The following is a 112,877-nucleotide window of genomic DNA, read 5'->3' as shown; positions in this document are numbered from 1 at the left end:
CCAGACCCGACACGAGCGTGGCGAACACGAGCGGCGCGATGATCATTTTCACGAGCCGCAGGAAGATATCGGTGATGATCGAAAAGTAGCCGGCGATCTCCTTCGCGTGCGCGGCATCGGCCGCGGTGCGATGGCAGACATAACCGACGGCCACGCCGAGCAGCATGCCGGCGAGGATGTAGAGGGTAAGCCGATTCTTCATGTGTCTCCGTCCAGGGATGGCGCACGAACGATCGGCATCGACCGGCGTGCGCTCGGGAATGGCCGGCACATCGCATGCCGATGTACCGCTTTTTGTGTCTGGACGGAATTCTAGAGACGGCAGAACCGCCTTGAATGCCAGTGTTGCATACGGCTATGCAAGTTTCGCATAACGCGGGATAACCCTATCAGCGCTGCTCGCCGGGCCCCGACGAAGCCAGAAGATGCCGCCACAGCGTATCGAGAAGTTCGCTGCGATTCGTCAGGTCACGGTACACGCGCAGCTCCAGTTGCAGTTGCCATTCGGAGCGGCCGGCGGCGACGAGTTCGCCGCTGTCGAGTTCGGCGGCGATCGAACTCTTCGGCAACCATGCGACGCCCTCGCCTTCCAGCACTAGCTTCTTCACGACCTCGGCCATGTCGGACTCATAGTGAAGATGCAATGCCGGCGACGCTTTGCTCTGCTCCATCAGCAACGCGAAGCAGCGCCCGAAGTAGCTGGTCTCCGTGTAGGCGATGAACGGCATCGGATGCTCGATCACGCCGGGCAGACGGTACACGTGCGCAAGCCGCTGATTGGGCCTGCATACCGGCATGAAAGTGTCGACGCCCACGGTCACGCATTCGTACCGAGTCGGATCGAGATGCAACGGCAGCTGCGGATGGTGATAAGCGAACATCAGCTCGCAGTTGCCGTTGACCAGCATCAGTATCGAATCGTGCACGTTCGCCGGAATCACGCGCGCGCGCACTTCGCCGACATGCTTCGACAGCGTGCGCAGCCACGCGGGCAGGAAGTTGAGCGCGATCGTGTGGCCCGCCGCGATCTGCAGGCTCGTGCCGGCAATGCGCTGTTCGGTGCGAATGATCGCGCGCGTGTCGAACAGCTTGTCGAGGATGTCTTCGGCCGCATCACGAAACAGTTGGCCTGCGGGAGTCAAGGTCGGCGGAAAGCCACTGCGATCGACTAGATCGGCGCCGACCCATTGTTCGAGCTGCTGAATCCGTCTGCTGAATCCCGACTGCGTGACGTTGCGAAACTCCGCCGCGCGAGAAAAGCTCTGATAGCGGGCGAGCGCGATGAAGTCTTCGATCCACTTGATTTCCATCAGCCATCGGTCTCCGGTCGGGCGACGAATCGGCTCGCCGCTGCGCCCGCAATTCTACGCTTGGCCGTGCCGCACGCTGACTATCGGATCGAGGTCAAACCGCCATGCACAGGTACTTGATCACGAGGTAATCGTCGATTCCGTAGTGCGAGCCTTCCCTGCCGAGACCCGACTGCTTCACGCCGCCGAACGGCGCCACCTCGTTGGAGATCAGGCCGGTATTGATGCCCACCATGCCGTATTCGAGCTGTTCGGCCACGCCCCAGATGCGGCCGATATCGCGGCTATAGAAGTAGGCGGCCAGTCCGAACTCGGTGTCGTTGGCGAGTCTCACCACTTCTTCGTCGCTAGAGAAACGGAACAGCGGCGCGAGCGGGCCGAAGGTCTCGTCTTTCGCCACGGCCATCTGCGCGGTGACGTTGATCAGCACCGTGGGCTCGAAAAAGCCGTGGCCGAGCGCGTGGCGCTTGCCGCCGGTGGCAAGCGTCGCCCCTTTGCCGAGCGCGTCGGCGATGTGCGCTTCGACCTTGCTGACCGCCGCGTCGTTAATGAGGGGACCCAGTGTGACGCCGCCCTCCATGCCATGCCCAACCTTCAGGGCTTCGACTGCCGTAGCCAGCTTCGACGCGAACGCGTCGTACACCCGCTCGTGCACGTAGAAGCGATTCGTGCACACGCAGGTCTGCCCGTTGTTGCGGTACTTCGATGCAATCGCGCCTTCCACCGCGGCGTCGAGATCGGCATCGTCGAACACGATGAATGGTGCATTGCCGCCTAGTTCGAGCGTAACCTTCTTCACCGTGGGCGCGCTTTGCGCCATCAGCAATCTGCCCACCCCCGTCGATCCGGTGAACGACAGCTTGCGAACCACTCGGCTGCTGGTCATCGCGCCGCCAATCGCCTTCGGATCGCCGGTCACGATGTTGAGCACGCCCTTGGGCACGCCGGCCCGCTCGGCCAGAACCGCGAGCGCGAGGGCGGAGAACGGCGTGGCTTCGGCGGGCTTCACGACGATCGGGCATCCCGCCGCGAGCGCCGGGCCCACCTTGCGGGTAATCATCGCGTTCGGAAAATTCCACGGCGTGATCGCGGCGCACACGCCGATCGGCTCCTTGAGGACGACGAGCCGCTTGTCCGATGCCGGCGTCGCGAGCGTGTCGCCGGCTACGCGTTTGCCTTCCTCGGCGAACCACTCGATGAACGATGCGCCATAAGCGATTTCGCCTTTCGCTTCGGCGAGCGGCTTGCCCTGTTCCGCGGTCAGGATCAGCGCGAGGTCGTCGGCGTTCTCGATCATCAGCTCGTACCAGCGGCGCATCACGGCCGCGCGCTGTTTGGCCGTGCGGGCTCGCCATGCTGGCCACGCGGCGTTGGCCGCATCGATTGCGCGCGTGGTTTCGGCCTCGCCCATCAAAGGAACGCTGCCGAGCGTTGCGCCCGTTGCCGGGTCCGATACGTCGAAGCTCGCGCCCGAGTCGGCGGGGCACCATTGCCCGTCGATATAAGCCTGATGGCGCAGAAGCGCCGCGTCCTTCAACAGGGTCTTCAATTCCACGTTGCTTTCCTTCATTACACAAAAATGCGGTTGATGCTAGCCCGCCTGACGCCACACCGCCTGCTCGTGCCCTTCCGCCAGCAGCTTGCGGGCGATTTCGGCCACTCGGTGCACATGCGCGATCGCGGCCTCGCGCGCGGCGGCGCTGTCGCCAGCCGAGATGGCCGAAAGAATGCGATGCATTTCGTCGACGGCCTGGCGGCCGCGGTCGTCGGAAGCGATCGTCAGCGCTCGCAGACGGTTGATGCGCGCGGTCAACGACTGCACGATTTCCCAGGCCACATGCTTTTTCCCGCTGATGAACATGCGCTCGTAGAACGCCGAAGTGAGCGCCCTGACGGCCGGATGATCCTGCGCTTCGAACGCCGTCTGGATTTGTTCGATGAAACCAGCGAGATCGGCAACCGTCTGCTCGTCCGCATGCTGCGCACAGGCCATCGCCGCCTCGCCTTCGAGCAGCGCGCGTATTTCGTAGATCTCCGCCGCCGTATCGAAGTCGAGCACGGCGACGATCGGCCCCTGGTTCGGTATCGAGTCGACGAGCCCTTCCGTTTCCAGGTGCCGCAACACCTCGCGAACCACGGTGCGGCTCACGCCGAGAATCTCGCACAGCGAGCGCTCGACGAGCCGCTCGCCAGGATGGAAATGGGCCTCCAGGATCGCCGTGCGCATCTTCTCGAGCGCGAGTTCGCGCAAGGTGGTCGTCGGGCGTTGAACCTTCAGCGATGGCAGTGCGCCGCTCATGGCAGTCGCCGTCATGCTTGAGCGAACAGGCGCACATCGCGTGCATCCCAGTCGACGAGCGCCTGGGTGCCGATCGCGATACCGCTGTCGTGCCGATGCGCGGCCGGCATCCGGATCGAGATTTCCTGCTGCCACGGCGTCGCCACCGCGTAATGCATCGCGTCGCCGAGATACGTGATATCACGCACCGTCACGGGCAGCCCGCTCGTGCCGCTGGCACTTTGCAGCGCGCTGATGCGCATCTGCTCGGGGCGGATCATCAAGGTGCCGTCCTCGCCCGCGGTGAGCGCGGGACTGAAGGCGTCCGACGCGATCTCGTGACCGTTCGGAAAGACGCCGTTCATGCGGCCGTCGCTACTCTTCGTGACCTTCACGGGCAGGAAATTCGAATTGCCGATGAAGCTCGCGACGAAGCGCGACGCCGGATTCGCATACAGCTCCTCGCCGGTGCCCACCTGCTCGATGCGGCCTTTGTTGAACACCGCGATGCGGTCGGACAGGCGCAGCGCTTCTTCCTGGTCGTGCGTGACGTAGAGGATCGTCACGCCCGTCTCCTGGTGGATGCGGCGCAGTTCGAGCTGGATTTCCTCGCGCAGCTTCTTGTCGAGCGCTGACAGCGGCTCGTCCATCAGCAGCACGGGCGGATCGTAGGCCAGCGCGCGGGCGATCGCCACGCGTTGCTGCTGCCCGCCCGACAGCTGCGCGGGCATCCGGTCGCGGCACTCGGACAGATGCACGAGCTTGAGCATCTTGTCGACCTTTGCGTTGATCTCGGATTCCGGGCGCCGGCGCACGCGCAGCGGAAACGCCACGTTCTCGCCTACGGTCAGATGCGGGAACAGCGTATAGCGCTGAAACACCATGCCGATGTTGCGCTTGTTCGGTGCGACCGCCAGCAGCGGCTTGCCGTCGAGCAGCACGCGGCCATCGGTGGGCTCCTGGAAGCCCGCGACGATATACAGCGTCGTGCTCTTGCCCGAACCGGACGGTCCGAGAAACGTCATGAATTCGCCCTTGCGCACATCGAGAGAAACCTGGTCGATGGCGACGACGTCGTCGTAGGTCTTGCGCAGACGCTGGATTTGCAGGAATGCAGTCATGGCTTGTTTACCTCGCTGATTACGTCGATTAGCGCGCGCGGCGCAGCACGGCGCCCGCCAGCATCAATACGGTCGTCAATGCGACCAGCAGTGAAGACGCCGCCGCGACGACGGGCGTCAGGTCCTGCCGCAGCGTCGACCAGATACGCACGGGCAGCGTTTGCAATGTCGGGCTCGACATGAAGATCGACACCACGACTTCATCCCACGACGCGAGAAACGCGAAGATCGCGGCGGCAAACAGGCCGAGCCGGATCGCGGGAAGGGTCACGCGCAGCTTCACGGTGAGCGGCGACGCGCCGCAGATCAGCGCGGCATCTTCGAGCGCCGTATCGAAGCTCACCAGCGAGTTGCTGATGGAGATGATCGAGAACGGCAGCGCGATGATCAGATGGCCGAGCACGAAGCCGGTCATCGTGCCGTTCAGGCCGATGCGCAGAAAGAACGCGTACAGCGCGACGGCCAGAACGACGACGGGCAGCACCATCGGTGTCAGGAAGAAGCCTTTCACCGCTTCGCGGCCGCGGAACTTGCCGCGCACCAGCGCAAGCGACGCAAGAAAACCGAGCAGCACCGAAAGCGCCATCACGATCACGGCCAGCTTCGCGCTCGTCAGCAGCGAGTCGATCCAGCCCGCGTCCGTGAAAAGCTGCCGATACCACTCCAGCGTCCAGCCCGGCGGCGGGAAAATCAGCCACTGCGAATCGCCGAACGACAGCGCGACGATGAACAGGATCGGCAGCAGCAGAAACAGTGCGACGGCCGCGCCTATGGCCACCAGTGCCCAGCGAAGCCCGCCGAGACGATCGAAATCGAGCAACATGTCAGTGTCCTCCCTGAATGGCGCGCGCACTGCCGGTGAAGCGCAATTGCAACGCATAGAGCACGAGCGTCACGCTTAGCAGTACGAAAGCGGCAGCACCGGCGAGGCCCCAGTTCAGCAGTTCCTGCACGAGCTGCGCGATGAGTTCGGCGAGCATCATGTAAGACGGACCGCCGAGCAGCGCGGGCGTGACGAAGTAGCCGAGCGCCATCACGAACACCATCAGCGCGCCGGAGGCCACGCCCGGCATCGCGAGCGGCACGAGGATGCGCCAGAACGCCTGCCAGCGGCTCGCGCCGCAGACCGCGGCGGCACGCAGCGTCGACGGATCGATGCCGCGCAGCGTCGCGTGCAGCGGCATCACGAGGAACGGCAGCATGATGTACGTCATGCCGATCGTCACGCCGGTGAGGTTGTTCACGAGCGCGAGCGGCTCGTGAATCAGGCCGATCGCCATCAGCGCGCGGTTGATCGGACCCGTACCCTGCAACAGCACCATCCACGCGAAAGTCCGTGCGAGCAGGTTGGTCCACATCGACAGCAGCAGGATCGCGAATAGCACGGAGCTGAGCTTGCGCGGCGCGATCGCGAGCAGCCATGCCATCGGAAAGCCCACCAGCACCGTGACGACGGTCACGACCGTCGCGACGAGAAAGGTATTGCCGAAGACGCGCAGATATGTGGTCGAACCGACCAGTTGCTGATAGTTCTCCAGTCCCGGTGTCGGCTCGAGCACGCTGCGCAATAGCAGCGACAGCACCGGCAGCAGGAAGAAGATCAGCAGCAGCAGCATGGCCGGCGTCAGCAGCCAGATGCTGCGCCAGTCGCGCCGCTTGCGCGCGGCCGTCGCGGGCGGATGCGCGACGGTACTCATTACGTTGGGCATGATGTCTCCTGCTCGGTGTCTCTGTGCGCGCCGGTTCATTGCGCGGCGCTCGGCTCTAACGTCGGTCCGTGCGGCTTATTTCGATTGCCACGCGTACCAGCGCTTCGCAATCGCGTCGCGGTTGTCGGCCCAGTACTTCATGTCGAGATTGATCTGCGAGTCCTTGTACTGGTCGGGCAGCGTCTTCGCCATCGCGGCCGGCATCAGCGCGGCCGACTTTACGTTGATCGGCGCGTAACCCGTCTCGGCGGCGAATTTCGCCTGCGCCTGCGGGCTCGTCGCGGCCGCCAGATACTTCATCGCTTCCGCGCGATGCTTGGCGCCCTTCGGAATCACCAGCATGTCGGCGGCGGTCAGGTTCTGGTTCCATGAGATGGCCACCGGCACACCGGTCTGCGCGAGCGCGTGCAAGCGCCCATTCCAGAACATGCCGATCGGCGCTTCACCCGACGCGAGCAGTTGCTGCGATTGCGCGCCGCCGCTCCACCAGACGATGTCGCTCTTGATCGTGTCGAGCTTCTTGAACGCGCGGTCGAGGTCGAGCGGATAGAGCTTGTTCGGCGGCACGCCATCGGCGAGCAGCGCGATTTCCAGCACGCCCGGCGCCGACCACTTGTAGAACGTGCGCTTGCCGGGGAATTTCTTCGTGTCGAACAGATCTGCCCACGTCTGCGGCTGCGCGCCCGTGTACTTCGACTTGTTGTAGCCGAGCACGAACGAGTAATAGAAGCTGCCCACCGCGTCCGGGGTCGCAAAGCGCGGGTCCAGTTCGTCCTTCTTCACGACCGAGTAGTCGATCGGCTCGATCAGGCCGGCCTTTTGCGCGGCGTACGCGAAGTCGCCTTCCACATCGACGACGTCCCAGCTTACGTTGCCGCTATCGACCATCGCCTTCAGCTTGCCGTAGTCGGTCGGGCCATCCATCAATACGGTGATGCCGCTCGCCTGCGTGAACGGCTGCGCCCAATTCTTCTGTTGCGACGACTGCGTGGTGCCGCCCCAGCTAGTGAAGACGATCGGGTCTGCGGCGAGTGCGGGCGCTGCCGCGAGCGCCGTCGCGCAAGCAACGAACAACGGCGCGATAAACGGAATGCTTCTGCTGCTCATGTCTGTCTCCGGGATACGGTTGGGTGTTGCTTCGTCGGTCCAGCGGCGAGAAAACGCGCCGGCTTCATCGTTGTGAATTGTGAGTTGTGGGTTGCAGCGGTGCCGCGCTGTCAATGCGCGAGGCCGAGCGGCTGCACGGTGCCGGCTTCGCTATCGCCGACATAAATGCCGAACGCGTCCTGCCTGCGTTCGCGCTCATAGCGTTCGAGCATCGAGCGCACGGCGGCGTCGCTCACGTCGTCCCACGGAATCTGGGTCAGCGGCACGATGCGCACGCTGCTGTCGAGCCACGGCGAGCCGTTGGGAATCACGCGGCCGCGATAGTAGATATGCACGCCGGGCTCCTTGCCGCTGCCGTCCTCGAACACTGCGAACAGGAAGTCGAGATGCACATGCAGGCCGAGCTTGGCGAGCACGCCGTGCAGGCTCGCGGGGTCGCTGGCCGGGTCGAGCTTGATGCCGGTTGGCAGCCCCAAGCCTTTGCCGGTGTCGACAAGCACCAGCCCGTCGCGGTGCTCGAGGATCGCGCCGACTTTCGCGCGCCCACCAGCCGCCGTCAGCGCGTCCTGCGACAGGCTGAAGTTCACGTATGCGCCGCGGCAGTAGCCAAGCGGCGACGAACTCGTTTGCACGAAGTCCACCACGCGACCGATCAGGATGATGTGATCGCCCGCATCGACCACTTGATGCGTCGTGCAGTCGAAGCTCGCGGCCGAGCCATCCATCACCGGCGCGCCCGTTTTGCGCGTGCTCCACGGCACTTGCGCGAACTTGTCCGCGGCCTTCGAAGCGAACACGCCGGACACATGCTTCTGGTCTTCGGCGAGCACGCTCACCCCGAAGCGGTGCGTGTCCGAGAACACCGCGTAACTCGCCGCCGTCTTCGCGATGCACACGAGAATCAGCGGCGGATCGAGCGACACCGACGTGAACGAGTTCGCCGTGAAGCCGCGCGGCGAGCCGTCTGCCTGGATCGTCGTGACGACGGTGACCCCCGTCACGAAAGCGCCGAGCGCGCGTCGAAAATCGACGATATCGAAAGCGGGTTGCGCGGTCGGGGCGGTGATCGACTCAGCCATGGCGTTCTCCGGTTGGTACTGCGGTAGTTGCTGCGGTAGTTGCCGCGGTCGTTACGGGGCTCTTCCGTCGCAACGCCGATGCTTCGACGAGGAACGCGAGCAGGCTTGCGTTCACGCGCTCCGGGTCGGTGACGTTCATCATGTGGCGCGCGTTCGCGATCACTTCGGCGCGGCCCTGTGGTGCCGCCGCGGCCATCGCCCGGGACATCTGCGCGCTCGAATTCGGATCGCCCTCGCCCGTCAGAAATAGCGCGGGTATCGCGAGACTCGCGAGACGCCCGACATGCGCGTCGTCCGAGCAGGCGAACAGACGGTAGGTGCGCGCGTAGCCCACCGGATCGACGGCAAGCAGCAGCGCTCGCACCGCCCGCGCGGCCTGGGTCAGGTGTCCCGGAATGGGATCGCCGAACCAGCGCGACAGGGTTCCGTCCACCCCGGTGTCGGCACGCGCATCGCCGAGCGTGGCCGCGCGCGTCATCACCGCCTCGCGCTGTGCCGGCGTGCGGTCGTACACCGCGTTCAACGCGGCTACGCTGAGCGTGCGCTCGGGGTGGGTCAGCGCGAATTCCAGCGCGACCAGCGCGCCCATCGAATGCCCCACCACGTGCGCGCGCTCGATCCGCAGCGCGTCGAGCAGCGACGCGAGCTGCGCCGCATATTCGTCGAGAGAGGGCTCCGCGCTCGGCAGCACGCTCTCGCCGTGCCCCAGCATGTCGTAGACAACGACGCGAAACGATTCGGATAACGCATCGATCTGCGGCGCCCACACGCTCTGATTCATGCCTACGCCGTGGATCAGCACGACGGTTTCGGCGGCGGCGTCCGATTGCCGCGCGTACACGCTGTAGCAGGTGCCCGCGGTGCGGCCACGCTGACCATGCGAGATCACGCGCGTCGGTGACATATCAGGCTTCATCGGACACGCTCCACTTCGCACGTCATGGGGTTCTCCTTTCACGCTTCGAGCCAAAGATCAATATCGATGAGATTATGGTATGCCATCTTATGGCCTACAACAATGCGTAGCGTATTATGGAATACCATGATATTGCGATAAATTATGCTGGCACGGTTTGGGCTAAGCGCGTGTTTGCTTGATCAAACAGACATAAGAAAAGGCCGCCGGCAGATGCCGGCGGCCTTGATAGGGGCGACTACGGATGGACTTAGGCGTCGCCGGTCGCTTCGTTCTGCTCCGCAAGAACCGTCAAAGCCAGTTCCGACACCCGCTTGATATGCGCGAACGACGCTGCGGACGCCGCGTCACCGTCGCGCCGCTCGATCGCGTCGAGCAGCAGGTTCATTTCGCGGTTCGAGTCGCCGCCGCGGCCCGGCGTCGCGATGGTCAATGCGCGCAGGCGGTTGATGCGCGCGTTCAGCGACGTGACGACCGCCAGCGACACCTGTTTGTTGGCGGCTTCGAACAGCGTTTCGTAGAAGCGCTCGGTGTATTCGAGCACGCGCGGCAAATCGCGTTTCTCGAATGCGTCTTCGATGATTGCGCGGATCTCGCTCAGTTGCCGGATGACTTCAGGCGTGGCGCGCTCGGCGCAGGCCCGCGCGGCGTTCGCTTCGAGCAGCCCGCGCAACTCGTAGATCTCGCCGACCTGCGCGGGGTCGAGCCGCGCGACGATCGGACCTTGCCGCGCGACGATCTCGACCAGGCCTTCGGTCTCCAGATGCCGCAGCACCTCGCGCACGACGGTGCGGCTCACGCCAAGCTCGTCGCACAGCGTGCGTTCGACGAGGCGGGTGCCCGGCCGGAAATACCCTTGGACTATCGCGGCGCGCAGTTTGTCGAGCGTGAGTTCACGCAAGGTTTTGACATTGCGGTCGATTTTGAGGTCGTGCATAGGCGGCAGTGGGACGATGGACGAGGGCCCGCACCGAGGGCGCGGGCGTGGAATGCCATATTATGACCCATCTGACTTTCAGGCTTGCACACGAGGACACAATCAGCCGCCCAGGCCCTCGACGATCGTGATCTGTGCCCGGCAATGTCCATCGCGCTTCTGTTTGGCGGCCTGATACTCGGGCGAGTGATAGCAGTCGAGCGCCGTTTGCATGTCCCTGAAGCGAATCACGACGTGCCGCTCGAACGATTCACCTTCCAGCACCTCCGACGCGCCGCCGCGCGCGAGAAACACCGCGCCGTACTTGTTGAACGCCTGCGGTGCGAGGTCCGTGTAGCCCTTGTATTTCACCGCATCGAGCACGGTTACGTGGGCGATCCAATATGCAGCCATATCTCCTCCTTCTTAAATCCAGAATGATTTGCGCCATAGCTGCCGCTTCTTTGATGGTCCGACGAACCGCTACGCGTTTTCAACGTCGCTGCTCGCCAGCAAATCCCTCGCAAAAAACGCCCTTTCCCCACCGGACGCGGCTTCCACGGCGCCCCGGGTTAACACTCATGGCATGCCGTAACATGGTATACCACAATGCCTCACACATCCAACCCACGCAGGAAGCTGCCATGAGCCTGATTCGCAAATCCATCCTCCATGTCGAGACCGTGTTCGTCGACGGCGACAAGGTCGCCGCGAAGCCGCTGAAAATGATCGGCGCGGCCGCCGTGATCAAGAACCCCTGGGCGGGCCGCGGTTATGTGGAAGACCTGTCGCCGGAGATTCGCGCGCTCGCGCCGCAATTGAGCGAGCACCTGACCAGGCTGATCATCGACGAAGCCGGTTCGGGCGAAGCGGTCGAAGCGTTCGGCAAGAGCGCGATCGTCGGCCTTGCGGGCGAGATCGAGCATGCGTCCGCGCTGATCCACACGCTGCACTTCGGCAACACGTATCGGTCGGCCGTCGGTGCGAAGTCGTATCTGGCGTTCAACAACACGCGCGGACCCGCCAACGCGCCGCTGCTGATTCCGATGATGGACAAGAACGACGAAGGCCGCCGTTCGCACTATCTGACGCTGCAGTTTGCGATTGCGGACGCGCCGGCCGCGGATGAACTCGTGATCGCGATTGGCGCCGCGACTGGTGGCCGTCCGCATCACCGCATTGGCGATCGCTACAAAGACCTCGCAGAGCTCGGAAATGACGTCAAGAACCCTGCAGCTGTCAAATAAGCGCGTGGCTCACTATCTGGAGCAGGGCAGCGGCGAACCGCTGGTTCTGATCCACGGCGTCGGCATGCAGGCGCTCGCGTGGTATCCGCAGATCGAAGGGCTGTCGTCCGGGTTGCGGGTGATCTCGGTCGATATGCCGGGCCACGGTCGAAGCGATCCGCTCGAGCCAGGCGCCGGCTTGCACACATGGTGAATCTGACCGCGCCTCGCGAAGTCAATCGCGCGCTGCGTGCCTGGTTGCAGACGGCGCCGCACACGCAAGACCACGAATTGGAAGTGTGAAATGAGCCAACAGACGAGCCAGCATGTCAGTCAGGTAGTTAGCCAGGAAGCGGCGAAACTCAACACGCGCGAGCTGCGCGACGCGTTCGGCGCGTTCATGACCGGCGTGACGATCGTGACCACCGCGAGTGACGACGGCAAACCGCTCGGCTTTACCGCCAATTCGTTTTCGTCCGTTTCGCTCGACCCCGCGTTGCTGCTGGTGAGCATTGCGAAGACGTCGAGCAACTACCAGACGTTTTCCACGACCGGGCATTTCGCGATCAACATCCTCGCCGAAGGCCAAAAAGATCTGTCCAACACGTTCGCGCGACCCAGCGACGATCGCTTCGCCAACGTGACCTGGCATCTGAGCCAACACCGCAACCCGCTGATCGACGACGTCAGCGCATGGTTCGACTGCACGACGCACGCGGTGATCGACGCGGGCGATCATGCGCTGATCGTCGGCAAGGTCGAGGCGTTCCATTCGTCCGGCTACGCGGGCCTCGGCTACTACCGCGGCGGCTATTTCACGCCGGCCAGGGGGTCGGCCGAAGTCATCGCGGGCCCGAAGGTGATCGTCAGCGCGATCATCGCGCGCGACGACAAAGTGCTGCTCGTCAAAACAGCAGACGACAAATGGGGACTCCCGTCGAAAGAGATCGGCAAGGAAGGCGCCGACAAGGCACTCGCCGAGATCTTCGAGAAGTACCGGCCCGACGCATCGGCAAGCTTCATCTATTCGGCCTACAACGACACCGAAACCCAATACCAGTACATCTCGTTCCTGTGCAGCGCGCCGGATGAACTCGCCGCTTCGGCTGACGCTTCGGGCAAATTCATCGGCCTCGACGACATCGACACGCAAGCGTTGCAGGACAGCGCCGTGGCCAGCATGCTGCACCGCTACCGCAAGGAAAGCCAGTTGAAGAGCTACGGGTTGTACTTCGGCGACCATAGCAACGGCACAGTCCGCCCGCTTCATTCCTGAAAGGTCACATCATGCGATTTTCCCTCTTCGTTCACATGGAGCGCGTCTCCGGGCAGACCAGTCAGAAGCAGCTGTATGACGAAATGGTCGAGCTTTGCCAGATTGCCGATCGCGGCGGCATGCACGCCGTCTGGACCGGCGAGCACCACGGCATGGACTTCACGATCGCGCCGAATCCGTTCATCAATCTCGCGGACCTCGCCAACAAGACGAAGCACGTGAGGCTCGGCACCGGCACGGTGGTGGCGCCGTTCTGGCACCCGATCAAGCTCGCCGGCGAAGCCGCGATGACCGACATCATTTCGAACGGCCGCCTGGAGCTGGGCATCGCGCGCGGCGCGTATTCGTTCGAATACGAACGCCTGCATCCGGGGCTCGACGCGTGGGGCGCGGGTCAACGCATGCGCGAACTGATCCCGGCCGTGAAAAAGCTCTGGGAAGGCGATTACGCGCACGAAGGCGAATTCTGGAAATTCCCTTCCACGACGTCTTCGCCGCTGCCGCTGCAGCGCCCGCACCCGCCGATCTGGGTGGCCGCGCGCGACCCGAACAGCCACGAGTTCGCGGTGTCCAACGGTTGCAACGTGCAGGTGACGCCGCTGCATCTGGGCGACGAAGAGGTCGAGAAGCTGGTTGGCCACTTCAACGCCGCGTGCGAGAAGTTCAGCAGCCTGCCGCGCCCGCAGATCATGCTGCTGCGTCACACGTATGTGGCGAGTAGCGAAAACGACGCGCAGATCGCGGCCGACGAAGTGAACACCTTCTACAACTACTTCGGTGCATGGTTCAAGAACGAGCGGCCGGTGAGCCGCGGCATGATCAAGACGCTGAGCCCGGAAGAGATCGCTGCTCATCCGTTCTACACGCCCGCGGCGATGCGCAAGAACAACGTGATCGGCACGCCCGACGAAGTGATTGCGCGCCTGAGGGCATACGAGGCGCTCGGCTTCGACGAGTACTCGTTCTGGATCGATACGGGCATGAGCTTCGAGCGCAAGAAGGCTTCGCTCGAACGCATGATCAACGACGTGATGCCTGCATTCCGGTAAGGGGCCGACGCCATGGATTCGCATTTTCAGCTGTATATCGACGGACAGTTCGAACCCGGCGCCGCCACGTTCGCGAGCGTCAACCCGGCCACCGGCAAAGCGTGGGCGCAAATGCCCGAAGCGCGCACGGAGCAGGTCAACCGGGCGGTCGAGGCGGCCAGCCGCGCGCTCACCGATTCCGCGTGGGCCGGCCTCACCGCGTCGGCGCGCGGCAAGCTGCTCTACAAGCTGGCCGGGCTCGTGGAACAGGCTGCGCCGCGACTCGCTGAAATCGAAACGAACGACACCGGCAAGATCATTCGCGAGACGTCCAGCCAGATCGCTTACGTCGCCGAGTACTACCGCTACTACGCGGGCATCGCCGACAAGCTCGAAGGGAGCAGCATTCCCGTCGACAAGCCGGACATGCAGGTTTGGCTCGAACGGCAGCCGGTCGGCGTGGTCGCCGCGATCGTGCCGTGGAATAGCCAGTTGTTCCTATCCGCCGTCAAGCTCGGGCCGGCGCTCGCCGCCGGTTGCACGGTCGTGCTGAAGGCGTCCGAGGAAGCCCCAGGACCGCTGCTCGAATTCGCGAAGCTCGTGCACGAGGCCGGCTTCCCGCCAGGCGTCGTCAACGTGATTACCGGCTTCGGGCCGGAATGCGGCGCCGTGCTCAGCAGCCATCCGAAGGTCGACAAGGTTGCCTTCACGGGCGGCCCGGAAACTGCGCGGCACATCGTGTCGAACACCTCGAACAACCTCGCGAAGGTGTCGCTGGAACTGGGCGGCAAGTCGCCCTTCATCGTGTTCGCCGATACCGATATCCAGAGCGCCGTGAACGCGCAGGTCGCGGCCATCTTCGCGGCGAGCGGCCAAAGCTGCGTGGCGGGCTCGCGGCTGCTGATCGAAGCCTCCGTGAAAGAGCGGTTTCTCGCCCTGCTGGTGGAGCGCGTGTCGCGCATACGCGTGGGTTCGCCCAACGAGATGACGACCGAATACGGCCCGCTTTGCACCGAGAGGCAACTGCGCAACATCGAGAAGGTCGTCGCGAACTCGGTGCGCCAGGGCGCCAGGGTGCTCGCCGGCGGCAAGACGCTGGAGCGCGACGGCTACTACTATGCGCCGACGATTCTCGACTGCACCGGCGTGAGCGACGCCGACAGCATTACGACGGAGCTGTTCGGGCCGGTGCTTTCGGTGGATACGTTCACCACAGAGCAGGAAGCGATCGACAAGGCGAACAGCACCGCCTACGGTCTCGCCGCGGGCATTTTCACCACCAGCCTGACTCGCGCGCATCGCGTGTCGAAGCGCGTGCGTTCGGGGATCGTCTGGATCAACACCTATCGCGCGGTGTCTCCGCTGGTGCCATTCGGCGGCTTCGGCCTGTCCGGTCACGGCCGCGAAGGCGGCATGGCCGCGGCGCTCGAATACACGACGACAAAGTCGGTATGGCTGCGCACCTCGGACGAGCCGATCAGCGATCCGTTCGTGATGCGCTGAGCCCGGCGCGCGGTCCATTCCCCGCTGCACCGTTTCAAAGCCGTAGAGGGCAATGCCATGTCACGTCCATCGAACGTGGCATGGCGCACGCCTGTGCGACAAAGATGGACACTATGAAAAATCCGTCGAACGACAACAGCGTTCTGACTATTGTCACGCAGGCGAGCTTTCGGTGTTCAGCTTCGACACCGCACCCGTCTGCTCGTCGTAGCGGTAGCCTTGTTTCTCGAGGTGAGCGGTGATCGTTTCGACGATCACTTGCTGCTGGATCTCCTTGCGCAGCAATTCATGCTCCGGCTCGACCCGACCGAGTTCAGCGGAAAGCCGGCGGCTCAAGGTCGCTTCGCCTGCGCCGCGGGCAAGGACGACCATCATTTTTTCATTCGCCTGAGTCAGCTGCTGCTTCAGTGCGTTCGAGTAGTCGGACCATTTCCTGACGGTCTCCCGCGCCTCGGCAATCGCTGCGGCATGCGCTTGCGCGTCGCGCGACATCTGCGCCTTCAATGCCTCGAGTTCCTGCGAGTCGACACCCGCCGGCGACGCCGATTCCGCGTCCTCGGCCTTCTCGCTCGCAGCCGCCGCGCTTTCGGCCAGTTCGGCCACGCGCTGCTGCTCCGCGTCGGCACGCTCCTGCGCTTCGGACAAGCTGGCCGACAACCTCGCGATTTCGGAAGCGTCCGCATCGCGCTCGTCGCTCAGGCTGGCGATTTGCGTCTGGGCATTCTGCAATTCGAGCGCGGCGGCATCCCGTTCAGCCTGCGCGCCCTCGACCTCTTCGCGTCGGGCCGCATGCGCTTCCTGCTCGGCCTGCAGTTGCGCGCGAATCGCTTCGAGCTCGCTCTGAAGACGAGCGACCGCTTCGGCATGCTCTGCTTCCAGCGCCGCGCGCTCTGCTTCGCCGGCCGGCGTTTCGACTAGCGACTCAGCCGACTCGCTCGCCGCCTCGCCCTCGCCCGCGGCCTCGCTCTCGTCGCCCGCAATCGCTCCACGCTGCGCGGCCTGTTCCGCGCGCTCCAGTTCCGCTTCGAGGTGCGAAACGCGCTCGGCAAGCTCCTGCGCGCGCTTCTCAGCCGCGTCGGTGCGTTGCACCGCGAGCGCGATGTCCTCTTCCAGCCCGGCCACGGCATCGACCTTCTCGTCGTAGGCGCTGGTCATCTTGTCCAGCTGGACCTGCAGCGCATCGAGTTCCTGGACGGTGGTTTGCAGTTCGGCGAGCGCTTCGTCGCGCTCGTTGCTGGCGTCTTCGACACGCTGGCGCATCGCGGCGAGGCGTCGCGCCACTGAGCGTTCCGCTTCGTCCTGCGCCGACGTCCACAGCCGGTCGAGCGCTTCGCGCATGGTGTCCGTCACGGTTTCCGGCAAAGCAGGACGTTCGACGACCTGCGGCACCCGCGCGGCGCGCGTTTCGCGCCACTTGCGCAATGCCGCGGACACTGCGACCACCGAACCGCTATGGACTTCGGACCAGATGGCGACGGGAGACACCTTCTGGCCCTCGTCGGCCATCCGGTTCGCGATTTCAGCTACGAGTTCGTCCGTGATCGTAATGTTGCTTGACATGTCTGCCTCGACAAAGTGCACGTGGTGACGAATACCGTTTCGTCGTCCGGGAGGCAGCCGCGCGCTGGGACTCGCCTCGTATAGCCACCAATTGTCGGCTACCTGGCTGGCGGCCAATCGGTCGAAAAGCCGAGGTTACGGGGAGGTATTCATGGGATTGGGGCGTGGCCCTGCGGCGTCCGATCCGCGTGATACGACGACCGCACGAGCGGCCCCGCCACTACTTCGACGAACCCCATCTTCAAGCCTTCATCGCGCAGCATGTCGAAAGTCGCAGGCGGCACATATCGCCGCACCGGCATGTGATACCGCGACGGCGCGAGATACTGACCGACCGTCAGCACGTCGACGTCGTGCGCGCGCAGATCGCGCATCGTGGCGAGCAGTTCGCTGTCGGTCTCGCCGAGGCCGACCATCAGGCCGGATTTGGTCAACGCCGCCGCGTTCTGGCTTTTCGCTCGCGACAGCAGTTCGAGCGAGCCGCGATAGTCCGCGCCTGCCCGCGCCGCCCGATACAGCGACGGCACCGTCTCGATGTTGTGGTTGAAGACGTCGGGCCACGCGCCGGACAGCGCATCGAGCGCGCGCTCGATTCCCCCGCGAAAATCCGGCGTCAGGATTTCGACGCGAATGCCCGGCACGCGCTCGCGCACCAGCGCGATACAGCGCGCGAAGTGCGCGGCGCCGCCGTCGCGCAGATCGTCGCGGTCCACCGATGTAATCACCACGTAGCGCAGCCCGAGCGCCGCGACGGCGTCGGCGAGCCGCGCGGGCTCGTCCTCGTCGAGCGCTTGCGGCCGGCCATGCGCGACGTCGCAGAACGCGCAGCGCCGCGTGCAGATCCCTCCCATGATCATGAATGTCGCGGTGCGCTGCGCGAAGCACTCGCCGATGTTCGGACACATCGCCTCCTCGCAGACCGAATGCAACTTGTGCTCGCGCAGAACCGCCGCCATGCCCGCGACGGTTTCGCTCATCATCGGCCGAGCATGCAGCCAGGGCGGCTTCGGCAAGACGGCCGCATGGTCCGCCGGCACGATCTTCACCGGAATGCGGGCGAGCTTGTCGCGATTGCGCTTGCCATGCTGGCCAAGCGCCGTGACGCTGTCGGAATGAGAAGCGGCGTCCATCGCGGTTATCCGAAGAACTCGTTGAGCAGGCGGTTCACGTCCGATGCAGCCTCCATCTGCACCATGTGCCCCTTGCCGTCGATTACGTGCACGCGCACCTGAGCGGGCAGCCCCTGTGCGTGCGCGGCCGGAATGATCTGGTCCAGCGCGCCCCAGATCACTAGCGTGCGCGGCGCGAGCGTGTCGAGCCGGTCGCGATAGACGCGGCTTTGCACCCCGCCTTCGAACGCGGACGCGGCAATCTTGCGCAACGCGTCGTTCACGCCTTCGAGCCGCTTGTACTTGACGATGTCTTCGACCAGTTGCCGCGTGACCAGCGACCCGTCGGCGAACAGCTTCACCAGATGCGGCTTCAGCGTGTTGCGGCTGCTGCCCGCGACGAAGCCTTCGATGTACTCGCGGTTGATCTCGTCGCCGAGCCCCGCGCCCGCGATCAAGGCCAGCGACGCGACGCGTTCGGGCGCCTTCGCGGCGACCGTCATCGACACGGCGCTGCCCATCGAATGGCCGACCAGATGCGCGCGCTCGATGCCCCGGTCATCGAGAAACGCGATCACGCTGTCCGCCAGTTCGTCGAGGCTGCCCGTGTCGACCGCCTTGGCCGACTCGCCGTGCCCTGGCAAATCGAGCGCCCACACGGCGCGGTGCGCGGCGAGATCCGCATGGTTGAAGAGCCAGTTGTTCAGATCGCCGCCGAAGCCGTGGATCAGCACAGCGGGCGTGCCGCCGTCGCCGATCTTCAGGTAACGCACGGTGCGCCCGCCGATCTGCGCTTTTTCCGGCTGCGGCCCCGCGTCGGCGGCATCCGCGGTGGCCGGCACGAAGTCGCGCTGGAACGCCTCGACGGCTGCATCGATGTCGGCATCGGACGTCTCGGCGTCCGCGACGACGCCGAGCAGCGCGCCGATCGGCAGCGTGTCGCCCTGCTGCGCGATCTGCCGGCGCAACGTGCCGTCGACAGCGCACTCGACGCCCGACGATATCTTGTCGGTCTCGACGTCGAGTATCTCGTCGCCCTTCGCGACTTTTTCGCCGACCTCCTTCAGCCAGCCGTTGACCTGCCCCTGCTCCATCGACAGCCCCCACTTGGGCATCGTGATCATGTGAATCGGCATTGCTCAGCTCCTTACTTTCCGCACGGCCGCGGCGATGTTCTCCGCCGACGGGATATACATGTCTTCGAGCACGCCTGCGAAAGGCGCGGGCGTATGCGGCGCGGTCACGAGTTCGATCGGCGCCTTCAGCGAATGGAACGCGCGCTGCGCGACCAGCGCGGCGATATCGGTCGCAATCGAGCAGCGCGGATTCGACTCGTCGACCACGACGACGCGTCCGGTGCGCTCGGCGCTTTCCAATATCGTTTCCTCGTCGAGCGGCGAGGTCGTGCGCAAATCGATCACCTCGGCCTGGATGCCCTCTTTCGCGAGCGTTTCGGCGGCATCGGCCGCGTGATGAACCATCCGGCCATACGTGACGATCGTCGCATCGTCGCCTTCGCGCACCACGTTCGCTTCGCCGAACGGAATCGCATACGACTCTTCCGGCACGTCGCCCTCGCGGCCATACAGCAGCTTGTGCTCGCAGAAGATGACCGGATCGTTGTCGCGGATCGCCTGGATCAGCAGACCCTTCGCGTCGTACGGCGTCGACGGGCACACCACTTTCAGGCCGGGTATGTGGGTGAACAACGACGTCAGCATCTGCGAGTGCTGCGCGGCCGCGCGCAGGCCAGCGCCCTGCATCGTGCGAATCACGACCGGCGTCACTGCCTTGCCGCCGAACATATAGCGAAACTTGGCGGCCTGATTGAAGATCTGGTCGAAGCACACGCCCATGAAATCGATGAACATCAGCTCGGCCACCGGACGCAGACCGCATGCGGCCGCGCCGACCGCCGCGCCAATGAAGCCGCCTTCCGATAGCGGCGTGTCGAGCACCCGCCCCGGATATTTGTGAAAAAGCCCTTTCGTCACACCGAGCACACCGCCCCACGCATCCTGCTCGCCTGGGGACCCGGCGCCGCCCGCGTTGTCCTCGCCCATCACGATGACGGTTTCATCGCGTGCCATCTCCTGGCTCAGCGCTTCGTTGATCGCCTGAGAAAACGTGATCTTCCGTGCCATGACTGTCTCCTGTCGATCGGAGTTAGCGCTTTAGCGCTTACTGCGATCCCATGCAAAGCTGAAGGTTGATTGATTCGCGCTGTGGATTACGGATAGGACACGTAGACGTCGGTCAGCAGGTCGGCAGCCGTCGGCAGAGGCGCGGCCTTCGCTTCCGTCACCGCGCCGTCGATCAACTGCTTCACCGTCGCATCGATGCCGCGCAGTTCGTCGGCGCTGAGCATTTCGGCCCGCACCACGCGCTCCTCGAAGCGCTTCAGGCAGTCTTTTTCGTCGCGCAGCTTCTGCACTTCGCCGGGTGCGCGATACGTTTGCGCATCGCCTTCGAAGTGCCCGAAATAGCGCGACAACTTCATTTCGACGAGCGTCGGGCCACCGCCGCCGCGCGCCCGCTCGATCGCGGCGCCCAGCGCCTCGTGCACCGCGAAGAAATCGAAGCCGTCGACGATCACGCCGGGCATGCCAAAGCCGCTCGCGCGGTCGGCGATGTTGTCGGCCGCGACCGACCATGTCGACGAGGTCGCCTCCGCATAGCCGTTGTTCTCCGCAACGAAAATCGCCGGCAGGCGCCAGACGGAAGCGAGATTCATCGATTCGAAGATCACGCCCTGGTTCGACGCCCCGTCGCCGAAGAAGCACACGCCGACGCCGCCGGTCTTCTTTAGCTTCGCGGCGAGTGCGGCGCCGCACACGAGCGGGCCGCCCGCACCGACGATCCCATTGGCGCCGAGCATCCCTTTCGACAGATCGGCGATATGCATCGAGCCGCCTTTGCCGCGGCACACGCCGGTGCTGCGGCCGTAGATTTCGGCCATCATGCCGCGCACGTCCACACCCTTCGCGATGCAGTGGCCATGACCACGGTGCGTGGTCGCGACATAGTCCGCATCGTTCAGATGCATCATCGTGCCGACCGCCGACGCCTCCTCGCCGGCATACAGATGCACGAAGCCGGGTATCTCGCCGGTCGCGAATTCGACGTGCAGACGCTCCTCGAACTCGCGGATCGTGCGCATCATCCGGTACGCCTCCAGCAGCTTTTCCTTGCTCAACTGCGTCGAAACAGACATGGTGTGTCTCCTGGGAATGATCTCGATGGTCACTGCTACTTCAGCCGGCTTTGTTTTTAGCGTTGGCTTCCTCCTGAATTGATTACCTCCGACGCGTTGCCGCTTCGCGCATCAACTGCCGCGACGCGCAAAAGCGCAGCGTGCGGCCGACATCGACCGTGAGCGGTCCCGCCCAGTCGAGCGCGATCTCGTAGCGGTCGTCGCGTTCGAGCTCGATCTCACGCTCGCCGTCGAAGGCAAGCGTCCCTTGTCCGGTATGCAGCGGCGTCCAGCAACCCGCTTCGAAACGCTCGCAGGTGCGCATCGTCACCTGATCGACACGGCCCGGCGCGAGCGGCGCGAAGATCGGCACGCCGGATTCGCCCGCACGCGCGAACGTCAGATGCAGCCCGTAGGGCGCGCCGCGCTCGACCGGCGCCCACGCGCCGCCGATCGACGACAGGCCGATGCCATCCGGCGCCGCGAACGTCAGAAACAGCGCTTCGAGATCCGCCGGCTCGCAGACCGCCCGCGCGCCGACGAACCGCTGCCGGCTCACGCACACATCGACCAGCGCGATTTCCTCGCGCCCCTTGTTCGGGCCCGCGACGCAGCGGACCACCAAACGCTTGTTGCGCGTCAGCGCGACCTCGGGCGGCACGAGCCCGGAAGCGGCGAGCGCGCCCGCGAGGCCCGCCACCGTCGCTTCGCGCAGTTCTGGAAACGCGTTGTTGGTGCCCGTCGACAGCGTCAGCAGCGGCACGTCGCCGCAATGCGCGGCCACCGCGCGATGCGTGCCGTCGCCGCCGAGCACCGCGATCAAGTCGACACCCAAGCCGACCATTCGCGCGACACCCGCGTGAGTGTCCGCCGCGCTGTCCGTGATCGGCAGTTCGAGGAATTCGACCTTCGGCCAGGGCTGCGGCTCGGCCACGGCTGCATGGGTTTCGAGCGCACGCAGCACCAGGGCGGCGACCCCGGTGCGGTCGCGCAAGGTCAGCACGCGAGCGACGCCGAACATGCCGAGGCCCGCGAGAAGGCGCACGACCATGTTCGCTTTCTCGGCGGTCGGAAACACCGAGGCGTGTGTGGTGAGGCGTCGAATATCACGGCCCGATGCCGGGTTCGCGATCACGCCGACGGTGATGGGCGATAACACTGGCTTGTCTCCGTGCGCGAGTTGCGAAGCGGACTTGCTGGGGTGAAGCGCGCTTGCTGTCGCGTTTGCTTTCGTCTGCCAGCAATACTGCAAAGGTTGGGCCAGTTGCTTGCGCGCCGTGCGCACGCGCCGGAAGCGTTGTATTCAAAGGGCAGACGCGTGGACCCGCGTTCACGGCCGCTTTCATCGGACCTGCGCCGCGCAGTTCACTGTGTCTCACGAGCGCGCTTCGCGACGAGGCGCGAGGCTCGACACACGCCGCGCCGCTTGCGCGGCACCGCGCCAGACAAGGGTTTGCGCGATGCGACCAGCGTCTCGCCAGCCTCTGAGACGTTCGTCTCACGTGCCTCGAGTGCTGCGCCGCAATGTGATTGCTCGTTGCGGATGTGCTACAAGACAGGGACTCGCCTTTCTCGGTGTCGCTCGCCTGGAGCCGGCCATGCCCTATGTTTCTCAAACGCAGCACGTCGATCGCGTACGCGGGGCCATCGAAGGACGCTTGCCCGCGCCAGCGAATTCGCCGCGCCTCGTGTCGTCGTGGCAGCGCTCGTACGAGCAGTACCGGCTCGACCCCAGCTCCGTGATCGGCCCGCGCGTGCTGTCGTCCGCCGAGCTGCGTGAAGTCCAGGGCAAGGAGGAAGCCTTTCTGCGCGCATCGGGCCAGTGCCTGACACGGCTGCACGAAATGATCCGCGTCGCCGACTATTGCGTGATGCTGTCCGATGCGCACGGCGTCACGATCGACTATCGGATCGACCGCGACCGGCGCAACGATTTCAAGCATGCGGGGCTGCATATCGGCTCGTGCTGGTCCGAGCGCGAAGAAGGCACATGCGGCATCGCGAACGTGCTCACCGATCTCGCGCCGATCACCGTGCACAAGACCGATCACTTCCGGGCCGCGTTCACGACGCTCACGTGCAGCGCTTCGCCGATCTTCGCGCCGACCGGCGAATTGATCGGCGTGCTCGATGCCTCGGCGATCCGATCGCCGGACAACCGCGACAGCCAGGGGCTGGTGTTTCAACTGGTGCGGCAAAGCGCGAGTTTGATCGAGGACGGCTACTTCCTGAACCAGACCGCGCAGCACTGGGTGCTGTTCGGCCATCGAAGCCGCCATTTCGTCGAAGCGCAACCCGAAGCGCTGATCGCATTCGACGAATGCGGCAACATCGCCGCCGCGAACCGCAAGGCGCATGAGAGCATCGCGGGTCTCGACGGTCCGCGCCACATCGACGAGATATTCGATACATCCGAGGTCCGTCTGCACGACGTCGCGCGCACCGACATGATCGTGGCGCTGCGGCTGCGCGCGACCGGCGCGATGCTGTATGCGCGCATTCGCGCGCCGATGAGACGCGCGGCCCGCCCGCTCGTCACGACACGGCCGGGCGATGTGCACGCCGATGGCAGCATCGGCGCAATGAGCCGCTTTCTGCACAGCTCGGACGAACGGATCGCGCGCAACGCCGAAGTCGCCTTGCGGATCGCCGGCAAGCGGCTGCCGGTTCTGCTCCTCGGCGAAACCGGTGTCGGCAAGGAGGTGTTCGCGCACGCGGTGCACGACTCGGGCTCGCGGCGCACGCGGCCGTTCGTCGCCGTGAATTGCGGCGCGATTCCGGAGCCGCTGATCGAGAGCGAGCTGTTCGGTTATGCGCCTGGCGCGTTCACCGGCGCGCGCAGTCGCGGCGCGCGCGGCAAGATCGCGCTCGCGCATGGCGGCACGCTGTTTCTCGATGAAATCGGCGACATGCCGCTCGGCCTGCAAACCCGCCTGCTGCGCGTGCTCGCCGAGGGCGAAGTGGTGCCGCTCGGCGGCGATACGCCAGTGCGCGTCGATATCGACGTGATCTGCGCGACGCACCGGGATCTGATGCAGATGGTCGATGCTGGATCGTTCCGCGAGGATCTCTACTATCGACTGAGCGGCGCGACGCTGCGGATACCGCCGCTGCGCGAGCGCGCCGACATCCGCGATGTGATCGATACGGTGTTCAACGAGGAAGCACAGGCGGCCAGCCATGTGCTGATGCTCGATCCGCAATTCGCCGAGCGCCTTGCCGCGTTCTCGTGGCCCGGCAATATCCGGCAGTTGCGCAACGTGCTGCGCTATGCGTGCGCGGTCTGCGATTCGGCCCGCGTCGAGTTGCGGCATGTGTCGCCAGACTTTGCCGCGCAACTCGCGCCCGCCGCGACGCCGGCTCTCGCGGCGGCCTCCACGTCGCCGGCCAGCACCGACGACGAGCGGGCACGGATCGTCGCGGCGCTCACGCATTGCCAGTGGCGGCCTAACGCCGCCGCGCAGGCATTGGGCATATCGCGCGCGACGCTGTACCGGCGCATCGCGCGGCTGGGCATCGTCGGGCCGCATCGCGCATAGGCGGCCGCGAAAGGCGGCGGGGGTTCCGAGCCCGCCGCTGCCCACACCTCGCCCGATTACCACGCCCGCATCCAGCGAGTGAAATCTTTCCGCAGTTCGTCCATCGCGAGCGAAAAGATTTTATTTCCGCCCCACCCTGCTCCCACGCGCAATTTGTGCCGACAGACAGGCATGACTTGCCGGACTCAGTGATCGGTCGCAACGAAAGACCATCCACTACCGCACATCGCATGTCCTGAACGGCTCACGCGACGCACTCGCGACCCGCAGGACTCCCCTTCTCTCTCTCCAGATTTTCTCGTGGGCCGCCTCGCGGCAGCCCGCGCTATTGTCATGATTGGACGACGTCAATTTCTTGGCTGTCTTACTGCGCTCGGCGGAACTGTCGTATTGAGCGCGTGCGGCGGCGGCGGTGGTGGTAGTGGTGGTACGCCGGATGCCGGCGGTTCTTCCACGGGCAATTCCGCGAGTCCGTCGAGCACCGCGGCATCACCCTCTACCGGCACGGCAAGCTCCGGCATCTCGGCCTCGACGGGCACGACGGGCACGACCACCGCGAGTATTGCGCCCTCGACGGGTAGCGCGACCACGGTGGCGAACGGCTCGTCGCCGGCGCCATCGAATGGAACGGGACCCATCGATACGTCCGGCTCGGGCGACAGCTCCAGCTCTGCATCAGACCCGAACTCGGGGTCGCCCGGCAACGCTTCGAACGCTTCGCCACAGAACACGACGATCCCGCCGGCGACGGTGATCATCGACAGTCAGAACGCGTCGTGGACCCTGGTCGGCGGGTCCGTCTACAGGAACGGCGTCGCAGCGGGCGACACCTACAACGTTTCGTTGATCCTCTGGTACGGGAGCACGATCTATCACGAGGGAACCGGCGGTCAGTTCTACGGATGGAATGGGACGACATGGTTCGCGTGCAACGACCCGCGTTTGGGCGGCACTTCGGTCGACGGCGCCATGATCCCGCCTGCGACGTATCTGATCGACAAGGCCGGCTCGATATGGACCGTCGTGAACGGCGTCGTGTATCGCAATCGCAATGCCGTCGGCACGATGTCGAATGCTGCGCTGCTGCTGTGGTACGGCGGCAAGTTCTGGGCACAATCGACCGGCGGTCAGTTCTATGTATGCGGCGATGCGGATCAATGGTTGCCGTGCAGCGATCCGCGCACCGCGACCGCGGCGCCGGCCGGCTCGTTTCACGGTATCAACGGGCATTACGACTACCTGTATTCGACGTCACAGATCGTATCGATCATGCAAGCCCTCGGCTGCTCGACGTACCGGCTCAGTTGTACGGACTACGCACCGCAACTCGCCAAGGTCCTGGCGTTGGCGCAAGCATTCCAGCCGGTGGGCTTGACTCTTTTCGTGCTGATCGACGTCGGCATCTACGACGGCAACGGCAACCTGTTCACGAGTGAAGCGGCGGCCTATACGCGGGGCTTCAATTGCGCGGTGACTGTGGCGTCGGCATTACAACCCCACGGCGTGACCATGTATGAATGCGGTAACGAACTGACGCGCGCGAACGGGATCATTCTCGACTCCACCAGCGCGGGAACGAGCGTAGTCGACTTCAACAATGCGAACTGGCCGCTGATGCGCGGTGCGATGCGCGGCATGATCGACGGAGTGAAGTCCGTGCAGGCGGACGCTAAATGCGGCGTCAACTTTTGTGTTGCTGATATCGGCGCGTCCGACGCTCTGTGGGATGGCAAGCAGCCCGATGGCACGAGCGGCCATCCGACCGTGAGGTGGGACCTGACTACGTGGCACAACTACGAGGTGTACGGCGACATCTTCGACATCGGCACCGACGGGTCCGGCCCGGGCTTCGATTTGCCCACCTATTGCAAGGCCCGCTATGGCGTCCCCTTTGTGATCTCGGAATGGAACACTGGGCCGGAGAAGAGCGAGGCGTACCGGGCCAACTACATCAGCTCGCGTCTGCTCACTTACTATCAGGCGAGAAAGACGAAGAACATCCAATCGGCGATGTATTACGAGCTCGATAGCGGAGACTCCACCTACGGCCTGATGATCAACGGCACGGCGCTTGCGCTTCCGTATAACGCGTTCGCGAGCTTTATCGCGAGCCATGCCGATAGCTGAGCGTACGTTGCGACGCGCACTTTCCGATCGGCTTAAACAAGGAGAATGGCCACCAACTGACCGGCAGTTGCAATAACGACAGCCAGCTCGACCGGATTGGCCAGAAGAAGGCCGAGAAAATCTGAATCGATAGCGCGCGCGCGCCAGGTCCCGACAAAACCGACCGACAGAATCAGCCCGAATAAAAGGTCGAATCCAAATCCTGCGGCGATCCATTTGTTATGCCTGACGACATGCTCAGCGAATGCGAACATTGCCAGAAAGGCGATTTGGGATATGAGAACAACCAGTACCGCAATATGCTGCTGATTATCCTTTTTCATTGGCTGGCGGAAATCCGGTTGCTCGAAGCCGCTACGACCTCCTCGCTCGTCTGGCCGAACTTCGGCAATACGGGCGCCTACGGGGCAGACACCCAGGGCAGACACCCGCATGCCCTCAAGTACGAAGTGGGCTCCGGCTTCGGTCGTGGCCTGAGCGCTGTCAGCGCCAGGCCACGACCGACCGTGACCGTCGTACCCACTCCATTCGCGGCGCAACCGTTATTCGACCGCCTCGCCGTGCAGCACCAGGTCCAGTCCTTCGCGCTCTTCTTCTTCGGCAACGCGCAAGCCCATCACTGCGTCGATTACCTTGAGAAGGACGAACGAAACCACCCCGCTGTAGATCAGCGTCGTCGCGACACCCTTGAGTTGCAGCAGCACGTCACCGTCAGCGCCACCGATGTCCTTGACCGCGAACACGCCCGTCAGAATCGCGCCGATGATCCCGCCCACGCAGTGCACGCCGAACGCGTCGAGCGAATCGTCGTAGCCGAGCTTGTGCTTGAGCCACGTGGCCGACCAGAAGCAGACCACGCCCGCGACGATGCCGATCACCAGCGCGCCTACCGTGCCGACGAAGCCCGACGCCGGCGTCACCGCCACCAGACCCGCGACCGCGCCCGACACGATACCGAGCACCGACGGCTTACCCTTGGCCGCCCATTCGGCGAACATCCATGCGAGCGCCGCCGCGGCGGTCGCCACCTGGGTCGCGAACATCGCGAAGCCGGCACGGCCGTCCGCCGCTACCGCCGAACCCGCGTTGAAGCCGAACCAGCCGACCCACAGCATCGCGCCACCGATCAGCGTCAGCGTCAGGTTGTGCGGCGCCATCGACTCCTTGCCGTAGCCGACGCGCTTGCCGAGCACCAGACAGCAGACCAGACCCGCGATACCCGCGTTGATGTGCACCACCGTGCCGCCCGCGAAGTCGAGGATGCCCGCGGTCGCCAGCCAGCCGCTCGGTTCCCACACCATGTGCGCGATCGGCGAGTAGACGAGGATCGACCACAGCGTCATGAACACCAGCATCGCCGAGAACTTCATGCGGTCCGCGAACGCACCGGTGATCAGCGCCGGCGTGATGATCGCGAAAGTCATCTGGTAGACGAAGTAGACCGTCTCGGGGATCGTCGGCGCGAGATGGCTGACGGTCAGCGTCGTGGCCTTGTCGCCCTTGATGTAGTTCATGCCCGTCATGAACACGCGCGAGAAGCCGCCGATGAACGAGTTGCCCGGCGTGAACGCGAGGCTGTAGCCGACCACGGTCCAGACGATCGTCACCAGACAGGTGATCGCGAAGCTTTGCATCAGCGTCGCGAGCACGTTCTTCTTGCGGACCATGCCGCCGTAGAACAGTGCGAGGCCCGGAATCGTCATGAACAGCACCAGCGCGGTGGAAGTCAGCATCCACGCGGTGTCGCCGGAGTTTATCTTCGACGAATCGACCGAGAACGGTGCAGTCGGCGCGGCCGGCGCCGATGCAGCGGCATCCGCCGCGGGAGCCGCGGACGCTTGCGCGACCGGCACGGAGGCGGCCGCGGGTGCCGACGCGTCTTGCGCGAATGCGGGGCTCAGCCCGCCCGCGAGCAACGAGCCCGCCATCAACAAAGTCATCAACAGTTTGCGCATCTCTCTTTCCTCTTGTCCTGTGTCTTTATAGGGCGTCGGCGCCGGTCTCGCCGGTGCGGATCCGGATCACCTGCTCGATCGGTGTCACGAAGATCTTGCCGTCACCAATCTTTCCAGTGCGCGCCGCACGCTCGATCGCTTCGATAGCCTGATCGACGATGTCATCCGGTACGGCGACTTCGATCTTCACTTTCGGCAGGAAATCGACGACGTACTCCGCGCCCCGATACATCTCGGTATGGCCCTTCTGACGCCCAAAGCCCTTGACCTCCGTTACCGTGATTCCAGAGACGCCAAGCGATGACAAGGCTTCACGAGCCTCATCTAGCTTGAATGGCTTGATGACCGCACTTATTAGTTTCAATTTGCCTCTCCGTTGATCGCCCATCCCGATACTGGCCGCCGTTGACGGTGGCTCAGCGCGCGGGGACGTTCAAAGCAACTGTCATGCCATGCGCACGAACGGTATTGGAGCGGGAGAGTTATCGGAGGAGCCGCGCGTTGGGTTTTCGGCGATCAGATGGATGCCGTGAGAGACGGAGCGGGGTTGAATGGCGGGACTGTCAGAAGGCTTCTTCGCGGTATGCGGCATGTACCCAGGCACCATGCGCGAGCGCGCTTTCCTGTTGTCCGTCCAATATGGGGCATGCGTGCACGGTTCCGTCGCTTGCTATTACAGATTCATTAATCGAATCTTCCAGGTTTCCACTCGCAGGCGCGGCACTCGCGGACGCCTGATTGGTCGAGCGCAACTGCGCGTGCTAACGTGAACAGACAACGCGACTCTCGAACAGGAACGCAGCAGGATGATTTCGCATGTATTCGTTGGGGTGAATGACTTTGACCGCGCGTTGAAGTTCTATTCGGCTGTCATGAGCGAGTTGGGACATCAACTGAAGTTTTGCGAGCCAGATAGACCGTGGGCTGGTTGGATGGCTGTGGGTATGCCGCCTCCGCTTTTCCTTATCGGCAGGCCATATGATGGCAACCCCGCAGAACACGGGAACGGCCAGATGGTGGCATTGCTTGCGCCTGATCGTCGTTCAGTCGACTACGCACACGCTACCGCGCTGGCAAATTCAGGTTCTTGCGAAGGCCCTCCCGATTTGCGCGCGCACTATCACCCGAACTATTACGGGGCGTATTTTCGCGACCCAGAGGGAAACAAGATTTGCGTGTGTTGTCACGATCCAGAGTGCGCATAGCAATTCCGGCAGGCTCCGGAGTCCTCCCGCCGATGCGGCTGCGAAGGCGAGCCATGCGCACATGCTTCGGAAAGACGCTCTAGACAATACGGTCCAGCGCCTTGGCGAACCTGGCGACCGAGCCCTCGACGTCATGCAGTTTGTCCAGGCCGAATAATCCGACGCGGAAGGTTTTGAAGTCTTCAGGCTCGTCGCATTGAAGAGGAACGCCGGCCGCGATCTGCAAACCGGCATCGGCGAACTTCTTGCCGGATCGTATGCCGTCATCGTCCGTATAGCAGACCACGACGCCCGGAGCCTGAAAACCTTCGGCCGCCACGCTTTTGAAGCCTTTGTCACTCAGCAGTGAGCGAATGCGCTCGCCGAGTTCAAGCTGCTCGGCTCTCACTTTGTCCAAGCCATATGCTTCGGTTTCCTTCATGACGTCGCGCAGCGTCGCGAGACTGTCCGTCGGCATCGTGGCGTGGTACGCGAACCCGCCGTTCTCGTAGGCTTCCATGATCTGCAGCCACTTGCGAAGATCACAGGCGAAGCTGGTGCTGGTCGTCGCGTCGATTCGTTCGCGGGCGAGCGGGCTGAGCATGACCATGGCGCAGCAAGGTGACGCGCTCCATCCTTTTTGCGGTGCGCTGATCAGCACATCGATGCCACTGGCCTGCATGTCCACCCAGATCGTGCCGGAGGCGATGCAGTCGAGAACGAACATGCCGCCGCCCGCATGCACGGCGTCGGACACCGCGCGCATATAGGCATCGGGCAGCATCATTCCGGATGCGGTTTCCACATGCGGCGCGAACACCAGATCCGGCTTGTGCTCCTTGATCGCGGCGACCACTTCTTCGATCGGAGCCGGTGCATAGGCGGCCTGCCTTTCCTGGCCGACCGGACGCGCCTTCAACACGATCGATTCGGACGGAATGCCGCCCATGTCGAAAATCTGCGACCAGCGGTAGCTGAACCAGCCATTGCGGATGACCAGACACTTGCTGTTCGTCGCGAACTGCCGGGCGACGGCTTCCATGCCGAACGTGCCGCTGCCCGGGACGATTACGGCCGACTTCGCGTTGTAGACTTTTTTCAGGGCGCCGGAAATATCGCGTACGACGCCTTGAAAGAGCTCCGACATGTGATTGATCGATCGGTCGGTGTACACGACCGAATATTCGAGGAGTCCCTCGCGGTCGACATCGGGAAGTAAACCTGGCACGTTCGCCTCCAGTAATTGACGAGTAAAAGAATCGAAAACAAATTCTAACGAAAGCTGCCCGCAGCGGCATCGGCGGAGACGCCTTCGTTACCCATCCGGCCGACGCCGATGGCCTCGTCTCAGCCGCTGCTCACGGGAAGATCGGTGTGGTGGGTTCCGCGCCCTCCAGATCGGCCTTCGGTACATGCTGCGCGACCATCTGCTCGATCTCCTCTTCTCGTGATCCAGGCACGTCGGCCATGATCAGGAACTGGCCGTCGCGTATGGCGCCGCGAAAACGCTCGAGTTGTGCGTTCGGTTCGCCGACGCCGATCATCGCGGCCGTCCAGGCCCCGAAGCCGGCTCCCGCCAACGTCAATGCGACGACGGCTCCGCCCGCAATGGCGAGCTCAGCGGGAGGAAACGCCAGCGCCACGAGGCCAACGAGCGCCCCAGTCGCACCGCCGAGCGCCACGCCGCGTTCGAGGGAGTGCACGACGTCGCTGCTTTGCAGCAAAGTTGCCTCGGGTAACTCTTCGAGTGCGACGCTGTGATTCGCGAGAACATGGATATGCCGCCATGTGATCCGCGACCGCAGCAAGTCGTCTACGATCGCCTTCGCCGTCGTCGTGTCGGGTGCGAGGAAATAAAGGCGTCTCATCTCGATCCTCCATCAATCAAGCCGCCCGCCAACAGGACGATGCTGTTTATCGTACGCCTGCCGCAGGCAATACTGTGGGCGGAGGATCACTGCTGTATGCCAGCTTACAAATTCAGGAAATTCTCTTAAACACGTATGGTTAAGCATAAATCTGCTGCCCGACAATTTCGCGTAGTTCCGGAAACCATGCAGATTTGCAGTCCACATTACGTTAGGCGTCCAATCGGAGGGAAACGATGACACGCGTTCGCGTTCAGGGCTTCACCATCTCGCTCGACGGATACGGTGCAGGCCCGAATCAGGACATTGACAATCCGCTCGGCGTTGGCGGGACGGAATTGCATCAGTGGCTAGTCCCAACCCGCACGTTCCAGCGGGCCTTGTTCGGCAACGACCGCGGTACGACCGGCGTTAACGATGATTTCGCCGCCCGTGGCTTTGAGAATGTCGGGGCCTGGATTCTTGGGAGGAACATGTTCGGCCCCATTCGTGGGGAGTGGCCGGACACCAACTGGAAAGGCTGGTGGGGAGACAGTCCGCCATATCACGTCCCGGTCTTCGTCCTGACCCATCATCCGCGTGCCCCGATCGAGATGAAAGGCGGCACGACGTTCCACTTCATCACAGGGGGCATTCGCGAGGCGCTCGACCGCGCCCGCGAGGCCGCTGCCGGAATGGACGTGCGGATCGGCGGTGGGCCGCAGACAATCCGGCAGTATCTCTGCGAGGGCCTCATCGACGAACTGCACATTGCCATCGCGCCGGTCCTGCTCGGCCGGGGAGAATCGCTGTTCGAAGGGATCGACTTGCGGGCTCTGGGGTACCAATGCGTTGAATTCGTAGCGTCGGACAAAGCCACGCATGTCGTTTTAAGGCGCCAGGAACACACGGACGCCTAACCCGGTCTCGTACCGCATACTTCGGTGAATCGCCCCCCGAAAGGATCGACATGGTTGCCAACCTTGCACGCTCCTGGTTGACCTGGAGCGCGCCTGCGGCCGCTGCGCAGGCCGCCGGTCGCCCGCTCGTGGCGCTGGAATCGACCATCATCGCGCATGGCATGCCCTACCCGGAGAACGTTCGCACCGCGCGCGAAGTGGAGGCGTTGATCCGTGACGCGGGCGCCGAGCCGGCGACGATCGCGCTGATCGGCGGCCGAATCCACATCGGCCTTTCGGATGACGAACTGGAAATGATCGGCCGTTCCGACCACGTGCATAAGGTCAGCCGCCGTGACCTGCCGGCGGTGCTGGCTCGCGGCGGCCTGGGCGCCACGACCGTGGCTGGCACGATGATCTGCGCGGCGCTGGCCGGCATCGAGGTCTTCGTCACCGGCGGCATTGGCGGCGTACACCGAGGCGCCCAGGACACCTTCGACATCTCGGCGGACCTGCAGGAACTGGCGAAGACCTCAGTCGCGGTGATCTGCGCCGGTGCGAAGTCCATCCTGGACATCGGGCTCACCCTGGAATACCTGGAAACCCACGGCGTGCCGGTGCTCAGTTGCGAACAGGACAATTTTGCGGCGTTCTACACGCGTGACAGCGGCTTTCGCGCGGACTTCAGGCTGGACGACGCGGCGGAGCAGGCACGCTTCATCCGCACCAAGTGGGACCTCGGCCTCGGCGGCGGTGTGGTGTTGAGCACGCCAGTGCCGGAAGCGGCAGCGATGTCGGCCGAGGAGATCGACGCGCTGACTCGCCAGGCGCTCGACGAGGCCGCTGCGCAAGGAATCACCGGTAAGGCCGTCACCCCGTTCCTGCTGGCGCGCATCAAGGCGTTGACAGGCGGGCGCAGCCTGGCGACAAACATCGCGCTCGTAAAACACAATGCCGAGGTCGGCGCAAGGCTGGCGCTGGCGTTGGCACGCTCGAAGCGCGCGTCGGGCGCGGTGTAACCGCGTGCTATCTTTTACGGATTCGAAACCTTCCTGTCAGGACGGCTCGTGGACGTCGCCGTATGGCTGCACAGCCTCGGAATGGAGCGGTATGAACCGGTGTTTCGCGAAAACGCCATCTATCACGAGCTTGGCGACAATTCGATGCCCTATCCACTGGGCAACATACATCCTCGCTTCTGGTCCTGGTATATGGGCGCAAGCAACTTCACCGGGGCACTGGGAGACTTCCTGGCGGCCATTCAGGGTTCTAACCTGGGTGGCGGCAATCATGCGGCGGCTTTGATGGATCAGCAGGTCGTCGACTGATGCCAATCGCCCTCGATCCTCACAAGTGGTTGCACGCCCCGTTCGAGGTCGGCTGCGCGCTCGTTCGCGACGCCGCTGCACATCGAGGCACATTCGCGCAGACTCCGGAGTATCTGCAACCGACACCGCGTGGAATCGCTTCGGCTCCCTGGTTATATGAGTATGGATTGCAGACGTCCAGAGGTTTCCGCGCGCTCAAAGTCTGGATGGCTCTGAAACAGCATGGCGTCGAGAAGTTCGGTCGTCTGATCGATCAAAACATCGCGCAGGATCGCTACCTCAGTGTTGGTATGCTTAACGCTACGAACGGCGGAGCCGCGCCCCATCTTTCTGTCTTGGACCGCAAGGTTGACGGAACCCAACGGAGGGCAGCATGAATAAAAGCAATGCGAGCAGAATAATCGGCGCAACGTTAGTCGCGGCCATCGCGAGTGGCTCGGCCTATGCGAACGGGCAACCCGGTCTTAGCGCGACGACCGACGTGATTGCACAAAAGGTGGCGGCATCGGGTTCACCTCCTCGACCCAAGCCGGATACTTCGATAGTTCGCGACGTTCGCCGGGCCCTCAGGCGCGTACCCGATATGGATGATTCAAAGATTCATATCAGGGCGAGCCACGGCGTCGTTACGCTCACCGGGACGGTGCCGGAAAGCTGGCAGATCTCGCGCGCCGCCAATGCGGCGAGATCAGTGCTCGGTGTCAAGTCGGTGAGGAACAGATTGACCGTGCGAGAGAGCGACGAAGCAGCCATTGAGCACCGTCCCGCGACATCGGCCGGATAAGTAGTTGATGCTCGACAGATCGGACCGGATTGCACCTTTCGTGTGGGCCGGTCGCCTGCGTTTGCTGTCGCTCTACGTTGTACTCCACCCCAAACTGAATATCGAAGAGGTCAGGGTCGAAGGCCGCTCGACGCCAACGGGCTCCCCCTAGCGTCAACTGAAACCGGAGGACGTGGCAGCGATTCTCGCTGACGCTATGGAAGGCGTGAACGCGAAGCTGGCGGCGATAGACGCCTCATGGACGCAGCACTAACCATTTCGATCCCTGACGATAAAGGCGGCTTAATGCCGCCTTTTTTAATCCTGCACTAGCAGGAATATGCAATAGAAATCGAGATGTCCGACACAATCGTAAATAGCTGTCAAAACGGGCTTATCCCGAATTAAAGCGATTGACCGTGGTCCGTTTCGATGATTAATTCGCGAGGTATCGCCTGAAAACTCTTGAGGAGTGTAATGGAGCAACTGAAACAGCGAAGCAGCGGGACGGATTGGACAGTCGAGGAAGAATGCGATCTTTGCCGTATCACCTATTCGATCTACTCAAACTTCCCGCCGATGCCTCACGCGCAGGCCCTGAACGCCGAAACCGGCGAGTTCTTTCCGTTTGACAGGGTTCGTGAGCTGAAATCCGGCTACGCGATGGCCGAAGCGCTGGGTTACGCATGGGCGTGCAATTGTCGCGGGCGTGCCCCCAAACGGTTCAATGAGCAGTTCGAGCTAAGAGACTCCACCGGCAAGCGACAGGCGCGGGTGCGTTACAGGATTCGCGTCGGTTCGAGGGTCATCGCGAAAGGTGTCACCGATTTCCAAGGGCGAACCCAGCGTGTTTCGACAGATAACGCAAAGCAGGTTTCCATCGAAGTTGCCGGGCAATAGGGGTGGAAAGCAGGTGAGTCTTCCATCACTGGTGAACACATGACGAATGAATTTTTGAAAAAGAATAGCCAATATTTAAGTACCGACGAGCATGAAGAATGGACCGAGGTCGGCACAGCCATTACCAATATCACTCCTGGGTCAATATCCAATGTCGTGATCAATACCACCCGTATCTGCCCCAACATGAGTAATAACGAGTTTAGAAAAGAGGTCATGCGGGCGCGCGATGCTGGTGCATCTTTAATCAAGGAGCGCATTGCTGCAGTAGCACGCTGGGACGCCAAAGAGCAGGACCGTGCCAAAATTTATTTCGCCCGCGCGGACGAAGAAATCCGAAGCACTCTGGCTGCTGGCCTGCCGCGCTTACTCGCCGCGATGCAAGAACTCGTGCCAGAAAAAATTGTGCGATGGGATAGCGAACTGAACAGGACCCTTACATGCTCACCCAAACCGGATCACGGTGACAACGCGGCTGCTGTTTGCAAGCCCGACTCGCAGAACCGCGTTATTGCCATATATTCGAAGTTTTGTAGCTTCAAATTCGGCGCATTGTGGCGAGAATGTAAGATCAAAACGCTAATCCACGAATGTACTCACTTTACCGACACTTTTGACTCCCTTGACCGCGTGTATGCTGACACTGAAGCTGGACTCAAGACATATGCGAAGAATCATCCCGACGAAGCGATTCGCAACGCGGACAACATCACCGGTTATATCGCAACATTCGACAGGGAAGTGACATGAGTACTATGCTAGGTTTCAGCCGCCGTATTGCTGCCGTGTCCATCATATCCATGTGTCTTTATGGATCAGCTAGTGCATGCTCGATCTCAAAGGTAGCGGGACTCCAGTTACCATTCAGCACCACGGATCTTTCAAATGCAAATAGGCTGACGATTGCAGACGCAGTGATTACCGCAAGGCAATGGCCTGAAGTGCAAATTCAGGCAGTTGTAATTGCCGGTGCCTATATTAGCGAAGGCAATTTGGAACAGCTAAAAAAAGATCGTGCCGAGAACGTGAAAGCGTATTTGAAACAACTTGGTATCAGGAGTGAAAATATCATAATCGAGCCCAAGACTTTTACGGATCAAATGGTAGCAAAGCGCCCGGACGGCACATTGGACATTGAGCAGATCGTCGTGGAACTAACCCCGATCTGTAGCGGCGGCTGTGAACGACTATGCGACGATCCGCGCGTAGTGCCGACGAGCAAGGCTATCAGATAGAAATTCGCCCCGCTTAGGCGGGGGCTTTTACCTTGGGCGCTTCGGCGTTGCAGATCGCGCGTCGTGTCACGCAACGACCGAACATGTCACCGATTTCCAAGGGCGTACCCAGCGTGTTTCGACAGATAACGCAAAGCAGGTTTTCATCGAAGTTGCCGGTCAATAGCGATGGACAGCAGGTGAGTCTTCCATCACTGGTGAACACATGACGAATGAATTTTTGAAAAAGAATAGCCAATATTTCAAGACCGACGAGCATGAAGAATGGACCGAGGTCGGCACAGCCATTACCAATACAACTCCCGGGTCAATATCCAATGTCGTGATCAATACGACGCCTATCTGTCCAAACATGAGTAACAAGGAATTCAGACAGGAGGTCATGCGGGCACGTGATATCGGTGCGGAGTTAATCAAGAGACGCATTGAGGGTCTTGCGCGTTGGGACTTGAAAGAGCAGGACCGTGTGAAATTCTACTTTGCACGTGCGGATGAATCTACAAGAACCGTGCTCAGCCATGGTTTGCCGCGATTGCTCACAGCAATGCGGGAGTTAGTACCAGAAAAGATTGTGCGATTTGACAGCGAAACAAACAGGAAGCTGTCCTGTGCAGTCAGGCCAGATACGGGAGACAATCAGGCCGTAGTCTGCAAACCTGATTCGGAAAAGCGTGTCATCGCTGTCTATTCCAAATTTTGCAGCAGTCCATTTGGTCAGTTGTGGAGCACGTGTAAGATAAAAACAATAATTCACGAATGCACTCACTTCACCGACACTTTTAATTCAGAAGACTGGGTTTACACCGATAAGGCATCGGGCGCACGGATATTCGCCGAAAATCATCCGGATCAGGCTATCCGAAACGCAGACAACATAACCGGCTATATCGCAACATTTGACGGAGTAAATCTCACATGAGTAGAAGGCTGAATTACAGGGCTGGCGCCGTGGCCGCACTGCTCGCCATCTCGCTCTGCTTTTTTGGATCAGTTCGTGCATGCACGATAGGAGAGAACGTAGCGCTTGAGTTGCCCTTCAACGCTACCGCGCTTTCGACGGCGGATCGACGTGCGATTGCGGGAGCCGTAGGTGAGGCAAAGAAGTGGCCCAACGTGCAGATTCAGGCGATTGTTATGGCTGGCGCGTATATTGGTGAGCGCAATCTGGAAGAGTTGCAAGACCGCCGTGGTCAGGTTGTGAAAGCGTATTTGAGGAAGCTTGGCATCAGGAGCGAGTACATCATGATCGATCCCACAACTCTTACTGAGGGATATGTTGTGAAGCGCCGCGACGGTAGCCCGACTGTTCGTCAGATCGAAATCGAGTTGACTCCGATCTGTAAAGGTAGCTGCGCGTGGATGTGCGACGATCCCCGAGTCACGCCCCGTAGCAGAGTGATCAACCCGTAAGAACACGAACAGGCTCCGCTTCGGCGGGGCTCCGCAAAGTCGTGAGTCTTGCAGGCAAGCGGCACCACCATGACTCGGCATAGGCCACGTCCGCGCGTAGTGCCACGAGCGAGTATGGAAATCGCGCACGCGCTTCGTCATGCGAACGTGCGCCATCCAACGGGAGATATCCGGCGAAGCAGTCTTTCTCGCCGACGAGCAGCCCGTCGAACTGCCCATGCTGTCGCGATAGACGATCACCTCTGGAGCCGGCCCGTCCATCACCGCGAGTGCCGCCGCCACGACGCTCTCAGCCGCGTTGGTCACGCTGCGACAACCGGGCGTGTCCAGGTGCTGAATGACCGGCACACCGAGAAGACGCCCACCAGCGCGAAGCCACATGGCGGGATTTCCGTGGACATCGGGCGACCTCGCTTTTGCAAGTGTGTGGCAATGTGTGGAAAGTGCTGTGGCCATGGACTGCAACAAAAAAACGCAAAAAACAACATGAACCGGAAGTTGACGGGAGGTTGCTGAGAGCGCGGACAGGTGAAGATTCGCCGCAAATCCTTGGGGTAATGGGGCTTTGAGGCATGTCCGGAATCCGCGAGACACTTACCCACCTCGCCTTTTTCGAGCGGAGGCCGCAGGCATCGAACCGCAATAAAAATCGCGAACGGCGAGGAAACATGTGTTATTTTGTGGCATTGTGACGGCCGAAACCCGACACGCCATGCGTAGCTCGCTGGTGCGCGATGAACGCCGACGAGATCGGCGTGCTGGTCACCGATGCGCCGCTAGATGCGCACTATGCCCAGATCTTCGCCTCGGCACGCGTAGAGGTGCGCTATCCGGGCACCACGGCCGCGCCGATGACCGCTGCCCTCGCAGAAGAGACGGAAGGACCGGGCGAGGCAGCGCATCGATCGCCCCTGCGCGGTCTGCCCGACGCAACTTGCCAGGCAACCAGCGACGCCATCGCCGACGATGCGCACGGAGAGCCACACCATGCTCGATAACCGCTCAGCGGGGCCCGTGCCCGCTTCATTGAACCCGAACCGCCGACTCGCGATCGAGCGCATCGACTACATCGTGCAAAGCCTCGAGGCGAGCGGCTCGGTCAGCGTCGCGAACCTGTCGGCGACGCTCGGCGTGTCGCGCGAAACGATCCGCCGCGACCTGAAGATTCTCGCGGAACAGGGCCGCGCGAATCTCGTGCACGGCGGCGCGGCGAAGCGGCCCGTCGCGGAACCGTCGCTGGCAAGCCGCGAGGCGGTCAACGCGCTGGGCAAGGCGGCCATTGGTGCCGCGGCCGCACGACTCGTCGCGGATGGCATGGTCGTGCTGATCGACTCGGGCTCGACTACGCTGGGCCTCGCCGAGGCGCTGCAGCATCATCGCGACCTGACCGTGATCACCAACAGCCTGCCGATCGCGCTGATGCTGTGCCGCGCGCCCGGCGTGAAGGTCGTCGTGCTCGGCGGCGACATCGACCCGAACGACGAAGCCGCTATCGGCGTCGAGACGATGACCGCGCTCAGCCATTTCCGCGCCGATCTCGTGTTTGTCGGCGTGGGCGGCATCTCGCCCGAAGGCGAATTCACCGACTACTCGCGACTCGCCGCCGAGCAACGTCATCTGATGATGAAGTCGGGCAAAAAGGTTTACGTGCTCGCGGACCACAGCAAGTTTGAACAGCAGACGCCTGAGCTGATCGCGCCTGTGCCGCATATCGCCGGACTGATCGTCGACGCCGAGCCGCCCGCCGGCATCGTCCGAGCCTGCGCCGAACAGCGCTGGGAAGTCATCATCGCCAATCGCCACAGCTAGCATGACGATGACGCTTCCCGTGTTTTTCGCCGTGCTGTCGGCCGCGCTTTTGCATGCGGGCTGGAACGCGGTGATCAAGGTGCGCCTCGATCCTTTTCTGGCGATGACCCTGCTGTGCATCGCGTGCGGTCTGATCGCGCTGCCGTCGCTCGCGTTCACCGGATTCGCTCGGCCTGCTGCGTGGCCCTGGGTGGCGGGATCGGTGGCGCTTCATTTCGGCTACTACGTGTGTCTGAGCGAGGCATACCGTCGTGCCGACATGAGCCAGATCTATCCGATCGCGCGCGGCTCCGCGCCGCTGATCACCGCGCTCGTCTCCGTCACGATCCTGCACGAGACGATGAGCGCGGGCGCCATCGCGGGAGTCGTGCTGCTCGGCAGCGGCGTGTTGCTGCTGTCGCTGCGCGGCCGCCATCACTCCGCATCTGAAAACCGTGTCGCGCTCGGCTTCGCGCTGCTCACGGCGGTGACGATCGCGGGCTACACGGTCGTCGACGGCGTAGGCGCACGCGTCGCCGGCAATCCGAACTCCTACGCGGCGACGCTATTCGTGTTCGATGCATTACCGATGCTGACGCTTTGCCTGTATCGCTACGGGCCGGCCGGCATGGCGCCGATGCGGCGATTCCTGCTGCCGGGGTTCGCGGGCGGCGCGATGTCGCTCGCGGCGTACTGGATCGTGATCTGGGCGATGACCGTCGCTCCCATCGCCCTCGTTGCGGCAGTGCGCGAGACGAGCGTGGTGTTCGCCGGCATCATCGCCGTGTATGTGCTCAAGGAGCCGTTCAGCCGCGTGCGAACCGCGGCCGCTACGTTGACGTTGGCTGGCCTCGCGCTGATGCGGCTGTTCTGATTCCGAGCGTGGGTTTCGGCGCTGACGGCAGGCCACTGGCCTTCTGACCGGTGCCGCAACCGGCCGCGCGATGCACTGATCAACCCCGGTCACCCCCTCCGGCCTCCCCATGCGGGTTTGTCCCGAGCGGAGGCCGTTTTCCCATATCCATCACGGACTTCGCCAACTTCCAGGCGGCGTTTCGCGTGTCCGAGCGGAATGTGGCATTTGTTGGCATCTTGACTGTTTTTGTTGCAGCCCCTAGAGTGGGTCTCACGCACCTGCGCAGTACCCAAATCGACCCACAAGGAGACATCGATGACCGGTTCCACGTATGCATCGCCGGCTTGTTCCGAAACTGGCGATCCGCTGTTGCTGACCCCCGGACCACTGACCACGTCACGCACCGTCAAGGCCGCGATGGTTCACGACTGGGGCTCGCGCGACGCCAACTTCATCGAGATCAACCGCTCGGTGCTCGCGCGCCTTGCCGCGATCGCCAATGGCGCGCGCGACTGGGTGACGGTGCCGATGCAGGGCTCGGGCACCTTCGCCGTCGAGGCGATGCTCACCACTTTCGTGCCGCCCGGCGGCGAGGTGCTGGTGCTGATCAACGGCGCGTATGGCAAGCGCGCGAAGCGCATCCTCGAAATCGCCGGCCGCAAAGCCGTCGTGCACGAAACGGCGGAGGACACGCCGCCCGATCTCGCCGAGATCGACAAGGTGCTGGCCGCCTCGCCGTCGATCACGCATGTGTTCGCGGTCCACTGCGAGACCACCGCGGGCATTCTCAATCCGATCGCGCAGATCGGCGCGCTCGCGGCCCGCTACGGCAAGGGCTATCTGGTCGATTCGATGAGCGCGTTCGGCGCGTTGCCGCTCGACGTGCAGACGATGCATATCGATGCGGTCGCCGCGTCGTCGAACAAGTGCATCGAGGGCGTGCCCGGTCTCGGCTTCGTGATCTGCCGACGTGAAGCGCTCTCCCGCACGCGGGGCAACGCGACCACGCTCGTGCTCGATCTGCACGAGCAGTGGACCAACCTCGAAAAGACCAGCCAGTACCGCTTCACGCCGCCCACGCACGTGATCGTCGCGTTCCATCAAGCGCTGGAGGAATTCGATGCCGAAGGCGGCGTCGCGGGGCGCGGCGCGCGTTATCGCAACAACTGCCGGATTCTCGTCGAGGGCATGCGCGCGCTCGGCTTCAAGCCGCTGCTGGCTGAAGCGCTGCAGGCTCCGATCATCGTGACTTTCCATATGCCCGAGGACCCGCGCTTCGAATTCCAGCGCTTCTACGACAGCCTGAAGGCGCGTGGCTATGTGATCTATCCGGGCAAGCTGACCGTCGCGGACTCGTTTCGCATCGGCTGCATCGGCCGGCTCGGCGAGCGCGAGATGCGCGCGGCGCTCGGTGCGATCAGTGAGGTGCTCGATGAAATGGGTATCAACGCGCCAGTCGCGAAAACGGCATGAAGGGGGACATCATGAGTACGCTGCAAGACACCGTGCTGAGCATCAATGGCCGCGACTATCGCTTTCCGGCGGAGCCGGTCGTGGTGATCTGCCTCGACGGTTCGGAGCCCGCCTATATAGAAGAAGCCGCGAAGGCCGGGCACGCGCCGCATCTCGCGAAGCTGCTGCGCACGGGCACGAGCCGCATCGCCCAATGCGTGATTCCGAGCTTCACGAATCCGAACAATCTGTCGATCGTGACGGGCCGTCCGCCGAAGGTACACGGCATCGCGGGCAACTACTTCTACGACCGCGCGAGCGGCGAAGAAGTGATGATGAACGACGCCCGCTTCCTGCGCGCGCCGACGATCTTCGCCACGTTCCACGACGCCGGCGCGAAAGTCGCCGTGATCACCGCGAAGGACAAGCTGCGCACGCTGCTCGGCAAGGGACTCGACTTCACGAGCGGCCGCGCAATCGCTTTTTCGGCTGAAAAGGCCAACGAGGCTACCCGCGCCCAGAACGGCCTCGGCGACGTACTCGCCTACGTCGGCAAGCCGCTGCCGGATGTGTATTCGGCCGACCTGTCCGAGTTCGTGTTCACGGCAGGCGTCAAACTCCTCGACACGTTCCGGCCCGACCTGATGTACCTGTCGACGACGGACTACGTGCAGCACAAGGCGGCGCCGGGCTCGCCCAAGGCCAACGAGTTCTACGCAATGTTCGACCGCTACGTCGGCGCGCTCGATGCGGCAGGCTGCGTGCTCGCGATCACCGCCGACCACGGCATGAACGGCAAGCATCGCGCGGATGGCGCGCCCGACGTGCTGTACCTGCAAGACCTGTTCGACGAATGGACCGGCGCAGGCCGCTCGCGCGTGATCCTGCCCATCACCGATCCGTACGTCGCGCATCACGGGGCGCTTGGCTCTTTCGCCACCGTCTATCTGCCCGAGGGGCTCGCAGCGGCTGAAGCAGCGGCGCTGCTCGAACGGCTGCGCCGGACCGAAGGCATCCAGCTCGCGCTGACGAGCGCCGAGGCCTGCGAACGCTTCGAGCTGCCGCCCGACCGTATCGGCGACGTCGTCGTGGTCGGCACACGCGCCAAGGTATTCGGCACCAGCGCCGCGCGTCACGACCTGTCGGGACTGACCGAGCCGTTGCGTTCGCATGGCGGGCTAACGGAAGAGAACGTGCCGCTGATCGTCAACCGCAAGACCGACTGGCCGGCGGACCGCGCGCTGCGCAACTTCGACATCTTCGATGTCGCGCTGAACCACGTATCGCAGTCCGCCGCGGCATAACGCGTCGATCACAACAACCCGCGCGTCCCGCATCTCGCGGAGGCCTGCGGGCTCCACCGGATCATTGAACGAGGTATTCGATGAACGTCATGATCAAACCCGCCTTCAGGCAGGAATCGATGCGCATCGCCGGCCAACACACGAGCACCGACGAGCTGATCGAAGTCTTCAACCCGTACACGAACGAGGTCGTCGGTACCGTGCCCGCGGGTCGTCCCGAACACGTGCAACAGGCGTTCGCAAAAGCGCACGCATTCAAGCCGCGGCTCACGCGCTTCGAGCGTCAGCGCATCCTGCAGCGCACGGCCGAGATCCTGAGCGAGCGCAAGGAAGACTTCGCACGCCTGATCACCGCGGAGTCGGGGCTGTGCTGGAAGGATGGGCTTTACGAGGCGAGCCGCGCCTACGACGTGTGGTCGTTCGCGGCGCAGCTCACGATCAAGGACGACGGCGAGGTCTATTCCTGCGATATCAGCCCGAACGGCAAGAACCGCAAGATTTTCACCACGCGGCTGCCGCTGCTCGGCGTGATTTCGGCGATAACGCCGTTCAATCATCCGCTGAACATGGTGAGCCACAAGCTGGCGCCCGCGATCGCGACCAACAACCGCGTGGTGCTGAAGCCCACCGAGCTCACGCCGCTCACCGCGCTCGCGCTTGCCGACGTGCTCTATGAAGCGGGCCTGCCGCCCGAGATGCTGAGTGTCGTCACCGGCAATCCGCGCACGATGGGCGATGCGATGATCACCGATCCGCACTGTGATCTCGTCACGTTCACAGGCTCCGTGCGGGTCGGCAAATATATCGCGCAGCACGCCGGCTATCGCCGCACGGTGCTGGAACTCGGCGGCAACGATCCGCTGATCGTGATGGAGGACGCCGATCTCGACAAGGCCGCGCAGCTCGCGGTAACCGGTGCGACGAAAAATTCGGGGCAGCGCTGCACGGCGGTCAAGCGGATTCTCGTGGTGCAAAGCGTGGCCGACGCGTTCGTCCAGCGCGTGCTCGTGCATGCGAAAAAGCTCAAGTGCGGCGATCCGATGGACCCGTCCGTCGACGTGGGCACCGTCATCAACGAGGCCTCCGCGCAACTGTTCGAGCGACGCGTGGCAGACGCGCAGGCCCACGGTGCCCGGGTGCTTTACGGCGCGCCGCGCGAGGGCGCGCTGTTCCATCCGACCGTCGTCGATCACGTGCCGTACGACTGTGAGCTCGTGCGCGAAGAGACTTTCGGCCCGGTGATTCCGATCATCCGCGTGCCCGATGCGATCGAGGAAGTGATCCGGGTTTCGAACTCGACCGCGTATGGCCTTTCGTCGGGCGTCTGCACGAACCGGCTCGACTACATCACGCGCTTCGTCAGGGAGCTGGAAGTCGGCACCGTGAATGTCTGGGAAGTGCCCGGCTATCGCACGGAGATGTCGCCGTTCGGCGGCATCAAGGATTCAGGCAATGGTTACAAGGAGGGCATGGTCGAGGCAATGAAGAGCTACTCGAATGTGCGGACCTGGTCGCTGCCATGGGAGTGACCGGCCGCGCGACCAAGTGAATGCTGACCTCATCCGAACTCAACGCAAGGAAGGATGGATATGAAAACTCGTCTGATGGCTCTCGCCGCCTGCGCGCTCGCCATGGCAACGCCCCCCCTTTACGCACAGTCCGACGTCGTGACCATCTATGCCGCGGATGGTTTGCACGACGGTTCGCCGAGCTGGTTCGGCAATCAGTTCGAAGCCTTCACGAAGGCGACCGGCATCAAGGTGCAGTACATCGAGGCCGGCTCGAGCGGCGTGGTGGACCGGCTGAGCAAGGAGAGGTCGAACACCCAGGCGGACGTGCTCGTGACGCTGCCGCCCTTCATGCAGAAAGCCGCGGCTGACGGCCTGTTGCAGTCCTATTCGCCGACGGGCGCCGACAAGATCGAGACGCGCGACAAGGACCCGAAAGGCCTGTACTACGCGATGGTCGGCAACTACCCGAGCTTCATCTACAACTCGGCGGTGCTGAAGAGCCCGCCCAAGACCTACGCAGACCTGCTCGCGCCGCAGTTCAAGCAGAAGATCCAGTACTCGACGCCGGGCCAGGCTGGCGACGGCACCGCGCTGATGCTGCAGACCTTCCACGCGTTCGGTGGCAAGCCGGCCGGCTTCGACTATTTGCGCAAGCTGCAGACCAACAACCTCGGGCCTTCCGCGTCGACCGGCAAGCTCACGGCGCTCGTCAACAAAGGCGAGCTCTTCGTGGCCAACGGCGATATGCAGATGAACCTCGCGCAGATGCACGACAACCCGAACGTCGCGATGTTCTTCCCGGCCGGTCCCGACGGCCGCCGCACGACCTTTGCGTTGCCCTACTACGTCGGCCTCGTGGCGAACGCGCCGCATGCCGGCAACGGCGAAAAGCTGATCGATTTCCTGTTGAGCGCGCCGGCGCAGCAGGAGGTCAGCAAGGTCGCGTACGGCTTCCCGGTGCGCACCGATGTGCATCCGTCGGACAGCAACTTCCAGACGTTGAACGCGTTGCTGAAGGGCGTCGACATCTGGCAACCCGATTGGAACCAGGTGCTCCAGGAGCTGCGTCCCGACGTGGCCGCCTACAACCAGGCGATTTCCATCGACTAACCCAGCTACCGACGAGCGACTAATGGCAAACACCATGACCATGGAACGGGGGCCGCAGCGGCGCGCCTCCGCTGCGCCGACCGTCATCGCGCACGGAGCGAGCGGTATCGGTTTCGAAGGCGTGTCGGTGGCTTACGGCAGCCAGACCATTCTGGAGGCTCTGACGCTGACCGTGAAGCCCGGCGAGATCGTCGCGCTGATCGGCCCGTCCGGCTCCGGCAAGACGACCGCATTGCGCGCCGTCGCCGGCTTCGTGCAGCCGAGCGCCGGGCGTATCACCATCGGCGATCGCGACGTGACCCGGCTGCCGCCGTACGCACGCAACATCGGCATGGTGGTGCAGAACTACGCGCTGTTTCCGCATATGCGCGTCGAGGACAACGTCGCCTTCGGGCTGCGCGCCCGCGGCGCGGATGCCGAGGTGATACGCGAACGGGTGCCCGAGTGCCTCGGGCTCGTCGGTATGGCGAAGTATGCGAAGCGCTATCCGCGCGAGCTGTCGGGCGGCCAGCAGCAGCGCGTGGCGATCGCCCGCGCGCTCGCGATCCGTCCGCAGGTGCTGCTGCTCGACGAGCCGCTGTCCGCGCTCGACGCGCAGATCCGCCGCTCGATGCTCGACGAACTCGCGAAGCTGCACCGCACGCTGCCGTCGCTCACGGTGCTATACGTGACGCACGATCAGACCGAAGCGCTGACCCTCGCGAACCACATCGGCATCATGCGCGACGGCCACCTGGTCGCTTACGGCGACGCGCAAGGGCTCTATCGTCATCCGCCGAACCGCTTCGCCGCCGAGTTCCTCGGCCGCGCGAACGTGCTGCCGGCGCAGCAGCTCGAACCGATGCCCGACGGGCGCGCCCGCGTGCGCTTTCATGGCCGGCCGCTCGAAGGCTGCAACCATCACGGACTCGCGGCCGGCTCCGCCTGCTTCGTGTGCGTGCGGCCGCATCATCTGCAGTCCGTTGCGGGTGGCAGCACGCCAGGCGCCGATGGCCAACGCATGAATCAGATGACGGGGGCCGTCGTCAGCGTGCAGTGGCTCGGCGAAATGCACAGCATCGTGCTCGACGTCGAAGGCGAGCTGCTGCGGCTCACCTGCGCGCCGCTCGCGGAACCGCCGGAGCCGGGCACTGCGCTCAGCGTACGTTTCGATCCCGCGGATGTCACGCTCGTACCGGAGGCTGAACGTCATGGCTGATATCGTCATCGCGCCGCCGGCCCCCGCGCGAGCGCCGGCCGCGGGGCTGGGCGGCCTGTGGATCGCGCCGCCGCTCGCGGTGCTCGCCGCGCTGTTCTTCTACCCGTTCGGGCTGATCGTCGTACAGGCGTTGGGCGGCGACCAGCATGTGCTGTCGTTCGCGAACTTCGAGCACGTGCTGCGCTCACGCCAGTTCCTGAGCGGGCTTTATCACACGATCGCGATCGCAGTATCGGCCTCGGCGGGATGCCTCGTGCTCGGCTTCGCGTTCTCGCTCGTGATCGCGTTCGTGCCATTCCCGGGCGCGCGTTTCGTGGGCCGGCTCATCGATACGTTCATCGCGCTGCCCACCTTCCTCGTCGCGCTCGCGTTCACGTTCGTGTACGGTTCGGCCGGACTGCTGAACCAGTCGCTGATGGAGATGTTCCATCTGCCGCTGCCGCCGCTCAACTTCCTGTACACGCAATGGGGTGTCGTGCTGTCGGAGATCACGGTCTATACGCCGTTCATCATGCGTCCGTTGCTTGCGTGCTTCTCGCAGATCGACAGTGCGCAGATCGAGATGGCGGGCAGCCTCGGCGCGCGGCCGCTGCGCATCATCCGGCAGATCATCCTGCCCGCCGCGTTGCCGGCGCTGCTGGCGGGCGGCAGCCTGTGTCTGCTGTTGACCGTCAACGAGTTCGGCATCGTGCTCTTCATCGGCGCGAAAGACGTGATCACGTTGCCGCTGCTGATCTACGACAAAGCGATCCAGGAATTCGACTACACCACCGCGTGTGTCATCGCCGTCGTCAATATCGCGCTGTCGCTCGGGCTTTATGCCTGCTACCGGGCCGTCGTGTCATTTTGCGGAGGTCGCCGTGCTGCTCTGGGCTAAATGGGGTAAATGGCTGACGTCGGGCGGCACGGCGTTGCTGTTCTGCGCCGTCTACGGGCTACCGGTCGCGATGATCGCGCTCGCCAGCATCAGCGGACAGTGGAACGGCATCCTGCCGAGCCACCTGACACTCGAACACTACGCGCGGGTGCTGCATACCGATTCGGCGAGCCAGCTTCGCATAAGCGTGCTGACCGGCGTGGTCGCGAGCGTCGCGGCGCTCGTCAGCGGCACCTGGGCCGCGCTCGCGCTGCGCCGCATCAAAGGCCTGCCGCGCCGCGTGCTCGACGTGATCTTCTTCGTGCCGAGCGCGGTGCCGTCGGTTTCGATCGGGCTCGGGTTGCTGGTCGCGTTCAGCCGGCCGCCGGTGTTGCTCAACGGCACGGCGACGATCGTCTTCATCGCGCACTTCCTGCTGATCTCGGCGTTCACCTACGGCAACGTGGCGGCCGGGCTTGCGCGGGTCGCGCCCGAATACGGCGAGGTGGCCCAGAGTCTCGGCGCCCGGCCGCTCTACCAGCTCTCGCGCGTGACGCTGCCGCTCGTCGCGCCGTACCTGCTCGCATCGTTCAGCCTGAGCTTCGCGCTGTCGATGGGCGAGCTCGGTGCGACGCTGATGATCTATCCGCCGGGCTGGGTCACGCTGCCGGTGGGCATCTTCGCGCTGTCGGACCGTGGTGCGATCTTCGACGCCGCGACGCTCACGATGATCCTCGGTATCGGCACGCTCGCGGTGTTGATGGGGCTCTCGCGCATCTCGAACCGCGCAATGGTGCGTGGATGACGGTGTCGCTCATCCTCAGGGAAAGAGCCGCGAGCTGACGCTCGCCGTCACAGCTGCGCAGATGCCGGAGGCGCCGCGCATACTCGGGGAGGCAATCGCGGCGGGCGCTGAGCGGGCCTGAAAGATGCGCACGACAAAAACATAAAGGGAGGTGCCGGATGATCATGATCGTGCTTCATCTCGCGGGTGGCGTCGCGCTGCTGACGTGGGGCCTTCATATGGTCGAGTCCGGCCTGATGCGCGCGTTCGGCGCGTCGCTCAAGCGCTTCATGGCGAAGAGTCTCGGCAACCGGCTGAACGCGTTCTGCGCCGGGCTCGCGATCACCGGCGCGCTGCAGAGCAGCACGGCGACCGGCATGATCGCGTCGTCGTTCGCGGCGCGCGGTTTGATGCGGCCTGTTACCGGACTCGCGATCATGCTGGGCGCCAACGTCGGCTCGACGCTGATCGTGCAGGCGTTCTCGCTCGATCTGAGCTGGATCTCGCCGGTGTGTCTGCTGGTTGGCATGACGCTCTTCGAGAAGGGCAAAGGCTCGCGCAATCGTGATCTCGGCCGCGCGTCGATCGGGCTCGGCCTGATGTTGCTTGCGCTCACGCTACTCGTCTCGACCGTGCAGCCCGCCGAGACCGCCCCTGCCCTGCGCACGGTGCTCGGCGCGCTGGCAGGCGAGCCCGTGCTGAATGCGGCGCTCGCGTGCGTGCTCACTTGGGCCGCACATTCGAGCATTCCGGTCGTACTGTTCGTGATGTCGCTCGCCAACCTGCATACCGTGCCGATGGACACGGCGATCGCGATGGTGCTCGGCGCGAACATCGGCAGCGCGCTCAACCCGTATTTCGAGGCCGCGAAAGGCGCCGACCGCAGCCGCCGGCGCCTGCCGGCCGGCAACCTCGTGCTGCGCGGCGGCGTGTGCCTGCTGATGCTCGCCGCGTGCGCGCCGCTCGCAACGTCGCTCCAGCAGGTCTACGGCAGCCCCGCCCGTGCAATCGCCGATTTCCACACGGGCGTGAACGTGGCGATCGCCGTGGTCTTCATCGGGCTGCTCGCCCCTGTCGCGCGCCTTCTCGAACGGTTGCTGCCGGCGCCAGGCGCCGCCGAGAACGGCGACGCGCCGCGCTACCTCGACGAAGCCGCGCTGCGGGTGCCCTCGCAGGCGCTCGCATGCGCGACCCGCGAATTGATCCGGATGGGCGATATCGTCGAAGCGATGCTGTGCGCGAGCGTGCCGGTGCTGATCGCAAACGACCGGCGCGCGGTGCACGAGATCGCGGCGCGCGACGATGCGGTGGATATGCTGCACGATGCGATCAAAAGCTACGTGACCGAGGTGACGCGCGAGTCGCTCGACGACGAAGACCGGCGCTGGGCCTCGGCGATCATGACCTCCGTGATCAACCTCGAACATATCGGGGATATCGTGGACAAGAATCTGATGGAGCTGGCGCAGAAAAAGATCAAGGCACAGGTGAGCTTTTCCGCTGAAGGCGCCGAGGACTTGCGCGCGCTGCATCAGTTGGTGATCGACAGTTTTCACCGGGCTCAGGCGCTGCTCGTGTCGGGAAGAACGCAGACCGCGGAGCAACTGCTCGAGGACAAACAGGCGCTGCGGCGCCTTGAACGCGCCGCGCGGGATGCTCATCTCGACCGCCTGCGCGAGGGCAAGCCCGACAGCATCGCGTCGAGCTCATTGCATCTCGACGTGCTGCGCGATCTCGTGCGGATTCAGTCGCACATCTGCGCGCTCGCTTATCCGCTGCTCGAGCGCGAGGCAGCTAACGATGGCGATGCGCAGGTTGCATGAGGCGAGACACGGCGCTTGCGCTACGAAGCTTCATCGAGCGACGACGACATTCGCCGCGTCTCGAGCATACTGCGTCGGCGGCAGTCCGACATGACGCGTGAACGCGACGCTGAATGCGCTTGCCGAGCTGTAGCCGACACGTTCCGCGACCGCCGCGATGCTGACTTCGTTTGAGCGCAGCAGATTCTTGGCGATAGCCATGCGCCACGACAACAGATACTCCATCGGTGCGACGCCGACCGCGCGGCTGAATCGATCGAAGAAAGCGGACCGTGAAAGCGCGGCGGCTTTTGCGAGTTGCGCGACCGTCCAGGGCTGGTGCGGGCTTTCGTGCATATGACGGATCGCGAGCGCGAGACGGGGGTCGGCGAGGCCGCGGACGAGTCCGGGCGATGCCCCGGTTCCCGTGGCTCGCAACGCTTCGATGAACAGCACCTCGAGCAGTCGCGCCAGCACGACCTCGCGCGCGGGCCGCTGCGCGCGGGATTCTTCCCTCACGAGCTTGACGAGTGTCGCGAGCCTGCGTTCACCGCGCACCTGCACGAGCTTGGGCAACAGCGAGACAAGCAAGGCCGCGTCCGGCGAACCGAACGCGCAGAGGCCCGCAAGCCATTGGGCTTCTGGCGCGACCGATGCATCGCCGAAACGAAAACTGCCGTCGGGCAGCGCCGCCGGCGCGCTATTAGAGACGTCGTTATCGTCGGGCGGATCGATGCTCGTCATCGTGAAGCTGAAGACTTCGGGCACGAGCACGAAGTCTTCGGCCTGAAGAATCAGCGGCTCGCAACCATTGACGGATAGACGCAGCGATCCTTCGAGCACCACGCAGTAGAACGGCTGGCCGACTTCCGTGCGGCTCGCGCGCCAGCGCCCGGCGCCGCTGAGCACTTTCGAGAACGTGGGTGTCGGCTTGAGCAGTGTGACGATTTCGGCGAGCGGGTCGATCATGATCGGACGATTTCGAATGAAACCTGGACGCTCGATTGTAGCGAGTCCTCGCGGTCAGGACTTATTGTGTCGCGACTGTCACCAACCACAGGACTCGACATGAAGACCGTCTTGATTACCGGTTGCTCGTCCGGCTTTGGCCTCGAAATCGCGCGTTATTTTCTGGATCGCGACTGGCGCGTGATCGCGACGATGCGCACGCCACGTGAAGACGTGTTGCCGCGCTCCGATCGTCTTTCGATTCTCGCCCTCGATGTGAAGGACCCGCAAAGCATTCGCGCGGTCATCGATGCGGCCGGACGGATCGACGTGCTCGTCAACAATGCGGGTATCGGCTTTCTGAATGCGCTCGAAGGAACGCCGATGGACACCGTGCGCGATATCTTCGAGACCAATACGCTCGGCACCATCGCGATGGCGCAGGCCGTGTTGCCGCAGTTGCGCGAGCGCCGCGAAGGGGTGATCGTCAATGTGACGTCGACCGTCACGTGCAGACCGCTGCATCTGCTGTCGGTCTACACCGCGAGCAAGTCCGCGGTCAACGCGTTCAGCGAATCGCTCGCACTCGAACTGGAGCAGTTCAATGTGCGCGTGCGTGTCGTGCTGCCGGGACGCGCGCCTTCCACCCGCTTCGGCGAAAACGCTCGGGCGCGCATGAAAGACGGATTTCCCGAGCCGTACGACGCGCTCGCGCAGCAGGTTTTCGCAAGGTGGGAGAAAGAAACGGCCGTCACGCATGCATCGGATGTCGCCGAAGCGGTTTGGCGCGCCGCGACCGATTCATCGAGCCCGTTCAACATCCCCGCCGGCGAGGACGCTGTCGAGTGGTACCACGCGCGCGTCAGATAGCACACCCCGGGCAAACATCGCCGCGGCTTTTTCGACCGTCACACCTGGCCGATGCCACCGTCATTCATCAAATCGGCACCCGTCATATAGGAACTCTGTTCTGAGGCGAGAAAGAGCGCCGCGCTGGCCATCTCCTCGGCGCGGGCGAGTCGGCCGATCGGGACCATGCTCTTGTACATGCTCACCAGATCCTCGCGTGTCGCCGACTGGGAATCCAGTATCGGGGTGTCGGTGACACCAGGGCTCAGCATGTTGACGCGAATGCCGCGATCCTTGAATTCGGCAGCCCACGTGCGGGCATAGGAACGCAACGCGGCCTTCGTCGCCGCGTAGGCGGTGTGTCCTGGGATGCCCATCACGTGCATGGCCGACGAAACCAGAATGATCGACCCACCACCCGTCATCATCGGCAGCAGCTTTTTCACCAGAAAGACCGGGCCGCGCGCCATCAGGTTGAATGCCTTGTCGAAATGCTCAGGCGTGATGGTGTCGATCGAAGCCTGCTCGGTATAACCCGCGTTCGACACGATGATATCGACGACACCCTTTTCTTCCCTGACAACCGCAGCAACACGATCGAGGTCATCGAGATTCGCGGCGTCGGCCTGAATCGCGGTAACGTTGCGTCCGATCAGTTTGACGGCCTCGTCGAGCTGGCCTTGCCGACGGCCGAAGATAAAGACGTGAGCGCCTTCGGCGACGAACCGCTGGGCGATCGCCAAGCCGATACCGGTCGTTCCGCCGCTAATGACGGCGACCTTGCCTGCGAGAGTATTCATTGAAACTTCCGTCCGATGTTGAATGGAAGTCCCATCGTAATGGCGGCCCCCACGAATGATAATCGGCGGATTTATCATAAGATCCATTCACCGAAAGAATAGGTCCCACGAGAGGAATGCAATGGATCGGTTTCACGAATTGAACGCCTTCTTCGCCGTTGTCGAAGCGGGCGGCTTTTCCGCCGCGGCGCGCAGAACCGGCGAGTCACAGTCCTCTATCAGCAAGTCGATCGGCGCGCTGGAAAAGCGCCTCGGGGTACTGCTATTCAACCGCAGCACACGCAGCGTGACCTTGACCGATCAAGGGCAGAAATACTACGAGCGGACCAAGCCGTTGCTCGACGAGATCGAGGTGGCCGACAGCGAACTGACCAGCAGCACGCTGGATGTCTCAGGCCTCGTGCGGATCGCCTGCGCTTCTACGTTCGGCCGCCTGCACGTTCTTCCGCTGATTCCCGAGCTGCTGTCGCGCCATCCCGGTCTTCGGGTCGATCTTGTGTTGTCGGATTTCGTGCGCGATATGGTGGAGGATCGAATCGATCTCGCGATTCGAGTGGGCTCCGTCAACGATGCGGATTCTGTCGTAAAGCGAATTGCCAGCACGCCGCTGGTCTGTGTCGGATCGCGTCGCTATTTCGAGCAACACGGAGTACCGAGGGAACCTGCGGAACTCGCCAATCACAATTGCCTGCTCTACGGTGGTCTGCTGGAATCGGCGAACTGGCCTTTTCATGGGCCACGAGGCCGGTTCAGCGTGCCGGTGCGAGGCAACCTGTCGTCGAATAGCGTCGAGACGATCCGATCGGCCGTGCTCGGGGGCGTGGGAATCGGCCTGTTCGCGAAGCTCTCGCTTGCCGACGAACTCAAGCATCCGGACATCGTGACCGTGCTCGACGATTTCATTCGGGACGCCCGTGATGTGAGCATCATCTGGCCGCGGCGCCGTTTCGTGCCTGCGCGCGTGCGCCGGGTCACTGATTTTTTCGCGGCGGCGCTGCCGCAGCGCTTGTAGAAACGCTCCAGAACGCACTTCAAACGCAGTACGTCACGCGACGTTCGCTAGCGGCGCGCGTCGCGTGCTTGCGTCGCTCGACATCGACTCGCGTACATGGCGCGCGAATTCCTGCGCCGCTGGCTGAACCGTCGCGGGCAAGCGCAGACATATCGCGAATGGAGGCAGTGCAGGCAAGCCGCTTACGCGAGGCGTGAGCGTCTCCAGATCGGCCGGCACCGTGGAGGCGAGCCAACTCGTGACCGCGAGGCCCGCGCGCACCGTTGCGGCGGTCGCCTCGATGTTTCCGCTCTCGAACACCGTTCGCCACGCGATGCCCTCGTCCGCGAGCGCACCGAGCACCACCGAACGGAAAGCACAACGCTCGTCTACCATCGACAGCGGCAACGGCCGCTTCTGCCACACCTCACTGCCGCGCCCCTTGACCCACACCAACGGCTCGATGCGGACCACTTCACCTTCGGCTTCGCTCGCGACATATTCGACCAAGGACACGTCCACGCGACCGCTATTCACCGCCTCGCTCAGTTCTGGCGACGCCGCGCACATCAAGGTTATTTCGACGTGCGGATGCGCGTCGGCGAATGCCTTCATCGCGGGCGCAAGCCGCGTCACGAGATCGGGAGGCACGCCCACACGCAAGGCGCCGCGCAACGGCTGCGCGGTCATGTCGGCCCAGATTTCATCGTTCAACTGAAGCAGCTTGCGCGCCTTCACGAGAAACTGCTCGCCCTGGCGCGACAGTTCCAGCCGGCGCGTCTTGCGAACGAACAGAAGGCAATCCAGCACATCTTCGAGGCGCTTTATCTGCTGGCTCACCGCGCCTTGCGTCATGTGCAGCAAATTCGCAGCGACCGTCATGCTGCCGCTATCGGCGACGGCAACGAAGGTGCGGATCAGATCGAGGTCGAGATTTCGGCTCATCTATGCATTATGTCGCGTAATGTACCGCATCAATATTATTAGCTTTTACGATGCTTTGACGATCCGTACAGTGCAAATTCCTTGATTTCGAATCTGCACCGATGACCTCGATACTCCCGCTTCTGCTCTTCGTCGCCGTCGCGACCGCGACGCCCGGTGGCGCGACCACGCTCGCCACCGCCTCGGGCGCACGTTTCGGTTTCGTACGCTCGATACCGCTGATGCTCGGCATCGCTCTGGGCCTTGCGTTGCTCGCTGCGCTCGCCGCGCTCGGGCTGGGCGGTCTGCTTCTGGCGCTGCCGTCGCTGCAAACGGCGGTGAAAGCGCTCGGCTCCGCCTATCTGCTATGGCTCGCCTGGCGCATAGCGCGCAGCGGGCCGCCAAACGCGGGCAACGGCCCCGCGCGTCCGGTTACGCTCGTCAACGGTTTCCTGCTGCTCTGGCTCAATCCGAAAGGTTGGGCGATGACAGTCGGCGCGGCGGCGTCGTTCGCGCTGCTCGCAAACAACCCGAACCGCCTCGCGATGCTGCTCGGGGGAGCGTTCGGGGTGGCTGCCTGCGCTTCGCTCGCGCTATGGTGTGCGCTCGGCGTGCTACTCGCGCGGCTCTTTCGGACGCCACGCCACTGGCGCCTTGTCAATCTCGCGATGGGCGTGCTGCTCGCCGCATCCGTCATTCCGACCTGGCGATAAGCCTGAAGCCGCGTTCGTCGATGTGTCGGATAGTTTGGTCGCCGCCCTGGTCGCCGCCCCGTTATCGACGAGGCCGATTCAAACGAACACCTTTCGCAGCCGACCAGGCTGAGAGCGAAGATACTGGTTCGGCGCCTTGACTTGAGTCCCAAAGTGACCGGCAGCGTGCCAGGGCCAGCGAGGGTCAAAGAGCACGGCCCGAGCGAGCGCGATCAGATCGGCGTCTCCTGTGCTGAGAATGGATTCGGCTTGTTCGAACTCGGTGATCATGCCGACGGCGATGACAGGGAGCGTCGTCGCCTGCTTCACTGCCCGCGCGAAGGGAACCTGATAGCCAGGCCCGATCGGAATTTGCGCGGCTGGGTTCGAACCGCCACTTGAGACATTGATTGCGGCGCAGCCTCTAGCCTCCAGCGCGTGGACAAAAGCGATCGCGTCCTGCACGGACCACCCGCCGTCCACCCAGTCGGTAGCGGATACCCGCATCGTCACGGGGCGATCATGCGAAAACGCTTCTCGCACGGCTTCGAAAACTTCAAGTGGAAAGCGCATCCGGTTTTCCAATGAACCGCCGTATTCGTCGTCCCTGTGATTTGACAGAGGCGACAGGAATTGATGCAGCAGATAGCCGTGCCCACCAAGAATCTGAATGAAATCCAACCCGAGCCGGGAGACGCGCTGCGCTGCGGCCGAGAACGCGTCGCGAATGGCGGCCAGGCCATCGCGGTCCAAGGCGGTGGGTGGTGTCTCTCCGGCGGCAAAAGCGACCGGAGACGGGCCGTAGGTGTGCCAACCATTCGCGTGATCATAGGGAATCTGTGCGCCGCCGTCCCATAGTTTCTGTCGAGACCCCTTTCGGCCAGCATGGTTGAGCTGGATTCCAATCGGCGTGTCAGACCATCGCCGAATGCCGCCCAGCACTCGTGCCATGGACGCTTCGCACTCGTCCGAATAGAGCCCGACGTCACCGTAGCTCGTGCGTCCGTCGGGGGTGACCGCCGTCCCCTCGATCGTGAGTGCCGCCGCACCTGAAAGCGCCAGGTGGCCGAGGTGAATCAGGTGCCAATCGTTCATCTGGCCGTGTTCGGCGGAGTACTGGGCCATCGGGGCGATCACGATCCGGTTGGCCAATTTAAGGTTGCCGACTTGTATCGGCGTGAATAGCGTTGGCTGATTCATACTGACTCCTCGACTCAACGCCACCGCAAACCAGGCTGACTCCGCGAATCTCGATGACCTCGACTATTGACGGCGATTTTGCCTGCGAGAGAGAGGCATGGAGATCTTCTGTCTGGTGATGGATGAAAGCCAGATCGTAGTTGCAAGATCGGGGAGTGATAATGCGCAGATTCTTCATAAGGCCAATTCCTGACGAGAATAGCCGTGAGCTCCGGCTCAATCGGTGAGTTGGCCGTTTGATGACCCGAAGCGTGTCAGTTGTAACCAAGAACAGCGGCAGACGACACATCCGGCCTCTCAGGCACATTCGAGGCGATCGCCGATACCGTCGATGCAAGAAACGATCGGTACACGGAGCGCGATCGGTTTTCAGAGCCATTCTTGCCGTTTCGAGCGCGTGTGGCGCCACTGCTCGAGTCGACGCTGAAAGGCGATTGGTCGAAGCTGTTCATGGTTTCTCTCCGTCTTGCTGGTGTTTGGAATCGGTTGATTTATTCGTCACGGCCAGAGCCTTCGGCCATTTACAACGAACTGTTGCTCAGTGCAGTTTGACGTGCGGCGCCGTGCTTCGACGGAGCCGATGCGCAAGGGTATTGACGATCATGCGTGCATAGCCATGCAGCGCCGCAACGTGCATCCGATACAGCGACAGGTACATGAAGCGGGCAAGCAGTCCGTCCACGAGCATGCTGCCGCCGATAAGGCCTCCCATCAGACTCCCCACCGCATTTGCATGCCCGAGCGACACTAGCGAGCCGAGATCGCGATAGGCAAACTCCGGAAGCTTTTGTCCCTCGATGCGTCGCCCGAGTGCCTTGACTAAAAACGATGCCTGCTGATGAGCCGCCTGGGCGCGCGGTGGCACATTGCGCTCGAAGCCCAACCATGGACACGCCGCGCAATCGCCGAATGCAAAGACATGGTCGTCCAGCTCGGTTTGAAGCGTGCGACGCACACTGAGTTGCCCCAGATGATTGACTGTCAGACCATCGAGAGTTGAAAGCACCGTGGGCGCCTTGATGCCGGCGGCCCACACAGTGAGATCCGCACGTATGGTCTTGCCGTTTTTCGTGCGGATAAATCCGGGCGTGACCTCCGCGACCCGCTCGTCGACCATCAACTTGACATTGAGCTTGCCCAGCAATCTTGCAGCCGCGGTGGACACCCGCTCTTTCAACGCTGGCAGAATCCGCGGCCCTGCTTCAATCAGCACGATCCCGACGTCGTGTGTGGGGTTGAGCCGATGCAAGCCGTACGATGACAGTACCTTCGCGGTATTGCGCAATTCCGCGGACAATTCCACGCCCGTAGCGCCACCACCAACGATCGCGACCTGAACACGAGGCGCGCGTTCGCCAGGCACTCCGCCAGCATCCCGCTCACCTGCGTTTTGTGTTTGTTCGGCGCGAATGCAAGCTGCAATCAGGCGCTTTCTGAAGCGTTCCGCTTGAGCGACGTTGTCAAGCGCGAGCGAGTTCTCGGCCGCGCCCGGCACGCCGAAGTAGTGCGTTGTACTACCGATGGCCAGAATCAACGAGTCGTACTCGATTCGGCGCGGCGGAATCAGTTCGGTTCCGTCGTCGTCGAGAAGTGGCGAAAGCAGGACGTGTCTAGAGCCACGATCCAGTCCGACGAGTTCGCCCTGGATGAACTGGAAGCCGTGCCACTGTGCTTGCGCGGCATACGCCAGTTCCTGTGCGAATGGATCGAGACTTCCCGCTGCGACCTCGTGCAACAGGGGCTTCCAGATATGCGTCGGGTTGCGGTCGATCAACGTAATCGACGCACGTTGCGCCCCGCCTCTTCGTCGACCGCCATAACGATCGCCTAGCCTCGTTGCGAGTTCAATGCCACCCGCCCCTCCTCCCACGATCACAAAACGATGCATGAAGATTCTCCCTGGTCGACGACGCGCGGTACGGTAATCCAACACAACGGTTGAGAACCACTATCGCAGATGCCCGATGGCAGGAAAATCTCATAGTTTTGATGGCTGCCTTCAGCTTTTCTGATTGGCGGATCGCGCCGTCTGAAAACCGCTTGAGATCGTCTGCTGGGAGATAAGGATCGTTGTCAACGCAGACCCATGGGACAACTTCGGTCAGCGCCAATGGGATGCGGTCGCGGCGGCCATCGCGTTATCCATTGCTCAAACACGACGACGCCAGCATCGCCGGCGCGATCGGCATCGATCGCTAGCGCATGGTCAGGAGCGCGGGATTGATACGGTCGTCAGGCGTGCAGCGCTCGCGCAGTTGATTCCGTCTTTATTCTGCAATGCGCTTAAAGCTGCTGTAGTAATCGTCGGTGTAATAGCACTCGCCGATATGCTTGCGCGGCCCGCCACAGACTATCCGGCGTTGCCCGCGATCCGTCGCGCCCGGTGTGCGAACCGTATAGGTGTGGTAGTAGCCGCGCGGATGTTTCGGCAGCAAGCCCGCGGTGTTACGAAACAGGACGCCGTCGTCGCTAAACGGGAAGGGGCCGCCTGCTTTGATCAGGCGCAGCGTTTCGGCAGCCTCCGCCGGCAACTGCGCCTTGGTGACAGTGACCAGCGCCACCGTGCCTTGCGCGCCCGAGGCGGCGGCCGCTTCGCTCGCGCTTTGTGCAGCTTGAACCGGCGCCGAGCTCGCAGATGCCCCCGATGCCTCAGTGGCGTTTTGCGGTCCCTGCTTGCCGCATCCGCCGAAGATCACGCTCAACGCGACGATGCAGGAGAAAGCTGACGCTCTCTTCACGAAACGGTTCTCCCTTCGTTGACCAGCGCCCGACGACCAGGATACATGTAAAGGTATCGCTAATGACGGGGCGAATCAACGTTCGATCGGAGATTGGCACTTTTCCATGACAACCAGGCCGATGGGTTCCACCGCACCTGACGATGCTGTTAGTGAGGCTTCGTCTTGGGAGCGTCATCGGGCGGCCAGATGGCTCCGCTGGCGCGAACATTCGTCGCATGTGGCGAAAAGGCATCTAGTCGCCGTTTGGAGCAGTCATGAAGAGGACCGTCAGGATCGCCTCAGGTCAAGTCGACACACCACCCCGCATCGCTCTGTGGGCGCTTGGATTCATACCTTCACGGTGGGAGTCATTGGAACCGCGATCATCGCGATGATCACGTGGACCGCACGCGGACACACCGGACGCGAACTCGTGGCCGGTAAGGTCGAGGTCGCCAGCTGCGGTCTGTTCATTCTGGCGACCTTGGTTCGGGTGCTCGGCCCCTGGCTCGCGCCGCAGTTCACGATGGCCTGGATATACGCATCCGGTCTATGCTGGGCGGCCGCGCTGGTTCTCTATTGCGTGCGATACGGAGCGTGGCTTGTCCTCGCCCGTGTCGATGGCAAGCCGGGTTGAAGAACGCGTCCTCCTCGACGCGGCTAGCAAGCGAGATCCGTCGTAGCCGGTTCGAATGCCTTCACTTCGCCCCGACGCCCGCTCGCTCGCGGCGTTGCCATCGAACCCGTCGAAACAGAGTCTCCTTCCCTGGCGGCAAGCATCGGCGCCGACGCTTCGGTGACTGAGTGCGACGCGCGAACGATCGTTCGCACTGACTTCAGGAATGCGTGGGCAATAGTCAGTAGGCCAACAATGTACAAAAACTACATTTCTTTCGTTGCAAGTATGTAGTTTTTCTACTACCATCGCCTCGTCGGTCGAACTTACGGCCGTTGCGAGACCTAGCCGACACGGCGCGCCTATCGCAATCGAAGGACAACAGACGGCTTCTCTGTACCTTCAACTGTTACCGGTAACATGTGGAGCAAGATAAGCGTACGCGAGGCGCGTCTACTTGTGCAATCAGGTCTTTGTCGCATCTTCTTCGCGGTTTCATCTGATTAATTAGTCCTGCCAATGACGCCAACAGAAGCGGAGTGCTCGCCGCACCTGGTCAGCAGACGAATGCGTGCGGAACCCGCGAGGCAGGCCGTGCCATTTGTCCGCGACAGAGACAGAGGACCGATTCATATTCGCCGGACGACCTGACGCAATTCAGGTCGGGGCAATACGTTGTGCCAAAGCAATGGCGGGTTGTGCGAGACGGCCATTGGGTTATTCACGTTCCTCGCAGAGATATGACGATCACGGATGGAAAGAATGACGAAACGAATTGCTGTAGTGACTGGCGGTATGGGTGGTCTGGGAGAAGCGATCAGTACGAAACTGCACGATGCAGGTTATGCGGTGGTAGTCACGTACTCGCCGAACAACACCGGCGGTGCGGCATGGCTCGCGAACATGGAAGCTCAAGGCAGGAACTTTCGCGCGTATCCGGTCGATGTGGCCGACTACGATTCATGCCAGCACTGCGCAGCCAAAATTCAGTTCGAAGTCGGCCCGGTTGACATTCTGGTGAACAACGCCGGAATCACCGAGGACATGACGCTCCGGAAGATGAACAAGGTCAACTGGGACGCAGTCATCCGCACGAACCTGGACTCGGTGTTCAACATGACGAAGCCGCTGTGCGAGGAGATGGTCGCGCGGGGTTGGGGACGCATCGTCAACGTTTCGTCCGTCAACGGCTCGAAAGGCTCGATCGGCCAGACCAACTACGCCGCGGCCAAGGCCGGCATGCACGGCTTCACGAAATCGCTGGCGTTGGAAGTGGCGCGTAAGGGCGTTACCGTCAACACGGTTTCGCCGGGATACCTGGCCACTAAGATGGTCACGGCGATCCCTCAGGAGATCCTCGATACGAAGATCCTGCCGCACGTTCCTGTGGGACGTCTGGGCAAGCCCGAGGAAGTGGCGGCGCTCGTGCTTTACCTCTGCTCGGACGACGCCGGCTTCGTGACCGGTGCCAATGTTGCGATCAACGGCGGCCAGCACATGCAGTAACAGTCGCGCGACGCCCGCGCCAGCCGGTTCGTGCAGAGACACCGCACGAACCGGCCCGAACCGCTTGCGCAACACACCTATGCTTTCCAGAGAGGAACGTGTGATGAGTGAAACCTGGATGGGCCTGGTGATCGGAGGCACGGCCCTTGGTATCGCAATGTTCATGGTCGTTAGCCACTATCGCCGCGAGCGCATGCGGGCACGAATGCTGCGGGAACTGAATCGTCACGACTCGTGGCATCAAACGCGCACGAAAGTGATTGCACGCCGTACATGGATATCCACCAGCGCATATGTATTGCCTGAAAGAAGCAGGCTCACCTGACGCCTGACGTACAGACCGGATTCAGTCGGTCACCACATTGAGAGAAGTGGATGAAAACTACAGGCAGAAAACCGTCTGGAGACAGAGCGAGCCCCTATTCGCCCCAGACTGCCGAGGATGCGATTGCCCATCTCGAACGGGTCCTGTCGGCGGGTGCCGCGGAATCCCTGTTCACCGGCGTCTACTGGCGCGCGCGGGTTCAGCAACTGAGCGCTACGCGAGGGCTGACTCCGTTGCAGCGAGCAAGGCTCGTGAGACTACTCAAGTCTCTTCCATTGCCGGTACAGGGCGAAGATCGATCGTAGACCTGTACGATCATGCGCGCGAGAATCGCGATTCAACGATAGGTTTCCACGTTTGCAGCGGAGTACGAAATGGACGATCCCCACGACCTTCAACGCTTCCTCGATGCACAGGACCCGGTCTACGCCCAGGTATGCGATGAACTGAAGCATGGACGTAAGCGAAGCCACTGGATGTGGTTCGTGTTTCCTCAAATCGAGGGGCTCGGCACCAGCGCAACGGCTCAGCGATTCGCGCTTTCGTCGCTGGCCGAAGCGCAAGCGTACCTGCGCCACCCGATACTTGGCGCACGGCTGCGCGAAACCACGCAACTGGTCAACCTCGTCAGCGACCGCTCCATCGAAGAAATTTTCGGCTATCCGGATCACCTCAAGTTTCGCTCGTCGGTGACCCTGTTCGCGCACGCCACGAACGACAACGATGTATTTGTCGAAGCTTTGCGCAAATATTTCGGCGGCGAGGCCGATCCGCGAACCCTCCAACTGCTCTAGCCATTTTGGTAGCGGGCCCGCACACGTGGGGCGCGGCGGACTGCGCAATTCCGTTCTCGGGGAAGTGTGGCGTCACTGCCGGCCCGCACCGGCTGCACGGGACCGGTAAAGCAGCAGATGATCGGTCGCGGATTCGGACAACCAGACCTCGCCTGGACGGCCCATCATCTGACGCACGTTCGCGTGATCACGCGGCAGTGGCAAGACGTCGAACCGCTCGGTACGCGGATCGAAGCGCACTAGCGCATTAGCGCTCCATTCACTGAGCCAGACGATGTCCTGGTCGTCGACGAATATTGCGTACGCGTGCGGACCGTTGCCGGGCAGCCGCCATTCGCGCCATTGCTGCGTCGCGGGATCGAATACGCCGACTTTGCCGGCGTTCCACTCGCTGATCCAGACGCGCCCGCTGGAATCGGCCCAGACGCGGCGCGCGCCCTGATTCGCCGTTGGCGGCTCGATGATCTGTGCCGTGCCCGTCGTCCGGTCGATGCGACCGAGGTAGCTTCCCGCCAGCGAAGCGAAATACAGATCCCCAGTGCGCGTCACGCAGATACCGTAGGGCCCCGCGCCGCGTGGAGCATCGAAAACCCGCATGCGTCCGCTTTGCGGATCGAGCTCGCCGTAGACACCACTTTGCCCGGTAAACCACAGATGCCCCTGTTTATCGAACACGGCGGTATTTAGATTGGCGTCTGACCGGTCCTTGGGCAGCGGAAAACGCGTGACGGCGAGCGTCTTCGGATCGACGCGCACGATTGCATTCTGGCCGCCGTCAGTGACCCACGCCGCACCATCGGGACCGACGATCACGCCATGTGGCGCCGATCCGGTGCCGAGCGCGATCATGTCGATTTTGCCGCTGCGCGGGTCCAGCCGCCCGAGCGCTCCCCGCGCCTGGGCGGTGTACCACACGGTGCCGTCATGCGCCGGTGCGACGTCATGCGGTGCGCTGCCGGCCGGCACGACGAAGCTTTCGAACGACGATGGCCGCTGTGCTTGCGCCTGCGCGAGGCCAAGATTGCCCGTGCTCACCGCGCAAGCGCTGGCGCAGATCGTCAAGGCAATCACAAACCGGGCGGTCGATCGCGGGGCACAGTTCATGAGATGAATCAGCATCTGCGGTCTCCGTCGCTGTCTGTGTCAGCTAACGTATCACGAATACCACTTGCCGAGCTCGACCCGACGCTTCAGTGCCTGGTAGCGCTCTACGCGTCTGCTTTCAGCCGATCAGCGGCGACCCCGCCAGGTCGGGCACTAAATTCAGCCCTGCCAATAGAGGGTTTACCCTGGCAAATTTCACTGAAAGCCATTTGAAATCAATGTGACGTTCGTTAGAATGGGTCCTGTGCTGAGACGAATCCGAAAGAGTCCATCAGCGCCTCGCTGTACCGGAGGCAACCACAGTCGGCTGACAACCTCACATCACTTATGACTTAGAAGGCAGTCGTCATTATTCAGTAGACCTCAATTGAACGGAGAGTAAATCATGAGCCGCCTTACCAACCGAATCGCCACAACGCTCGTCGTGCTCGGCCTGATGACTTCGGGCGCAGCTATCGCGCAGCAGCCAACCACGACGGCGCCCCCGGTCGCAGAGGTTGCTACCGTACCGGCGACTACCCACAATGACCCTATCGTTCAAAAGCGAAACGAGATTCGCGAGGCCAACCGCGAACAACGCGCCCGGACCGCGGAAGCCAGAAAGGCATTCAGGGCCGAAGCTCGCGATGCCCGGCAAGAACGCAACCGGGCGGCGAGCGAGTCCCGCGACCGCGCACGCGCGGCCTTGGCTGAATCGGCACAACCTGGCACGACTCAGGCCGGCGCGGCGCATACCACCCAATGAGTCATAAACGCTACGGGGTTTGTTCAGGAAGAGCGGGGACCGGTCCTCAGCGGAGAAGAATCCAATCGAAGATGATCAGTCGGCACCCGGCCCTTCCTAACAGCGGAGCCCTCGCATGTGCGAGCGGCTCCGCAATTTTTTATATGGCAGCTTTTAGCAACTTCACCGTAGCAAGCCGGCTGGCCACCTCACTCAAAACCTGAACTGTGCGACGCAGTCAACGAGGTTTGCAGCCTGTTGCCTCGAGCTCTCCGCCGCCGAAGCCCTTTCGTCTACGCGCGCTGCATGCGGGAGCAAACCGCCCCAGGGTAAATACAGATTCGATCGCTCGAAAAGCTTTATAAAATGAGCAACATTAGCAAGGAGCAATACTGCTTGCTATAGATTAATCGAAGATAGCCGCAGAACCGGAGACGCCATGCAGATCGACTACCAAACGATGCGCTTCGACTACGAGCGAGCCGCCGACCACGATGCCGGTGCCCCGCTCACCTATCCGGTCGTCGTGATCGGCGCTGGCCCGGTCGGGTTGTCCGCGGCCATCGATCTGGCCCAGCAGGGCGTTCGCACCGTGCTGCTCGACAACGACGACACGCTGTCGAGCGGATCGCGCGCAATCTGTTTTGCGAAGCGCACGTTGGAAATTTTCGACCGCCTCGGCTGCGGCAAGCAGATGGTCGACAAAGGCGTGAGCTGGAACGTCGGCAAGGTGTTCCTGCAGGACGAGCTGATCTATACCTTCAACCTGCTGCCCGAAACAGGCCACGCGCGACCTGCGTTCATCAACCTGCAGCAGTACTACGTCGAAGGCTATCTGGCAGACCAGGCGAAGCAGACCGCGAATCTGCAAATGCGCTGGAAAAGCAATGTGATCGGGGTGACGCAGCAAGACGACCATGTCGAGTTGCAGGTCGAAACGCCCGACGGCATTTATCCGATGCGCGCTCAATACGTGGTCGCCGCCGACGGCGCACGCAGCGCGGTGCGCAGGGCACTCGGTCTCGACAGCCACGGTCGAACCTTCAAAGACCGCTTCCTGATCGCGGATGTGAAAATGAAGGCGCCGTTTCCGACCGAACGCTGGTTCTGGTTCGATCCGCCCTTCCATCGCAATCAATCGGTACTGCTGCACAGGCAACCCGACAACGTCTGGCGCATCGATTTCCAGCTCGGCTGGGACGCCGATCCGGTCGCGGAGAAACAGCCTGAAAAAGTGATTCCGCGCGTCAAAGCGCTGCTCGGCGACGATGCCGAGTTCGAGCTCGAATGGGTCAGCGTCTACACGTTCTCGTGTTTGCGGATGGACAGCTTCCGGCATGGCCGCGTGCTGTTCGCGGGCGATTCAGCGCACGGTGTCTCGCCGTTCGGCGCGCGCGGCGCGAATAGCGGCGTGCAGGATGCCGACAATCTCGCCTGGAAGCTGCGGCTTGTCGTCAACGGCGACGCGCCGCCGGCGCTGCTCGATACCTATGCATCGGAGCGCGAATATGCGGCGGACGAAAACATCCTGAACTCATCGCGCGCCACCGACTTCATCACGCCGAAAAGCGCGGTCTCGCGGATGTTCCGCGACGCCACGCTCAAGCTCGCGAAGGAGTGTCCGTTCGCGCGGCGCATGGTCAACAGCGGCCGTCTGTCGGTGCCGGCGATTCTGCGTGACTCGCCGCTGAACACGCCCGACGCCGACGCGTTCACCGGCGCGATGGTGCCCGGCGCAGCTAGCACCGACGCGCCCGTCAAGGTGGCTGGCGAAAACGCCTGGTTCCTGAATCAGACCGGACATGGCGGCTTCACGGGTGTGCACTTCTGCGGCCAGGGAGACGACCTGACGAAATGCGCCGAACAGCTTCGCGCGCTCGCAGGTCTCGCGGTGCCGGTCCGCTCATTGATCGTCGTGCCGCGTGGAGCGCCCGTGACCGCTCTGCCGGACATGCCTCACGTCAGGGTGATCGAGGACGTAGAAGGCATCGTCACGCATCGCTTCGATGCGCGGCCCGGCACGTTTTATCTGCTGCGTCCGGACCAGCACGTCTGCGCGCGCTGGCGCGCTCTCGACACCGCATCGGTCACCAAGGCCGTGGATCGCGCAACCTGCAACGGATAACCATCATGACCAAGCTGAACATCGAAACGAACATGTCCGATCCAGATGCGTTCTATGAAAAACTCATCGACGCGCACAACGGACTGACCGACGAGCAAAGCCACTTCATGAACGCGAAGCTCGTGCTGCTGCTCGCCAACCACATCGGCGATGCCGACGTGCTGCTCGAAGCGCTCGCGCTGGCGCGCGCGGATTGAACCAGGTTCAGCGCCCAATCCAGCCGAACCGCCACGACAGCCGTCGTGTCGTGGCGAGCAGCCTCAGCGCGGTCGGGCCGCCCGGGCTGAAGTCAGAGCCGCCCGACGGACCGATCACCGCGACCACCAGACTGACGCTGCCTGTGTGATCGAACACGGGCGCGGCCAACGCGCCGATGCCCGGCACCGGCGCACCGAGTGCGTCATCGATACCGTCGTTGCGCACTTTCGCGCGCCGTGCCAGATACGTCGGGACCAATGACGGCGCGCCCTTTTTCGACGACACGAACACCTCCGCGGCCGGCGCGCCAGCAAGTCTGATCGATTCCTGCGACAACAGCCCGGCCAATACGTCGTCCGCGAGATGCGCGGCGAACACGCGCCCTATCGCCGTGTTGACGAGCGACATCACGGTGCCCACGCGCAGGCTCACGTGTTGCGGTCGCGCCGATTCCTCGAAGCGGATAACGGTAGGCCCCAAAGGACCAAGTGTCGCCACTGCGACGCTCATGCCGGATTCCGCCGCGAGCGTGACGATCTCCGGTTCGGCATCGCGAATCGGCGACATGCGCTGCAACGCGATCAGGCCGAGCTCCATGCCGAGCGGTCCCGCGCTGAAAAGACCCGCGTCGTCGCGGCTCAGCAAGCCCACCTTGAGCAGACTCACCAGATGCGGAAACGCCTTGGCGGCGGGCATATCGGCGGCGGCGGCCAGATCGCGCAGCGACAGCGGGCGGCCGGCGGCAACGAGTGCCAGCAGGAGATCACCGGTGTTGTCGAGCGCGCTGATGCCGCGCTGAGCTTTCGTATCGCTGAGTGGGGGCGTGTTCGCGTCGGACGCGTCCGGGGTTTCGATCTGCATGATTCTCAGGTGGGTGTGACCAGCGCTTCGGTGATGCGTCGGGAAGTTTCGAGCAGCTGACGTGCGACCGCGCCATCCCACGCTACGTCGATCGAGCCCGACGAGCCGATCGCCGTCAACGCGAGCTGCATCCGTTGGTCGCCATCGAACACCGGCACGCTCAGACTGCTGATGCCAGGACTCGGCGCATCGATACCGCGCTCGATGCCGCGTGCGCGGATCTCATCGAAGCGCTTTCGCCATTGGGCGCTAGCCGACCCTTTGGCAGCGCGGCCGCGCGCCGGCGTCGGCTGCGCCGACTGCGCCTGGCTTCGCGCCATTTCCGCGACCTGCTCGGGTGGGCAAAACGCGCAGAAGACGCGGCCCGTCGATGTCGCTTCGAGCGACATCACCGTGCCGATGTGCAGATTGACATGCAGTGGCGCACCGCTGCTCTCGTACCGGACGATGGTCGGTCCCTGCACGCCCGCCACGCAGATCGCGACGCAAAGACCGATCCGCTCCGCGAGCGCAGCCGCGTGGGGCGCCGCGATGCGATAGACGGGCTGCTGTTCGATATGCATCAGGCCAAGCCGCAACGATAGCGGCCCCGGCTCGTAGTTTCCGGTTAGCGCGTCGCGCTTGACGAGGCCGAGCCGCGTCAGGCTCACCAGATACGTATGCGCCTGCGCCGACGACAACTGCGCCTCGCCGGCCAGTTCGGTCAGCCCGAGCGGTTCGCGCTGTCGCGCCAGCGCCTGCAGCAGCCGTCCGCCGACCTCGACGCTTTGAATGCCCCGCTGTTTCTTTTCGCTTGTCGTATCAGCCATCGTGTTGTCCGACCTTGCCTCGAAGGGGAGATTCGGCCTGTTCGGTGTCGCCCGTGGAAGGCCTAGATGGTATCCGATCGGACCGTGCCGACCAACCAACGGAGTTTACCCTAGCTTAGTTAATGACAAGGTATTTTGTCATTGACAAATATCCGTGCGACGACGACTATTAGTCATCCCCCAACGAGTCGCGAGACGGAGACAGACATGGCGAAGGCTTTCGCATCCCAGGCCGACCTGGAAGAAAAGAAGATCACGTGGACCCAATTGTCGGAAAACGCGTATGCGTACACGGCCGAGGGCGACCCTAACTCGGGCGTGATCGTCGGCGACGACGGCGTGCTGATCGTCGACACCACCGCCACGCCGGCCATGGCGCAAGACCTGATCGCGAAGATTCGCAGCGTCACCGACAAGCCGATCAAATACGTCGTGCTGTCGCACTATCATGCGGTGCGCGTGCTGGGCGCGTCGGCGTACTTCAAGGAAGGCGCGCAGCAGGTGATCGCCAGCCGCGGCACTTACGAAATGATCGTCGAGCGCGGTGAAGCCGATATGAAGTCGGAAATCGAACGCTTCCCGCGCCTTTTTGCAGGCGTCGAAACGGTGCCCGGCCTGACGTGGCCGACGCTGGTGTTCGAAAAGGAAATGACGCTCTTTCTCGGCAAGCTCGAAGTGCGCATCGCGCATCTCGGCTCGGGCCACACGAAGGGCGACACGATCGTCTGGCTGCCGTCGCAGAAGGTGTTGTTCTCCGGCGACCTGGTCGAGTACGACGCGGCCTGTTACTGCGGCGACGCGCAACTCGAACAATGGCCGGCAACGCTGGAAGCATTGCGCGCGCTGAATGCGCAGAAGCTGGTGCCGGGCCGCGGCCCCGCGCTGCTGTCGCCGGCGGAAGTGAACAAGGGCCTCGACTACACGAAAGACTTCGTCACCACGCTATTGCAGGCGGGCCGTGACGCATTCAGGGACAAGCTCGATCTGAAGGGTGCGATGGCGCTGACGCGCAAGGCGATGGACCCGAAGTTCGGCAACGTCTTCATTTACGAGCATTGCCTGCCGTTCGACGTGTCGCGAGCCTACGACGAAGCAAGCGGCATCAGCCATCCGCGCATCTGGACCGCGCAGCGCGACAAGGAAATGTGGGACGCGCTGCAGAGCTGATCGCCCCACGCACTCCGGGAAAGACCGTCCGGTCTTTCCTTTTCCCCCTTCAAACCGTGAAGGCGCGCTAGACGCCTCGGACGCGCTCGTCTTCGCACAGGCGCGCTCCGCACCTGGAGCGAGACATGCAGCATTCCCTCGATGGCAACGCCATTGGCCACGCCGCGTCCGTCGCGAGCGACGATTCGATGTTCAGAAAGGTCGCGTGGCGCATCGTGCCGTTTCTGTTTCTTTGCTACGTCGTGTCGTTTCTGGACCGGATCAACATCGGCTTCGCGCAATTGCAGATGAAGCATGATCTCGGCTTCAGCGACGCGATGTATGGACTCGGCGCAGCCGTGTTCTATGTCGGCTATGTTTTGTGCGAGGTGCCGAGCAACATCCTGTTGGCCAAATACGGTGCGCGTAAGACCTTCATGCGGATCATGCTGCTGTGGGGCATCGCGTCGATGTGCATGATGTTCGTGTCGAAGCCCGCGCACTTTTACGTTCTGCGCTTCATGCTGGGCGTGTTCGAGGCGGGCTTTTTCCCAGGCATCGTGCTGTATCTGACGTACTGGTTTCCGGCCAGCCGGCGCGCCGCCGTGATCTCGGTGTTTTTCGCGGGCGTGGCGGTCGCGGGCGTGCTCGGCGGACTTTTCTCCGGCTGGATCATGCGCGACATGGGCGGCGTGCTGAAGCTGTTCGGATGGCAGTGGATGTTTGCGATCGAAGGCGCACCGGCTGTGATTCTCGGATTGCTGTCGTGGCGCTATCTGGTCGACAAGCCGCACGACGCGAGCTGGCTCACGCAGGCAGAAAAGGACCGGCTCATCGCGCTTTGCGCGCAAGGTCAGGCGAAAGACAGTGGGCGTCACGGTCGCAGCTTCGCTGCGGCGTTGCTCAATCCGCGCGTCTATCTGTTCGCGTTCATCTATTTTTCGCTGACCTGTGCATCGCTGACACTCAACTTCTGGATGCCGTTGATGATTCGTGATTTCGGCGTTCAGGATGTGGTCGCGGTGAGTCTTTATACGGTGGTGCCGAATGCGATCGGCGCGGTGGGTCTGATTCTGATTGCGCGCCGGTCGGATCGGACCGGGGAACGGCGCAGGCATTTTGCTTTCTGCACCGTGGGCGGTGGTCTCGCGCTTGCGGCGCTTACGCTGCACCTGAGCAGCTTTGCTGCGATGCTGGGTATCTTGTCGCTGGCTGCCGTGTTGATTTTCGCGGCGCTGCCGATCTTTTGGGCGGTGCCTACGGGCTATCTGTCTGGGAAAGCGGCTGCGTCGGGGATTGCGTTTATTAGCAGTATTGGCATCACCAGCGGCATCGTCAGCCCGTGGGTGATCGGGCGGATACGCACAGCGACGGGCAGTATGGATCTCGCCGTTTATATTCTTGCCGGGCTGCTTGTGCTTAGCGGGGGCGCGTTGATGGCGGGCGTCAAAGGCGATGTGATGCGACGGTGACGCGTGATTGACTGGTTGCCGCTGGCGTCGCAGAGTCAGGTTGCGCGCCGCGAAACGAGTGTTCGCGGCGCAATCGCAATAGACGCTCCATTCAGGCACGCCTAATGCAGATCACGATGGCACCGGCTCCAGCATCGAAAGGAAAAGCCATGTCCACCACGCCATCCGCCATCAGACATCCAGCCGGACATCCGTCGTATCGTGATGTCGTGACGGGCGCGAGCGGCTGATGCGCGCCGCTCGATCGTCTGCCGTGTGGATGCACCCGTGCGGATACCGGGACGCAGTTTTGACTGGTCCAACGATCCGCTCGTCCAACAGCTGGCGCTTGATGGTCGCGCTCGTGCTGAGCGGATCGGCGCTATGGAGTGCCGATCCCGCTTGCGCGGTGTACGCGATCGCGCAATACGGCGAGCCCAAATATCCCGCCGATTTCAAGCACTTCGACTACGTCAATCCCGACGCCCCCCGCGACGGCGCGCTCGTGCTCGCGAATCCGAACCGGCTGACCAGCTTCGACAAATTCAACCCATTTACACTGCGAGGCAACCCCGCACCGGGACTGGGACTGATGTTCGAAAGCCTGACGACCGGCAGTGCCGACGAAGTGGCGAGCGCGTACTGTCTGCTCGCCGACGACATCGACGTCGCCAGGGACGGCCTGTCGACAACCTTCCACATCAATCCGAAAGCGCGCTTCTCGAACGGCGATCCGGTCACCGCAGCGGACGTGAAGTTCTCGTTCGACACGCTGAAAAGTCCGCAGGCGCTGCCGCAGTTCGCGGTGTACTTCGGGCAGATTGCGCGCGCGGTGGTGATCGATCGGCTCACGATTCGCTTCGATTTCAAGGTCGCGACACGCGAAATGCCGCTGCTCGCGGGCGGAATTCCGGTGTTTTCGCACAAGTGGGGCATGCGGCCGGACGGCACGCGGATTTCTTTCGACCAACTCGCGTTCGAGAAGCCGATCGCAAGCGGCGATTATCTGATCGATCGATACGACAACGGCCGAACCATCAGCTACAAGCGCAACCCGAATTATTGGGGCGCGTCGCTACCGGTCCGCGTGGGCACGCACAACTTCGCACGAATCGACTACAAGCTGTATGCCGACGCGGTCGCGCAACTCGAAGCGTTCAAGGCGGGCGAGTACGACGTGCTCGTCGAACACACCGCGCAGAGCTGGGTGCGGCGCGATATCGGCAAGCGCTTCGACAGCGGCGAACTGATCAAGCGCGAGTTTCCTCATCACAATGGCGTCGGCATGCAGGGCTTTTTCATCAACCTGCGGCGGCCGCTCTTTCAGGACGTGCGCGTGCGGGAGGCGCTCGATCTCGCGTTCGACTTCGAGTGGCTCAACCGGCAGCTTTTCTACGATCAGTACAAGCGCACCGACAGCTTCTTCGTCAACACGGACCTTCAGGCCAAGGGCAAACCCAGCGAAGGCGAACTCGCGATTCTCGAGCCATTGCGCCAGGAACTCGATCCCGCCGTGTTCGGCGAGATGCCGCAACAGCCCAACACCGATCCACCGGGATCGCTGCGCGCCAACCTGATCAAGGCGCGTGAGCTGTTGGCCCAAGCGGGTTGGACGTATCGCGACGGCGCACTGCGCAACGCGAACGGTCAGCCATTAGTCTTCGAGCTGCTCGGCGACACGGGCGGCGGCGTGTCGATGGAACCGGTCGCCGCTGCGTTCGGCCGCAATCTGCAGAAGCTCGGCATCACGATGAACTTTCGCACCGCCGATTTCGCACTGATTCAAAAGCGCATCGACGCGTTCGACTTCGACATGACGACCGTGCGCCTGCCCGATGTGCAGGTGCCAGGCACCGAGCAGCTATCGCGTTTCGGCAGCCAGTACGCGGACGAGCCCGGCTCCGACAATCTCGCCGGCGTGAAGTCGCCGGCCATCGACGCGATCCTGCGCAAGGTGCTGGGCGCGCAAACGGATGAGCAGCTCGTCGATGCGACCCACGCGCTCGACCGGGTGTTGATGAACGGCTACTACGTGATCCCGCACTGGTATTCCGCGGTTCATCGCATCGCGTACCGAAACAGCCTCGCCTATCCGGCGATGCTGCCGCTTTACTTCTCCGCCGACGAATGGGTTCTGTCGACGTGGTGGCGCAAGGCGGCTGGACCGAATCTTGCACGCCCTTGATGATTGGAGGACAACGATCATGAGCAGACTACTCGTTGCAATCATCGTATCGGTCGGCCTCGCGGGCTGCGTCGTCGCACCGCCGCCGCCCAGCTATGGCTATGGGTATGAGCCGGCACCCGCTTATGGCTATGCGCCCGGGTACTACGTCGCACCGCCGTCCGTGAGCCTCGGCATCGGCATTGGCGGCTACTGGGGTGGCCATGGAGGCCATTGGCACGGCCATTGAATCAGACGATCCAGGAGGGCTCTTCTAAACCAGGGTAAACATCCATCCTCGCACGAAGTACTTCAAAATGGTTGGGGTACGGAGTATATTCGCGTTCAGCAGATATTTACTGAACGGAGGAGGACGTCATGCAATTTCATCTCAACGGTTTCCGGGTCGGCGATCCGACAATCGAGCCAGCCATCGGCAACGCACATGCTGCGCAGATGCCGGAGAAGGTCGACGTGCTGATCGTCGGCAGCGGACCTGCCGGAGTCGTGCTGGCGGCGCAACTGTCGCAATTCCCGTCGATCAACACGCGCATCGTCGAGCGTCGCGACGGACCGTTGCTGATGGGACAGGCCGATGGCGTAGCGTGCCGTACCGTCGAGATGTTCAATGCGTTCGGCCTCGCGGATCGCCTGCTGCAAGAAGCCTATTGGGTCAATGAAACGGTATTCTGGCGACCCGATGCAAATGACCGCGGCGCGATCAGCCGTACCGGCCGGGTTCAGGATACCGAAACGGGTCTTTCGGAATTTCCGCACGTCATCGTCAATCAGGCGCGTATCCAGGAGTATCTGCTCGACGTGATGCGTCGCTCCGCGCGCCGGATCGAACCGGACTACGGCCTCGAACTGGTCGACGTCCAGCGCGACGATACGAATGAATACCCGGTGCTGGTCACGCTGCGGCGCACCGATCCCGCACGGCTCGACGAGACCGTGACCGTGCGCGCGCGCTATGTCGTCGGTTGCGACGGCGCGCGTAGCCGGGTACGCACCGCCATCGGACAAACGCTGCGCGGCGACGCGGCCAACCATGCGTGGGGCGTGATGGACGCGCTGGCCGTTACCGACTTTCCGGACATCCGGCTGAAAGCGGCGATTCAATCCGCGAGCAAAGGCAACCTGCTGATCATTCCGCGTGAAGGCGGATATCTGGTCCGCTTCTATGTCGACCTCGGCGACGTCACCCCGGAGAATCGCGACAACCTCAAGCAGATCACGGTCGATCGCATCATCGAGACGGCGCAAAGCATCCTCCATCCCTATACGCTCGACGTCAAGGAAGTCGCGTGGTTCTCGGTCTACGAGGTCGGTCAGCGTCTCACCGACCGCTTCGACGACGCGATCGCCGCCGACGGCACTTCGCGCGAACCGCGCGTGTTCATCGCTGGCGACGCCTGCCATACGCATAGCGCCAAAGCGGGCCAAGGCATGAACGTGTCGATGCAGGACGGCTTCAATCTCGGCTGGAAGCTCGGCGCGGTGCTGGAAGGCCGTAGCGACGCCGATCTGCTGCGCACGTATTCGGACGAGCGCCAACCCATTGCGCAGGAGCTGATCGATTTCGACAAGGAATGGTCGGCCATGATGGCCGCTCCGCCGAAGGACCCCAACCGGCCCGAGGCAGGCGGTGTCGATCCCGCGGAGCTTCAGGCGTACTTCGTTCGCGCTGGCCGCTACACGGCAGGCGTCGCGACGCGTTACCGGCCGGCCACCCTGACCGGCGAAGCGACGCATCAGGCGCTCGCCAAAGGCTTTACGATCGGCACGCGCTTTCACTCGTCGCCTGTGGTTCGCCTCGCTGATGCAAAACCGTTCCATCTCGGGCATGCGGCGCAAGCCGACGGCCGTTGGCGTCTGTACGCTTTTGCGGACGCGTCGGGTCGTGCGCTGAATGCGTTGTGCGAGTATCTCGACAAATCGCCGGAATCCGTTTTGCGGCTCTTCACGCCGCAGGACGCCGACGTGGACAGCGTTCTCGATCTGCGCGCGGTATTGCAACAGCCGCATCGCGAAGTCCGTCTCCAGGACATCGCCGCTCTGCTGCTGCCGCGCAAGGGTCGCCACGGTCTGATCGACTACGAAAAGGCATTTACGAGCGACGCGACGACTGATATCTTCGACGAGCGCGGCATCGATCGCGAACAAGGCGCACTGGTGGTGGTACGTCCCGACCAATACGTGGCCCATGTTCTCCCATTGAATGCGTACGCGGAGTTGAATGCCTTCTTCCGGCCCATCTTTCGCGTGCGTTAAGCCATAACTAAATCCGACACTCCGAAATTGCCGATCAAACCTGAAGACGCCGGCGCGCTCCCCAAATTTACTGGCAGTCTGGTGCGCCGTGCCCAACAGCGCCATGCAGCGGTCTGGCTGAGCGAGGTTTCCGCGGAGATCACGAGCGTGCAGTACGCGGCGCTCGAGGTCTTACAGGAGACACCAGGCGTCAGTCAGCGGCAACTCGGAGACAAGCTGGATGTGGATCGTTCGACGATCGCCGATCTGGTTGCACGTATGGTGCGCAATGGCCAGATCGAGCGCGCCGACGATCCTGTCGACAAGCGCAGTTATGTGCTGTATCTCACCGCTGCCGGTAAGAAGCAGCTTGCGGCCTTGCGTCCGCGCGTCGAGCAGGTCGAGCGCATTCTCACTGAACGGCTGACGGCAAGCGAATTGGCGCAGTTGCGCCGGCTGCTTGCGGCACTGTTGCCGCCGCAGGATTAATTCCCGTACCGCTCCGATAAGCCCGCCGGCCGAACGCCTGTCAAAGCTTGCCCGGTCGAGGGTCGGGCACGAAGCCATCCCGGTTCGGCATGCGGATAGCGGCGAGCGAATGCGCGTCGAGACGCGCATCGTCCGGCACGATGCCGTTGCGGTTCAAGATCCACGCGCTGAGCGCATACACCTCGTCCGCGCTCAGCGACTGCGGCGCGTTATACGGCATCGCCCGGTTTATATAGTCGAATAGCGTCGTCGCATACGGCCAGTAGCTGCCAACGGTGCGCTTCGGATTCGCGGTCGCGAGCGTGCCCGCTCCACCGATCAGCTGATCGCCGATCAGCCCCTCGCCTTTCGCGCCATGACAGGCCGCGCATTTCGCCGCGAAAATGCGGCCACCCGTTGCGACGTCGCCGCTGCCGTCGGGCAAGCCGTGGCCGTTCGGTGCGACATCGATATTCCACGCGCTTAGATCGGCTTCGCTGACAGGCTTGCCGATCGCGTCGACGGATGAACGCCAGCGCGCTTGCGCGGCGGCAGCGGACTGCGCGTCGCGCGTTGCATCGAATGAAGACGAACAGCCAGCGAGCAGACTGCTAGCCGTGGCCCATGCGAGCAGAGCGCGCATCGTTTTCGATTTCGAAGCACCGAACCGCACAGGCTCACGCATTTTTAACGCTCCCATCGGCTTCGATGCGCCACTGCTGAATGCCGTTGTAGTGATAGTTCGAGTTCAGACCACGCGCTGCGACGAGCGCTTCGCGCGTCGGTTGAACGTAGCCGGTAGAATCCGTCGCGCGCGACAGGATGGCGGTCGGCGCACCGTTCCACACGAAGCCGGCCTGGAAGCGGGTCAACGCGCGATCGCGCGCGGGCTCGTCGAGCACTGCGGCCTGCCAGGTGGCTCCACTGTCGGTCGATACCTCGACCTTGCGAATCGCTCCCCGCCCCGACCACGCGAGCCCGACGATCGGATAGAAGCCCTGCGCGGTCAGCCGCTGTCCGGCGGAAGGCCGCGTGATCACCGACTTCGCGTCCATCTCGAACACGAATTGACGCGCGCGGCCGTCGGGCAGGATGCCCGTGTATTTGGACGTCTCTTCGCGCGTCTGCAAGGGCGCATCGACGACTTTCAGCCGCCGCAGCCATTTCACGTTGGTATTGCCCTCGAAGCCCGGCACCAACAGACGCAGCGGATAGCCGTTCTCCGGCCGCAGGCGTTCGCCGTTTTGCGCATAGACGACGAGCGCGCGGTCCAAAATCCGATCGAGCGGCAAACTGCGTGTCATCGCGGCGGCGTCCGCGCCTTCGGCGAGCAGCCATTGCGGCGTTGCGCTGTCGCTGCTCAGCGTGCGTCCGCCGACGGCTTCGAGCAGCGTCGACAGCCTGACGCCGGTCCACTCGCAGCACGACAGCAGTCCATGCGTGATCTGCACAGGGAGCCCGCTCGGTCCTTTCCATTCGCTCGCCGTGTTCCCCGAACACTCGAGAAAATGGATGCGCGACTCCGAAGGCAGGCGCAGCAGATCGTCCATCGTGAAGAGCTTCGGCTCGCGCACGAGACCATGAATCACGAGTCGGTGCGTGTCTGGATCGATATCGGGCACCCCGGCATGATGGCGCTCATAGACGAGCCCATTCGGCGTGATCGAGCCATGCAGATCCGCGAGCGGCGTCAGCGACGATGCGGCGCCCGGCATCGGCCACGCCCGCGCGGCACGACGAATTACGTTCGACTCGCGCGGCGACGGCAGCCCGTACGGATGCTCGAGAATCGGCGCGCCGGGAGTTTGTGTCCACGGATCGACGCCCAGCGGCTTCAGCAGCGTCGCCGCCTTCAGGTTCGGCGCGGCCAACGCGGACAGCGCGAGACCGCCCAACAGGCGCCGACGCGGCGACGCGGGTTTCGACGCATCATGCGCGTCGCTAGTGATACGTGGAGGTCGCGACATGCTCGTGCCGGCGAGGCGGCCTGGGTTGATCGACAAGCGCACGAGTATAGGCAGTGTGCGCGCCCCGATCAAAGCCGATTGCGACTAAGGTTATGACGGCCAGCGATATGCCGCGCGCGCACAAGCACGCGCACAACTCACCGATGACACCGTCAATCCGGTGCGATTTCCGCGATCACGCTAAACGATTCGAGCGTATAGCCCATATTGAAGTATCCCGCGCGCGCGTAAGTCGCAATGCGCTCGAGTCGCTCGGGATCGTCGCGCGGCTGGTCGCGATGGACCCGCTGCCGCACGGCTTCCAAGGAGCCGGACACGGCCCGGCGATAGAACGATGCGAGATTCAATGACATCGTGCGCCCTCCTGCTGATGGCATGCATCGAATCTAGTCAGCAGCGCGTGCTTGTGCAAACAAGCATTTGTGCAATGCTTTGCGCCGCCGATGCAATGTCGGTCTGGCGGTGCCGACGAAACGGGTTGTCCGCTTACGCTCAACCGCGATAACGATAGCGCTCGATATTATTTGTGCGCTAACGAGCGCCTCTCTACGATCTGCGGACCTTCACTTCGATCGCATTCCAGACATGACCACGACCAAAGCACTCAGGGCCGCACTCCTCTCGATTCTCGTTACATGCGGCATCGTCAGCGCGCAACCGGCGCTTGCGGCAGGACAAACGGTGCGAGTCGGCATCATGTCCGGCGAGGACGAAGACGTGTGGCGTGCGGTCGCCGCCAATGCGGCCAGGCAGGGCATCACCGTCAAGATCACGACCTTCTCCGACTATACGCAGCCGAACGAAGCGCTCGCCGAACACGACCTCGATGCGAACTCGTTCCAGCACAAGCCGTATCTCGATGCGCAGATCGCCGCGCGCCACTATCAGATCGTGCCCGTCGGCTACACCTACGTGCAGCCCATCGGTCTCTACTCGCGCAAGGTGAAATCGATCGCGGCGCTGCCGCAGAATGCGACGATCGGCGTGCCGAACGATCCGAGCAACGAAGGCCGCGCGCTGCTTCTGCTGCAGGCGAACGGGCTGATCAAGCTGCGCCCCGACGTCGGCCTGCTGCCGACCGCGCGCGACATCGCGGACAATCCGAAGCACATCCAGATCAAAGAGCTCGACGCGGGCATCGTCGGCCGTGCGATCGGCGACCTCGACGCCGCCGTCGTCAATACCGACTGGGCGATCAAGGCGGGCATCAAGATTCCGCAGGAACGCATCGCGCAGGAGAAGGTACCGGGCAATCCTTATCGCAACTTCATCGCGGTCAACGCGAAAGACGCGAACGCTGCGTGGGTGAAGACGATCGTCGATAGCTACCAGCAGGCCAACGTCGCCTCGGCGATCCTGACCGTCTATCACGGCGCCACGCTGCCCGCATGGGATGGCGCGCCCCAGCACTGATCCGACACCCGAATCACGCACGAATCACTCGCGACTCGAGCGGCGGCGCTTCGGCCGCCGCGCCTCCTGCCTTCTTCATTGCCCTCCTGATCGTATCGCCCGTCATGTCCATTACCAGAACGCTCCACGACCGCCGCACCTTTCTGAAACTGTCGCTCGGCGCCGCGGCGGCCGCGGCAGCGCCGCTTTCGTTCGCGCAAGGCAATGCGCGTACGCTGCGCGTCGGTAACCAGAAGGGTTATCTGAATCTGCTGAAGGGCCGGGGTACGCTCGAGAAACGGCTCGCGCCGCTGAACGTATCGGTGACATGGACCGAGTTCGCGGCGGGCCCCGTGCAACTGGAAGCACTGAACGTCGGCTCGATCGATTTCGGCGATGTCGGCGAAGCACCGCCGATCTTCGCGCAGGCCGCCGGCGCACCGTTGGCCTATGTGGCGGCGACCGACAAGCGACCGCAGTCGGAAGCGGTGCTGGTGCCGCCGCAATCGACGATCCGCTCGGTCGCGGACCTGAAGGGCAAGCGGATCGCGCTCAACAAAGGCAGCAATGTCCACTACTTTCTCGTCAAGCTGCTGCGTCAGCATGGCCTGCAATACGGCGACGTAAAGCTCGTGTTCCTCGCGCCCGCCGATGCGCGCGCGGCGTTCGAGCGCGCGTCGATCGACGCGTGGGTCATCTGGGATCCGTTCTTCGCCGCGGCGGAGCATTCGCTCGGCGCTCGCGTGATCGCCGATGCGAGCGGCGTAGTCGGCAATCGCGCGTTCTACTTCTCGTCGCAGAGTTATGCGGCGAACAATCCCGACGTGATCCGCATCGTGATCGAAGAGCTCGACAAGGTCGATGAGTGGGGCAAGCAGAACAAGGATCAGCTCGCGAGCGAACTCGCGCAGCTATGGGGTCTGCCGAAACAGGTCGTGGACGCTGCGGTGCGGCGTCAGCAGTTCGGCACGCAGCCGATTACCCGCGCGATTCTCGGCGAGCAGCAACAGATCGCCGATACGTTCCTCGATCTCGGCCTGATTCCGAAGCACGTCGACGTGCTGAAGGCGGCGCCTTCAAATCTCGCGTAAACGCACCGGCGGTGCAACGACGCCGTCCCCCGTCAACGCTCGGAGACCGGCCGCGTTGGCGTAGCCTGTGATTCCTGCGGGGCGTCGCTGTACTCCGTCATGCGCCGCACCGAACTCACGCAGGCCGCGATCAACGCGAGCGCCGCACCAATGCCCGCAATCAGCGTCAGGTGCCGGCCGTGCACGAGCCCGAACACGATCGACACCGCCACCGCGCCGCTCGACTGGCCGAGCAGACGTCCCATCGCCTGCAGGCCGGAGGCGCCGCCGCTGCGATGCCGCGGCGCACTGCCGATGATTACGCGATTGTTCGGCGACTGAAAGATGCCGAAGCCGAGGCCGCAGACCGCGAGCCGCCACACGATGTCGAAACGCGTCGCCGTGTCGCCGAGCTGGCAGAGCATCGCGAGTCCGCAGCCGAACACGACGAGCCCGACGCTGCTAATGCGTCCCGGAGCCCACCGGTCGGACAGCCGGCCCGCAACCGGCGCGATCAACGCGGTCACGAGCGGCCACGGTGTCATCAGAAAGCCGGTTTGGGTTTCCGATAGCTTCAGCGTCTGCTCGAAATAGAACGGCAGCACGATGTACGCCATCGTCTGTGCCGCGAACGAGCAGATCGACGTCGCCATCGACAATGAAAACACCGGCATGCGCAGCAGGTCGATGGGCAGCATCGGCTTCGCGAGCCGGCTTTCGCGCCGCACGAACAGCACACCGGCCACCAGTGCGAGCGCGACCATCGCGGCGCCGCGCTGCGTCGCCCCCGGCTGCTTGAAAGCGGCGAGACCCGAGATCAGCAGGCCGAAGGTGAGCGCGTTGAGCAGGACGCTCAGGCCGCTCAGGCGAGCGCCCGATTCCGGTGTCACCGGCAAAGTGCGCGCGCCGATCGACAGCGCCAGCACGCCGAGTGGCACGTTGACGAGGAACAGCCACTGCCAGTGCGCGACCGACAGAATCGCCGACGCGATGCTCGGCCCCGCCGCCGACGAAACGGCCACCACCAGCGACGATAAACCGACACCGACACCAAGCCGTGCCTTCGGAAAAACGAAGCGCACCAGCGCGATACTCACGCTCATGATGCCGCCCGCGCCGAAGCCCTGAAACACGCGCGCGACCGCCAGCACCAGCAGCGTGTGCGCATTCGCGCAGGCGAACGACGCCAGCGTGAAGAGCACGAGTCCGTAGCAGCAGACACGCTTGTAGCCGAGGCCGTCGCCGAGCACCGCGAGCGGCAGCAAGGACACCGTGATCGCCAGCTGATACGCGTTGACGACCCAGATCGCATTCGCCGGCGATACCGCCAGGTCGTTGCTGATGGTGGGCAGCGCGACGTTGACGATCGAGGTATCGAGCACCGACATCGTCATCGCGATGGCGATCGCGAGGTATGCCAAAGCGCGTTGGGGATTGGGCAGGCCGTCGGTCATGATGCAAGCGGGTCGAAAGAAAAGACGCGGGCGACGGCGTGCCGCGCGGCGGCCATCGCGGGTGCATTGTTGCAACTCTGACTCGCGGGAGCAAGATTGCACCGGATACCGGGATGATGGCCACCCGGCTCGTCAGGCATGGCACATGCGGCGCCTGAATCGGGACGCAGTTGACCTTACTGCGCCAAAGGTTGTAGCCGTGTAGGAATCGTCGCCGCGATCGGCGTCGGCGAGGCACCCATGAAAACAAAACGCCCTTTTTACACGATCGGCCATTCGACGCGTCCGTTGCAGGAATTCGTCGACTTACTGAAAGGCGAGCAGATCGCCTTGCTGGTCGACGTGCGCAGCATCCCGCGCTCGCGGACCAACCCGCAGTTCAATCGCGACACGCTGCCCGCCTCGCTCGCAGCGGAGCATATCGACTACGTGCATCTCGCCGCACTCGGCGGACGCCGCAGCAGGCGCAAGGACGACGCGCCGTCGCCGAATGCGTACTGGACGCATCCTGCCTTTCGCAACTATGCCGACTATGCAATGAGCGACGCGTTCCGCGAGGGACTGGCGCAACTGCTGACGCTCGGTCATCGGCAGCGCTGCGCGATCATGTGCTCGGAAGCGGTCTGGTGGCGTTGCCACCGGCGTATCATTACGGACTATCTGCTGATGCACGATGAAACCGTGCTGCACATCATGGACGCGCATCACACGAACGCCGCCACGATGACGCCTGGCGCCGAGCCCCAGGCCGACGGCACGCTGATCTATCCGGCTGAGGCGCAGAACTGAGCCGACTCAAGACACGACTGCACGCCAGTCACCCCGCACCGCTTTATGGCCGTTACCACCAAACGTGCGTCGAAACACGACACGTCGCTCGACACGCTGCTTCGCGATATCCGCGCCTGCACGCTGTGCGCGCCCATGCTGCCGCACGCGCCCCGACCCGTGCTTGCGGCGTCCGCGAGCGCGCGTATTCTGGTCATCGGGCAAGCTCCGGGCGCGCGCGTGCATGCGTCCGGGGTGCCCTGGAGCGACGCGAGCGGCGCGCGCCTGCGCACGTGGCTCGGCGTCGACGACACGACCTTCTACGACGCGTCCAGGTTCGCCATCGTGCCGATGGGCTTCTGTTTTCCGGGCCGCGGCGCGAGCGGCGACCTGCCGCCTCGCCCCGAGTGCGCGCGCCGCTGGCATGGCCAATTGCTCGCGCGGATGCGCTCGGTGAAATTGACGCTGCTGATCGGACAATACGCGCAGCGCGTTGGCCTCGGCGACGCGTTTGGCCCGACCTCGACCGATACGCTCGTCAGATGGGCCGAGTTTGGACCCCATGTGATGCCGCTGCCGCATCCGTCGCCGCGCAATGTGGCGTGGTTCAAGCGCAATCCGTGGTTCGAAGGCGAAGTGTTGCCGACGTTGCGTGCGCATGTCGCGATGGTGTTGGCGGGCGAAACGCTTTGAGCGCCGCGCACCACGAAGCGGCGGCCGCGTCCGCGTCCTGGGTGCTGCGGTGCGCCACCCGGTGCCGCGCCGCGCTTTCGCCAGCCCGCCGACAGCGGCGCAGACCATCCATTGCACCCCGTCGGGCGCCACTATCCACAACTTCGTAACCCCGCCGTCCCACTCTTCGGAATGGTGCGGGTATACATGGATTAGGCGGTGCAACCGCACTGCACTAACATTTTTGCGGTACCGCACGGCGCGTATCGAGCGCCTCGAATCGGGGTTGCACGTCGCCACGCCAAAGTCTCGCGCTGCCCAGCGCACTCCCGGTGCCTTCCAGCATCTGCACACGATCGACGCAACGTCGAGCGCATCGACCAACGAAGAGAAGAATCGGAGGATGAGATGGCACAGCAACGGGATGACAACCAGCAACAAGGCAACAACTGTTTCAATCCGACTCGGCGCGGGCTGATGCAGGGCGCCGGACTCGGCGCGGCGCTTTCGCTGATGGGTGCGCTAGGCGGCGCGGGCGGGCTGATCGGCAGCGCGCAAGCAGCGGAGTCGGCGTTTCCGTCGCACAAGAAGTGGAAGATCGTGTTCGTCAATCACGTCACCACCAACCCGTTCTTCGTGCCGACGCAATACGGCATTCAGGATGCCTGCTCGCTGCTCAACATGGATTATCAGTGGACCGGCTCGGCCACCTCCGACGCCGGCGAAATGGTCCGCGCCGTGAATTCGGCGATCGCCGCGAAGGCCGACGCCATCGCGGTGCCGATCGTCGATCCGAGCGCTTTCGACAAACCGATCCAGGCCGCGCTCGACGCCGGCATTCCGGTGTTCGCCTATAACGCCGACGCGCCGCGCGGCAAGAAGAATCCGCGCCTCGCGTATATCGGCCAGGACTTGTATCTGTCCGGCTACCAGATGGGCGAGCGCATCGTGAGCCTGATCGACAGCGGCATGGTCGCGCTGTTCATTGCGACGCCGGGGCAGCTCAACATCCAGCCGCGCATGGACGGGGCGAGCGACGCGATCAAGAAGTCCGGCAAGAAGATCGACATCCAGACCGTGGCCACGGGCGCGACCGTCAACGAGGAACTGTCGAAGATCAAGGCGTTCTATCTGGGACACCAGGACCTGAAGGGCATGTTCGCCGTGGATGCGGGCAGCACGCAGGGCGTCGCGCAGGTGATGAAGGAATCGAACCTGCCCGCGAAGGGCGTGCACGGCGGCGGCTTCGACCTGCTGCCGACCACGATCCAACTGATCCACGAAGGCTACCTCGACTTCACCATCGACCAGCAGCCGTACGTTCAAGGTTTCTATACGGTGATGCAGGCGTTCGTGTTCCTCAGCTCGGGCGGCCTCGTCGGACCGGCCGAAATCAACACCGGCCTGAAGTTCGTGACCAAGGAAAACGTCGAGCCGTACCTCAATACCTCGACGCGCTTCGAAGGCAAGACCGATAAGCAGCAAATCGTCCCGCGGTCCGGCGCAATCAAGTCCTGATGAACACAGTGAACGAAACCAGCAACACCGAAGCAGTCCGCGCGCCCCGGCGCGCGGGCGTTTCATTCGCGTCTCAATGGGCGGCCGAGCTGCGCATCCTGCTCGTGGCCGTGCTGCTGGCCGCCTACTTCGAATTCGCGAACCACGATTTCCTGCTCACCAACGCGAGCCTCGTCAACCTGTCGCAGTTCATCGCGCCGGTGGCGATCATCGCGTTCGGCGAAATCATGTTGATGATCGGCGGCGACATCGATCTGTCGGCGGGCATGGTGTTCGCGTTCGCGCCATTCATGATGGTGTTCGCGAATGACGCGGGCGCGCCGATGTGGCTCGCCGTGATCGCGGGGCTCGTGGCGGCGGGCGCGGTCGGCTTCGTGAACGGAGCGGTGACGGTGTGGCTGCGGCTGCCCTCGTTCGTCACGACGCTCGGTACGCTCTTTCTGATCAACGGCATCACGCTCACGATCTCGCGCGGCACGCCCGCCCCCACGCCCGGCTCGCCCGCGTTCGCCGCGGTCATGGGCGCGTGGGGCTACAGCGAGATCATCTGGACCCTCGTGATCGCGTTCGCGATGCACGTGCTGTTGCGGCATACACGCTGGGGCCTGCACACGCAGGCCGCGGGTGCGAATCCGCTCGGCGCGAGCGAGGCCGGCATTCATGTGAAGCGGCTGCGCCTCGGCAACTTCGTCCTCGCCGCGGTACTGGCGGGCTTCACCGGCATGCTCGAAGCCTTTCGCATTACTTCGATCGACCCGCAGGCCGGCGGCAACCAGATCATGTTCCTTGCAGTGGCCGCCGCCGTGATCGGCGGCACCCCGCTGACGGGCGGCTCGGGCACCATCGTGGGCGGTCTCATCGGCGCGGCGGTGCTCGGCATTCTCAACGACGGCTTTACGCTGATCGGCATCAACGCGTTTACGTTCAACATCATTCTTGGCGCCGCGATTCTGGCGGCGATGATCTTCAACATCCACGTTGGGCGCATTCGCCGCAAGGGTGGACGCTGATGGACCAATCGCAGACCTCCTCGGCGGGCGCGAACGCCACCTCCGCTGCGCCCGGCGGCGCGAACACGCCGCGCGCGTTGCAAGGCGACAACCTCGTCAAACGCTTCGGCGCGGTGACGGCGCTCGACGGCGTCTCGCTCACGCTCGGCAAGGGCGAGATCCTCGGCATCCTCGGCGACAACGGCGCGGGCAAGTCCACCCTCGTGAAGATCCTCACGGGCTTTCATCAGCAAACGAGCGGCACGCTCCACATCGACGGCGAGGAGACGCTGTTGCGCTCAGTCGATCATGCGCGCTCTCTCGGCATCGAATGCGTGTATCAGGATCTCGCGCTCGCGAATTCGCTAAGCATCTACCACAACATGTTCCTGAATCGCGAAATCGTGCGGCGCGGACCGTTCAGGCTGCTCGACCACAAGCAGATGCGCGAGCGCGCGGCGCAATGTCTCGACGATATCGGCGTGCACGTGCCTTCGGTGGATTTGCCCGTGGAACGTCTGTCGGGCGGCCAGCGCCAGGCGATCGCCGTGGCGCGCGCGGTGCATTCGAACGCGAAGATCCTGTTGCTCGACGAGCCGCTCGCCGCGATGGGCGCGCGCGAGGCGGGGCTCATCATCGACCTGCTGATGCGCTTGAAGGAAAAAGGCGGCCTGTCGATCATCATGATCATGCACAACTATGCGCAGACGCTCGATATCGCGGATCGCATCATGTTGATGCAGCGAGGCCGCGTGACCTACGAGCAACAGAGCGCGCTGACTTCGGTGGCGGAACTGATGGACATCGTGCAGCGGGAATACCGGGCCATGCGCGCCGGCGGCGCGCAGTGAGCCCGTTGCTCGGAATCAGAAATCGATCTTCGCGTTCACGCTGACCATGCGCGGATCGCCCGGCGCGATGTAGTCCGTGTACTGGAACAGGCGGATTCAACCGGTCGATGCGACACAATGAACGCCGCATGAGCGGCGGGAGTGTTGCAAATGAAACAGAGGCGCCGGATCTATTACAGCGAAAGCCAGAAGGCATTGATGTGGGAACGCTGGCGTAAAGGCTATTCGCTGCAGCACATCGCCCCAGCTATTTAACCGCAATCATTCGTCGGTACAGAGAATTCTGGCGCAAACTGGAGGAATCCAGCCTGCACCACGCCGGCCATCGAAGTCGGCGCTGACGCTTGCCGAGCGCGAGGAGATTTCCCGAGGCCTCGTCGCGGGCGATTCGATTCAGTCAATCGCCCGGCGACTGTCACGATCACCGTCCACGATCTGTCGCGAGATCAAGCGTAATAGTGGGCAGGCCGGCTATCGGGCCAGCCAGGCGTCGAGCGTAAGATCGGGGCTTTTCCGTTCAATTTGACTCACGTGTAGATGTAAATGGTGGCGCCCGAGAGTGCGACGAAAATTAGCAGGTTGGCCCGGCGGCCCGCCCGTACCGATGACCGACAGGTGGCGCTCAGTCTTGAGGAACGTGGGCAGCCAAAGCCTCCAACCGCGTTGGGCCCCTCCGCGGTTTCCTCCATCGGGCCTATTCGACGCCTGCCGACACGCGCAAAGGCATGCACATTCCTGCGGCCGATGGCAGGCATCGAATAAAACTTAACGCTCTCGGTCGGATGCTCGCCGGGCAACGGTGGCCATCTCTACCCGACCCTTAGCCTCGACTTTTCCGCCTTTAACCCAGATGCTGGGTAAGCCGCATTACCCATTCGATTTTCGAAATAGCCGCTAAACGCCCGACCCCTTAAACCTTCGCCACACGCCCATACGTATCCTCGAACCGCACGATGTCGTCCTCGCCGAGATACGCGCCCGACTGCACCTCGATCAACTCGAGCGGAATCTTGCCGGGGTTCAGCAGCCGGTGCGTGATGCCGAGCGGAATATAGGTCGACTCGTTCTCGGTCAGCATGATTTCCTTGTCGCCGTTCGTCACGAGCGCGGTGCCCTTCACGACGATCCAGTGCTCCGCGCGATGATGATGCATCTGCAGGCTCAGCTGCGCGCCCGGATTGACGACGATGCGTTTGACCTGGAAGCGCTCGCCGCTATCGATGCCTTCATACGAACCCCACGGCCGCACCACGCGACGATGCGTGACCGACTCGTGACGCCCCATCGCATTGAGCTGCGCGACGATCTTCTTCACGTCCTGCGCCTGATCCCGATGCGCGACCAGCACCGCGTCCGCGGTCTCGACGATCACGACGTTCTCGAGCCCGATCGCCGCCACGAGCCGATGCTCGGCGCGAATGTACGAGTCGCTGACCGCGTCGGTCAGCACGTCACCGATCAGCGCGTTGTTCTGCGCATCGCGCTCCGCGATGTCAGCGAGCGCAGTCCACGAACCGATATCGTTCCAGCCGAGATCGGCCACCGCGACCACGGCCGCGCGCTGGGTCTTCTCCATCACCGCGTTATCGACGGAAATGTTCGGGCAGGCGGCGAACGCGTCGGCATCGAGCCACACAAAATCGAAATTCCGTTGCGCGCTTTGCAGCGACAGCTCGGCCTGACGCGCGATCTCCGGTTCGTAGCGGCGCAGCTCGTCCATATACGTCGACGCCTTCAGCATGAACATGCCGCTATTCCAGTAGTAGCGGCCTTCGTCGATGAAGCGCTGAGCGGTCGCGGCATCCGGCTTTTCGACGAACGAATCGACGGCGAAGCTCTGCGTGCCGTCGATCAGCGGCGCGCCCGCGCAAATGTAACCGTAGCCGGTATGCGGCTCGGTCGGTGTGATGCCGAATGTGACCAGACGCCCGTCCTTCGCAATCTGCGCCGCCGCTTCGACTGCCTTGACGAAGGCGGCCTCGCCCGCGATCACATGATCGGACGGCAGCACGAGCAGCAACGCGTCGGGCGTGTCGCGCAATGCGAGCAGCGCGGCCACGGCGATGGCCGGCGCCGTGTTGCGGCTTGCCGGTTCCAGTACGATGCTTGCCGACCCGACGTCGACCTGGCGCAGTTGCTCGGCAACGAGAAAACGCTGCTCGTTGTTCGTGACGACGATCGGCGCGGTCACACCATCGATGCCACGCAGGCGCAACGCGGTTTGCTGGACCAGCGTATGTTCGCCGGTTAGCGCCAGGTACTGCTTCGGGTAGCCGCCGCGCGACATCGGCCACAGTCGCGTGCCGCTGCCGCCGCAAAGAACTACGGGATGAATGTGCATTTTTTCAGGTCCTCGTTCGTGTGTATCTGTTCTGCACTTGTTTGCACGCCGACGTGCTGTTCGCGCGTCGGCGTGCAACGCTCAACCGATCGTCATGCCAGGCAACTGCATGACGGTCCCGGATGGCTCGCGTTCGCACCGCAGACGAGGCCGCCCTTCCCTTGAGACGTCCCGCCAGCCTTATTCGCGAGCGAATGCCTGATTGAAAAACGTCTCGCACAATGCCGCAATCCGCTGCCGTGCCGCAGGATTCAACACTTCGTGGTCCATGTTCGGGATGACCATCGCGCTCGCGTGCAACAGCTTGTTGAGCCGCCGACCACCCCGGCCGAAGTGCATCCGCAGCTCATCCAGCCCGCGATCCAACGGGCTGAATAATAGCCGGACATGCACTCCCCGCGCGTCGAGATCTTTCATCCGCTGACGGGCGCGAGTGCCTTTATTCATCGCACTGCGGTTCGAATCGCCGGCCCACGCGGCGGCGTTACTCACGACGGCGTTAACGGCATAGCGGGACAGCGTCCGCAATACAGGCCGCAGGCCCACCTCGCCACGCAGAACTTGTGACCATTTCTTTGTGAGAAACATCGCCCGAAAAATGGCGCGCGTCGAGCGCGCATCGACCTTGATCGCATCGCACATCCTGAAGTCCGCCGGAAAGTCGAATTTCTGAAGATTGACCAGCAGTAGCGCCGTTACGGAAGGATTTTTCGTGGCTGCGTGAAGCGCGAGATACGCACCCGAGCAGATGCCAAACACGGCAACCCGCGGATGCCCTCTGGCGAGGGCCCAATCGACCGCCAGCGACGTATCGGCAGCAAGTTGCTCGTAACTGAGCAAGGAAGGGTCTTCGACCATCCAGGCACCGCGGCTATCGCCAATGCCGTGCGCGTCGACTCGCAAGGACGCGATGCCCGCTCGTGCCAGCGAGCGGGCGAGCTCCACATTGAATCGACCGTCGCCGACATGGTGTGTCGCCGCCGTGTTGGCGATGACTACGAGCGGCGCACGCTCCGGACAGTCTTCCGGTTCGCATAGGATGCCGAACAAACGTCCATTAGCCAGCTCCACCGGCGTCTCGACAGCGCCGCTCCAACCGCCTGACCGTCGGGGCGCAACGGGGGCCGCCGCCGCGTCGGATACTGCGGACGGAAGCGGTGCGGATGACGGTGCAAACTCGCGCGCGAACCATCCTTCGACGGAACCTAGTGTCGCCTGAGGCAACGTTGCCACCCACGACGGCTGCATCGCCTCCGGGTATTCGGGAAACGGCAGCGAATCGACCTGTGCGCCCAGCGCACTATACGAGTCCGCGAGCTCGTGGCTGGGTCCCTGATTGCTGGGGTGAACGATCAACAGCTTGCTTGCCGGTGGCGACGTCATCAGGCGCAGATCACATTGCGTTATTGCGTCGATGGCGGCGCGGCTGAAGCGATGCCCGAGCACGTCGAACGCGCCGGTTGGCGCTGCATCATTGCGAATGTGGTGGCTGGCCTGGTCCAGCCATGTCCGCTGTAGCGCGTTCATTTCCCGCACGAACTGCCGGCCAGCGACGACCGGCGCGACAAGCGCCACGGTATCGACCCGCGCCGCACGTGCAGCCTGCGCGGCAACCATTGCGCCAAAGCGGAATCCGATCAGCGCGACACGTTCGACACCAGTCGTGCGCCTCATAAAATCCACGGCCTCGGCGGCCTCGTCGACCCATCTGCCTGGTTCGACGAGCTCACCCAGATCGATTGAGTCGCCGGTGCCGGCATAGTCGAATCTCAGTGCAGCGAATCCCCGGCCCGCGAGGCGGTCGGTGAGCGACCGCATGGTCTGATGCAGCCATAAAGCCTCATGTCCAAGGGGACCGCAAAGCACAATGCCTGCTTTGCCATTTTCGTTAGATTGCGGCCGCGGCTCATGAAGCCAACCAAAATGCCCGCCGAAATAGACGGGATGCATTTTGAAGTCCACTTTATTCGTCTCGCTATCGTCGCGGTCAATATCGATAATGGCCGCGGAAAGCTCTTCCAATACTTTGGTCATAGCAAGTTTTCAGAGGCGGAGTTTGTGTGGAGTTTGGCTGTATTACGCAATATGACCATTTCGGGCGTCTGTGCGCTTGCGCACATGATGGATTGGTGAAGCTCGCCCGCGGCACCATGAGATTTAGCCCCAACTTGAGCACGCGGCGCGCGCAAGTCTTCGATTTGGCGCGGTTACGCGTGCCGGGGGGAGTCAGTTACTGGGTACAGGCGGGGTAAATGTTTAGCATGCGGAAGGCCTTTTCCTGAACGGGTGTGGGCCGCGTAGTCATCACGATCCTTGAGCTTGCCCCCGAAAAACGAATCCCTTGCTGACCAGGTAAACTCAAGCAAGGAGAAGAACGATGTCAAGCAAGGCAAAGCGAGCGCAGTGCTAACCAGGCACACACAATACGCTGCCGCGCGCCTTGTGGTCCCGGACTGATTTGCCTTTAAGCTGACACCGCAGATCCCGCCGGCCATCAAATCGGCGCCTTCTCCGCAAACGCAGTTGTTGTTATCACCGGGAATATTGATCGTCGGGATGCGGCGAGTTCGCCCGTCGGTTGCAAACGATTCTCCATTCGGTATGCTAAAAACTATCGCTTACCGCCAAAAAGCTCCCGATATTTGTTGGCCGCTAGTGGAACGCGGCCCGATTGATCGCCGTAAATCACAGCGTTGGGACCGCCCAAGTGTGTGTTCCAGTATGATTGATACAGCACGTTCGGGGCACCGCTTTCGATCCAGCCATGGAAGTGTTCGATGAATTCCGGGTCGTCGCCATAGCCCTCAGGCCTCGTCGAGCAACCCCACTCCGGATAAGCCTCCGGTTTGCCGTGCGCCCGAGCAAACGCCCGAAACGATCTCAGTCCGGTCCGGGCGTTCAGCATATCGCCCCAGCCCTCGTGATATTCGTCGTAGACGTCCATCGACATGATGTCTACGACGTCATCCCCTGGGTAGGCGCTCTGCCAGTTGAAGTTGCTGTGGCTCTGGAAGTCGGTGGTCCAGTCGAAGCGCAAGCCAGGGGCGATCTTTCGCATCACGTGTACAACGTGGCGATAAGCAGCCCTGTACCCTTCGGGATCCTTGATCGCGCTCCATCGGTACCAGTTACCGTTGTACTCCCATCCAAGCCGGATGATGACCTGCTCAGGACGGCCAATCGCCTTAATGTTCCGCGCAAGACTTGCGAATGCGTAGTCGACTTTGCCACTCGTCACCGTCGCGAAGCCATGATCCGAAGCAAGAAGCAACGGGACGGACATCACCTCGACACGACGCGGGTCGCTATTGATCCAGCGTTGCGTTGTTGCGAGGTAATACGGCTCGGCGACATCTTGCCACTTTTCACGCGCGGTGAAGACGATGCGGTACTGCACCGGCTCGCCAAGCCATGCGCCGAACGAATCGTATTGGGCCGTGTACATGTCGCCTTCAGAATGCAGGCCTATCGCCGCGACTCCCGGTGATGCCGTCGAGTCGGACGCCGCATGCGTGATGACTGGCAACGCAGCTCCGAGCATCGCTAACGCGATGAGCGCGCGTTTAAGCCGAGGACGTCCGATCACCGCCGGTCTGGAGCGCACGGAAAGCACCACTTAGCCGCCCGCCAGGTCGACGTGTCCGGCCTCTGACGTCGTTTGGGGCAGACCGCCGCTCGATTGCACGGCAAAGAAGTAGAAAAGCGTGAAGACCGAGATCGGCTGCAGGAGGGCGCCCGAGAGGAAGAACTGCATACAGAAGAGCCCGACCGCAATCGGCAGGCTTTCAATGCCCGTGAAGATTCGAACCATGATCAACAGCAGCAGCGGAATGCCCCCGATCAGACCGTACTCGATGATCGCCTTCGGGATCGCTGGGAAGTTCGCGACTCTGTCGTCTACTCTGATGCGGTCCGCATTACCCGCACCATAGCCTATGAGCATGCTGGATGCGTCTTCAAACGCCAGTTCGCGCATGCGCTCATAAGGCGTGGAGAAGCGAATAGAAGCGCTGCTGCCCTGATCGTTGATTTCGCCCGAACGCTTGAGCACGGCCGGGTTCGACGCGACGGTGGCAGCGATAGCCACCACCGCAAGTCCCGCCAGGATTGCGGCCCGCCGATTGTGCAGGTTCGCGATGATGGCGAACGGGAGCGTAATTGCGATGAACAGCAGACCCGTTCCAGAAAAGGTCGTGGCGAGCGCGACAATCTGCATAGCAATCGCCGTGACGCGCCGGAACATCATGACCTCGATCAGCAGTGCGAGTGCCAGGAACTGTGAGAGAAACGACGGTTCGAGGAACACGTACGCGTTCGACTTGTAGATCTCCGATCCGTACTGGATCGGATAGCTCACTTCATAGTTGGACATCGTGAACTCTTTCGGCAAGCCGCCGAGAGGGTCGCTATATGGGATATGCAGGAACGCCTGACTGCCGTATTGATACAGCGCGACGGCTGCAAAGACGCACATCATGTTGGAGAACCACCGGTAGCCGTCGGCTGTGGTGGAATGCAAGGGCGCCCCGTCCGGTACGACGAAGGAGAAAGGCAGGTAGAGCACAAGCAGGTAAATCAGCGAATTCGCCGAAAACTCCCTGCCCGTGCAGATAGACGTGCCGATCAGTATGCACCCCACGCAGAGGACGCTCAGCAAGAGGCCCCGCCGGACGACCACTTCTCTGCGCATACAGACCAGCAGCGCGGCGCCAGCATAGATTGCCAACGCAACGGGAACAGGGTTCGTGCCAGGGATGAGCGACAGGCGTTGCGTGACGATGGCTAGAAAGAAGAGCCAAAAAGTCATCTTTTGTGGTCGCGGAGTATGCATTGCGGTCTCGGCTTGTATATGGCGCGCTGGGTTGCACGCCCCCGACGGTCATCGGACTGTAGCGGGCGCACCTATTGCGGTCGATGCTTCCCGCCTATCCGGGTTCAAAGCTGCGGTTTGCGTCCGGCAAACCCATCACCCTAGCGCAGATATCGAAGATAGTAAGCGAAATGATGGCGGGTGCGACCGAGCATCTCCTCGATCTCCTTTTTCGATCCGAGTAGTCCCTGCACTCAGCATCGTCGCAACGCGTCGGAATCGGATAAAAGCGGGTATGCGATTCGAAATCGACGTAACGGCGCATCGCCTGAACCTGCTCCGCGCTGAGTCCGCTGGCCCGGCTTTCTTCAGCAGCGGCGTGCTGCATGAAGCCAGCCGATTGCAGTCTGTGATGTATTGGGTTTATACCAGTCGCTGCCGCTGTGCACCGTACGGTTTCGCACAGAGGTCGATTTTCACTCGGATTACGCTGCGTTGTGCGACAGGCCGGTTTTATATGTTCGCGCCATATTCAAGCTGGACATCGTTCGGGGCGACGTGTCTCGACGGAACATCGAGGAACAAAATGCAGCGCTCAAGAATCCTGGTCATTAACGATTACCATGAGCTCGGTGGCGCGGAAATCATCTATCAGCTTTCCGTGGACGTTCTCAAGGCGACGCCGTGTGTCGACGTCGAATGCTTCGACCTGCAGAAAGCGTCCTTGCGCGGATCGGTTTTGACTAAGACGTGGAATTTCCCCGCCGCCGTGGCGCTTGCGAAAACGATCGAGGCGTTCCGGCCTGACCGCGTGCTGGTTCACAACTATCACAACGCGCTCTCTTCGTCCGTGCTGTGGGTGCTTCGCCGCTACAAGCGGAAATACGGCTTCCTCGCGTACATGACGTGTCATGACTTCTATCTCGTCTATTACAATGCCGCGCTTATGCACTACGTCGACGGCAAGAGCAAGCCGCTCGATCTCAACATCCTGCGAACACGACGCGCGCTGCTTGCGCGCAGCAGTGCGAGCGGGCCCGTGTACGACACGTTCAAGAAGATGCACTGGCACGTCGCCCGAATGCTCGGCAACCCGACGCGTCTGTTCGACATGTTCCTGTGCCCGAGTCCTTTTATGCAGGAAGCGTTGCACAAGGCAGGAATTCCGAATACCGCAAGTCTTTTTAATCCTTCGGTCATGAGCGAGCCACTGTCGCAGCCGAAGGTTTGCTCACGCGACAAGATCGTCCTCGCATTCGTCGGCCGCGTGGCGCCGGAGAAAGGTCTCAGCCAGCTCATCGGGCTCGCGCGGGCGACGAGTTTTGCGTACATCGATCACATCGCGGTCTACGGAGACGGACCGGGCCTGCCCTCGATAAGAGAATCGCATACGGACCTCATCGAGTCCGGGCAACTGGTCATGCATGGGGCGCTTCCGCGCGACAAACTCTTTGCCGAACTGCGGCGTTCGGCCGACGCGCTGATCCTGCCGTCGGTAGGTGCGGAAAACGCACCGCTCGTCGTCGTTGAAGCGGCTCAGATGGGCCTGCCCATGCTGGTCCACGATATCGGCAGCCTGTCGACTTTCGGCGAAGAGATCGGCAACAAGATTAAGTACTCGTTCCATCCGACGAGCTTTGTCAAGGCACTCGGAGAGGTCGTTGCGCACCTCTCCGATAAAAACCGGAAATACGATGTGAGTGCGTATTCGCTGCCCGCCTATGCGGTGCGGCTGGCGTCGCTGATGGACGTTGGTGAGTGAGTTCGTAGCGATAAGCGACCGAGGATAGGCGGCAGCTCAAAGTCCGGACAAGCGATGACATCATTCGCTTGTCGGCACCGTCTTGGCGTGGCTCGTTTGAAGTTGCGCCGCGCCGGCATGCAATGGTCGACGCGCGGTGTGCAAACACCGCTAACGATTCGTTAGATACTCCCAAAGCGCCTCGCATTCACTATCGGATAGCTGATACTGAGGCATCGCCTTGCGCAGCAATACGTTGGCTGGGTCGATCCCATGCCTGACCGCGCGACAGAAGCCCCCCGGCTGGTAGCTGCTGGCTGGGCCGCCTCGACGACTCTTTGCGTCGAGCAGAAGCGCCGCAGTCAGCGGCGGCGCGAAGGTGCCGGATTTATCGGTTCCAGCGTGGCAGTTCACGCACCGCGTCGTCCACGGCGGCAGCGGACGATCGTCGTCGCGCAGGTGCGCTGCGACCGCATGTTGGCCGTTGTAGATCGCACACCCCAAATCACCCGATTTACAGAGCTGCTGCTCGGCATGCGCCAGGCGCACAACGGCGGCCAGCCCCAGGCAGACCGCTACGCGCGCCGCCGGGCGCCGGAATGATAATGCCGCCATCAGTGAAGGCGCAGCGTGCGCGACACGCTCGGCACACCGTTCGCGTTCAGTGCGAAAAGCATGTAGTAGCCCGGTACCGCGACGCCAGGATCGGCCGGAATGTTCAGCAGGTACTCGCCGCCCGTGCCCACCGAGAACGTTACCGGCACGCGTCGCTGCTCATTATTGACCGTATGCGTTGCTGACGACAGGCGCATCAGTGCGAACGACTTAACACCGCTACTCGCTGCAACGGCGATGACGGTGCCTAGCGTGGCGTCGGTCGGTGCCGAACTCATGGTCGGACGCGTTGCTGCCGTTCCATCCGCGTTGAGCAGATAGGGCGGTGTCAGTATTTCGACGTCCGGGTGGTTGGTCGCGCAGCCGCCGCACAGCCCGCCGCCGCTGCTCAGGACGCGGCCGTCTGGAAGCAGCAGCGCAACGCTGTGGTAGACGCGCGGCACGGCTTGGGGAGCGAGTTGCCTGAAGACCTTCGTCGTCGGATCCCACAGTTCCGGCGTCAGCACGGCGGTATCGTCCGAAAACGGTTGCGCGAAGGCTTGACCGCCCACCACGACAACCTGCCCGTTCGGCAATACGACGCTGTTGCTGAATGCCCGCGCATAGCTCATCGGCGGTAGTGCGGTCGCGGTCGCAGTGCCGGTGCTGATATCGATGAGCGTGGCATTGGAAGTAGCGTTGGCTTGCTCGTAACTCGGCGCGCCGCCGACGGCAAGAATCTTGCCGATGTCGTACATGACGGCGTTGCCGTTCATCGCATCGGTGTCGTTTGCTCTATTGCCAGCATCAGTTACAGTGCCGTTGCCGGCCGTGTCAAACCAGTGCATCGCCACGCTTGGCCCAGCATGGAAAACCCGGCCGTTGGACACTGCAAACATCCACGCATGATTATCGGCGCGATAGATGCCCGCCGCGTCATTGGTGAGGATATAGTCGGCGAGCAGCGACCAGTTCACCATCCAGCCAGAACCGGACGTCCAGGTTTCACCGGTCTTGTTGCCCCAGCCTCCATTCCACGAGCCACCGATCACAAACACGCTGCCATTGCTCAACGTGACGCTGCTGTGATAGGCACGCCCGATGTTCATCTGGGCGCCGGACGACCACGCGCCGCTCGACTGCGAATAGAGGCTGGTCATGGCGCTGTCGGACCCCCCGGTCACAAACACACTACCGTCAGGGAGATTGGCGATGCCCGGGCAAAACATGTCGTGTCCAGTATTGCTGACTAGCGCCTGTTTACTGGTCAAGGTCTTCGGATTAAAGATTGCCGTGTACGTCCTGCCTGGCGTGACTTCGCCAGAGCTGAAGGAATTCGTGTAATCAGCCGACCAGAGCAATATGTTCCCGTTGGGCAAATTGGACGCCGCTGCCGGAACGATAGGAAGCGCGATCGGCGCAGTCCACTTCGAAGGCAGCGCTGTCACATTGATGCCGCCTACCGCCCAAGTCTGCGTGGCGTCGCCCCCGCAGCTCTGCTGCAGGACCTGCGGGCCCTGTGCGGTCGTGTTCGCCGCGGCCAGGCACAATCCGCTGTGCGACGGGACGATCGCGTAACCGCTGCCTTGCGGCGTCAAATTGAAAGTCTGGTTCGCTTGGCCGTTGCAGGTCCACTGGATCACGGGCGCGCCGGCTGTCACGCTTGCGCCCGACACGTCCATGCAAAGACCGCTGTGCTGATTGACGAATACGTACCCGGCGCCGGAAGGCGTGGCCGTCCAAGTCTGATTCGTTTCGTTGTTGCAGCTCCACGTGATCACCGCGGTGCCTGGCGTGACCTCGTCGTTGTAATCGTCCGCACATAGAGTCGTGCCGCTCAGGGTTATTGTGCCCGTCGTCTGTGCCTGAGCGAGTCCAGGATGCGCGAAGAAGGACGATGCGAATGCCAACCCAATCAACGCATTCATACATCTTGCAAGCGATTGAGAGAACATCATGGCGAAACGGATTCGTGGCATGGTCTTATTCTCCGTTGAGGTCGAATTACACACGTCCCAGCGCAGCAAGCACATCACAGACATCTTCCAAGCGCGGAAGCTCGGCACTACGCCAGCGCAGCTTTGCGCTCGCATCGAAGCAGTAGATTTGCGTCGAATGACCGGCGAGATTGCCAAGGGCAAGCGGACTACCGGATAGCGCGATTCGCATCCGGTCGACGTTTTCCAAAGAGGGCGTAGCGGCATTCCATGCGGGGCCTGCATCAAAACGCAAAAGCCAGTCGCGTAAAGCGGATGGCGAATCTGAAAGCGGGTCAATTCCGATTGAGAGCAACTGAACAGGGTAGCGGGCGCGGATTTTTGGCAAATGTTCCTGAACAGCGCTGAACAGCGCTCCCTGTAAAGGGCATACCGAACTACATCCGGTATAGATCGTCTGCACCGCTGTGACGCCTTGAAGAAGAACAGCGTTAAGACGTCGCCTTTTAGCTGTCTGGTCGATCACCCAGAAATCGTCGAGACGAGCCGGCGGGCTGACAAGCCCCAGGTTTCCATGCTGAGCATATGAAGGACGGCAGATAGCGGCCATCGCAGCCAAGGCCATATTGGATAGCAAGGCGCGTCGACTCAGCTTTCGAGCCGGGAAATCGTGCTCGCGGCGCGCGCGAGTTATTTGATGGAGCATTGGCACCTTTCTCCGCAAATGTCTAATGAACAGCCGACTACACGCGGTTAGTAATGCTTCCGGCGCGACAGTCGTCGAACAAGGCGCGCAACCCTTCGCAACGGCTGCTTCTTCTCACTCTCGTACCAATGATTCAACCACCCCGACAAGCGTAGCACGAGGGCTCCGGGTCGAGGTCGATTCTTAGGTGCACTATTTACTTTGGTTTGTGCGGTTGACCATACTCGGATGTTCTGGGTTCCCTTAGCGATGGCTACTGGAAAGCAGTTTGAAAACTTTATTGTTTGTTATCTTTGATAAGAGTCAAGTAAGGACGCATTGATCAATAAGCTGCTCGCGCGTGTTCTCATCGCAGTCTCAATTGCTGAAATAAATGCCAGCGTTAGAGACGCTCTTGCGCGGCTCGCTCATCGAGCGCTACAAGCGCTGCGGCAAACCGGGCTGCCGGTGCGCAGACGGCCCCGGCCATGGTCCCAAGTACTACCTGTCCGTGAGCTTGCCCGGCCGCCGTCCGCAAATGGACTACGTGCCGTAAGCCGATTACACCGACGTCGCCGAGCACCTGGCGAACTATCACCGCGTTCGCGAGATCATCGAGGAGATCTGCGAGATCAACCGCGAACTATTGCGCCGCCGCGAGGCGCTCTGAGGGGCGCCGGTGAGCCAGTCGTCGCTGTCGCTCGCCAACTTCATCGATCCGCAATCGGCCGGCGTACTCGTCGCCAACATGCTCGAGGCTTGGCTCACTGCTGAGCCTGCGCTGGAGCTGACCGAAGAGGCCTTCGATGAACACCAGAATCACCCCCCAACATCAAAGCAAGCCGGCGTACATAGACATCCGCCAGTCGACGCTGGCCCAGGTGCGACACCATCAGGAGAGCACCGAGCGTCAATACGCGTTACGCGACAAAGCGCTGGCACTGGGTTGGCCGGAGACGGCGATCCGGGTCCTGGACCGCGACCTTGGTCAATCGGGGGCCCAGATGACGGGGCGCGAAGACTTCAAGACCCTCGTAGCGGACGTCTCGATGGGGAACTTGGGTGCCGTATTCGCACTGGAGGTTTCCCGCCTGGCACCCTCGAATCTGGGACTGGCATCGCCCGCTCGAGTTGTGCGCGCTCACCCATACGCTCGTGATCGACGCCGATGGCTGCTACGACGCGGGGGGACTTCAACGACGGCCTGATACCTGGTCTCAAAGGTACGATGGCACAGGCCGAACTGCACTTCTTGCGCCGCCGCCTCCGGGGCGGCAAACTCAACAAAGCGAAGAAGGGTGAGTTGCGCTTTCCACTGCCCGTGGGCTTGTGCTGCGGCGACGACGGCCGCATCGTCCTCGTGCCCAACAGCTTCACTCGCGGGTCACCTGCCATAGCCTGACTTTCGGCGTGGGCGGACAATTGGACTTACCACGTTCCCGTCCTTGCCGACCCAAATCTTCCCGGGCCTATCCGTTTAGCGCCTGCCTTTCCCCCGACAGCTCTTGTGACGACGTGCTTCCAATAGTGACGGAAACAACCGGCTGCATACCTTTTGGTCTGGGCCTTTCAGCCGCTTTGGACCAATCGTCATAACGAGGGTTACAACAGTTCACTTATGTTGCGCATGCGGAACTTGCCTTGCACCTCACACCGCACGGCGGCTGGCAGTGTCGATCCCTTCCCTGTCACCGGGGTTAACCGTCAATCGAGAGGCACGTTGTCTCCAGAGCTTCACACGCACCCGTTACCGGGTACGCATGTCCAGATAGGCAACTGCTGGTCGTACAGCAAGTCACGGCACCGCGACCAATCTTATTATCGCCGCGCGTGACAAGGAAAAACGAGCTTTACCGCCTACTACATGCCGCATAACGCGCGGCTGACGGCGACACGTGTCGCACCACCACTCTTGACGTTAGCTCCTCACGCGATACCATGCAGTCCAGCATAGCCATACTCGCCGAGATGCAGCTTGGCACCATTAAGGATCACGCCGGTAATACGCACGCCGCTACGATCCATGCGCTTCGCACACTCTTCAAGTTCAGCCAGCTTCGTGACTTCCGACATCGCGACCACAAATACAGTCCCTGCGTTCTGCGCAAGCACCGCCGCATCCGACACCGTTAGAATCGGCGGAGCATCGACGATGACGAGATCGTACTCCTGCGCGCAATCATCGAGCATCTGATTGAGGCGCGGCGAAAGCAGAAGTTCGCCAGGTTCCGCTGGCTGCAGTCCGGTCGCAACGAAGTCCAGATTCGACGCCGCGTCATGCTGAATGACCGCGCTAAGGCCTGCGCGCCCTTCGAGAAAATCGACGAGGCCCTGCTTATGCCCAGCGGTGAAGTACTTGCGCAGATGGCCATTTCTCAAATCTGCATCGATCAGCAGCACGCGCTTGCCCGAGGAGGCCACCACACGAGCGAAGTTGGCCGACACGAACGATTTGCCCACGCCTGGCGTCGCCCCGGTAACCAACACGATCTTGTTGGAAATGCCGTCCTTGCCGTGATTCAGCGTCATGCGAAGCGCGCGAAGGCCTTCAACTGCCGGATCTGCCTTGGATGCTTCCGCCAGCAAGGTCGCGTTCCCCTCCTTGCGCTCCGACTTCAGCATCACTCGCTGACGCCTGCTGTAAGGAATCGTCGCATAGACGTTAATGCCGAGCGCACGCTCGATTTCGCTGGGGGTCTTTACACCGCACAGGACCGTACTGCGTACGAACGCATATGCGAGGCCGCTCAGCAAGCCGAACAGCGAAAACAGCGCGACGACGATCGACTTTTTCGGAAACACAGGATCTTCGGGAACCGCAGGCGTATCGATCAGGCGCACGGTACCGACCTTCCCCGCCTTCACCAGTTCCAGCTGCTGCGCATTGTTAAGCAGCGCGGTGTACAAAGCGGAATCCACTTTGACCTGCATTTCCGAGCGAGCAACCTCCTGTTGCAAGTCAGGAAAGCGCGCCATTTGCTGCGCATAGAGGCTGATTTGCTCTTCAAGCCCTTTAATTTGCCTGTCGACCGATACGACGGACAGATAACTCGGCGCGAAGCGTGTGGCCAGGTCCCGGCGCTGCTGTTGCAGTGCAAGAAGCTGTGCCTTGGCCGCGCTCATTTGCGCGATCGCCTGCTTCGCCTCTTCCGGCAAGTCGACGACACCCGCCCTACGATGCAACTCCGTGTCGGCCTGCTGTGACTTCTCCAGTTGCGTCTTCAAAACGGGCAGTTGCCGTTTCAGAAAATCGAGCGAATTTGACGCTTCTAGCGACTTCCTCTCCATGTTCTGCAAGATGAACTGCCTGGCAATCTCCTTCAGCGTATCGCTGACGATCACCGGATCCTTTCCGCGCAGTTTCGCAACCAAAATGCCCGAATCCTTTACCTTCTCCTGAATGCTGAGCTGGCTCTGGATACGTTCGATCGTCTTCAGGCGCGAATTGCGATACAGGTCGAACGTGACTCCTGGCTGCCCGCTAGCGCCAGTCACCAGGAGTTGGATCGGGCCACGCGTTGTCGAGAACGACTGAAGCTTTCCAATTTCGCCTATGACGGGCGCATCAAGTCCGGGTCCGGACAGCGTGAAGCGGTGATTGGGCTCCAGAGTAAGCCGGAATTGCTTTCCCTCCAGCTTCGCGGGCACGTCGAACTTGTCGATCGAAAGCGACTCCCTGCCCCACGCAAACCCCCCGACACCGAAGATGCCCGGCGTCATGTCGCTTTCGAGGTATCGTGCGACCAGCGAGCCGATGACCGGAAATCGCCGGGGCTTCGCGTCGATGAAGAGCGCTTGCTTGTCGACCGCGCGGGTGACGATTGCGCGCGACGAAAGGATCTGACTTTCGGCTGCGGTCGTCGACTTGTTATCGTTGATGCTCGACACCGCATCCAGCATGCTTCGGTCAGACGTCGGGTCCGCACGAGTGTCGACCTGAATCATAATGTCGCTTTCATACACGGGCGGTGCAACCATCGCATAGACTGCGCCGAGCAGGGCGAAGGCAGCGGTACATGCCGCAATGCGCCAGCGGTTTTGTCGCAGCACGACAAGTATGCCGGGGAGGTCCATATCAGTGTTTGTGATGTGGACATCCTTAAAAGAAAGTTGCGCAGGATTCATGGTTGCCTTTTCTCGCCAAATAAAGCTGGTGGTCTCATTTGCATGTTGAATGACTAGTGGTCCGACGATACAGCCGGACTTCGACCGATGCCCGATGGAGGCGAAACCGATGATCCCAAAGCCGCAACATCGAACCCTCCGGTCCCAAGCGATGCAGTCTCCTCGCTGCAACGCTTCGGCCAAGATAAAATCAACGTGCAACGCGCCGCGTTGGAGTCGAGGTATGACGATTGACACCCCTGAACCATCTTTCCAGCGCCTCAGCCAACACTCGAAGAATACAAGCACTGGGAATCAATGATGTGCGTTAGCTCACCTTTCCAGGCCTTAAAGACGGATAAAATGCGTGACGCGCAAAATTTGCAGACACCGATAGTCGCGAGGTTCACGAGGACGCCCGTTGACTCGTCGTCAGGCATTCGCCGCGCAGGGCCGATCTGCGCGCATGGTCAACGTCGCAGGTCATATGAAAACCTCGGTTCTATACGACGCTGTTGCATTGCCCCTTGTCAACGCTGCCTCAGTCCACTGCCCGATGCGCCGTGCACAATCATCAGAGCAGAATTCCGCTCGCGGAGCGAAAAGACCGCGACGGCTCCAACAAAAATTGCCGCGCCCACGATTTCAAAGACGTTAGGAAGTAAAAGACTTCGCAACGCCCATATGATAGCGGCTGCGAGCGCGTAATAGAAAAGCACAGGAGACAAAATTCGCCGGAACACTTGCGCGGTCGTGAGCCCCGCCTCCTCGCGAAAAAACCACAAATGGTAGGACAATGCCATCGCCGCGTATGAAACCGACGCCCAAGAGAGCATCTTCTCCAGGCCGAGCGAAATCGTCGCCCACATCACCGCGAGCTGGACGATGACCTGAATCGACATCCAAGCAAGTGCCTTGAACGGCGAGCCGGTACTTTGCTGATAAGCGGACATCGTCGCGCCGGCAAAGGTCTGGAACGACCAAAGCACCGCGAACTGGATCAGCATGTCCGCATGCACCAGGAAACGCGGGCCGAGAACAGATTGTGTGACAAGTCGCGAGCCAATCGCCAGCGTGAGGAAGAAGGTGATATAGGCGGCGTTAGACCACACGAATACCGAAATTGTCTTGTCCGCGCGGGGGCGGTCGGACAGGCGGTCGCGCGAAAAATATGGCATCGTGAACCGGCGAATGAGCAACGAAGCGAACGACGTCCCTTGAACGACGAGTTGTTTGATCGAGGCGTAAATGCCGAATATCTCAAGCGACATCGTGGAAGCCACAATCAATTCGTCTGCCTTGCCGCCGAGAATGTTAAACAACTGCCCCGTCAGCTGGGTTCCCATATAGTAGTAAAGCCGCGTGGCACGCGCCCGTCGCGTCACGCTCACGAGCATCACCTTCAGCGTGTCCAACTGAAACGATGACATCAAGACAAATTTCGCTCCAATGGTGCAAATGAACCCTATCACCACGCAATTGAGCGAATCGAAATGCCACGCGGTTCCGACCGTCACGGCGACGCCGACCAGCTTGCTAAAGACTTCCGAAATGGCAAGCCGTTCGATATCCAGCGCGCGCACGGCGAAGCCTTGTAGAGCTCCGACCAGAACGACGAACGGCAGCGCGGGCGCGACCAATAGCAGGGTCACCCACGCAGTTTCTGCAACACCCAGTTTTCTAAGGGCCAGCGCGATCACGAGATCGACCACCGCCGCGAAACCAATCATTCTCGGCAACGCCGAGCCGAGAATGAGAGCGACACGCCGGCGAGTTCCGCGCTCCTGGATGATGAACCCTTCCCATCCGAAGTCGCAGAACGTCGTGAAAATCGATACGACGAGAAGCTGAGTGGAGACGATACCCAACTGCCGATAGCCAAAATGGCGCGACAAAAAAGCGATTTGCGCCAACGTCAAGACGCCCATCATTCCTGCCGCCAGTAACTGTACTGCGCCCTTGCGGGCCAACTGCAAAACGCCAAAATTCACTGTGCGCCTCCTAATACAGGAGCCGTCTTGGCGACCGGTGCAGCCAGGCAAGTTCTCAAGATATCCAGATACCGGTTTCGGTTGATGTCGAAATTGAACTGTTCAGACGCAAATCTAGCCGAGGCCTTGCTCAGGAGCCTGTACAGATTTGCATCACGCGCGAGGTCCACGCATCGTAGCGCGATCTCGTTGGCATCGGCGCAGATGAACAGTTCGCGGCCCGACTCGACGGACATCCCGATCACGCCATCCGCGGTTGTGATCGTCGGAATGCCTCTGGCGAGCGATTCGAGGATCTTCGTCTTTATTCCAGTGCCGCCAAACATCGGTGCAATATGGATGTGCATGCTGTCGAAAAGATCATCGGGATTGTCGAGGAAACCGGTGAAAAAAACGTCGGGGCGCTGGTAGCGCGCAATGAGCTCCGGCGGGCAACGACCGATCGCATGGAAGCGATAGTCGACGCCAAGATGAGTCAATGCGGGCAACACGCTTTCGAGCACGTAGCGCAGCGACTGTCGGTTCGCCGTCGTATGCATGTTCCCGAAGAACATCAAATTGATCCTGTCAGTTGGACTGGGAAGCAGGCGATCCGGTGCCTTCCGAATCTTGGTCGTCGGCGGAACTGCATAGACGTTATCCGCACCCGTCATCTGTTTGAAGAGAGCTGCTTCCGCGTGCGATACGAACACCACGGCGTTGTGCCTGGTCGCGCTGTTGCGCTCCATCCGGCTGATAGCCCACCGCTCATATCTCAAAACGGTTCTAGAGAACCGGTTCGCGATCTTGGCGGCGAAGGCAGGCATGCGGTCCTCGTACGTACCGAGCAAACGATTGCCGACACTCGCGCGGATATTGTGGAGATAGCGCACCGAAAGCAGATCGTCCAGTTCCACGACTGAAATGCAGTCCTTGGTCTGGAATAGCATCGAAGTCCGCAGCATATCCGCAATAACCAGCTTGCATTTCTGATCGTCGATGATGGAACGAATAAGTCGCTTCCCACTGCGAGACAGATACATTGCTACCTGCAAAGGCAGCGGGCGTGCGGTAATGATCCATTCAAGGATCCAATTGGGGGCCGTCGGCAAGTCAAGCAGATGAAATCTAAATTTCGGAAAGCGCGCATAATACCGCTGCAGGTCAACCAACTCGTTCTTCCCTTTGAAAATGACAACACTTACTTTATGCTGGTTCTCAAGGAATTGGAGAGACTGGAAGATCATGTTTTCTCGTCCGCCAGCGGCCGGAATAAACGGTCGCGAAGCGATATACAAAATGGGAACACTCATTTACATTTCTCCAAAAATGATTTGAATTTGTCAAATGAAGAGTTCCGATCGAATATGTCCGAGTTTTCGGCAAGCACTGCCTTCCGGTCCAGTTGTGCCAGACGGTTTCGGTCATTCAAAAGCGCAATCCATTCGCTTGCCGAGTCGCTGACGATCACTGACGGGTCCTTGACCAACGGTATCCCCCGGACACCTTTGGACGTGCTGATTACCGATCTCCTGTTGTAAATTGATTCGGCGACTTTCACGTTCATTCCCGCGCCCGACACAATGGGCGAGAGAAAGACATTGGATTTGTTCCAAATCTCGGAAGACTGATCGACGAATCCATGTCCGATGACGTTTTTGCGTTGATAACGATCAGCTTCGGAGCCGGCACCCATCAAATGGAAAATAACTTTATTTTCGTCGATGTGTGGAATGATTCTGGAAAGTAGCCATTCGACAGCATCCTGATTCGGCCACCACTCCATGTTGCCAAGAAACGCGAGATGAATTGGCTTATCGGTTGCCGACGGCGCTATTCTTTCCGCTGGCATGTAATCGAAGGCCGGCAACATGCAAAAGCGATTGCCAAACGGCTCAAGGGCCGCGCCTTTGGCCAACTCGTCCGGGGAGATAAATACATGATTGCGGATCAGCGCGTTTGCGCGCTCCTGAAAGCGCCGCAATTTGAGGCACTCGAACTTCAGCATGGCTGAGGTGATCGGGTTGCTAATCTTCTTCAAGCGATCTTCATAAAGCGTCGCCTCATCGTTATGCTGTATCAGAATCGAATTCGCGCCGATCTGGTTGCGAAGATACACGACTGTTTCCAAATGGTCGAAAACGACTATGTCCGGTGTTACGCTTGCCGTTAGCCTCGACAACGCGCGGTGAGCGCTCGGTCGATCGAAATATAAAACCTTCGCCGGTAATGGACCGAACAACGACCGCAAAAACGAAAACGCGATTCTGAGTTTTCTCCACTTCGGCAAATCGTCGTACACGTAGAGGACATCAACTCGAGCGCATACTCTCCGCAATTGCGAAAGAATCTGATTCGAGTAGACCATACCGCCATTCGATGACTTCGCATCACGCACATGCGACAAGAACAAGGCATTCATCTGTAGAATCCTATAATATGTCCAGATCGCACAACCATTGCAGAGGAAATACGCGGTCCCGTACCCTTACGTCACATAGCAACGACCACCGTATTAACCGAAAATCTGTGTCACCGTTTGCAGTTACTTTGGATTCCTATTTGTATACCGCAGGACATGTCGCGTTGGTGTATTTCAGCAACGATCGCCGTTTATACGCCTTGGTCTTAAATGGCAGGCGATGTCATATGCGCAAGAGCATGCAATCGGAAGCCAATTCGCCTCTGTTAGCAAGCGCACATATCATATGTGAATCCAGACCGCTTAAAACGCAAGGTGCGAAGTATTCCTCACAATTTAGGGCAACGAAAACGGTACTGAATTCTCACCTAGGAAAATCGCTTTGTTTTAACCGACCAAAGATCACTGCCGGACCCTGAAAAAACGCAATGAAAAGTCTGACATAATGTTACTGAAAAGATCTCGCCTCGCGAATCAAGCGCGGAATTGAGCAGTTCTGGCTCGTTCTCGTCGAAGCGGAGCGCTAGCACAGCTTCGCCGTGCGAAAGGAAGTTCGCGTAACGAGACCCCTGAAATAAAATATCTTTTCGATAATTGTTTCGTGGCACCGAGAGGGAATGCGAACGACCTTGCATGACGATAAGATCCTAAAATTGACTGCTCTGTGCGAAATAACACATTGCACGGCAGCTTTTGACGGCAATGGAAAATGACAGGCTTAGTTAATATTATTACCTGACCGGAAACGTTCCGATTTAAGTGTCCCGGCAAATCTTTTCGGATTTCGCTAATCTGCCGCCGTAATGATGCTAGGGTAGCGGATGATGTGTGGTAGAGCTGAGTGAAGCCGAGGAAATGACGTTGCAGCAGCTGTCAATCGATCACATACATGGGGACACGCGCACGCGAGCGGCGGTCCTGTTGCTGCTCGGGCGCGGGGGGTGCCCCTATGTCGTTCGTCAAGCATTAGGGGCGGATTTTGGTTGATAGGGTGCCGTCGCGCGGCATTGCGAACAACACGTCGCAGCGTCGTCTGGCAAGGGCAATGAGCGCTTGATTGCGGCGCTTGGGCAATGTCAACTTGAAGGCGGGCTGGATAGAAAGGCGAAATGAAAAAGAGCACCTCGCCGTATCACGGTTTCCGTTTCCCATCCGCGGTCATCAGCTGCGCGGTACGCTGGTACCATCGCTTCAATCTGAGCCTGCGCGACATCGAGGAATTGCTGCCCGAACGTGGTGTGGTGGTCACATATGAGTCGGTGCGCAACCGGTGCGACCGGTTTGGTGCGACGTTCGCCTGCCGGGCCAAAGCAGTCCGGCCGCGATCGGGCACGACGTGGCATTTGGATGAGGTGTTCGTGAAACTGCGCGGGGAGCCATACGTGCTGTGGCGCGCGGTGGACGAACATGGGACCGAACTGGAGGTGCTGTTGCAGAAGAAGCGCGACAAGGCCGCCGCAAGGCGTTTCTTCAGAAAGGTGCTGCGCTCGCACCCGGTGCCCCGGAAGATCGTCACCGACCGGTTGCGCAGCTACCCGGCGGCAAAGGCCGAGGTGCCACAGCTGGCCAATGTGAAACACGTGTTCGTGAAGGCTTCGGCCCGGATGAACAACCGGGCGGAAAACAGCCACCAGCCGACGCGCCGGCGTGAGCGCCAGATGCAGGGTTTCCGTGATCCGCGACGCACGCAGCGCTTTCTGTCGAGCTTCGGACTGATCCGGCAACACTTCGCCTTACCCCGTCACCGCATGGACGCTGCTACTCACCGTGCCCAGCTGAAGCAACGTCTCGACGGCTGGTATGGCTGGAGCGCAGCCGACCTGGTCAAGTACACCCGGTAATCAGAAGGAATCCTCCGGACTGCCGATTCGTACGGCCATCTTCCTTCAATTTGACAAAGCCCGCGCGCACGTCTCGGCACTTTGCGCTGGCGACGGCTGGCTGCGCAACGGCGCCAACCTGATTCTCATGGGGCCAACCGAGTACGCGACATGTGCTCACCTCACCACGTTACTGAAGTTCAAGGGGAATTTGCTGCGGGTCTTCTGGTAGCGGGCGCCGCGACGTACCGAACGACCCCCTCTGTACCTCAGGGTGCTGCAGATCGGCAGCCTTTGACCCAGGGAGCGCCCTTGCAGACCTGCGAGGCGTCGAGCGTATCTCCCCGGTCTTCGGCTCGACCCAGTGCAACTGCAACACTCGTTTAGCAACGTCGACGCCGACAGCGGTAAATTCCATTCGTGTTCTCCTGAGCTTGAGTGGTGGTTTCAGAACTGTCACTTTCACAAATTTGGTGTCGTCGGCTGCGAAAACCGCCCACCTCGCCGCCTCATCACCCATATATCCGTCGGCCCTTGCGGGGGGAGGCGTCCTTTCCATTTTGTTACCCGTCAGAATGCTGGCGGGGACGACTTATGACGAGGCGGCTTAGCATGACAACACGACGGGAATTGACTGAGGCAGTCGGTGAGCGGTACCGCCGTTCTGACCGGAACGATAAGCGCGAGATACTGGACGAGTTTGTTCGGGTGACTGGGTATCACCGCAAGCACGCTATCCGTGTGCTGCGTCGCGAGCCTGCGGCTTCGAGGAAGAAGCCCGGCCCCCAGCGACGCTATGACGATGTGGTGCGGTCCGCGCTGATCACGCTGTGGGAGGCTGCCGACCGGATCTGCGGCAAACGGCTCAAGGCGCTCGTCCCAACGCTGATCGACGCGATGACACGGCAGGGCCACCTGTCGCTCTCGAAGGAGGTTCGCCAGCGGCTAAACCAGATCAGCGCCGCCACCATTGACCGGCTGCTGCGGGACGTGCGCGAACAGGCTTTCGCGGGTCAACGCCGGCGCGCTGGAGGAATCGGCAATGCGATACGCCGTGCGGTGCCGATCCGGACCTTCTCTGACTGGAATAATCCGCTACCCGGCTATCTTGAGGTTGATTTCGTCGAGCATTGCGGTGGCACCAAGATCGACGGCGACTTCGTGCACAGTCTCGTGATGACCGATATCGCGACCGGCTGGACCGAATGCCTGGCAATGCCGTATCGAACCGGTGCGCTCGTTCTCGAGCATATCGAACGGGTTAGCCGAGTCTTGCCGTTTCCGCTTCGCGGTCTGGATTGCGATAACGATACAGCCTTCATGAACGAGGCCATGTTCGACTTCTGCAAGGCGACTGGTATCGAGCTGACACGCTCACGTGCCTACAAGCAAAATGACCAGGCGTGGGTCGAGCAAAAGAATGGATCAGTCGTGCGCCGCCTCGTCGGATATGGCAGGTTGCGTGGACTTGCAGCCACGGAAACCCTTGCATCCCTTTACCAGGTGTCGCGTCTGTACATTAACTTCTTCCCGCCTTCATTCAAGCTGAAATCCAAGACACGTCATGGCGCGAGGGTCACGAAGCGATATGAAGCGCCCTTGACGCCACTTGAGCGCGTCCTGCGCTCGGCATCGGTGCCCAAAGCAACCAAACGCAAACTACGTGCTCAGTTTCGGGCACTCGACCCGCTGGATCTCCTGAGCCGAATGCGCGAAGCGCAGCAGCATGTCGCGCAATGCAGCGAATTAGGCACTGCGCCGAAGGAGGCAAAAAAACCTGGACGCGTCTCCCTCACGGATTTCCTGGCGAGTCTTGGGACAGCGTGGCAGGACGGCGAGGTAAGACCGACGCATCATCGAAAAGCGCGCGTGCCACATGACTGGCGCAGCCGGGAAGATCCGTTCGAGCACACCTGGCCGACAATACAGCAATGGCTTGAAGGAGAGCCGGCATCACGGCGAAGAAGCTACATGAGCGTCTAGTCGCCATGGCACCGGCAATGTATTCTGGCGCCCAACTGCGTACTCTGCAGCGCCGCGTAAAGGCATGGACATCGAATCGCGCGAGGGAACTGGTGATCAGGATACTCGGCGACGCCGACGCGATGAAGGCTGGCGCTGCTACGCAGCACCACCTTCATCGCAAAACAACCGGAGAGCGACAATTACCCGGGAGTAACATCATCCCGTGAGGCAACACGTCTCTCATCCAGATTGTCGCGCCACACGCGTCACCTGCTGGTCGAAGCGGCCTGGTCATACCGTCACCTCGCCAAGGTGAGCCCCGCCATCCAGCAACGTCACGACGGTTTACCCAAGGCGATCATCGATCGCGCGTGGGACGCACAACTGCGGCTGTGCAAGCGAAATCGAAGACTGGTTGCGCGTGGGAAACATCGCAACGTTGCCGTAATCGCCATCGCCCGGGAGTTGGCCGCATTCGCGCGAATGACCCCACCCGCGCCTGAGTCGCAACCATATACGCACTGATCGCAGCACATTGCGCATTCAACGGAGGAAGAAGAGTCTGCTGAGGACGGCGCAGCACGGTCCGTGAACAATCCGCGAAGATTCTACGAGACACCCCCACGGGGCAGACTCTCGATCATAGAGCGCGGCAGGTTCACAAGACGGAACCCTGTAATGTGGTAACCAACCCACGGATATCAGGCGGATCTACCGTCGACACTACAGCCTGCGCCGCCCCCAGCAGATTCACTTGCGCGCGTTGCGAATCGCCTGCTGGCGTCGGAAGGTGCGGCACGCTTCAATTACGAACACTGCGCTCTGGATACTGATTCACTATTTCATCGCCGAATCTTCAGTTGATAGTCTCGCGTAAACGAGGCCTGCTTGAGTCGAAGCCATGGAGATGGGGTGTCCCGCCCGCATAACCCCACAAAAAGTCCAAATGTTTTGCGATCG

The 112,877-nt window shown here is 62.1% G+C and carries 106 protein-coding genes and 2 pseudogenes (1 of these 108 cut by a window edge); 60 read left to right on the top strand and 48 right to left on the bottom strand.

What is annotated here, in order from left to right; genetic code table 11:
- The 12 genes from QFZ91_RS02445 to QFZ91_RS02390 form a co-directional block, all read right to left on the bottom strand.
- A protein-coding gene (locus QFZ91_RS02445; RefSeq protein WP_429566118.1) for a dicarboxylate/amino acid:cation symporter crosses the window boundary here: on the bottom strand, nt 1-202 show its beginning. The gene continues 1,094 nt to the left of window position 1, outside the view; the window shows 202 of its 1,296 coding nt (coding positions 1-202); the start codon lies at nt 200-202; its stop codon lies beyond the left edge, outside the window.
- A gap of 187 nt (nt 203-389) precedes the next feature.
- Nucleotides 390-1,310: a LysR substrate-binding domain-containing protein gene (locus QFZ91_RS02440; RefSeq protein ID WP_429566117.1), complete on the bottom strand. Its 921-nt coding sequence runs from the start codon at nt 1,308-1,310 to the stop codon at nt 390-392.
- A 94-nt stretch (nt 1,311-1,404) separates the two neighbouring features.
- Nucleotides 1,405-2,880 (bottom strand): NAD-dependent succinate-semialdehyde dehydrogenase, encoded by a 1,476-nt coding sequence (locus QFZ91_RS02435; RefSeq protein WP_429566116.1) that lies wholly within the window; start codon nt 2,878-2,880, stop codon nt 1,405-1,407.
- Between the two features lie 21 nt (nt 2,881-2,901).
- A complete protein-coding gene (locus tag QFZ91_RS02430) occupies nt 2,902-3,609 on the bottom strand; it encodes a GntR family transcriptional regulator (protein ID WP_429566115.1) in 708 nt (235 codons plus the stop codon).
- 11 nt (nt 3,610-3,620) lie between these two features.
- Nucleotides 3,621-4,709: an ABC transporter ATP-binding protein gene (locus QFZ91_RS02425; protein WP_429566114.1), complete on the bottom strand. Its 1,089-nt coding sequence runs from the start codon at nt 4,707-4,709 to the stop codon at nt 3,621-3,623.
- A 28-nt stretch (nt 4,710-4,737) separates the two neighbouring features.
- The gene (locus QFZ91_RS02420; RefSeq protein WP_176111870.1) at nt 4,738-5,532 is read right to left on the bottom strand and encodes an ABC transporter permease; all 795 of its coding nucleotides are present in this window, start codon (nt 5,530-5,532) and stop codon (nt 4,738-4,740) included.
- A 1-nt stretch (nt 5,533) separates the two neighbouring features.
- Nucleotides 5,534-6,418: an ABC transporter permease gene (locus tag QFZ91_RS02415; protein WP_429566113.1), complete on the bottom strand. Its 885-nt coding sequence runs from the start codon at nt 6,416-6,418 to the stop codon at nt 5,534-5,536.
- Between the two features lie 75 nt (nt 6,419-6,493).
- Nucleotides 6,494-7,525: an ABC transporter substrate-binding protein gene (locus QFZ91_RS02410; protein ID WP_176111868.1), complete on the bottom strand. Its 1,032-nt coding sequence runs from the start codon at nt 7,523-7,525 to the stop codon at nt 6,494-6,496.
- A 110-nt stretch (nt 7,526-7,635) separates the two neighbouring features.
- Nucleotides 7,636-8,604 carry a flavin reductase gene (locus QFZ91_RS02405; RefSeq protein ID WP_429566112.1) on the bottom strand — a complete coding sequence of 323 codons (969 nt, stop codon included), beginning with the start codon at nt 8,602-8,604 and terminating at the stop codon, nt 7,636-7,638.
- The gene (locus QFZ91_RS02400; protein ID WP_429566111.1) at nt 8,597-9,520 is read right to left on the bottom strand and encodes an alpha/beta fold hydrolase; all 924 of its coding nucleotides are present in this window, start codon (nt 9,518-9,520) and stop codon (nt 8,597-8,599) included. The genes QFZ91_RS02405 and QFZ91_RS02400 overlap by 8 nt, the downstream gene beginning before the upstream one ends.
- A gap of 250 nt (nt 9,521-9,770) precedes the next feature.
- Complete coding sequence (locus tag QFZ91_RS02395; RefSeq protein ID WP_429566110.1) at nt 9,771-10,457, bottom strand: GntR family transcriptional regulator; 687 nt, start codon at nt 10,455-10,457, stop codon at nt 9,771-9,773.
- A gap of 102 nt (nt 10,458-10,559) precedes the next feature.
- Nucleotides 10,560-10,850 carry a DUF1330 domain-containing protein gene (locus tag QFZ91_RS02390; RefSeq protein ID WP_429566109.1) on the bottom strand — a complete coding sequence of 97 codons (291 nt, stop codon included), beginning with the start codon at nt 10,848-10,850 and terminating at the stop codon, nt 10,560-10,562.
- A gap of 230 nt (nt 10,851-11,080) precedes the next feature.
- Here QFZ91_RS02390 and QFZ91_RS02385 point away from each other — a divergent pair, with 230 nt between their 5' ends.
- The 5 genes from QFZ91_RS02385 (at nt 11,081) to QFZ91_RS02365 (ending at nt 15,469) form a co-directional block, all read left to right on the top strand.
- Nucleotides 11,081-11,683, top strand: coding sequence for an amino acid synthesis family protein (locus QFZ91_RS02385; protein WP_176125497.1), 603 nt, complete (start codon nt 11,081-11,083; stop codon nt 11,681-11,683).
- Nucleotides 11,652-11,876, top strand: a complete 225-nt coding sequence (locus tag QFZ91_RS02380; protein ID WP_429566108.1) for an alpha/beta fold hydrolase — start codon at nt 11,652-11,654, stop codon at nt 11,874-11,876. The genes QFZ91_RS02385 and QFZ91_RS02380 overlap by 32 nt, the downstream gene beginning before the upstream one ends.
- Before the next feature lie 90 nt (nt 11,877-11,966).
- Nucleotides 11,967-12,938 (top strand): flavin reductase, encoded by a 972-nt coding sequence (locus QFZ91_RS02375; protein WP_429566107.1) that lies wholly within the window; start codon nt 11,967-11,969, stop codon nt 12,936-12,938.
- A gap of 11 nt (nt 12,939-12,949) precedes the next feature.
- Nucleotides 12,950-13,987 (top strand): LLM class flavin-dependent oxidoreductase, encoded by a 1,038-nt coding sequence (locus QFZ91_RS02370; RefSeq protein WP_429566106.1) that lies wholly within the window; start codon nt 12,950-12,952, stop codon nt 13,985-13,987.
- Nucleotides 13,988-13,999: 12 nt separating this feature from the next.
- Nucleotides 14,000-15,469 carry an aldehyde dehydrogenase gene (locus tag QFZ91_RS02365; RefSeq protein WP_429501425.1) on the top strand — a complete coding sequence of 490 codons (1,470 nt, stop codon included), beginning with the start codon at nt 14,000-14,002 and terminating at the stop codon, nt 15,467-15,469.
- A gap of 153 nt (nt 15,470-15,622) precedes the next feature.
- Here the strand turns inward: QFZ91_RS02365 and QFZ91_RS02360 are convergent, their stop codons facing one another.
- From QFZ91_RS02360 to QFZ91_RS02335, 6 genes are all read right to left on the bottom strand, one after another.
- Complete coding sequence (locus QFZ91_RS02360) at nt 15,623-17,029, bottom strand: DNA-binding protein (RefSeq protein ID WP_429566105.1); 1,407 nt, start codon at nt 17,027-17,029, stop codon at nt 15,623-15,625.
- Between the two features lie 149 nt (nt 17,030-17,178).
- Complete coding sequence (lipA, locus tag QFZ91_RS02355; protein WP_429566104.1) at nt 17,179-18,159, bottom strand: lipoyl synthase; 981 nt, start codon at nt 18,157-18,159, stop codon at nt 17,179-17,181.
- Nucleotides 18,160-18,164: 5 nt separating this feature from the next.
- Nucleotides 18,165-19,274, bottom strand: coding sequence for an acetoin dehydrogenase dihydrolipoyllysine-residue acetyltransferase subunit (locus tag QFZ91_RS02350; RefSeq protein ID WP_429566103.1), 1,110 nt, complete (start codon nt 19,272-19,274; stop codon nt 18,165-18,167).
- Nucleotides 19,275-19,277: 3 nt separating this feature from the next.
- A complete protein-coding gene (locus tag QFZ91_RS02345) occupies nt 19,278-20,282 on the bottom strand; it encodes an alpha-ketoacid dehydrogenase subunit beta (RefSeq protein ID WP_429566102.1) in 1,005 nt (334 codons plus the stop codon).
- 86 nt (nt 20,283-20,368) lie between these two features.
- Nucleotides 20,369-21,352 (bottom strand): thiamine pyrophosphate-dependent dehydrogenase E1 component subunit alpha, encoded by a 984-nt coding sequence (locus QFZ91_RS02340; RefSeq protein ID WP_176111856.1) that lies wholly within the window; start codon nt 21,350-21,352, stop codon nt 20,369-20,371.
- Nucleotides 21,353-21,434: 82 nt separating this feature from the next.
- Nucleotides 21,435-22,490, bottom strand: coding sequence for an ATP-NAD kinase family protein (locus QFZ91_RS02335; RefSeq protein ID WP_429566101.1), 1,056 nt, complete (start codon nt 22,488-22,490; stop codon nt 21,435-21,437).
- Between the two features lie 439 nt (nt 22,491-22,929).
- On the opposite strand from QFZ91_RS02335, the gene QFZ91_RS02330 reads away from it, so the two are divergent.
- Together QFZ91_RS02330 and QFZ91_RS02325 are read left to right on the top strand one after the other, a co-directional pair.
- Nucleotides 22,930-24,870, top strand: a complete 1,941-nt coding sequence (locus QFZ91_RS02330; RefSeq protein ID WP_429566100.1) for a sigma-54-dependent Fis family transcriptional regulator — start codon at nt 22,930-22,932, stop codon at nt 24,868-24,870.
- 333 nt (nt 24,871-25,203) lie between these two features.
- Entirely contained in the window at nt 25,204-26,997 is a 1,794-nt protein-coding gene (locus QFZ91_RS02325; RefSeq protein WP_429566099.1) for a hypothetical protein, read from the top strand.
- Nucleotides 26,998-27,029: 32 nt separating this feature from the next.
- Here the strand turns inward: QFZ91_RS02325 and QFZ91_RS02320 are convergent, their stop codons facing one another.
- From QFZ91_RS02320 to QFZ91_RS02310, 3 genes are all read right to left on the bottom strand, one after another.
- The gene (locus tag QFZ91_RS02320) at nt 27,030-27,320 is read right to left on the bottom strand and encodes a hypothetical protein (protein ID WP_176111852.1); all 291 of its coding nucleotides are present in this window, start codon (nt 27,318-27,320) and stop codon (nt 27,030-27,032) included.
- Nucleotides 27,321-27,539: 219 nt separating this feature from the next.
- Nucleotides 27,540-28,952, bottom strand: a complete 1,413-nt coding sequence (locus tag QFZ91_RS02315) for an ammonium transporter (RefSeq protein ID WP_429566098.1) — start codon at nt 28,950-28,952, stop codon at nt 27,540-27,542.
- A gap of 25 nt (nt 28,953-28,977) precedes the next feature.
- The gene (locus QFZ91_RS02310; protein WP_013094289.1) at nt 28,978-29,316 is read right to left on the bottom strand and encodes a P-II family nitrogen regulator; all 339 of its coding nucleotides are present in this window, start codon (nt 29,314-29,316) and stop codon (nt 28,978-28,980) included.
- Nucleotides 29,317-29,758: 442 nt separating this feature from the next.
- Here QFZ91_RS02310 and QFZ91_RS02305 point away from each other — a divergent pair, with 442 nt between their 5' ends.
- A complete protein-coding gene (locus QFZ91_RS02305; protein ID WP_429566097.1) occupies nt 29,759-30,157 on the top strand; it encodes a VOC family protein in 399 nt (132 codons plus the stop codon).
- 79 nt (nt 30,158-30,236) lie between these two features.
- On the opposite strand, the gene QFZ91_RS02300 is transcribed toward QFZ91_RS02305, so the two are convergent.
- Nucleotides 30,237-31,364: an aminotransferase class V-fold PLP-dependent enzyme gene (locus tag QFZ91_RS02300; RefSeq protein WP_429566096.1), complete on the bottom strand. Its 1,128-nt coding sequence runs from the start codon at nt 31,362-31,364 to the stop codon at nt 30,237-30,239.
- A gap of 130 nt (nt 31,365-31,494) precedes the next feature.
- A complete protein-coding gene (locus tag QFZ91_RS02295) occupies nt 31,495-32,004 on the bottom strand; it encodes a DUF1269 domain-containing protein (protein WP_176111848.1) in 510 nt (169 codons plus the stop codon).
- A 236-nt stretch (nt 32,005-32,240) separates the two neighbouring features.
- On the opposite strand from QFZ91_RS02295, the gene QFZ91_RS02290 reads away from it, so the two are divergent.
- From QFZ91_RS02290 to QFZ91_RS02190, 21 genes are all read left to right on the top strand, one after another.
- Nucleotides 32,241-32,903: a dihydrofolate reductase family protein gene (locus QFZ91_RS02290; RefSeq protein WP_429566095.1), complete on the top strand. Its 663-nt coding sequence runs from the start codon at nt 32,241-32,243 to the stop codon at nt 32,901-32,903.
- 50 nt (nt 32,904-32,953) lie between these two features.
- Complete coding sequence (locus tag QFZ91_RS02285) at nt 32,954-33,901, top strand: pseudouridine-5'-phosphate glycosidase (protein WP_429566094.1); 948 nt, start codon at nt 32,954-32,956, stop codon at nt 33,899-33,901.
- Nucleotides 33,902-33,949: 48 nt separating this feature from the next.
- Entirely contained in the window at nt 33,950-34,210 is a 261-nt protein-coding gene (locus QFZ91_RS02280) for a hypothetical protein (RefSeq protein ID WP_368715233.1), read from the top strand.
- A complete protein-coding gene (locus QFZ91_RS02275) occupies nt 34,210-34,587 on the top strand; it encodes a pyridoxal-dependent decarboxylase (protein WP_429566093.1) in 378 nt (125 codons plus the stop codon). Before QFZ91_RS02280 ends, QFZ91_RS02275 begins: the two co-directional genes overlap by 1 nt.
- Nucleotides 34,584-34,994, top strand: coding sequence for a BON domain-containing protein (locus tag QFZ91_RS02270; protein WP_429566092.1), 411 nt, complete (start codon nt 34,584-34,586; stop codon nt 34,992-34,994). Before QFZ91_RS02275 ends, QFZ91_RS02270 begins: the two co-directional genes overlap by 4 nt.
- Nucleotides 34,995-35,450: 456 nt before the next feature.
- Nucleotides 35,451-35,873 (top strand): hypothetical protein, encoded by a 423-nt coding sequence (locus QFZ91_RS02265; protein WP_429566091.1) that lies wholly within the window; start codon nt 35,451-35,453, stop codon nt 35,871-35,873.
- Between the two features lie 39 nt (nt 35,874-35,912).
- Nucleotides 35,913-36,623: a M35 family metallo-endopeptidase gene (locus tag QFZ91_RS02260; protein WP_429566090.1), complete on the top strand. Its 711-nt coding sequence runs from the start codon at nt 35,913-35,915 to the stop codon at nt 36,621-36,623.
- Nucleotides 36,620-37,108 carry a hypothetical protein gene (locus QFZ91_RS02255; RefSeq protein ID WP_429566089.1) on the top strand — a complete coding sequence of 163 codons (489 nt, stop codon included), beginning with the start codon at nt 36,620-36,622 and terminating at the stop codon, nt 37,106-37,108. Before QFZ91_RS02260 ends, QFZ91_RS02255 begins: the two co-directional genes overlap by 4 nt.
- A gap of 205 nt (nt 37,109-37,313) precedes the next feature.
- On the top strand, nt 37,314-38,027 hold the full coding sequence (locus QFZ91_RS02250; protein WP_368715230.1) for a M35 family metallo-endopeptidase: 714 nt from the start codon (nt 37,314-37,316) through the stop codon (nt 38,025-38,027).
- Nucleotides 38,024-38,518 (top strand): hypothetical protein, encoded by a 495-nt coding sequence (locus tag QFZ91_RS02245; RefSeq protein ID WP_176366758.1) that lies wholly within the window; start codon nt 38,024-38,026, stop codon nt 38,516-38,518. The genes QFZ91_RS02250 and QFZ91_RS02245 overlap by 4 nt, the downstream gene beginning before the upstream one ends.
- A 734-nt stretch (nt 38,519-39,252) precedes the next feature.
- Entirely contained in the window at nt 39,253-39,516 is a 264-nt protein-coding gene (locus QFZ91_RS02240) for a hypothetical protein (RefSeq protein WP_429566088.1), read from the top strand.
- Nucleotides 39,506-40,327, top strand: a complete 822-nt coding sequence (locus QFZ91_RS02235) for a DeoR/GlpR family DNA-binding transcription regulator (RefSeq protein WP_429566087.1) — start codon at nt 39,506-39,508, stop codon at nt 40,325-40,327. Before QFZ91_RS02240 ends, QFZ91_RS02235 begins: the two co-directional genes overlap by 11 nt.
- 1 nt (nt 40,328) lies before the next feature.
- On the top strand, nt 40,329-41,180 hold the full coding sequence (locus QFZ91_RS02230) for an EamA family transporter (protein ID WP_368715226.1): 852 nt from the start codon (nt 40,329-40,331) through the stop codon (nt 41,178-41,180).
- A gap of 297 nt (nt 41,181-41,477) precedes the next feature.
- On the top strand, nt 41,478-42,635 hold the full coding sequence (locus QFZ91_RS02225) for a 2-aminoethylphosphonate--pyruvate transaminase (RefSeq protein ID WP_368715225.1): 1,158 nt from the start codon (nt 41,478-41,480) through the stop codon (nt 42,633-42,635).
- An 11-nt stretch (nt 42,636-42,646) separates the two neighbouring features.
- Nucleotides 42,647-43,918, top strand: coding sequence for a phosphonoacetate hydrolase (phnA, locus tag QFZ91_RS02220; RefSeq protein WP_429566086.1), 1,272 nt, complete (start codon nt 42,647-42,649; stop codon nt 43,916-43,918).
- Nucleotides 43,919-43,998: 80 nt separating this feature from the next.
- The gene (phnY, locus tag QFZ91_RS02215) at nt 43,999-45,447 is read left to right on the top strand and encodes a phosphonoacetaldehyde dehydrogenase (protein ID WP_429566085.1); all 1,449 of its coding nucleotides are present in this window, start codon (nt 43,999-44,001) and stop codon (nt 45,445-45,447) included.
- Between the two features lie 60 nt (nt 45,448-45,507).
- Nucleotides 45,508-46,539 carry a 2-aminoethylphosphonate ABC transporter substrate-binding protein gene (locus tag QFZ91_RS02210; RefSeq protein WP_429566084.1) on the top strand — a complete coding sequence of 344 codons (1,032 nt, stop codon included), beginning with the start codon at nt 45,508-45,510 and terminating at the stop codon, nt 46,537-46,539.
- A 22-nt stretch (nt 46,540-46,561) separates the two neighbouring features.
- Nucleotides 46,562-47,737 (top strand): ABC transporter ATP-binding protein, encoded by a 1,176-nt coding sequence (locus QFZ91_RS02205; protein WP_368715221.1) that lies wholly within the window; start codon nt 46,562-46,564, stop codon nt 47,735-47,737.
- A complete protein-coding gene (locus tag QFZ91_RS02200; protein WP_429566083.1) occupies nt 47,730-48,614 on the top strand; it encodes a 2-aminoethylphosphonate ABC transporter permease subunit in 885 nt (294 codons plus the stop codon). The genes QFZ91_RS02205 and QFZ91_RS02200 overlap by 8 nt, the downstream gene beginning before the upstream one ends.
- A complete protein-coding gene (locus QFZ91_RS02195; RefSeq protein WP_429566082.1) occupies nt 48,598-49,398 on the top strand; it encodes an ABC transporter permease subunit in 801 nt (266 codons plus the stop codon). The genes QFZ91_RS02200 and QFZ91_RS02195 overlap by 17 nt, the downstream gene beginning before the upstream one ends.
- Nucleotides 49,399-49,556: 158 nt before the next feature.
- Entirely contained in the window at nt 49,557-51,200 is a 1,644-nt protein-coding gene (locus QFZ91_RS02190) for a Na/Pi cotransporter family protein (protein WP_429566081.1), read from the top strand.
- 30 nt (nt 51,201-51,230) lie between these two features.
- On the opposite strand, the gene QFZ91_RS02185 is transcribed toward QFZ91_RS02190, so the two are convergent.
- Nucleotides 51,231-52,148 carry a cupin domain-containing protein gene (locus QFZ91_RS02185; RefSeq protein ID WP_429566080.1) on the bottom strand — a complete coding sequence of 306 codons (918 nt, stop codon included), beginning with the start codon at nt 52,146-52,148 and terminating at the stop codon, nt 51,231-51,233.
- A gap of 99 nt (nt 52,149-52,247) precedes the next feature.
- Between QFZ91_RS02185 and QFZ91_RS02180 the strand changes: the two genes are divergently transcribed.
- Complete coding sequence (locus QFZ91_RS02180) at nt 52,248-52,997, top strand: SDR family oxidoreductase (RefSeq protein ID WP_429566079.1); 750 nt, start codon at nt 52,248-52,250, stop codon at nt 52,995-52,997.
- Nucleotides 52,998-53,035: 38 nt separating this feature from the next.
- On the opposite strand, the gene QFZ91_RS02175 is transcribed toward QFZ91_RS02180, so the two are convergent.
- On the bottom strand, nt 53,036-53,776 hold the full coding sequence (locus tag QFZ91_RS02175) for an SDR family NAD(P)-dependent oxidoreductase (RefSeq protein ID WP_429566635.1): 741 nt from the start codon (nt 53,774-53,776) through the stop codon (nt 53,036-53,038).
- Between the two features lie 121 nt (nt 53,777-53,897).
- On the opposite strand from QFZ91_RS02175, the gene QFZ91_RS02170 reads away from it, so the two are divergent.
- The gene (locus QFZ91_RS02170; RefSeq protein WP_429566634.1) at nt 53,898-54,788 is read left to right on the top strand and encodes a LysR family transcriptional regulator; all 891 of its coding nucleotides are present in this window, start codon (nt 53,898-53,900) and stop codon (nt 54,786-54,788) included.
- A 33-nt stretch (nt 54,789-54,821) separates the two neighbouring features.
- Here QFZ91_RS02170 and QFZ91_RS02165 read toward each other — a convergent pair whose 3' ends face one another.
- Nucleotides 54,822-55,712, bottom strand: coding sequence for a LysR substrate-binding domain-containing protein (locus tag QFZ91_RS02165; RefSeq protein ID WP_429566078.1), 891 nt, complete (start codon nt 55,710-55,712; stop codon nt 54,822-54,824).
- A 101-nt stretch (nt 55,713-55,813) separates the two neighbouring features.
- Between QFZ91_RS02165 and QFZ91_RS02160 the strand changes: the two genes are divergently transcribed.
- Entirely contained in the window at nt 55,814-56,404 is a 591-nt protein-coding gene (locus QFZ91_RS02160; RefSeq protein ID WP_429566077.1) for a LysE family translocator, read from the top strand.
- A gap of 78 nt (nt 56,405-56,482) precedes the next feature.
- Here QFZ91_RS02160 and QFZ91_RS02155 read toward each other — a convergent pair whose 3' ends face one another.
- The 4 genes from QFZ91_RS02155 to QFZ91_RS02140 form a co-directional block, all read right to left on the bottom strand.
- Nucleotides 56,483-57,583: an NADH:flavin oxidoreductase/NADH oxidase gene (locus QFZ91_RS02155; protein WP_429566076.1), complete on the bottom strand. Its 1,101-nt coding sequence runs from the start codon at nt 57,581-57,583 to the stop codon at nt 56,483-56,485.
- Between the two features lie 254 nt (nt 57,584-57,837).
- Nucleotides 57,838-58,035, bottom strand: a complete 198-nt coding sequence (locus QFZ91_RS02150) for a hypothetical protein (RefSeq protein WP_429566075.1) — start codon at nt 58,033-58,035, stop codon at nt 57,838-57,840.
- 86 nt (nt 58,036-58,121) lie between these two features.
- Nucleotides 58,122-59,471 carry an NAD(P)/FAD-dependent oxidoreductase gene (locus QFZ91_RS02145; protein WP_429566074.1) on the bottom strand — a complete coding sequence of 450 codons (1,350 nt, stop codon included), beginning with the start codon at nt 59,469-59,471 and terminating at the stop codon, nt 58,122-58,124.
- Nucleotides 59,472-59,850: 379 nt separating this feature from the next.
- The gene (locus tag QFZ91_RS02140; protein ID WP_429566073.1) at nt 59,851-60,321 is read right to left on the bottom strand and encodes a ribonuclease; all 471 of its coding nucleotides are present in this window, start codon (nt 60,319-60,321) and stop codon (nt 59,851-59,853) included.
- Nucleotides 60,322-60,427: 106 nt separating this feature from the next.
- Here QFZ91_RS02140 and QFZ91_RS02135 point away from each other — a divergent pair, with 106 nt between their 5' ends.
- The 4 genes from QFZ91_RS02135 to QFZ91_RS02120 all read left to right on the top strand — a co-directional run bounded on the left by QFZ91_RS02135 (nt 60,428) and on the right by QFZ91_RS02120 (nt 63,544).
- Nucleotides 60,428-60,940 carry an NnrS family protein gene (locus tag QFZ91_RS02135; protein WP_429566072.1) on the top strand — a complete coding sequence of 171 codons (513 nt, stop codon included), beginning with the start codon at nt 60,428-60,430 and terminating at the stop codon, nt 60,938-60,940.
- A gap of 741 nt (nt 60,941-61,681) precedes the next feature.
- Nucleotides 61,682-62,425, top strand: a complete 744-nt coding sequence (phbB, locus tag QFZ91_RS02130; RefSeq protein WP_429566071.1) for an acetoacetyl-CoA reductase — start codon at nt 61,682-61,684, stop codon at nt 62,423-62,425.
- Nucleotides 62,426-62,528: 103 nt separating this feature from the next.
- Nucleotides 62,529-62,750, top strand: coding sequence for a hypothetical protein (locus QFZ91_RS02125; protein WP_429566070.1), 222 nt, complete (start codon nt 62,529-62,531; stop codon nt 62,748-62,750).
- Nucleotides 62,751-63,124: 374 nt separating this feature from the next.
- The gene (locus QFZ91_RS02120; protein ID WP_429566069.1) at nt 63,125-63,544 is read left to right on the top strand and encodes a DUF1810 domain-containing protein; all 420 of its coding nucleotides are present in this window, start codon (nt 63,125-63,127) and stop codon (nt 63,542-63,544) included.
- Nucleotides 63,545-63,616: 72 nt separating this feature from the next.
- On the opposite strand, the gene QFZ91_RS02115 is transcribed toward QFZ91_RS02120, so the two are convergent.
- Complete coding sequence (locus QFZ91_RS02115; RefSeq protein ID WP_429566068.1) at nt 63,617-64,663, bottom strand: virginiamycin B lyase family protein; 1,047 nt, start codon at nt 64,661-64,663, stop codon at nt 63,617-63,619.
- Between the two features lie 370 nt (nt 64,664-65,033).
- On the opposite strand from QFZ91_RS02115, the gene QFZ91_RS02110 reads away from it, so the two are divergent.
- The 3 genes from QFZ91_RS02110 to QFZ91_RS02100 all read left to right on the top strand — a co-directional run bounded on the left by QFZ91_RS02110 (nt 65,034) and on the right by QFZ91_RS02100 (nt 67,694).
- Nucleotides 65,034-65,393: a hypothetical protein gene (locus QFZ91_RS02110; protein WP_176123559.1), complete on the top strand. Its 360-nt coding sequence runs from the start codon at nt 65,034-65,036 to the stop codon at nt 65,391-65,393.
- 418 nt (nt 65,394-65,811) lie between these two features.
- Nucleotides 65,812-67,497: an FAD-dependent oxidoreductase gene (locus tag QFZ91_RS02105; RefSeq protein ID WP_429566067.1), complete on the top strand. Its 1,686-nt coding sequence runs from the start codon at nt 65,812-65,814 to the stop codon at nt 67,495-67,497.
- Nucleotides 67,498-67,502: 5 nt separating this feature from the next.
- Nucleotides 67,503-67,694 carry a DUF2783 domain-containing protein gene (locus QFZ91_RS02100; RefSeq protein WP_429566066.1) on the top strand — a complete coding sequence of 64 codons (192 nt, stop codon included), beginning with the start codon at nt 67,503-67,505 and terminating at the stop codon, nt 67,692-67,694.
- Between the two features lie 7 nt (nt 67,695-67,701).
- Here the strand turns inward: QFZ91_RS02100 and QFZ91_RS02095 are convergent, their stop codons facing one another.
- Nucleotides 67,702-68,556, bottom strand: coding sequence for an IclR family transcriptional regulator (locus QFZ91_RS02095; RefSeq protein ID WP_429566065.1), 855 nt, complete (start codon nt 68,554-68,556; stop codon nt 67,702-67,704).
- A 5-nt stretch (nt 68,557-68,561) separates the two neighbouring features.
- The gene (locus tag QFZ91_RS02090) at nt 68,562-69,365 is read right to left on the bottom strand and encodes an IclR family transcriptional regulator (RefSeq protein ID WP_429566064.1); all 804 of its coding nucleotides are present in this window, start codon (nt 69,363-69,365) and stop codon (nt 68,562-68,564) included.
- Between the two features lie 207 nt (nt 69,366-69,572).
- Between QFZ91_RS02090 and QFZ91_RS02085 the strand changes: the two genes are divergently transcribed.
- From QFZ91_RS02085 to QFZ91_RS02060, 6 genes are all read left to right on the top strand, one after another.
- Nucleotides 69,573-70,532 (top strand): MBL fold metallo-hydrolase, encoded by a 960-nt coding sequence (locus tag QFZ91_RS02085; RefSeq protein ID WP_429566063.1) that lies wholly within the window; start codon nt 69,573-69,575, stop codon nt 70,530-70,532.
- Between the two features lie 125 nt (nt 70,533-70,657).
- Complete coding sequence (locus QFZ91_RS02080; RefSeq protein ID WP_429566062.1) at nt 70,658-71,983, top strand: MFS transporter; 1,326 nt, start codon at nt 70,658-70,660, stop codon at nt 71,981-71,983.
- A gap of 331 nt (nt 71,984-72,314) precedes the next feature.
- Nucleotides 72,315-74,147 carry an extracellular solute-binding protein gene (locus tag QFZ91_RS02075; RefSeq protein WP_429566633.1) on the top strand — a complete coding sequence of 611 codons (1,833 nt, stop codon included), beginning with the start codon at nt 72,315-72,317 and terminating at the stop codon, nt 74,145-74,147.
- A gap of 19 nt (nt 74,148-74,166) precedes the next feature.
- On the top strand, nt 74,167-74,376 hold the full coding sequence (locus QFZ91_RS02070) for a hypothetical protein (protein ID WP_176383895.1): 210 nt from the start codon (nt 74,167-74,169) through the stop codon (nt 74,374-74,376).
- Nucleotides 74,377-74,504: 128 nt separating this feature from the next.
- On the top strand, nt 74,505-76,400 hold the full coding sequence (locus QFZ91_RS02065; protein ID WP_429566061.1) for an FAD-binding monooxygenase: 1,896 nt from the start codon (nt 74,505-74,507) through the stop codon (nt 76,398-76,400).
- A gap of 27 nt (nt 76,401-76,427) precedes the next feature.
- The gene (locus QFZ91_RS02060; RefSeq protein WP_429566060.1) at nt 76,428-76,868 is read left to right on the top strand and encodes a MarR family winged helix-turn-helix transcriptional regulator; all 441 of its coding nucleotides are present in this window, start codon (nt 76,428-76,430) and stop codon (nt 76,866-76,868) included.
- Nucleotides 76,869-76,908: 40 nt separating this feature from the next.
- On the opposite strand, the gene QFZ91_RS02055 is transcribed toward QFZ91_RS02060, so the two are convergent.
- The 3 genes from QFZ91_RS02055 to QFZ91_RS02045 all read right to left on the bottom strand — a co-directional run bounded on the left by QFZ91_RS02055 (nt 76,909) and on the right by QFZ91_RS02045 (nt 79,167).
- Nucleotides 76,909-77,532 carry a c-type cytochrome gene (locus QFZ91_RS02055; protein ID WP_429566059.1) on the bottom strand — a complete coding sequence of 208 codons (624 nt, stop codon included), beginning with the start codon at nt 77,530-77,532 and terminating at the stop codon, nt 76,909-76,911.
- Nucleotides 77,525-78,814: a sulfite dehydrogenase gene (soxC, locus tag QFZ91_RS02050; RefSeq protein ID WP_429566058.1), complete on the bottom strand. Its 1,290-nt coding sequence runs from the start codon at nt 78,812-78,814 to the stop codon at nt 77,525-77,527. Before soxC ends, QFZ91_RS02055 begins: the two co-directional genes overlap by 8 nt.
- A 152-nt stretch (nt 78,815-78,966) precedes the next feature.
- Nucleotides 78,967-79,167 (bottom strand): hypothetical protein, encoded by a 201-nt coding sequence (locus tag QFZ91_RS02045; protein ID WP_429566057.1) that lies wholly within the window; start codon nt 79,165-79,167, stop codon nt 78,967-78,969.
- Between the two features lie 232 nt (nt 79,168-79,399).
- On the opposite strand from QFZ91_RS02045, the gene QFZ91_RS02040 reads away from it, so the two are divergent.
- The gene (locus tag QFZ91_RS02040; protein WP_429566056.1) at nt 79,400-80,227 is read left to right on the top strand and encodes a MetQ/NlpA family ABC transporter substrate-binding protein; all 828 of its coding nucleotides are present in this window, start codon (nt 79,400-79,402) and stop codon (nt 80,225-80,227) included.
- Nucleotides 80,228-80,331: 104 nt separating this feature from the next.
- Nucleotides 80,332-81,297 carry a sulfonate ABC transporter substrate-binding protein gene (locus QFZ91_RS02035; protein WP_429566055.1) on the top strand — a complete coding sequence of 322 codons (966 nt, stop codon included), beginning with the start codon at nt 80,332-80,334 and terminating at the stop codon, nt 81,295-81,297.
- Between the two features lie 32 nt (nt 81,298-81,329).
- On the opposite strand, the gene QFZ91_RS02030 is transcribed toward QFZ91_RS02035, so the two are convergent.
- The gene (locus QFZ91_RS02030) at nt 81,330-82,730 is read right to left on the bottom strand and encodes an MFS transporter (RefSeq protein WP_429566054.1); all 1,401 of its coding nucleotides are present in this window, start codon (nt 82,728-82,730) and stop codon (nt 81,330-81,332) included.
- Between the two features lie 240 nt (nt 82,731-82,970).
- On the opposite strand from QFZ91_RS02030, the gene QFZ91_RS02025 reads away from it, so the two are divergent.
- From QFZ91_RS02025 to QFZ91_RS02000, 6 genes and pseudogenes are all read left to right on the top strand, one after another.
- Nucleotides 82,971-83,519 carry a DUF488 family protein gene (locus tag QFZ91_RS02025; protein ID WP_368715207.1) on the top strand — a complete coding sequence of 183 codons (549 nt, stop codon included), beginning with the start codon at nt 82,971-82,973 and terminating at the stop codon, nt 83,517-83,519.
- A gap of 45 nt (nt 83,520-83,564) precedes the next feature.
- A complete protein-coding gene (locus tag QFZ91_RS02020; RefSeq protein WP_429566053.1) occupies nt 83,565-84,191 on the top strand; it encodes a uracil-DNA glycosylase family protein in 627 nt (208 codons plus the stop codon).
- Nucleotides 84,192-84,578: 387 nt separating this feature from the next.
- Nucleotides 84,579-85,688 (top strand): sugar ABC transporter substrate-binding protein, encoded by a 1,110-nt coding sequence (locus QFZ91_RS02015; RefSeq protein WP_429566052.1) that lies wholly within the window; start codon nt 84,579-84,581, stop codon nt 85,686-85,688.
- A complete protein-coding gene (locus tag QFZ91_RS02010; protein WP_176111800.1) occupies nt 85,688-86,698 on the top strand; it encodes an ABC transporter permease in 1,011 nt (336 codons plus the stop codon). The genes QFZ91_RS02015 and QFZ91_RS02010 overlap by 1 nt, the downstream gene beginning before the upstream one ends.
- The gene (locus tag QFZ91_RS02005; protein ID WP_429566051.1) at nt 86,698-87,528 is read left to right on the top strand and encodes an ATP-binding cassette domain-containing protein; all 831 of its coding nucleotides are present in this window, start codon (nt 86,698-86,700) and stop codon (nt 87,526-87,528) included. The genes QFZ91_RS02010 and QFZ91_RS02005 overlap by 1 nt, the downstream gene beginning before the upstream one ends.
- A gap of 150 nt (nt 87,529-87,678) precedes the next feature.
- A pseudogene (locus tag QFZ91_RS02000) lies at nt 87,679-88,024 on the top strand (helix-turn-helix domain-containing protein); the annotation flags it as partial.
- Nucleotides 88,025-88,438: 414 nt separating this feature from the next.
- On the opposite strand, the gene QFZ91_RS01995 reads toward QFZ91_RS02000, so the two are convergent.
- From QFZ91_RS01995 to QFZ91_RS01980, 4 genes are all read right to left on the bottom strand, one after another.
- On the bottom strand, nt 88,439-89,869 hold the full coding sequence (locus QFZ91_RS01995; protein ID WP_429566050.1) for a mannose-1-phosphate guanylyltransferase/mannose-6-phosphate isomerase: 1,431 nt from the start codon (nt 89,867-89,869) through the stop codon (nt 88,439-88,441).
- A 180-nt stretch (nt 89,870-90,049) separates the two neighbouring features.
- Nucleotides 90,050-91,903, bottom strand: a complete 1,854-nt coding sequence (locus tag QFZ91_RS01990; RefSeq protein WP_429566049.1) for an alpha/beta fold hydrolase — start codon at nt 91,901-91,903, stop codon at nt 90,050-90,052.
- A gap of 577 nt (nt 91,904-92,480) precedes the next feature.
- Complete coding sequence (locus QFZ91_RS01985; protein ID WP_429566048.1) at nt 92,481-93,485, bottom strand: glycoside hydrolase family 26 protein; 1,005 nt, start codon at nt 93,483-93,485, stop codon at nt 92,481-92,483.
- Nucleotides 93,486-94,700, bottom strand: a complete 1,215-nt coding sequence (locus QFZ91_RS01980; RefSeq protein WP_429566047.1) for a hypothetical protein — start codon at nt 94,698-94,700, stop codon at nt 93,486-93,488.
- Between the two features lie 274 nt (nt 94,701-94,974).
- Between QFZ91_RS01980 and QFZ91_RS01975 the strand changes: the two genes are divergently transcribed.
- A complete protein-coding gene (locus QFZ91_RS01975; protein ID WP_429566046.1) occupies nt 94,975-96,441 on the top strand; it encodes a glycosyltransferase in 1,467 nt (488 codons plus the stop codon).
- Between the two features lie 150 nt (nt 96,442-96,591).
- Here the strand turns inward: QFZ91_RS01975 and QFZ91_RS01970 are convergent, their stop codons facing one another.
- Genes QFZ91_RS01970 through QFZ91_RS01960 form a run of 3 tightly spaced genes read right to left on the bottom strand, consistent with a single transcriptional unit; the run spans nt 96,592 to nt 99,657 of the window.
- Nucleotides 96,592-97,035 carry a hypothetical protein gene (locus tag QFZ91_RS01970; RefSeq protein ID WP_176383863.1) on the bottom strand — a complete coding sequence of 148 codons (444 nt, stop codon included), beginning with the start codon at nt 97,033-97,035 and terminating at the stop codon, nt 96,592-96,594.
- A complete protein-coding gene (locus tag QFZ91_RS01965) occupies nt 97,035-98,993 on the bottom strand; it encodes an RICIN domain-containing protein (RefSeq protein ID WP_429566045.1) in 1,959 nt (652 codons plus the stop codon). Before QFZ91_RS01965 ends, QFZ91_RS01970 begins: the two co-directional genes overlap by 1 nt.
- A gap of 25 nt (nt 98,994-99,018) precedes the next feature.
- Nucleotides 99,019-99,657, bottom strand: coding sequence for an SCO family protein (locus QFZ91_RS01960; protein ID WP_429566044.1), 639 nt, complete (start codon nt 99,655-99,657; stop codon nt 99,019-99,021).
- Between the two features lie 373 nt (nt 99,658-100,030).
- Here QFZ91_RS01960 and QFZ91_RS01955 point away from each other — a divergent pair, with 373 nt between their 5' ends.
- The 3 genes from QFZ91_RS01955 to QFZ91_RS01945 all read left to right on the top strand — a co-directional run bounded on the left by QFZ91_RS01955 (nt 100,031) and on the right by QFZ91_RS01945 (nt 101,038).
- Nucleotides 100,031-100,192, top strand: coding sequence for a DUF6788 family protein (locus QFZ91_RS01955; protein WP_429566043.1), 162 nt, complete (start codon nt 100,031-100,033; stop codon nt 100,190-100,192).
- A gap of 250 nt (nt 100,193-100,442) precedes the next feature.
- On the top strand, nt 100,443-100,844 hold the full coding sequence (locus tag QFZ91_RS01950; RefSeq protein ID WP_429566042.1) for a recombinase family protein: 402 nt from the start codon (nt 100,443-100,445) through the stop codon (nt 100,842-100,844).
- Between the two features lie 20 nt (nt 100,845-100,864).
- A complete protein-coding gene (locus QFZ91_RS01945) occupies nt 100,865-101,038 on the top strand; it encodes a hypothetical protein (RefSeq protein ID WP_429566041.1) in 174 nt (57 codons plus the stop codon).
- A 524-nt stretch (nt 101,039-101,562) separates the two neighbouring features.
- Here QFZ91_RS01945 and QFZ91_RS01940 read toward each other — a convergent pair.
- The 4 genes from QFZ91_RS01940 to QFZ91_RS01925 form a co-directional block, all read right to left on the bottom strand.
- Nucleotides 101,563-103,761 (bottom strand): polysaccharide biosynthesis tyrosine autokinase, encoded by a 2,199-nt coding sequence (locus tag QFZ91_RS01940; RefSeq protein WP_429566040.1) that lies wholly within the window; start codon nt 103,759-103,761, stop codon nt 101,563-101,565.
- Between the two features lie 509 nt (nt 103,762-104,270).
- Nucleotides 104,271-105,731: an oligosaccharide flippase family protein gene (locus QFZ91_RS01935; RefSeq protein WP_429566039.1), complete on the bottom strand. Its 1,461-nt coding sequence runs from the start codon at nt 105,729-105,731 to the stop codon at nt 104,271-104,273.
- Nucleotides 105,728-107,023, bottom strand: a complete 1,296-nt coding sequence (locus QFZ91_RS01930) for a glycosyltransferase family 4 protein (RefSeq protein WP_176383852.1) — start codon at nt 107,021-107,023, stop codon at nt 105,728-105,730. The genes QFZ91_RS01935 and QFZ91_RS01930 overlap by 4 nt, the downstream gene beginning before the upstream one ends.
- Nucleotides 107,020-108,132 (bottom strand): glycosyltransferase, encoded by a 1,113-nt coding sequence (locus tag QFZ91_RS01925; RefSeq protein ID WP_429566038.1) that lies wholly within the window; start codon nt 108,130-108,132, stop codon nt 107,020-107,022. The genes QFZ91_RS01930 and QFZ91_RS01925 overlap by 4 nt, the downstream gene beginning before the upstream one ends.
- Before the next feature lie 1,109 nt (nt 108,133-109,241).
- Between QFZ91_RS01925 and QFZ91_RS01920 the strand changes: the two genes are divergently transcribed.
- The 3 genes and pseudogenes from QFZ91_RS01920 to QFZ91_RS01910 all read left to right on the top strand — a co-directional run.
- On the top strand, nt 109,242-109,973 hold the full coding sequence (locus tag QFZ91_RS01920) for an IS6 family transposase (protein WP_429566037.1): 732 nt from the start codon (nt 109,242-109,244) through the stop codon (nt 109,971-109,973).
- 591 nt (nt 109,974-110,564) lie between these two features.
- Nucleotides 110,565-111,935: an integrase catalytic domain-containing protein gene (locus QFZ91_RS01915; RefSeq protein ID WP_429566036.1), complete on the top strand. Its 1,371-nt coding sequence runs from the start codon at nt 110,565-110,567 to the stop codon at nt 111,933-111,935.
- Between the two features lie 240 nt (nt 111,936-112,175).
- Nucleotides 112,176-112,442, top strand: a pseudogene (locus tag QFZ91_RS01910) (IS110 family transposase); the annotation flags it as partial.
- Nucleotides 112,443-112,877 lie beyond the last annotated feature (435 nt).

Origin of the sequence: Paraburkholderia sp. JPY419 (assembly GCF_050435705.1) — a bacterium.
Classification (GTDB): Bacteria; Pseudomonadota; Gammaproteobacteria; order Burkholderiales; family Burkholderiaceae; genus Paraburkholderia; species Paraburkholderia youngii.
Note: the sequence above shows the minus strand (reverse complement) of the source record. Positions and strands in the feature narration are given on the sequence as shown.

What these genes read in the sequence shown, in the direction of transcription:
- QFZ91_RS02440 (WP_429566117.1), bottom strand. Translation starts at nt 1,310, where the DNA reads ATGGAAATCAAGTGGATCGAAGACTTCATCGCGCTCGCCCGCTATCAG.
- QFZ91_RS02435 (WP_429566116.1), bottom strand. Translation starts at nt 2,880, where the DNA reads ATGAAGGAAAGCAACGTGGAATTGAAGACCCTGTTGAAGGACGCGGCG.
- QFZ91_RS02430 (WP_429566115.1), bottom strand. Translation starts at nt 3,609, where the DNA reads ATGAGCGGCGCACTGCCATCGCTGAAGGTTCAACGCCCGACGACCACC.
- QFZ91_RS02425 (WP_429566114.1), bottom strand. Translation starts at nt 4,709, where the DNA reads ATGACTGCATTCCTGCAAATCCAGCGTCTGCGCAAGACCTACGACGAC.
- QFZ91_RS02420 (WP_176111870.1), bottom strand. Translation starts at nt 5,532, where the DNA reads ATGTTGCTCGATTTCGATCGTCTCGGCGGGCTTCGCTGGGCACTGGTG.
- QFZ91_RS02415 (WP_429566113.1), bottom strand. Translation starts at nt 6,418, where the DNA reads ATGCCCAACGTAATGAGTACCGTCGCGCATCCGCCCGCGACGGCCGCG.
- QFZ91_RS02410 (WP_176111868.1), bottom strand. Translation starts at nt 7,525, where the DNA reads ATGAGCAGCAGAAGCATTCCGTTTATCGCGCCGTTGTTCGTTGCTTGC.
- QFZ91_RS02405 (WP_429566112.1), bottom strand. Translation starts at nt 8,604, where the DNA reads ATGGCTGAGTCGATCACCGCCCCGACCGCGCAACCCGCTTTCGATATC.
- QFZ91_RS02400 (WP_429566111.1), bottom strand. Translation starts at nt 9,520, where the DNA reads ATGAAGCCTGATATGTCACCGACGCGCGTGATCTCGCATGGTCAGCGT.
- QFZ91_RS02395 (WP_429566110.1), bottom strand. Translation starts at nt 10,457, where the DNA reads ATGCACGACCTCAAAATCGACCGCAATGTCAAAACCTTGCGTGAACTC.
- QFZ91_RS02390 (WP_429566109.1), bottom strand. Translation starts at nt 10,850, where the DNA reads ATGGCTGCATATTGGATCGCCCACGTAACCGTGCTCGATGCGGTGAAA.
- QFZ91_RS02385 (WP_176125497.1), top strand. Translation starts at nt 11,081, where the DNA reads ATGAGCCTGATTCGCAAATCCATCCTCCATGTCGAGACCGTGTTCGTC.
- QFZ91_RS02380 (WP_429566108.1), top strand. Translation starts at nt 11,652, where the DNA reads ATGACGTCAAGAACCCTGCAGCTGTCAAATAAGCGCGTGGCTCACTAT.
- QFZ91_RS02375 (WP_429566107.1), top strand. Translation starts at nt 11,967, where the DNA reads ATGAGCCAACAGACGAGCCAGCATGTCAGTCAGGTAGTTAGCCAGGAA.
- QFZ91_RS02370 (WP_429566106.1), top strand. Translation starts at nt 12,950, where the DNA reads ATGCGATTTTCCCTCTTCGTTCACATGGAGCGCGTCTCCGGGCAGACC.
- QFZ91_RS02365 (WP_429501425.1), top strand. Translation starts at nt 14,000, where the DNA reads ATGGATTCGCATTTTCAGCTGTATATCGACGGACAGTTCGAACCCGGC.
- QFZ91_RS02360 (WP_429566105.1), bottom strand. Translation starts at nt 17,029, where the DNA reads ATGTCAAGCAACATTACGATCACGGACGAACTCGTAGCTGAAATCGCG.
- lipA (WP_429566104.1), bottom strand. Translation starts at nt 18,159, where the DNA reads ATGGACGCCGCTTCTCATTCCGACAGCGTCACGGCGCTTGGCCAGCAT.
- QFZ91_RS02350 (WP_429566103.1), bottom strand. Translation starts at nt 19,274, where the DNA reads ATGCCGATTCACATGATCACGATGCCCAAGTGGGGGCTGTCGATGGAG.
- QFZ91_RS02345 (WP_429566102.1), bottom strand. Translation starts at nt 20,282, where the DNA reads ATGGCACGGAAGATCACGTTTTCTCAGGCGATCAACGAAGCGCTGAGC.
- QFZ91_RS02340 (WP_176111856.1), bottom strand. Translation starts at nt 21,352, where the DNA reads ATGTCTGTTTCGACGCAGTTGAGCAAGGAAAAGCTGCTGGAGGCGTAC.
- QFZ91_RS02330 (WP_429566100.1), top strand. Translation starts at nt 22,930, where the DNA reads ATGCCCTATGTTTCTCAAACGCAGCACGTCGATCGCGTACGCGGGGCC.
- QFZ91_RS02325 (WP_429566099.1), top strand. Translation starts at nt 25,204, where the DNA reads ATGATTGGACGACGTCAATTTCTTGGCTGTCTTACTGCGCTCGGCGGA.
- QFZ91_RS02320 (WP_176111852.1), bottom strand. Translation starts at nt 27,320, where the DNA reads ATGAAAAAGGATAATCAGCAGCATATTGCGGTACTGGTTGTTCTCATA.
- QFZ91_RS02315 (WP_429566098.1), bottom strand. Translation starts at nt 28,952, where the DNA reads ATGCGCAAACTGTTGATGACTTTGTTGATGGCGGGCTCGTTGCTCGCG.
- QFZ91_RS02305 (WP_429566097.1), top strand. Translation starts at nt 29,759, where the DNA reads ATGATTTCGCATGTATTCGTTGGGGTGAATGACTTTGACCGCGCGTTG.
- QFZ91_RS02295 (WP_176111848.1), bottom strand. Translation starts at nt 32,004, where the DNA reads ATGAGACGCCTTTATTTCCTCGCACCCGACACGACGACGGCGAAGGCG.
- QFZ91_RS02290 (WP_429566095.1), top strand. Translation starts at nt 32,241, where the DNA reads ATGACACGCGTTCGCGTTCAGGGCTTCACCATCTCGCTCGACGGATAC.
- QFZ91_RS02285 (WP_429566094.1), top strand. Translation starts at nt 32,954, where the DNA reads ATGGTTGCCAACCTTGCACGCTCCTGGTTGACCTGGAGCGCGCCTGCG.
- QFZ91_RS02275 (WP_429566093.1), top strand. Translation starts at nt 34,210, where the DNA reads ATGCCAATCGCCCTCGATCCTCACAAGTGGTTGCACGCCCCGTTCGAG.
- QFZ91_RS02270 (WP_429566092.1), top strand. Translation starts at nt 34,584, where the DNA reads ATGAATAAAAGCAATGCGAGCAGAATAATCGGCGCAACGTTAGTCGCG.
- QFZ91_RS02265 (WP_429566091.1), top strand. Translation starts at nt 35,451, where the DNA reads ATGGAGCAACTGAAACAGCGAAGCAGCGGGACGGATTGGACAGTCGAG.
- QFZ91_RS02260 (WP_429566090.1), top strand. Translation starts at nt 35,913, where the DNA reads ATGACGAATGAATTTTTGAAAAAGAATAGCCAATATTTAAGTACCGAC.
- QFZ91_RS02255 (WP_429566089.1), top strand. Translation starts at nt 36,620, where the DNA reads ATGAGTACTATGCTAGGTTTCAGCCGCCGTATTGCTGCCGTGTCCATC.
- QFZ91_RS02250 (WP_368715230.1), top strand. Translation starts at nt 37,314, where the DNA reads ATGACGAATGAATTTTTGAAAAAGAATAGCCAATATTTCAAGACCGAC.
- QFZ91_RS02245 (WP_176366758.1), top strand. Translation starts at nt 38,024, where the DNA reads ATGAGTAGAAGGCTGAATTACAGGGCTGGCGCCGTGGCCGCACTGCTC.
- QFZ91_RS02240 (WP_429566088.1), top strand. Translation starts at nt 39,253, where the DNA reads ATGAACGCCGACGAGATCGGCGTGCTGGTCACCGATGCGCCGCTAGAT.
- QFZ91_RS02235 (WP_429566087.1), top strand. Translation starts at nt 39,506, where the DNA reads ATGCTCGATAACCGCTCAGCGGGGCCCGTGCCCGCTTCATTGAACCCG.
- QFZ91_RS02230 (WP_368715226.1), top strand. Translation starts at nt 40,329, where the DNA reads ATGACGATGACGCTTCCCGTGTTTTTCGCCGTGCTGTCGGCCGCGCTT.
- QFZ91_RS02225 (WP_368715225.1), top strand. Translation starts at nt 41,478, where the DNA reads ATGACCGGTTCCACGTATGCATCGCCGGCTTGTTCCGAAACTGGCGAT.
- phnA (WP_429566086.1), top strand. Translation starts at nt 42,647, where the DNA reads ATGAGTACGCTGCAAGACACCGTGCTGAGCATCAATGGCCGCGACTAT.
- phnY (WP_429566085.1), top strand. Translation starts at nt 43,999, where the DNA reads ATGAACGTCATGATCAAACCCGCCTTCAGGCAGGAATCGATGCGCATC.
- QFZ91_RS02210 (WP_429566084.1), top strand. Translation starts at nt 45,508, where the DNA reads ATGAAAACTCGTCTGATGGCTCTCGCCGCCTGCGCGCTCGCCATGGCA.
- QFZ91_RS02205 (WP_368715221.1), top strand. Translation starts at nt 46,562, where the DNA reads ATGGCAAACACCATGACCATGGAACGGGGGCCGCAGCGGCGCGCCTCC.
- QFZ91_RS02200 (WP_429566083.1), top strand. Translation starts at nt 47,730, where the DNA reads ATGGCTGATATCGTCATCGCGCCGCCGGCCCCCGCGCGAGCGCCGGCC.
- QFZ91_RS02190 (WP_429566081.1), top strand. Translation starts at nt 49,557, where the DNA reads ATGATCATGATCGTGCTTCATCTCGCGGGTGGCGTCGCGCTGCTGACG.
- QFZ91_RS02185 (WP_429566080.1), bottom strand. Translation starts at nt 52,148, where the DNA reads ATGATCGACCCGCTCGCCGAAATCGTCACACTGCTCAAGCCGACACCC.
- QFZ91_RS02180 (WP_429566079.1), top strand. Translation starts at nt 52,248, where the DNA reads ATGAAGACCGTCTTGATTACCGGTTGCTCGTCCGGCTTTGGCCTCGAA.
- QFZ91_RS02175 (WP_429566635.1), bottom strand. Translation starts at nt 53,776, where the DNA reads ATGAATACTCTCGCAGGCAAGGTCGCCGTCATTAGCGGCGGAACGACC.
- QFZ91_RS02170 (WP_429566634.1), top strand. Translation starts at nt 53,898, where the DNA reads ATGGATCGGTTTCACGAATTGAACGCCTTCTTCGCCGTTGTCGAAGCG.
- QFZ91_RS02165 (WP_429566078.1), bottom strand. Translation starts at nt 55,712, where the DNA reads ATGAGCCGAAATCTCGACCTCGATCTGATCCGCACCTTCGTTGCCGTC.
- QFZ91_RS02160 (WP_429566077.1), top strand. Translation starts at nt 55,814, where the DNA reads ATGACCTCGATACTCCCGCTTCTGCTCTTCGTCGCCGTCGCGACCGCG.
- QFZ91_RS02155 (WP_429566076.1), bottom strand. Translation starts at nt 57,583, where the DNA reads ATGAATCAGCCAACGCTATTCACGCCGATACAAGTCGGCAACCTTAAA.
- QFZ91_RS02150 (WP_429566075.1), bottom strand. Translation starts at nt 58,035, where the DNA reads ATGAACAGCTTCGACCAATCGCCTTTCAGCGTCGACTCGAGCAGTGGC.
- QFZ91_RS02145 (WP_429566074.1), bottom strand. Translation starts at nt 59,471, where the DNA reads ATGCATCGTTTTGTGATCGTGGGAGGAGGGGCGGGTGGCATTGAACTC.
- QFZ91_RS02135 (WP_429566072.1), top strand. Translation starts at nt 60,428, where the DNA reads ATGACAACCAGGCCGATGGGTTCCACCGCACCTGACGATGCTGTTAGT.
- phbB (WP_429566071.1), top strand. Translation starts at nt 61,682, where the DNA reads ATGACGAAACGAATTGCTGTAGTGACTGGCGGTATGGGTGGTCTGGGA.
- QFZ91_RS02125 (WP_429566070.1), top strand. Translation starts at nt 62,529, where the DNA reads ATGAGTGAAACCTGGATGGGCCTGGTGATCGGAGGCACGGCCCTTGGT.
- QFZ91_RS02120 (WP_429566069.1), top strand. Translation starts at nt 63,125, where the DNA reads ATGGACGATCCCCACGACCTTCAACGCTTCCTCGATGCACAGGACCCG.
- QFZ91_RS02115 (WP_429566068.1), bottom strand. Translation starts at nt 64,663, where the DNA reads ATGCTGATTCATCTCATGAACTGTGCCCCGCGATCGACCGCCCGGTTT.
- QFZ91_RS02110 (WP_176123559.1), top strand. Translation starts at nt 65,034, where the DNA reads ATGAGCCGCCTTACCAACCGAATCGCCACAACGCTCGTCGTGCTCGGC.
- QFZ91_RS02105 (WP_429566067.1), top strand. Translation starts at nt 65,812, where the DNA reads ATGCAGATCGACTACCAAACGATGCGCTTCGACTACGAGCGAGCCGCC.
- QFZ91_RS02100 (WP_429566066.1), top strand. Translation starts at nt 67,503, where the DNA reads ATGACCAAGCTGAACATCGAAACGAACATGTCCGATCCAGATGCGTTC.
- QFZ91_RS02095 (WP_429566065.1), bottom strand. Translation starts at nt 68,556, where the DNA reads ATGCAGATCGAAACCCCGGACGCGTCCGACGCGAACACGCCCCCACTC.
- QFZ91_RS02090 (WP_429566064.1), bottom strand. Translation starts at nt 69,365, where the DNA reads ATGGCTGATACGACAAGCGAAAAGAAACAGCGGGGCATTCAAAGCGTC.
- QFZ91_RS02085 (WP_429566063.1), top strand. Translation starts at nt 69,573, where the DNA reads ATGGCGAAGGCTTTCGCATCCCAGGCCGACCTGGAAGAAAAGAAGATC.
- QFZ91_RS02080 (WP_429566062.1), top strand. Translation starts at nt 70,658, where the DNA reads ATGCAGCATTCCCTCGATGGCAACGCCATTGGCCACGCCGCGTCCGTC.
- QFZ91_RS02075 (WP_429566633.1), top strand. Translation starts at nt 72,315, where the DNA reads ATGGTCGCGCTCGTGCTGAGCGGATCGGCGCTATGGAGTGCCGATCCC.
- QFZ91_RS02070 (WP_176383895.1), top strand. Translation starts at nt 74,167, where the DNA reads ATGAGCAGACTACTCGTTGCAATCATCGTATCGGTCGGCCTCGCGGGC.
- QFZ91_RS02065 (WP_429566061.1), top strand. Translation starts at nt 74,505, where the DNA reads ATGCAATTTCATCTCAACGGTTTCCGGGTCGGCGATCCGACAATCGAG.
- QFZ91_RS02055 (WP_429566059.1), bottom strand. Translation starts at nt 77,532, where the DNA reads ATGCGTGAGCCTGTGCGGTTCGGTGCTTCGAAATCGAAAACGATGCGC.
- soxC (WP_429566058.1), bottom strand. Translation starts at nt 78,814, where the DNA reads ATGTCGCGACCTCCACGTATCACTAGCGACGCGCATGATGCGTCGAAA.
- QFZ91_RS02045 (WP_429566057.1), bottom strand. Translation starts at nt 79,167, where the DNA reads ATGTCATTGAATCTCGCATCGTTCTATCGCCGGGCCGTGTCCGGCTCC.
- QFZ91_RS02040 (WP_429566056.1), top strand. Translation starts at nt 79,400, where the DNA reads ATGACCACGACCAAAGCACTCAGGGCCGCACTCCTCTCGATTCTCGTT.
- QFZ91_RS02035 (WP_429566055.1), top strand. Translation starts at nt 80,332, where the DNA reads ATGTCCATTACCAGAACGCTCCACGACCGCCGCACCTTTCTGAAACTG.
- QFZ91_RS02030 (WP_429566054.1), bottom strand. Translation starts at nt 82,730, where the DNA reads ATGACCGACGGCCTGCCCAATCCCCAACGCGCTTTGGCATACCTCGCG.
- QFZ91_RS02025 (WP_368715207.1), top strand. Translation starts at nt 82,971, where the DNA reads ATGAAAACAAAACGCCCTTTTTACACGATCGGCCATTCGACGCGTCCG.
- QFZ91_RS02020 (WP_429566053.1), top strand. Translation starts at nt 83,565, where the DNA reads ATGGCCGTTACCACCAAACGTGCGTCGAAACACGACACGTCGCTCGAC.
- QFZ91_RS02015 (WP_429566052.1), top strand. Translation starts at nt 84,579, where the DNA reads ATGGCACAGCAACGGGATGACAACCAGCAACAAGGCAACAACTGTTTC.
- QFZ91_RS02010 (WP_176111800.1), top strand. Translation starts at nt 85,688, where the DNA reads ATGAACACAGTGAACGAAACCAGCAACACCGAAGCAGTCCGCGCGCCC.
- QFZ91_RS02005 (WP_429566051.1), top strand. Translation starts at nt 86,698, where the DNA reads ATGGACCAATCGCAGACCTCCTCGGCGGGCGCGAACGCCACCTCCGCT.
- QFZ91_RS01995 (WP_429566050.1), bottom strand. Translation starts at nt 89,869, where the DNA reads ATGCACATTCATCCCGTAGTTCTTTGCGGCGGCAGCGGCACGCGACTG.
- QFZ91_RS01990 (WP_429566049.1), bottom strand. Translation starts at nt 91,903, where the DNA reads ATGACCAAAGTATTGGAAGAGCTTTCCGCGGCCATTATCGATATTGAC.
- QFZ91_RS01980 (WP_429566047.1), bottom strand. Translation starts at nt 94,700, where the DNA reads ATGCATACTCCGCGACCACAAAAGATGACTTTTTGGCTCTTCTTTCTA.
- QFZ91_RS01975 (WP_429566046.1), top strand. Translation starts at nt 94,975, where the DNA reads ATGCGATTCGAAATCGACGTAACGGCGCATCGCCTGAACCTGCTCCGC.
- QFZ91_RS01970 (WP_176383863.1), bottom strand. Translation starts at nt 97,035, where the DNA reads ATGGCGGCATTATCATTCCGGCGCCCGGCGGCGCGCGTAGCGGTCTGC.
- QFZ91_RS01965 (WP_429566045.1), bottom strand. Translation starts at nt 98,993, where the DNA reads ATGCCACGAATCCGTTTCGCCATGATGTTCTCTCAATCGCTTGCAAGA.
- QFZ91_RS01960 (WP_429566044.1), bottom strand. Translation starts at nt 99,657, where the DNA reads ATGCTCCATCAAATAACTCGCGCGCGCCGCGAGCACGATTTCCCGGCT.
- QFZ91_RS01955 (WP_429566043.1), top strand. Translation starts at nt 100,031, where the DNA reads ATGCCAGCGTTAGAGACGCTCTTGCGCGGCTCGCTCATCGAGCGCTAC.
- QFZ91_RS01950 (WP_429566042.1), top strand. Translation starts at nt 100,443, where the DNA reads ATGAACACCAGAATCACCCCCCAACATCAAAGCAAGCCGGCGTACATA.
- QFZ91_RS01945 (WP_429566041.1), top strand. Translation starts at nt 100,865, where the DNA reads ATGGCACAGGCCGAACTGCACTTCTTGCGCCGCCGCCTCCGGGGCGGC.
- QFZ91_RS01940 (WP_429566040.1), bottom strand. Translation starts at nt 103,761, where the DNA reads ATGAATCCTGCGCAACTTTCTTTTAAGGATGTCCACATCACAAACACT.
- QFZ91_RS01930 (WP_176383852.1), bottom strand. Translation starts at nt 107,023, where the DNA reads ATGAGTGTTCCCATTTTGTATATCGCTTCGCGACCGTTTATTCCGGCC.
- QFZ91_RS01925 (WP_429566038.1), bottom strand. Translation starts at nt 108,132, where the DNA reads ATGAATGCCTTGTTCTTGTCGCATGTGCGTGATGCGAAGTCATCGAAT.
- QFZ91_RS01920 (WP_429566037.1), top strand. Translation starts at nt 109,242, where the DNA reads ATGAAAAAGAGCACCTCGCCGTATCACGGTTTCCGTTTCCCATCCGCG.
- QFZ91_RS01915 (WP_429566036.1), top strand. Translation starts at nt 110,565, where the DNA reads ATGACAACACGACGGGAATTGACTGAGGCAGTCGGTGAGCGGTACCGC.